102 protein-coding genes and 4 pseudogenes (1 of these 106 running past the window's edge) are annotated in these 115,343 nt (G+C 45.4%); 62 read left to right on the top strand and 44 right to left on the bottom strand.

What is annotated here, in order from left to right; all coding sequences use genetic code 11:
- A protein-coding gene (locus K6Y21_RS14640) for an aminoacyl-tRNA deacylase (protein ID WP_233072583.1) crosses the window boundary here: on the top strand, positions 1 to 263 show its 3' portion. It extends 253 nt beyond the left edge of the window; only the last 263 of its 516 coding nucleotides appear in the window; the start codon falls outside the window, past its left edge; the stop codon is at positions 261 to 263.
- Positions 264 to 466: 203 nt separating this feature from the next.
- Here the strand turns inward: K6Y21_RS14640 and trmH are convergent, their stop codons facing one another.
- From trmH to gmk, 4 genes are all read right to left on the bottom strand, one after another.
- Positions 467 to 1,183: a tRNA (guanosine(18)-2'-O)-methyltransferase TrmH gene (gene trmH, locus K6Y21_RS14635; protein ID WP_233072582.1), complete on the bottom strand. Its 717-nt coding sequence runs from the start codon at positions 1,181 to 1,183 to the stop codon at positions 467 to 469.
- Between the two features lie 12 nt (positions 1,184 to 1,195).
- A complete protein-coding gene (spoT, locus tag K6Y21_RS14630) occupies positions 1,196 to 3,328 on the bottom strand; it encodes a bifunctional GTP diphosphokinase/guanosine-3',5'-bis pyrophosphate 3'-pyrophosphohydrolase (protein ID WP_233072581.1) in 2,133 nt (710 codons plus the stop codon).
- Positions 3,329 to 3,441: 113 nt separating this feature from the next.
- Positions 3,442 to 3,717 (bottom strand): DNA-directed RNA polymerase subunit omega, encoded by a 276-nt coding sequence (gene rpoZ, locus K6Y21_RS14625; RefSeq protein WP_233072580.1) that lies wholly within the window; start codon positions 3,715 to 3,717, stop codon positions 3,442 to 3,444.
- A gap of 112 nt (positions 3,718 to 3,829) precedes the next feature.
- Positions 3,830 to 4,453 (bottom strand): guanylate kinase, encoded by a 624-nt coding sequence (gmk, locus tag K6Y21_RS14620; RefSeq protein ID WP_233072579.1) that lies wholly within the window; start codon positions 4,451 to 4,453, stop codon positions 3,830 to 3,832.
- Positions 4,454 to 4,684: 231 nt separating this feature from the next.
- Between gmk and K6Y21_RS14615 the strand changes: the two genes are divergently transcribed.
- On the top strand, positions 4,685 to 6,820 hold the full coding sequence (locus K6Y21_RS14615) for a PT domain-containing protein (RefSeq protein ID WP_233072578.1): 2,136 nt from the start codon (positions 4,685 to 4,687) through the stop codon (positions 6,818 to 6,820).
- Between the two features lie 140 nt (positions 6,821 to 6,960).
- Here the strand turns inward: K6Y21_RS14615 and K6Y21_RS14610 are convergent, their stop codons facing one another.
- The 4 genes from K6Y21_RS14610 to K6Y21_RS14595 form a co-directional block, all read right to left on the bottom strand.
- Entirely contained in the window at positions 6,961 to 8,334 is a 1,374-nt protein-coding gene (locus K6Y21_RS14610; RefSeq protein WP_233072577.1) for a cysteine hydrolase family protein, read from the bottom strand.
- Between the two features lie 109 nt (positions 8,335 to 8,443).
- Positions 8,444 to 9,646: a helix-turn-helix domain-containing protein gene (locus K6Y21_RS14605; protein ID WP_233072576.1), complete on the bottom strand. Its 1,203-nt coding sequence runs from the start codon at positions 9,644 to 9,646 to the stop codon at positions 8,444 to 8,446.
- A 132-nt stretch (positions 9,647 to 9,778) separates the two neighbouring features.
- Entirely contained in the window at positions 9,779 to 10,603 is an 825-nt protein-coding gene (gene rhlP / locus K6Y21_RS14600) for a rhombotarget lipoprotein (RefSeq protein WP_233072575.1), read from the bottom strand.
- A 140-nt stretch (positions 10,604 to 10,743) separates the two neighbouring features.
- Positions 10,744 to 11,271 carry an NADPH-dependent FMN reductase gene (locus K6Y21_RS14595; protein ID WP_233072574.1) on the bottom strand — a complete coding sequence of 176 codons (528 nt, stop codon included), beginning with the start codon at positions 11,269 to 11,271 and terminating at the stop codon, positions 10,744 to 10,746.
- A 143-nt stretch (positions 11,272 to 11,414) separates the two neighbouring features.
- On the opposite strand from K6Y21_RS14595, the gene K6Y21_RS14590 reads away from it, so the two are divergent.
- The gene (locus K6Y21_RS14590; protein ID WP_233072573.1) at positions 11,415 to 12,317 is read left to right on the top strand and encodes a LysR family transcriptional regulator; all 903 of its coding nucleotides are present in this window, start codon (positions 11,415 to 11,417) and stop codon (positions 12,315 to 12,317) included.
- A gap of 501 nt (positions 12,318 to 12,818) precedes the next feature.
- On the opposite strand, the gene mntA is transcribed toward K6Y21_RS14590, so the two are convergent.
- From mntA to K6Y21_RS14565, 4 genes are all read right to left on the bottom strand, one after another.
- Positions 12,819 to 13,217: a type VII toxin-antitoxin system MntA family adenylyltransferase antitoxin gene (gene mntA / locus K6Y21_RS14580; RefSeq protein ID WP_233072572.1), complete on the bottom strand. Its 399-nt coding sequence runs from the start codon at positions 13,215 to 13,217 to the stop codon at positions 12,819 to 12,821.
- 52 nt (positions 13,218 to 13,269) lie between these two features.
- Positions 13,270 to 15,678, bottom strand: a complete 2,409-nt coding sequence (locus K6Y21_RS14575) for a putative bifunctional diguanylate cyclase/phosphodiesterase (protein WP_233072571.1) — start codon at positions 15,676 to 15,678, stop codon at positions 13,270 to 13,272.
- A gap of 110 nt (positions 15,679 to 15,788) precedes the next feature.
- Entirely contained in the window at positions 15,789 to 16,529 is a 741-nt protein-coding gene (locus K6Y21_RS14570) for a metallophosphoesterase (protein WP_233072570.1), read from the bottom strand.
- A gap of 91 nt (positions 16,530 to 16,620) precedes the next feature.
- Positions 16,621 to 17,964 carry a DUF8612 domain-containing protein gene (locus tag K6Y21_RS14565; RefSeq protein ID WP_233072569.1) on the bottom strand — a complete coding sequence of 448 codons (1,344 nt, stop codon included), beginning with the start codon at positions 17,962 to 17,964 and terminating at the stop codon, positions 16,621 to 16,623.
- A 316-nt stretch (positions 17,965 to 18,280) separates the two neighbouring features.
- Here K6Y21_RS14565 and K6Y21_RS14560 point away from each other — a divergent pair, with 316 nt between their 5' ends.
- Positions 18,281 to 19,279 (top strand): SEC-C metal-binding domain-containing protein, encoded by a 999-nt coding sequence (locus K6Y21_RS14560; RefSeq protein ID WP_233072568.1) that lies wholly within the window; start codon positions 18,281 to 18,283, stop codon positions 19,277 to 19,279.
- A 63-nt stretch (positions 19,280 to 19,342) separates the two neighbouring features.
- Here the strand turns inward: K6Y21_RS14560 and K6Y21_RS14555 are convergent, their stop codons facing one another.
- Positions 19,343 to 20,515: a MerR family transcriptional regulator gene (locus K6Y21_RS14555; protein WP_233072567.1), complete on the bottom strand. Its 1,173-nt coding sequence runs from the start codon at positions 20,513 to 20,515 to the stop codon at positions 19,343 to 19,345.
- 359 nt (positions 20,516 to 20,874) lie between these two features.
- Between K6Y21_RS14555 and K6Y21_RS14550 the strand changes: the two genes are divergently transcribed.
- The 11 genes and pseudogenes from K6Y21_RS14550 (at position 20,875) to darG (ending at position 32,640) form a co-directional block, all read left to right on the top strand.
- Positions 20,875 to 21,165, top strand: a complete 291-nt coding sequence (locus tag K6Y21_RS14550) for a helix-turn-helix domain-containing protein (RefSeq protein ID WP_233072566.1) — start codon at positions 20,875 to 20,877, stop codon at positions 21,163 to 21,165.
- The gene (locus K6Y21_RS14545) at positions 21,155 to 22,504 is read left to right on the top strand and encodes a type II toxin-antitoxin system HipA family toxin (protein ID WP_233072565.1); all 1,350 of its coding nucleotides are present in this window, start codon (positions 21,155 to 21,157) and stop codon (positions 22,502 to 22,504) included. Before K6Y21_RS14550 ends, K6Y21_RS14545 begins: the two co-directional genes overlap by 11 nt.
- Positions 22,505 to 22,552: 48 nt before the next feature.
- Positions 22,553 to 23,674: a hypothetical protein gene (locus K6Y21_RS14540; protein ID WP_233072564.1), complete on the top strand. Its 1,122-nt coding sequence runs from the start codon at positions 22,553 to 22,555 to the stop codon at positions 23,672 to 23,674.
- Between the two features lie 415 nt (positions 23,675 to 24,089).
- Positions 24,090 to 24,395, top strand: coding sequence for a helix-turn-helix domain-containing protein (locus K6Y21_RS14535; RefSeq protein WP_004249763.1), 306 nt, complete (start codon positions 24,090 to 24,092; stop codon positions 24,393 to 24,395).
- Positions 24,392 to 25,641, top strand: a pseudogene (locus K6Y21_RS14530) (type II toxin-antitoxin system HipA family toxin). The gene K6Y21_RS14535 and the pseudogene K6Y21_RS14530 overlap by 4 nt, the downstream one beginning before the upstream one ends.
- Positions 25,642 to 25,980: 339 nt before the next feature.
- On the top strand, positions 25,981 to 26,238 hold the full coding sequence (locus tag K6Y21_RS14525) for an HVO_A0114 family putative DNA-binding protein (RefSeq protein WP_233072563.1): 258 nt from the start codon (positions 25,981 to 25,983) through the stop codon (positions 26,236 to 26,238).
- A 9-nt stretch (positions 26,239 to 26,247) separates the two neighbouring features.
- Positions 26,248 to 26,796, top strand: a pseudogene (locus K6Y21_RS14520) (DUF3578 domain-containing protein); the annotation flags it as partial.
- A 33-nt stretch (positions 26,797 to 26,829) separates the two neighbouring features.
- Positions 26,830 to 28,101 carry an McrB family protein gene (locus K6Y21_RS14515; RefSeq protein WP_233072603.1) on the top strand — a complete coding sequence of 424 codons (1,272 nt, stop codon included), beginning with the start codon at positions 26,830 to 26,832 and terminating at the stop codon, positions 28,099 to 28,101.
- Between the two features lie 26 nt (positions 28,102 to 28,127).
- Positions 28,128 to 30,470 (top strand): DUF2357 domain-containing protein, encoded by a 2,343-nt coding sequence (locus K6Y21_RS14510; protein ID WP_233072562.1) that lies wholly within the window; start codon positions 28,128 to 28,130, stop codon positions 30,468 to 30,470.
- Between the two features lie 482 nt (positions 30,471 to 30,952).
- Positions 30,953 to 31,561, top strand: a complete 609-nt coding sequence (gene darT / locus K6Y21_RS14505) for a type II toxin-antitoxin system toxin DNA ADP-ribosyl transferase DarT (protein ID WP_233072561.1) — start codon at positions 30,953 to 30,955, stop codon at positions 31,559 to 31,561.
- Between the two features lie 8 nt (positions 31,562 to 31,569).
- Entirely contained in the window at positions 31,570 to 32,640 is a 1,071-nt protein-coding gene (gene darG, locus K6Y21_RS14500; protein ID WP_233072560.1) for a type II toxin-antitoxin system antitoxin DNA ADP-ribosyl glycohydrolase DarG, read from the top strand.
- A gap of 251 nt (positions 32,641 to 32,891) precedes the next feature.
- Here darG and K6Y21_RS14495 read toward each other — a convergent pair whose 3' ends face one another.
- A complete protein-coding gene (locus K6Y21_RS14495; protein ID WP_233072559.1) occupies positions 32,892 to 33,755 on the bottom strand; it encodes a YicC/YloC family endoribonuclease in 864 nt (287 codons plus the stop codon).
- 184 nt (positions 33,756 to 33,939) lie between these two features.
- On the opposite strand from K6Y21_RS14495, the gene K6Y21_RS14490 reads away from it, so the two are divergent.
- From K6Y21_RS14490 to K6Y21_RS14465, 6 genes are all read left to right on the top strand, one after another.
- A complete protein-coding gene (locus tag K6Y21_RS14490) occupies positions 33,940 to 34,176 on the top strand; it encodes a hypothetical protein (protein ID WP_233072558.1) in 237 nt (78 codons plus the stop codon).
- A 73-nt stretch (positions 34,177 to 34,249) separates the two neighbouring features.
- On the top strand, positions 34,250 to 34,963 hold the full coding sequence (gene rph, locus K6Y21_RS14485) for a ribonuclease PH (RefSeq protein WP_233072557.1): 714 nt from the start codon (positions 34,250 to 34,252) through the stop codon (positions 34,961 to 34,963).
- 18 nt (positions 34,964 to 34,981) lie between these two features.
- The gene (pyrE, locus tag K6Y21_RS14480) at positions 34,982 to 35,623 is read left to right on the top strand and encodes an orotate phosphoribosyltransferase (protein WP_233072556.1); all 642 of its coding nucleotides are present in this window, start codon (positions 34,982 to 34,984) and stop codon (positions 35,621 to 35,623) included.
- Between the two features lie 80 nt (positions 35,624 to 35,703).
- Positions 35,704 to 37,695 (top strand): glycosyl hydrolase family 18 protein, encoded by a 1,992-nt coding sequence (locus tag K6Y21_RS14475; RefSeq protein ID WP_233072555.1) that lies wholly within the window; start codon positions 35,704 to 35,706, stop codon positions 37,693 to 37,695.
- A gap of 156 nt (positions 37,696 to 37,851) precedes the next feature.
- The gene (locus tag K6Y21_RS14470; protein ID WP_233072554.1) at positions 37,852 to 40,419 is read left to right on the top strand and encodes a glycosyl hydrolase family 18 protein; all 2,568 of its coding nucleotides are present in this window, start codon (positions 37,852 to 37,854) and stop codon (positions 40,417 to 40,419) included.
- 175 nt (positions 40,420 to 40,594) lie between these two features.
- On the top strand, positions 40,595 to 40,930 hold the full coding sequence (locus K6Y21_RS14465) for a hypothetical protein (RefSeq protein WP_233072553.1): 336 nt from the start codon (positions 40,595 to 40,597) through the stop codon (positions 40,928 to 40,930).
- Here K6Y21_RS14465 and K6Y21_RS14460 read toward each other — a convergent pair.
- Both K6Y21_RS14460 and K6Y21_RS14455 read right to left on the bottom strand, forming a co-directional pair.
- On the bottom strand, positions 40,890 to 41,807 hold the full coding sequence (locus tag K6Y21_RS14460) for an SDR family oxidoreductase (protein WP_233072552.1): 918 nt from the start codon (positions 41,805 to 41,807) through the stop codon (positions 40,890 to 40,892). The genes K6Y21_RS14465 and K6Y21_RS14460 overlap by 41 nt on opposite strands.
- Positions 41,800 to 42,393, bottom strand: coding sequence for a hypothetical protein (locus tag K6Y21_RS14455; RefSeq protein WP_233072551.1), 594 nt, complete (start codon positions 42,391 to 42,393; stop codon positions 41,800 to 41,802). Before K6Y21_RS14455 ends, K6Y21_RS14460 begins: the two co-directional genes overlap by 8 nt.
- Positions 42,394 to 42,533: 140 nt before the next feature.
- On the opposite strand from K6Y21_RS14455, the gene K6Y21_RS14450 reads away from it, so the two are divergent.
- Both K6Y21_RS14450 and K6Y21_RS14445 read left to right on the top strand, forming a co-directional pair.
- Positions 42,534 to 43,079: a TetR/AcrR family transcriptional regulator gene (locus K6Y21_RS14450; RefSeq protein WP_233072550.1), complete on the top strand. Its 546-nt coding sequence runs from the start codon at positions 42,534 to 42,536 to the stop codon at positions 43,077 to 43,079.
- Between the two features lie 89 nt (positions 43,080 to 43,168).
- Positions 43,169 to 43,423, top strand: coding sequence for a hypothetical protein (locus tag K6Y21_RS14445; RefSeq protein WP_233072549.1), 255 nt, complete (start codon positions 43,169 to 43,171; stop codon positions 43,421 to 43,423).
- 359 nt (positions 43,424 to 43,782) lie between these two features.
- Here K6Y21_RS14445 and K6Y21_RS14440 read toward each other — a convergent pair whose 3' ends face one another.
- The 9 genes from K6Y21_RS14440 to coaBC all read right to left on the bottom strand — a co-directional run bounded on the left by K6Y21_RS14440 (position 43,783) and on the right by coaBC (position 52,522).
- The gene (locus tag K6Y21_RS14440; protein WP_233072548.1) at positions 43,783 to 45,495 is read right to left on the bottom strand and encodes an alkaline phosphatase family protein; all 1,713 of its coding nucleotides are present in this window, start codon (positions 45,493 to 45,495) and stop codon (positions 43,783 to 43,785) included.
- A gap of 68 nt (positions 45,496 to 45,563) precedes the next feature.
- Complete coding sequence (locus K6Y21_RS14435) at positions 45,564 to 46,163, bottom strand: ABC-type transport auxiliary lipoprotein family protein (RefSeq protein ID WP_233072547.1); 600 nt, start codon at positions 46,161 to 46,163, stop codon at positions 45,564 to 45,566.
- Position 46,164: 1 nt separating this feature from the next.
- Positions 46,165 to 47,151, bottom strand: a complete 987-nt coding sequence (locus tag K6Y21_RS14430) for an MlaD family protein (protein ID WP_233072546.1) — start codon at positions 47,149 to 47,151, stop codon at positions 46,165 to 46,167.
- Entirely contained in the window at positions 47,144 to 47,959 is an 816-nt protein-coding gene (locus K6Y21_RS14425; RefSeq protein WP_233072545.1) for an ABC transporter ATP-binding protein, read from the bottom strand. The genes K6Y21_RS14430 and K6Y21_RS14425 overlap by 8 nt, the downstream gene beginning before the upstream one ends.
- A gap of 9 nt (positions 47,960 to 47,968) precedes the next feature.
- Positions 47,969 to 49,045: an ABC transporter permease gene (locus tag K6Y21_RS14420; RefSeq protein ID WP_233072544.1), complete on the bottom strand. Its 1,077-nt coding sequence runs from the start codon at positions 49,043 to 49,045 to the stop codon at positions 47,969 to 47,971.
- A 155-nt stretch (positions 49,046 to 49,200) separates the two neighbouring features.
- Complete coding sequence (mscS, locus tag K6Y21_RS14415) at positions 49,201 to 50,031, bottom strand: small-conductance mechanosensitive channel MscS (RefSeq protein WP_233072543.1); 831 nt, start codon at positions 50,029 to 50,031, stop codon at positions 49,201 to 49,203.
- A 181-nt stretch (positions 50,032 to 50,212) separates the two neighbouring features.
- Positions 50,213 to 50,806 carry a nucleoid occlusion factor SlmA gene (slmA, locus tag K6Y21_RS14410; RefSeq protein ID WP_233072542.1) on the bottom strand — a complete coding sequence of 198 codons (594 nt, stop codon included), beginning with the start codon at positions 50,804 to 50,806 and terminating at the stop codon, positions 50,213 to 50,215.
- Positions 50,807 to 50,843: 37 nt separating this feature from the next.
- Complete coding sequence (gene dut, locus K6Y21_RS14405) at positions 50,844 to 51,299, bottom strand: dUTP diphosphatase (protein ID WP_233072541.1); 456 nt, start codon at positions 51,297 to 51,299, stop codon at positions 50,844 to 50,846.
- 23 nt (positions 51,300 to 51,322) lie between these two features.
- Positions 51,323 to 52,522: a bifunctional phosphopantothenoylcysteine decarboxylase/phosphopantothenate--cysteine ligase CoaBC gene (gene coaBC, locus K6Y21_RS14400; protein ID WP_233072540.1), complete on the bottom strand. Its 1,200-nt coding sequence runs from the start codon at positions 52,520 to 52,522 to the stop codon at positions 51,323 to 51,325.
- A 119-nt stretch (positions 52,523 to 52,641) separates the two neighbouring features.
- On the opposite strand from coaBC, the gene radC reads away from it, so the two are divergent.
- The 5 genes from radC to mutM all read left to right on the top strand — a co-directional run bounded on the left by radC (position 52,642) and on the right by mutM (position 55,311).
- Positions 52,642 to 53,316: a RadC family protein gene (gene radC, locus K6Y21_RS14395; protein ID WP_233072539.1), complete on the top strand. Its 675-nt coding sequence runs from the start codon at positions 52,642 to 52,644 to the stop codon at positions 53,314 to 53,316.
- A 143-nt stretch (positions 53,317 to 53,459) separates the two neighbouring features.
- Positions 53,460 to 53,696 carry a 50S ribosomal protein L28 gene (gene rpmB, locus K6Y21_RS14390; RefSeq protein ID WP_233072538.1) on the top strand — a complete coding sequence of 79 codons (237 nt, stop codon included), beginning with the start codon at positions 53,460 to 53,462 and terminating at the stop codon, positions 53,694 to 53,696.
- 10 nt (positions 53,697 to 53,706) lie between these two features.
- The gene (rpmG, locus tag K6Y21_RS14385; RefSeq protein WP_232801664.1) at positions 53,707 to 53,877 is read left to right on the top strand and encodes a 50S ribosomal protein L33; all 171 of its coding nucleotides are present in this window, start codon (positions 53,707 to 53,709) and stop codon (positions 53,875 to 53,877) included.
- Positions 53,878 to 53,991: 114 nt separating this feature from the next.
- Positions 53,992 to 54,462, top strand: coding sequence for a hypothetical protein (locus K6Y21_RS14380; protein ID WP_233072537.1), 471 nt, complete (start codon positions 53,992 to 53,994; stop codon positions 54,460 to 54,462).
- A gap of 36 nt (positions 54,463 to 54,498) precedes the next feature.
- On the top strand, positions 54,499 to 55,311 hold the full coding sequence (mutM, locus tag K6Y21_RS14375; RefSeq protein WP_233072536.1) for a bifunctional DNA-formamidopyrimidine glycosylase/DNA-(apurinic or apyrimidinic site) lyase: 813 nt from the start codon (positions 54,499 to 54,501) through the stop codon (positions 55,309 to 55,311).
- On the opposite strand, the gene coaD is transcribed toward mutM, so the two are convergent.
- On the bottom strand, positions 55,308 to 55,787 hold the full coding sequence (gene coaD / locus K6Y21_RS14370; protein WP_233072535.1) for a pantetheine-phosphate adenylyltransferase: 480 nt from the start codon (positions 55,785 to 55,787) through the stop codon (positions 55,308 to 55,310). The two genes, mutM and coaD, sit on opposite strands and share 4 nt — an antisense overlap.
- 84 nt (positions 55,788 to 55,871) lie before the next feature.
- Between coaD and K6Y21_RS14365 the strand changes: the two genes are divergently transcribed.
- Entirely contained in the window at positions 55,872 to 56,849 is a 978-nt protein-coding gene (locus tag K6Y21_RS14365; protein WP_233072534.1) for a hypothetical protein, read from the top strand.
- An 80-nt stretch (positions 56,850 to 56,929) separates the two neighbouring features.
- A complete protein-coding gene (locus K6Y21_RS14360; protein ID WP_233072533.1) occupies positions 56,930 to 58,207 on the top strand; it encodes a nucleotide sugar dehydrogenase in 1,278 nt (425 codons plus the stop codon).
- Between the two features lie 144 nt (positions 58,208 to 58,351).
- On the opposite strand, the gene K6Y21_RS14355 is transcribed toward K6Y21_RS14360, so the two are convergent.
- Positions 58,352 to 59,401: a glycosyltransferase family 9 protein gene (locus K6Y21_RS14355; RefSeq protein WP_233072532.1), complete on the bottom strand. Its 1,050-nt coding sequence runs from the start codon at positions 59,399 to 59,401 to the stop codon at positions 58,352 to 58,354.
- Positions 59,402 to 59,504: 103 nt separating this feature from the next.
- On the opposite strand from K6Y21_RS14355, the gene K6Y21_RS14350 reads away from it, so the two are divergent.
- A complete protein-coding gene (locus tag K6Y21_RS14350; RefSeq protein WP_233072531.1) occupies positions 59,505 to 60,209 on the top strand; it encodes a 3-deoxy-D-manno-octulosonic acid kinase in 705 nt (234 codons plus the stop codon).
- Positions 60,210 to 60,450: 241 nt separating this feature from the next.
- Here K6Y21_RS14350 and waaA read toward each other — a convergent pair whose 3' ends face one another.
- Positions 60,451 to 61,809, bottom strand: a complete 1,359-nt coding sequence (gene waaA, locus K6Y21_RS14345) for a lipid IV(A) 3-deoxy-D-manno-octulosonic acid transferase (protein ID WP_233072530.1) — start codon at positions 61,807 to 61,809, stop codon at positions 60,451 to 60,453.
- A gap of 132 nt (positions 61,810 to 61,941) precedes the next feature.
- Here waaA and K6Y21_RS14340 point away from each other — a divergent pair, with 132 nt between their 5' ends.
- The 4 genes from K6Y21_RS14340 (at position 61,942) to K6Y21_RS14325 (ending at position 65,796) form a co-directional block, all read left to right on the top strand.
- The gene (locus K6Y21_RS14340) at positions 61,942 to 62,952 is read left to right on the top strand and encodes a CDP-glycerol--glycerophosphate glycerophosphotransferase (protein ID WP_432757998.1); all 1,011 of its coding nucleotides are present in this window, start codon (positions 61,942 to 61,944) and stop codon (positions 62,950 to 62,952) included.
- 2 nt (positions 62,953 to 62,954) lie between these two features.
- Positions 62,955 to 63,728 carry a glycosyltransferase family 2 protein gene (locus tag K6Y21_RS14335; protein ID WP_233072528.1) on the top strand — a complete coding sequence of 258 codons (774 nt, stop codon included), beginning with the start codon at positions 62,955 to 62,957 and terminating at the stop codon, positions 63,726 to 63,728.
- A gap of 125 nt (positions 63,729 to 63,853) precedes the next feature.
- Entirely contained in the window at positions 63,854 to 65,275 is a 1,422-nt protein-coding gene (locus tag K6Y21_RS14330) for a capsule assembly Wzi family protein (RefSeq protein WP_233072527.1), read from the top strand.
- Positions 65,263 to 65,796 carry an outer membrane beta-barrel protein gene (locus K6Y21_RS14325; RefSeq protein ID WP_233072526.1) on the top strand — a complete coding sequence of 178 codons (534 nt, stop codon included), beginning with the start codon at positions 65,263 to 65,265 and terminating at the stop codon, positions 65,794 to 65,796. Before K6Y21_RS14330 ends, K6Y21_RS14325 begins: the two co-directional genes overlap by 13 nt.
- Before the next feature lie 13 nt (positions 65,797 to 65,809).
- On the opposite strand, the gene K6Y21_RS14320 is transcribed toward K6Y21_RS14325, so the two are convergent.
- From K6Y21_RS14320 to K6Y21_RS14270, 11 genes are all read right to left on the bottom strand, one after another.
- Entirely contained in the window at positions 65,810 to 66,865 is a 1,056-nt protein-coding gene (locus tag K6Y21_RS14320; protein WP_233072525.1) for a WavE lipopolysaccharide synthesis family protein, read from the bottom strand.
- Positions 66,859 to 67,806, bottom strand: coding sequence for a glycosyltransferase (locus K6Y21_RS14315; RefSeq protein WP_233072524.1), 948 nt, complete (start codon positions 67,804 to 67,806; stop codon positions 66,859 to 66,861). Before K6Y21_RS14315 ends, K6Y21_RS14320 begins: the two co-directional genes overlap by 7 nt.
- A gap of 14 nt (positions 67,807 to 67,820) precedes the next feature.
- The gene (locus tag K6Y21_RS14310; RefSeq protein WP_233072523.1) at positions 67,821 to 68,900 is read right to left on the bottom strand and encodes a glycosyltransferase family 4 protein; all 1,080 of its coding nucleotides are present in this window, start codon (positions 68,898 to 68,900) and stop codon (positions 67,821 to 67,823) included.
- Positions 68,901 to 68,955: 55 nt separating this feature from the next.
- Entirely contained in the window at positions 68,956 to 69,885 is a 930-nt protein-coding gene (locus K6Y21_RS14305; protein WP_233072522.1) for a WavE lipopolysaccharide synthesis family protein, read from the bottom strand.
- Between the two features lie 30 nt (positions 69,886 to 69,915).
- Positions 69,916 to 70,641, bottom strand: coding sequence for a glycosyltransferase family 2 protein (locus K6Y21_RS14300; protein WP_233072521.1), 726 nt, complete (start codon positions 70,639 to 70,641; stop codon positions 69,916 to 69,918).
- A complete protein-coding gene (locus K6Y21_RS14295; RefSeq protein WP_233072520.1) occupies positions 70,638 to 72,230 on the bottom strand; it encodes a capsular biosynthesis protein in 1,593 nt (530 codons plus the stop codon). The genes K6Y21_RS14300 and K6Y21_RS14295 overlap by 4 nt, the downstream gene beginning before the upstream one ends.
- The gene (locus K6Y21_RS14290) at positions 72,221 to 72,601 is read right to left on the bottom strand and encodes an HAD family hydrolase (protein ID WP_233072519.1); all 381 of its coding nucleotides are present in this window, start codon (positions 72,599 to 72,601) and stop codon (positions 72,221 to 72,223) included. The genes K6Y21_RS14295 and K6Y21_RS14290 overlap by 10 nt, the downstream gene beginning before the upstream one ends.
- Before the next feature lie 91 nt (positions 72,602 to 72,692).
- Positions 72,693 to 73,451 (bottom strand): glycosyltransferase family 25 protein, encoded by a 759-nt coding sequence (locus tag K6Y21_RS14285; RefSeq protein ID WP_233072518.1) that lies wholly within the window; start codon positions 73,449 to 73,451, stop codon positions 72,693 to 72,695.
- Positions 73,444 to 74,574 carry an O-antigen ligase family protein gene (locus K6Y21_RS14280; protein ID WP_233072517.1) on the bottom strand — a complete coding sequence of 377 codons (1,131 nt, stop codon included), beginning with the start codon at positions 74,572 to 74,574 and terminating at the stop codon, positions 73,444 to 73,446. Before K6Y21_RS14280 ends, K6Y21_RS14285 begins: the two co-directional genes overlap by 8 nt.
- Before the next feature lie 97 nt (positions 74,575 to 74,671).
- Positions 74,672 to 75,622 carry a lauroyl-Kdo(2)-lipid IV(A) myristoyltransferase gene (gene lpxM / locus K6Y21_RS14275; protein ID WP_233072516.1) on the bottom strand — a complete coding sequence of 317 codons (951 nt, stop codon included), beginning with the start codon at positions 75,620 to 75,622 and terminating at the stop codon, positions 74,672 to 74,674.
- Between the two features lie 132 nt (positions 75,623 to 75,754).
- On the bottom strand, positions 75,755 to 76,663 hold the full coding sequence (locus K6Y21_RS14270; RefSeq protein ID WP_233072515.1) for a substrate-binding domain-containing protein: 909 nt from the start codon (positions 76,661 to 76,663) through the stop codon (positions 75,755 to 75,757).
- Between the two features lie 399 nt (positions 76,664 to 77,062).
- Between K6Y21_RS14270 and K6Y21_RS14265 the strand changes: the two genes are divergently transcribed.
- From K6Y21_RS14265 to K6Y21_RS14245, 5 genes are all read left to right on the top strand, one after another.
- Positions 77,063 to 78,181, top strand: coding sequence for a branched-chain amino acid ABC transporter substrate-binding protein (locus K6Y21_RS14265; RefSeq protein ID WP_285229748.1), 1,119 nt, complete (start codon positions 77,063 to 77,065; stop codon positions 78,179 to 78,181).
- Between the two features lie 80 nt (positions 78,182 to 78,261).
- The gene (gene livH, locus K6Y21_RS14260; RefSeq protein WP_233072514.1) at positions 78,262 to 79,188 is read left to right on the top strand and encodes a high-affinity branched-chain amino acid ABC transporter permease LivH; all 927 of its coding nucleotides are present in this window, start codon (positions 78,262 to 78,264) and stop codon (positions 79,186 to 79,188) included.
- Positions 79,185 to 80,453, top strand: a complete 1,269-nt coding sequence (locus tag K6Y21_RS14255) for a high-affinity branched-chain amino acid ABC transporter permease LivM (protein WP_233072513.1) — start codon at positions 79,185 to 79,187, stop codon at positions 80,451 to 80,453. The genes livH and K6Y21_RS14255 overlap by 4 nt, the downstream gene beginning before the upstream one ends.
- Complete coding sequence (gene livG, locus K6Y21_RS14250) at positions 80,446 to 81,213, top strand: high-affinity branched-chain amino acid ABC transporter ATP-binding protein LivG (RefSeq protein WP_233072512.1); 768 nt, start codon at positions 80,446 to 80,448, stop codon at positions 81,211 to 81,213. The genes K6Y21_RS14255 and livG overlap by 8 nt, the downstream gene beginning before the upstream one ends.
- Entirely contained in the window at positions 81,213 to 81,917 is a 705-nt protein-coding gene (locus K6Y21_RS14245) for an ABC transporter ATP-binding protein (RefSeq protein ID WP_233072511.1), read from the top strand. The genes livG and K6Y21_RS14245 overlap by 1 nt, the downstream gene beginning before the upstream one ends.
- 150 nt (positions 81,918 to 82,067) lie before the next feature.
- Here the strand turns inward: K6Y21_RS14245 and K6Y21_RS14240 are convergent, their stop codons facing one another.
- Entirely contained in the window at positions 82,068 to 82,604 is a 537-nt protein-coding gene (locus K6Y21_RS14240; RefSeq protein ID WP_233072510.1) for a hypothetical protein, read from the bottom strand.
- 78 nt (positions 82,605 to 82,682) lie between these two features.
- Entirely contained in the window at positions 82,683 to 84,431 is a 1,749-nt protein-coding gene (locus K6Y21_RS14235) for a family 20 glycosylhydrolase (RefSeq protein ID WP_233072509.1), read from the bottom strand.
- 517 nt (positions 84,432 to 84,948) lie between these two features.
- Between K6Y21_RS14235 and K6Y21_RS14230 the strand changes: the two genes are divergently transcribed.
- A complete protein-coding gene (locus K6Y21_RS14230; protein ID WP_233072508.1) occupies positions 84,949 to 85,233 on the top strand; it encodes a hypothetical protein in 285 nt (94 codons plus the stop codon).
- A gap of 8 nt (positions 85,234 to 85,241) precedes the next feature.
- On the opposite strand, the gene K6Y21_RS14225 is transcribed toward K6Y21_RS14230, so the two are convergent.
- Both K6Y21_RS14225 and K6Y21_RS14220 read right to left on the bottom strand, forming a co-directional pair.
- On the bottom strand, positions 85,242 to 85,910 hold the full coding sequence (locus tag K6Y21_RS14225; protein ID WP_233072507.1) for a LysE family translocator: 669 nt from the start codon (positions 85,908 to 85,910) through the stop codon (positions 85,242 to 85,244).
- 189 nt (positions 85,911 to 86,099) lie between these two features.
- The gene (locus K6Y21_RS14220; RefSeq protein WP_233072506.1) at positions 86,100 to 87,251 is read right to left on the bottom strand and encodes a hypothetical protein; all 1,152 of its coding nucleotides are present in this window, start codon (positions 87,249 to 87,251) and stop codon (positions 86,100 to 86,102) included.
- A 161-nt stretch (positions 87,252 to 87,412) separates the two neighbouring features.
- Here K6Y21_RS14220 and miaE point away from each other — a divergent pair, with 161 nt between their 5' ends.
- Entirely contained in the window at positions 87,413 to 88,219 is an 807-nt protein-coding gene (miaE, locus tag K6Y21_RS14215; RefSeq protein ID WP_233072505.1) for a tRNA isopentenyl-2-thiomethyl-A-37 hydroxylase MiaE, read from the top strand.
- Positions 88,220 to 88,377: 158 nt separating this feature from the next.
- Positions 88,378 to 90,396: a DNA helicase Rep gene (rep, locus tag K6Y21_RS14210; protein ID WP_233072504.1), complete on the top strand. Its 2,019-nt coding sequence runs from the start codon at positions 88,378 to 88,380 to the stop codon at positions 90,394 to 90,396.
- A 152-nt stretch (positions 90,397 to 90,548) separates the two neighbouring features.
- On the opposite strand, the gene K6Y21_RS14205 is transcribed toward rep, so the two are convergent.
- On the bottom strand, positions 90,549 to 90,989 hold the full coding sequence (locus tag K6Y21_RS14205) for a c-type cytochrome (protein ID WP_233072503.1): 441 nt from the start codon (positions 90,987 to 90,989) through the stop codon (positions 90,549 to 90,551).
- A gap of 313 nt (positions 90,990 to 91,302) precedes the next feature.
- Here K6Y21_RS14205 and rfaH point away from each other — a divergent pair, with 313 nt between their 5' ends.
- The 19 genes and pseudogenes from rfaH to K6Y21_RS14110 all read left to right on the top strand — a co-directional run bounded on the left by rfaH (position 91,303) and on the right by K6Y21_RS14110 (position 115,157).
- The gene (gene rfaH / locus K6Y21_RS14200; RefSeq protein ID WP_233072502.1) at positions 91,303 to 91,818 is read left to right on the top strand and encodes a transcription/translation regulatory transformer protein RfaH; all 516 of its coding nucleotides are present in this window, start codon (positions 91,303 to 91,305) and stop codon (positions 91,816 to 91,818) included.
- A gap of 424 nt (positions 91,819 to 92,242) precedes the next feature.
- A complete protein-coding gene (locus K6Y21_RS14195; protein ID WP_233072501.1) occupies positions 92,243 to 93,574 on the top strand; it encodes a capsule assembly Wzi family protein in 1,332 nt (443 codons plus the stop codon).
- A 26-nt stretch (positions 93,575 to 93,600) separates the two neighbouring features.
- Complete coding sequence (locus tag K6Y21_RS14190) at positions 93,601 to 96,372, top strand: SLBB domain-containing protein (RefSeq protein ID WP_233072500.1); 2,772 nt, start codon at positions 93,601 to 93,603, stop codon at positions 96,370 to 96,372.
- Between the two features lie 537 nt (positions 96,373 to 96,909).
- Positions 96,910 to 97,881 carry a Wzz/FepE/Etk N-terminal domain-containing protein gene (locus K6Y21_RS14185; protein WP_349629499.1) on the top strand — a complete coding sequence of 324 codons (972 nt, stop codon included), beginning with the start codon at positions 96,910 to 96,912 and terminating at the stop codon, positions 97,879 to 97,881.
- 187 nt (positions 97,882 to 98,068) lie between these two features.
- Positions 98,069 to 99,193 (top strand): non-hydrolyzing UDP-N-acetylglucosamine 2-epimerase, encoded by a 1,125-nt coding sequence (wecB, locus tag K6Y21_RS14180; protein ID WP_233072499.1) that lies wholly within the window; start codon positions 98,069 to 98,071, stop codon positions 99,191 to 99,193.
- A gap of 17 nt (positions 99,194 to 99,210) precedes the next feature.
- Positions 99,211 to 100,476: a UDP-N-acetyl-D-mannosamine dehydrogenase gene (wecC, locus tag K6Y21_RS14175; RefSeq protein ID WP_233072498.1), complete on the top strand. Its 1,266-nt coding sequence runs from the start codon at positions 99,211 to 99,213 to the stop codon at positions 100,474 to 100,476.
- Positions 100,476 to 101,666 (top strand): UDP-N-acetylglucosamine 4,6-dehydratase, encoded by a 1,191-nt coding sequence (locus K6Y21_RS14170; protein ID WP_233072497.1) that lies wholly within the window; start codon positions 100,476 to 100,478, stop codon positions 101,664 to 101,666. Before wecC ends, K6Y21_RS14170 begins: the two co-directional genes overlap by 1 nt.
- Positions 101,667 to 101,678: 12 nt before the next feature.
- Positions 101,679 to 102,818: a LegC family aminotransferase gene (locus K6Y21_RS14165; protein WP_233072496.1), complete on the top strand. Its 1,140-nt coding sequence runs from the start codon at positions 101,679 to 101,681 to the stop codon at positions 102,816 to 102,818.
- A complete protein-coding gene (locus K6Y21_RS14160) occupies positions 102,818 to 103,405 on the top strand; it encodes a NeuD/PglB/VioB family sugar acetyltransferase (RefSeq protein WP_233072495.1) in 588 nt (195 codons plus the stop codon). The genes K6Y21_RS14165 and K6Y21_RS14160 overlap by 1 nt, the downstream gene beginning before the upstream one ends.
- A gap of 2 nt (positions 103,406 to 103,407) precedes the next feature.
- On the top strand, positions 103,408 to 104,493 hold the full coding sequence (locus tag K6Y21_RS14155; RefSeq protein ID WP_233072494.1) for a nucleotidyltransferase family protein: 1,086 nt from the start codon (positions 103,408 to 103,410) through the stop codon (positions 104,491 to 104,493).
- Positions 104,494 to 104,496: 3 nt separating this feature from the next.
- Positions 104,497 to 105,591, top strand: coding sequence for a hypothetical protein (locus K6Y21_RS14150; protein ID WP_233072493.1), 1,095 nt, complete (start codon positions 104,497 to 104,499; stop codon positions 105,589 to 105,591).
- A 208-nt stretch (positions 105,592 to 105,799) separates the two neighbouring features.
- Positions 105,800 to 105,940, top strand: a pseudogene (locus K6Y21_RS21475) (DapH/DapD/GlmU-related protein); the annotation flags it as partial.
- Between the two features lie 157 nt (positions 105,941 to 106,097).
- Positions 106,098 to 107,351, top strand: a complete 1,254-nt coding sequence (locus K6Y21_RS14140; RefSeq protein WP_233072491.1) for an oligosaccharide flippase family protein — start codon at positions 106,098 to 106,100, stop codon at positions 107,349 to 107,351.
- Between the two features lie 2 nt (positions 107,352 to 107,353).
- Complete coding sequence (locus tag K6Y21_RS14135; protein ID WP_233072490.1) at positions 107,354 to 109,060, top strand: asparagine synthase-related protein; 1,707 nt, start codon at positions 107,354 to 107,356, stop codon at positions 109,058 to 109,060.
- A 7-nt stretch (positions 109,061 to 109,067) separates the two neighbouring features.
- The gene (locus tag K6Y21_RS14130) at positions 109,068 to 110,408 is read left to right on the top strand and encodes an O-antigen polymerase (RefSeq protein WP_233072489.1); all 1,341 of its coding nucleotides are present in this window, start codon (positions 109,068 to 109,070) and stop codon (positions 110,406 to 110,408) included.
- 18 nt (positions 110,409 to 110,426) lie between these two features.
- Positions 110,427 to 111,554: a glycosyltransferase gene (locus tag K6Y21_RS14125; protein WP_233072488.1), complete on the top strand. Its 1,128-nt coding sequence runs from the start codon at positions 110,427 to 110,429 to the stop codon at positions 111,552 to 111,554.
- Entirely contained in the window at positions 111,551 to 112,726 is a 1,176-nt protein-coding gene (locus K6Y21_RS14120) for a glycosyltransferase family protein (RefSeq protein ID WP_233072487.1), read from the top strand. Before K6Y21_RS14125 ends, K6Y21_RS14120 begins: the two co-directional genes overlap by 4 nt.
- Positions 112,727 to 112,732: 6 nt before the next feature.
- Positions 112,733 to 113,956 (top strand): glycosyltransferase family 4 protein, encoded by a 1,224-nt coding sequence (locus tag K6Y21_RS14115; RefSeq protein WP_233072486.1) that lies wholly within the window; start codon positions 112,733 to 112,735, stop codon positions 113,954 to 113,956.
- Between the two features lie 58 nt (positions 113,957 to 114,014).
- A pseudogene (locus K6Y21_RS14110) lies at positions 114,015 to 115,157 on the top strand (IS3 family transposase).
- Positions 115,158 to 115,343: the final 186 nt, after the last annotated feature.

Here is a 115,343-nt window from a genome sequence, read left to right as displayed (position 1 = left end):
CTGAACTAGAAAACCTGTTCCCAAATTGCGAGTTAGGCGCAATGCCACCCTTTGGCAACTTATATGGATTAGCTGTGTATTTAGCCCGCGAGCTTAGCTTACGTGAGCAAATTTTGTTTAATGCGGGTAATCATCATGAAGTATGGCAAATGGATTACGTGGATTATCACGATTTGGTCTCGCCGAGGATCATCACCGAGGGTTATGTCAGAAAAAACCCGCCGCGTCCGGTTCATGTTCATCACGGCGGCTTTAGTCACTAACAGAGGTTGCGCATAGCCGGCAGCTGCTTACTGCCTCTGTCGGCTTAACTCCCCTCCCACAAAGGAATAATATGCAGCTAGGCAAAATGCTTAGGAAGCTGCTGTTTTGTGGAAGCTGCAGCCTTGTGGGAGTTGCAGTCTTGTGGGAGTTGCAGTCATGCAACGATAAATTTCGATACTGCTTATGCCAAGCTTAGCTTGAGTTAATCGTTATCGATCTCGCTCCAAGCTGTTTTACTCATTTGCACCTTCTGCCACCATTCCTCTGATGCGACGATTTGTCCTTCATCATCGATTTCAGGATAGGGCAGTCCCTTCTGGCGACAAAGCTTGGCAAAGATAGGGTGGCCGCCTTCAAACATAATGCGGTCACGCTCTTGCTTTTCAATGTGATCCGTTTTGGGTTGATACATGCCTGCCGCTTCACGTTGACGCTGTGCTTCATAAAGCATCAGTGCGGTGGCTACGGATACGTTAAGGGATTGGCACATACCGACCATGGGGATGATCACGTCTTGATCTGCTAGCGCAAGGGCCTCAGCGGTAATCCCGTCTTTTTCTTGGCCCATTAATATAGCGGTCGGCTTAGTGTAATCAATGGCGCGAAAATCGACGGCCGTGTCAGATAAATTGGTGGCAATAATTTGCATGCCTTGGGCTTTGAGTGCGCTGACCGCTTCTGTAATCGAGTCGTGAGCGCTCACTTTGACCCAGTTTTGACTGCCTGTTGCTGTGTTGCCAGAGAGACGCATTTTCGGCTCATCCCAAACTGCATGCACGTCACTGATCCCGACCGCGTCGCAAGTGCGAACAATGGCGGCCAGGTTGTGCATTTTATGGACTTTTTCCATGCACACGGTGAGATCGGTTTGGCGGTGTTGTAGCATCTTATCAATGCGTTGAAAACGCTCAGGAGTCATACTGCTTCTCTATTAGTTTTTCTTTATGGGTCGATTACGATTACGCGAAACCTTAGTCACATCCGGTAACACGCGGATTTTTCGCATAATATTAGCCAAGTGAATACGATTCTTGGTGGTGATTAACAAGTCAACGACGTACACACGACCATCTTTTTCATCGGTGGCTATGTTGTGAATATTCGAGCCTGTGGCCGCCACGGCATTGGTTAAGTCAGCCAGCACTCCTTGGTGATTGACTAATTCAACCCGAATTTCGGTACGGTATTCATGCTCGCTGTCTAGGCTCATGTCCCATTCCACAGCCATGTACTTATCCACCTCATCCAAATGGTTTTGAATGTTGCGACAGGTGTCTAAGTGGATCACTAAGCCTTTACCTGGGCTGATATGCGCGATAATAGGATCACCTGGGATAGGGCGACAACAGTTAGCGTAAGTCACTAACATGCCGTCGGCGCCTTTGACTGGCATTTTTCCTTGCTCGGTTTCGGCTAGGTTTAGCTCGTCTGCATTGCCCAATAGGCGTCGAGCAATGACGATGCTCATGGCATTACCTAGGCCAATATCGGCTAATAGATCGTCCACATTGTCGTGTTTGGTGTCTTTTAAGACTTTAGCCATATTCGCTGGATCAATATCCGCTAAGCTTCGATCGCCCAGCGCGTGATTCAGTAAGCGACGTCCTAAACCTACCGACTCATCAAAGCGTAAGCTTTTTAGCATTTGGCGTATGGTATTACGGGCCTTGCCTGTCACTACATAGTTAAGCCAAGCGGCATTCGGGCGCGCGCCCGGGGCGGTAATCACTTCAACGGCTTGACCGTTTTTGAGTTTACGACTCAGCGGATAAGGCTGGCGGTCTACACGGGCGCCGACACAGGCGTTACCCACGTCGGTGTGTACCGCATAGGCAAAGTCAACGGGTGTGGCACCAAGGGGCAATTCAATAATGCGCCCCTCTGGGGTAAATACGTAAATTTCGTCAGGAAACAGCTCGGTTTTTACGCTCTCGACAAACTCAAACGAGCTGCCTGCGCTTTGTTGTAGCTCGATTAAGCTTTGCATCCAGCGACGGGCGCGAACTTGCGCCGTGGTGCCTGAGGTTTCACCATTTTGTTTATAAGACCAATGGGCTGCGACCCCTTTGTCGGCCATTTGATCCATGTCCTCGGTGCGGATCTGGATCTCAACGGGCACCCCATGGGGGCCAACTAGCGAAGTATGTAAGGATTGGTAGCCGTTGGCTTTGGGAATGGCAATATAATCTTTAAAGCGGCCCGGACGGGGCTTAAACAAGCTGTGCATTTGGCCAAGCACGCGATAACACGTGTCCAGCGAGTCCACTATAATGCGAAAGGCATAGATATCCATGACCTCGTGAAACTGTAGCTCTTTATTTTTCATCTTGTTGTAGATGCTAAATAAATTTTTCTCTCGTCCAAGTACTTGAGCTTCAATGCCCACGTCTTCTAGGCGGCCGGCAACTTCACTATGAATATTATCCATGACTTCACGGCGATTACCGCGCGCGCGTCGCACAGACTCTTTTAATACGCGATAGCGCATGGGGTAAAGCGCCTGAAAGCCCAGCTCTTCAAGCTCATTTTTAATGTTATGGATACCCAAACGGTTGGCGATTGGCGCAAACACTTCGAGGGTTTCATTGGCAATGCGGCGACGTTTATCAGGGCGCAGGGCACCTAAGGTGCGCATATTATGGGTGCGGTCGGCAAGCTTAATCAGTACCACGCGGATGTCTTGCACCATGGCCATGACCATTTTGCGAAAGTTCTCGGCTTGGGCTTCTTTGCGGTCGCGAAACTTAAGTTTATCGAGCTTACTCACCCCTTCCACTAGCTCAGCAATGGTTTCGCCAAACATTTCCGCCAAATCATCTTGGGTGGTGTCGGTATCTTCAATCACATCGTGTAGCAACGCAGCAGCGAGGGTCTCATAATCCAAGCGCATTTCCGCCAGAATATAAGACACCGCCACAGGGTGAGTAATATAGGGCTCACCACTGGAGCGAAACTGCCCCTCGTGGGCGTCTCTGGCCACAATATAAACTTGTTTTAGCTTTTCTTGTTGATCCGGCGGCAGGTAGGTTGCAGCCAGTGTTTGTAAGCTTTCAAAGATATACAAACTCGTCCCCGATAGTGCAAAGATAATACAGTGAAGATACTAAAATCTGAGTGGAATAGTGAGCTTTTTAAACAAAAAAAGCACCCTGGCGGGTGCTTTATATGGAAGGGGGTTTAGCCACGACCTTCAGCAATCGCTGCAACCGCTGCCATTTCGGCTGCGTCTTGCTCTTGTTGCTCTTGGCGATCTTGTAGATCCATGGTCGCAGAAGTCACTAGGCCTTCTTCGATTTCGCGTAAAGCGATTACTGTTGCCTTATCATTTTCAATATCAACTAAAGGCTCTTTGCCTTGTACCGCGATTTGACGAGCGCGACGTGCCGCAACCAGAATCAAATCAAAACGGTTTCCAATTTTCTCTACAGCATCTTCTACAGTTACGCGTGCCATCTAAGGACTCCGTGGATTAAAAAAACGACGCAAAATTATACAAGCTAAGACGGGTGAGATCCAGATCCTTTTCGTCAAAACCTGCTGCTTATTGAGTTATCAGTTTAGCACACTAAGCTAACAACTCGGAAATAGTGCTTTTATACAGTGCGCTTTGGCGAGGTTGAGCCAAGCGTTGGCCTTTAATGATGGTGTCAAACTCTGCCAAAGCTTGGTCAAAATCGTCATTGATGATTAAAAAATCGTACTCATTGTAATGAGACATCTCAGACTTGGCTTGTGCCATGCGCTTGTTAATGACTTCTTCGCTATCTTGGCCCCGCTTATAAAGGCGTTGCTCTAATGCATCTCGACTGGGGGGTAAGATAAAAATGCCTTTAGCTGCTGGCATCAAGGCTTTTACTTGGCGCGCACCTTGCCAGTCGATATCTAAAAACACATCTATGCCTTGGTTTAGGCTGTCTTCAATAGCCAGACGTGAGGTGCCATAAAAGTTACCAAATACTTCGGCCCACTCAAAGAACGCATTATCGTTAATCATGGCCTTAAATTCAGTTTGATCAACAAAATGGTAATGTTCGCCATTCACTTCACCAGGGCGTGGGTCACGGGTTGTGTGAGAAACTGAAACTTGCAGCTGTTTGCGATCTGAAATATTCAACAAGGCATTGATTAAACTAGATTTACCTGCGCCACTGGGGGCTGAGACTATGTACAAAGTACCTTTTATCGACATGGTGTGTTACTCGCAAGGGCCATAAAGGCGGCTAAATGTAGCAAAAAAAGCGGCTGAAAACAGCAAAAATAAGCGCCAAAGATCAACAGGCCCTAAGCAATGAAGCGGTTTAATTGGCTGGGCACACATCCCGCTCGTTCGATGTTTTGTTGACAATATGTTGACGTGATTTTACCATCCCTGTGCCAGCCGCTCTCACCTGATAATCTTTTATCAATTTAGGATGGACTCATGTTTAACAGTAAAAAACTACCTTTATATCTCGCATTAGCGGCAGCGTTACCTCTCGCTGGTTGTGGTGGCGGTGGTGGCGATAGCGCCTCAACGTCTGATTTAACGCCGACCCCGACAGCCGAGCCAACGGTTGCCCCTTCTATTGCTCCCAGTGTTGAGCCTAGTCTTGAGCCCAGTGTTGAACCTAGTGTTGCCCCTTCGGTGACTCCGACGTTAGCCCCAACCGAGGAGCCTGTTGTTGCGTTGACGAGTCGCATGATTAAGGGTGAGATTGACTTATCTGAGTCCAGCACGGCGCCGACGGCGGTTGAGTTGATAGCCCTTGACGCAACAGGTAATCAGGTGGACAAACAATCCTTTGAAGTCACCGAAAATAACAATGTGCTTGGTTTCACCCGCAAGGTAAGCTTGCCAGCTCAAGCGGGCCAGCTTGTGGTTAATGTGAGCCAAACAGGTTTCACCAGTTACAGTAAAACATTTGATTTTGAAACGGGGACTGAGTTTGACGCGGATATTCGTGCCAGTCTTGAGGCGGTAGCGCAAGTCAGGGTGCCAAAAGGCAATGCGATTGCCCGCTCTGGCAAACAACTTGAAACCTTCAGCTTCTCTGTGCGTAAAGGACCTCAAGGTCGCCGCCTTGTTTTAGATGGTAATGGCCCAATCCCTAAAAATGTTGGTGAAGAAGAAATACGTATCGACATTCCAGCAGCCAGTTTACCTGCTAATACCACAGAGTTAGCAGGGCGGATCGCCAACTATGATCCCTCAAGTGCCACCGAAGCCGAAGCATTTCCAGGGGCTTATCGTGATAGTGAAGGCAATACTTTAGTTTCTGTTGCTTTCTCTTTTGCTGAAATTCGCGATCAAGACGGCAATGATTTACCCACCGCGTTAGCCAATGCGCGTAAGGCGGGTGAGGTCTTTCCACGTGCTGTGACGCCTCCAACGATCATTAAACGTGCCATCCCTGCGGGTAGCTGTAGCGCATTAGAGCAGTTAAAAGATGCCAACTTAGAGAAGGCGGGCTTCCAGATCCCTGTTTATACCTATAACCCGAATGCGGGTGACTGGGACTTACTTGGCTATGGTGATGTCTTTAATGCAGCAACCGATGCCGCCGTGCCTGAGACGCAGCAAGTATTTGATTGTCCAACTGATAGCTACTACCTTGAGGTAGAGGTGACCAATGACGACTTTAACCGTGATTGGTGGAATCTAGATTACCCACTGTTATTTGATGAGCCCGTTAAATTATGTGCCAATGTCAAAGTACAAAATGAAAACGGCGATTTAGTGCGAGGCAGTCATGTGTTCTTCAGTGACAATGACGGCCGTAGTTTTGCCGAACACTACACTACAACCGACGCCAATGGTGTCGCGAAAATCAGTACAACCTTATTGGATCCAAATGAAAATGACCGTGAAGGTGTACTGAGATATTGGGGCTATTTGGATAAAACTTACCTAAGAACGCCTGTGACCTTAAGCAGCGATGAAAGTTGTGGTGAGGTACAAGTGTTAACGGTTAAACGCCCTGATATTTGTACCGTCACTGGTAAAATCTCGCGTGAGAATGGTGGGCAGTTAAATGATTTCTTACGTTACGTTTACGCATTTCCAACCGATCCCCAGGCTTTTTATGAGCAATACAGTTTCGCTCAGGCTGAAACCTCGGGTGAGTTCTATATGGAAGTGAGCTGTGAGTTAGAATACGAGTTCTATTCTATTTCAGATAGCTTATCAAATACGTCGGAGCGCCTATTTAATGTTAATGGTGTGGTGGCCGATACGGAATTAAGTGATGCCAATAAAGCGGTGAAACTTAAGGACATCACCCTTGGCAACAGTGCGCCATCGGGTATGATCACCGCAAGTGAAGGTGCCGTGGAGAATGTGTTTTTTGATTTTGATGGTGACTTTCCATTAACGTATCAATTTGATGTGCTAGACCTAGAAAGCAATGTGGTGACCAGCAGAAGTGGCACCGTAGAGGCTTCAGGTGAAAACCAAGGTATATCTGGATCAGCGAATATCAGCCTAGACCTATCGCCGGGTTTTTACACCATTAAAGGTACGGTAACGGATAGCCTAGGTAAAGAAGGCCGAGTGTCGGGTATCGTTCACAAAGAGTAAGCCAAAATAACAGGCGAAAAGAGCAAGCCAATGGCTTGCTCTTTTTTTATCGTTAAAACAAATAAGCTAGCTTCAACAGCGGCTTACGCCTTGTTAAATAGAGAAACAAAAGCATCCCTGTGAGCCTAGCTGTGTTTAGCTTAGTATTGTCTTATTCTTGGTAGCAGCTCCATAATGATTTGGTCAGTGCTGTCATACATTTGCTGGTGAGCTTCAATTTCGGCCGGCGTCAGATCCAGATAATAGATGGCTTCGGTGATCTCATAACCGAGCATTTTATAGGTTACGGGAACGGCCCCTAAGCTATAGGCTTTGTCTAAATAATTGACAGGGTCAACTTTTTTACCCATTAAATTATCTTCCATGATAACGGGCACTATGCCCGCATCGATTAATTTCACCGTCGCATTGAGCAGCTCTTGCTCTGACGTGACCCCAGAAATAATGGCTTGGGTTTTGCCAGCGGCTTGCATGCCATCAATGGCTTGATTGATATTGCGTACCGTTTGTAACTGGGTGGGTTGAAGAAGATCAACGCTATAGGCTTTTTGGTCCTTAGAGATATGAAAAGTCGCTACGCCTATTGCAGGCTCCATCACGTAGCTCGCGTATTCACTCCACTGGCGAGTACGATAGTCAACGGCTGTTTTGTTATCGTGCTCGGCTTGCTTGATGCTTTGCGCATCTTGGTTGAACATTAAGGTGGCCATTTCATGGCGATCAGCCTGGAATAGATTGTATCTTGGCGTGATGTTGTAGCGTGGGCTTAAGGTGAGCCTATCGGCACCGTTGATCGCATTGATAAGATCATTCGTCTTAGCCAATTTCACCCCAGCTTGCTGTAAGCGTTTGAAGGTGGGGCGGGTGTAAAGCTCGGTTGAGAACACGGCATCACTGGCCAAGTAGACATCAAAGCCCATTTTTCTCAGTCCTAACACCGTTTGCATCACGCACACGTCGGTTTCAGCGCCGGCTACAATGATTTGATGTATGCCTTGCTCCCTTAGTTTTTGCATGCCGGCCTTAACATCGGCTTCCATGGTAGAGTTGAAGTAGGCTTTGTAATAGCGTGTGGTGTCTGCGGGCAAGGCTTGCTCGACTACATCGATAAAGGGAGAGTGATCATCTGGGAACCCTTCATACGTGATCTGAGTAGTGAGTTGTTTGGCCGCAACCGCTTGTACCAATTGCGTTATATTCTCAATTTGATACTTGGTCTGATAGTAGTTGTTGGCTTCCGGTCTGGGCATATCTGGAAACCAAATATTAGCCCAAAAATCGGGGGCATCAGGGATATAGCCTTGTTGTGAATCTATCACTAGCAAGGCTGTATTGTGTTTTTTAAAGTCAGCAAAGACCTCGGTTTTCACATGATGCATTTTATCTGCCGACCATGATTTTGGTTGCCATTGGTTAGCATCTTGCGGGCTATTGGCTGCAAAGGTGTGAGTTGAAGCAGCAACACAGCCAGTTAACAACAAGCTGTAAACGAGTTTGTTCGTTTGTGGTTTCATTATTTTTTCTCCATTGAGGTGAGGTGAACTCCATTTCGTTCAAGAGAAATAATTAATGAAAACAGTGTTTAACACGTTCAGTCTTATAAAAACGTACCTTTCTAAACCCTTAAGCTAAATCTGCCTCACAGTTTTCTCGCTGTTTTTGCTTGCGATATTGTGAAGGGGTGACGCCGGTGTCTTTTTTAAACGCGGTATTAAAGGCGGTTTTACTGTTAAAGCCGTTGCTCAATGCGATGTCTAAAATGGTATTTTGCTGTAAATTTGGGTTACTTAGCTGTTGTTTGATTGCCGTTAGGCGATAGCGGTTAATATAGTCAGCAAAATTACATTGATAATAATCGTTAATCACCTGGCTAACATAGTGCGGCGCGATCCCGATTAATTGAGCCACATCGGCCAGTGATAACCGCGATTGGGTGTAGATATGTTGCGCCATCAGGTCTTCTAACTGGCTAGCTATCTGTTTTTGTTGTTCTTTGTCCAAGCGCGTATGTTGGTATTTTGCTTTTCCTTCTGTCACTAAAGCGCGTTCTACCTTTTCTGGCTCACCTTGGGGCACAGTGGGCTTTGCTAGCACTTCGTTATCTTGATTAGCCATATCTGCTCGTCTTAATTGCAGAAAAGATAGGCTCACCCACGCCAATAAGTTAATCCAAATAACGGCAGGTAAGTAACTGGTGAGGAACACCAGAGGTAAAGACCAAGGCACCCATAGCATGCCAAAAATAACCACACACCACATCACCACATGCAGCACCAGCATGGACAGCAACCAACGAAAAATAAGCTTAGGTGTGGCTTTTCGCCGCCATATTAGGCAGCCAAGAGCAATAAAAACATAGGCATAAGGGTGCCAGAGTAAGCCCGACAACAAATCCATTGTGGTTTGGCTGTAACTCACCCAATCACCGAAATCCAAATAATTATTGATACGCTCCATGCGTGTTGATTCGGAGAGCGCAAAGGCCTCGGGAACAGTCAGGTAGAGGTAAAAAAGCGCAGGAATAAAATGCAGTAAGTGCCATTTTGATAAAGGCGCAGGATTAATTAGGAATAATACCCACAGCAGCAAAAGCGGGCCATAGATAATATCAAATGAAAACCAATAGCCTAGCCACTGGCTCCAGTTGGGCGCAATGCGCAAAAAAAGTAAGCCTTTACTTGCGACTTCAAGGGCGAAGCAAGCCAACCAAGCAGCTAAAAAGTACTGTTGTTGACGGCACATCGAGACAGCAGATAGGGCGGCTTGCGTTGCACCCACCATAATGAGGGTGCAAACCACCGCCTCTGCACTGATTAATTCATCCATAAATACACCAGTTCAGATTTAAGGGCTCAGATTATTTGCATTCTAAAGCTAGGCTGCAACCGACTTAGGGTTAATGCGTGATCCCTCTTTCCCTGAAAAAGCCTTTATGGCTTACCTCTCACAGAGTGAACGTCATCGACAGGCCCTTCTGAACACCCCTACCATTAGCATAGCCAGCAACAAAATACCCATACTGCCGCCGCCACTGTAACCATCGCGATGGGTGATGTTGGCGACTTTTTCTTCTTTAATGCGGGTTTTAAAGCGCGCGAGCTCAGCGTCTAGGTTTTTGGTCATGTCGTCGACGGCGAGGGCAAAGCCTTCGCGCGATTTATCACTTAAGGTGTCATCAACGCCAATGGCGGTGCTCAACCGTTCTAACTCGCTGATGCCCGGTGCGCGAAATAGCATTTTTTCGCTTTTGATGTCGAACACGGCGGTATCCACAAAGGTTTGTACCGAGTTTTGATTGCCCGGGATCATGTACAAGCCCACTATGGTCCAATAGAGCAGTGCGGCATTATTTTCCTTGGATTGGCTCACTTGGTCGTAAGACACCAGGGCAATCACGTCGATATCATAAAGTCGACCGAGCTGTGATAAGAAGGTAAAGCCCTTACCACCTTGTAGATAGGTGCTTGGGATCACTTCAATATGGTCAATATAATCATATTGAGTAAAAGCCGATTTCACTTTGTTAAGGAGTTCAATCTGATCTTTTTCGTGAATGTGATGACGGTTATCTTGGTTGGGTGGCACAAACGCAATGCCCACCTTGACGGGTAAATTCAGGGTGGGAATTTCAGGTTGATGTTGTGAGCGGCTATGGTAATTAGGGTAGAGAAAGTCAACCAAGCTACTTGAAACGGTATTTTGGCCAGTTTTGTCGCTGACTAAACCACTACAAGCGGTGAGGCCAAACAGGCAAAACAGGGTGGCGATTAACTGAGTTTTCATTGCTTATTCCTTGCAATCACGGGCATGTCACCTTGTTGCTAGAACCACAAAATGACGAGGGACTATCAATAACTAACTGATTTTAATGATAGCCCGTGACCGAAGGCAAGCTTTGTTTGCTTTTCCAGTAATGGATGCAATTAGTAGGTTAGGCTGGCCATGGTAGTGGCCAATTTATCCAACCACTCTGGTGAGCGAATTTGCTGAGTTTCAACATCAAAATGCTCATAAAAACTCGGTAGCGACAAGCTGCCCTTAACATCTGCTGCGAAGAAGGGCGCCGATGTGATGGCGGCATTGAGCACAGATTGGGCACCGCCTGGGCCAGGTGAAGTCGCTAACAGCACCATAGGCTTGTTTTGATATACCTTCATGTTTATGCGTGATGTCCAATCAAATAGGTTTTTGTAAGCCGCAGTGTAAGAGCCGTTGTGCTCGGCGAAAGAAATCACAATGGCATCGGCTTCACTGATTTTTTGGTAAAACTGCTGCGCAGCTAAAGGAATGCCCGATTCATTTTCACGATCGCTGCTATAAATCGCCATTTCGTAATCATTAATGTCGATCAATTCAACTTCGGCACCGTCCACTAAAGAAGCGGCATAGTTGGCTAATGCTTTGTTGATCGATTGTTTTGAGCTGCTTGCTGCAAAGGCTAATATTTTCATGATCTTGCTCCTAAATAGGCTGACATTGTTAGGTGTTCGCGGCGCTTGAAGCATTTAACGTTTGTGCCTTGAACTGATAAAACCTATTCTATATTTGTTACTCTCATTTATTAATATGCCAAAAGTGGATTTACTATTTCCATATGACTAATAATAAGCCTTTTGACGGGATTGAAATCTTTGTGCAGGTGGTAAAAAGCCAAGGGTTTAGCGCTGCGGCCGAGCAATTAGGCCATTCTAGCTCCCATGTAAGTAAAGAAATCAATAAGTTGGAGAAGCGTTTAGGTGTGCGCTTGCTTAATCGCACCACCCGTTCTGTGGCATTGACGCCCGAAGGGGAGGCCTATTATCAGCATTGTACTCAGCTGTTATTGGATGCAGAAGCCGCCATTACCGCGATCACCCACAACAGCGTTGACCCCAAAGGGACGCTGAAGGTGAGTTGCCCGATTGGCTTTAGTGCTCAGTATTTACAGCCAATTATGGCCAAGTTTCTCGATTTATACCCCAATGTACGCTTGGATTTAGACTTAAGTAACAAGCATATAGATGTGATTGGTGATGGCTACGATTTGGCGATCCGCGCCACGCCTCAACTAGAAGAGTCGAGTCTGATCTGCAAGCGCGTGTTCAGCTGTCAGACCTATGTAATTGCCTCTCATGGTTATATTGCCAAGCGCGGCCGCCCTTATCACCCACGGGAATTGGCTAAGCATCATTGTATTTGCTACAGCAATGCGAAACACCCTAGTCGCTGGGATTTTACCTCCCACGATGGTGAAAAGTTCAGTGTTGATGTTAATGAAAAAATGCGTTGTAACGATGGTCAAACTCAGCTGCAAATGGCGCTAGCCGATCAAGGTATCTGCCGTTTACCTGGCTTTTATCTGGATGCTGCTTTTGCCAGCGAGCAGGTTGATGTCTTGTTCAATGATTTTGTTGAAGCGGACGTGAATGTGTACGCGGTTTACCCCAGTCGCAAGCATTTGTCGCCTAAGGTGCGCTGCTTTATCGATTTATTGAGTGATGAGTTGGCAAAGCCATAGGCTTTACCTTAGGTAGTAGGCGAACAGGCTTGGTGATATTTATCGCTGCATGACTGCAGCTCCCACAGAACTGCAGCTCCCACAGAACAGCAGCTCCCACAGCACTATGAGCTGACAAGGCTATAACTGGTTGCCTTTAGGACTGACTGGTTAAGATTTGTTGGCTAAAGTCTTTACAAGCATCAAGGTGGTGCTTAACCACCGCAATCACTGTGTCTTGCTTAGGGCCTGTTGACCTTTTGAGCTTGTTTTTGCAGCGATTTGTTGGGTATTTATACAAAACAATCGTTGTAGGCAGCGACTTTGCAGCATAGTCAACTATGCAAAAAGGCGCTAACGCAGCAGAAATGACCAACAAACGCTGTCCTACGGATTCGGCTAAAAGCGTTTTGTTCGTCGTTGAGCAGTATTTACTTAGAATGCTAAGCTACATACCGCTCGCCTTGCTCAAAACGCTTTTATCTCGAACAAAAATTAACCGCGAAAGGTCAGCAGGCCCTATTATTCGCCCTGTATAAAGCTTTGAATGATGTCTTTTCTGTCTTCCTGTAAGCGGCCGTACATACTATATATTTGGGCGCTAAACACGACATCGACATCAGGATCGCCAAAGAGGAGTTTGCCGGTTGTCACGACTTGCATCTGCATCACGGTGGAGGCGTTTAACAGGTCGACTAGATCCACGTCTCTGTCTAGTTGGATAGCCAATTCTTGGGCTAGGTTAAATCTTTGCACGTTATCAAGTGGTGCCGAGGGCAAGATGGCCATATCAAAGTCGCTGTTGGCAGTGGCTGAACCATTGGCATGAGATCCAAATAGGTAGATCAGCTTAACATCAGGTAAAGCCTGACGTAAAAAGTCTATGATAACCCTCTCTTGAGAAGGCGCAGCTCGGGTCATTAGGTTGCCATTCACTATCAAAAATGAACCGACACTATAGCAAGAAAGCGGTTTAGGCCTCAAACAAATGCTCTACATCGCCGGGTTTCATCGGCTTGGCGATATAGTAGCCTTGACCGTATTCACAGCCGATTTCCACTAACTTTTTATGTTGCTGTAAGGTTTCTATACCTTCAATAATAACTTGAAACCCTAAATCGTTACTCATATCGCGCACTGCACGCATCATGGATAAATCTTTTTTCGAGCTAAGCATGCGTTGGGTAAATGAACGATCCACCTTGATAAAGTCGATAGGGTAGTCAAACAAGGCGTTGAGTGAGCTAAAGCCGGTGCCGAAGTCATCCATGCCGATTAATATTCCTTCTTTACGCAACATATCTAATGCCTCGAATGAAGGTTGATTTTGTCGTACAAACTCTTTTTCACTAAACTCAAACACCAAATTTTTGGGAGAGACCTTGGCTTCGCGGATGATGGCCAGTAATTGCTCCACCGACTCGGTCTTGATTAAGTGCTTGGCAGAAAGGTTTACCGCGACGCGAATATGTTTGGGATGCAGGGCCAGCTTTTGCCATTGATGCAGTTGTTGACAAGCTTGGCGCAAAATATCCAAATCCAAATCGATAATCAGACCGCTTTTCTCGGCAAAAGGAATAAAATCCAATGCTTTACGTAAAGTGTGCTTACGATCGCTCCAACGGGCGACCACTTCAAAACCCATCAAGCTGTTATCTTGTAACCTGATCATGGGTTGGTAATGGGGCACAATATCACCATGAGAGATCGCCTCAAGTAAGTCTTGGCTTAGTTGGTCATTATTTTTACTAATCCCATTGTCTTGATAAAAGCTGAAATGACTGTCGCTGTGTTTGGCTTCATACATGGCTTGGTCGGCATCTTCTAGAATCTGCTCGACATTCTCATAGTGGTTACTGACTTGGGTAATGCCCAAACTGCATTTGCAAGTGAGCAGTTCGTTGTTGATGGACATAGGGGAATCAAAGGCGGCAACGATGCGTTGTGCAATTTCGATGATGTCGCTCTTGTGGCTGATTTTATCCAACATAATCACAAACTCATCGCCGCCAAAGCGGGATAACACATCATTTTGCCGAATACAGGTTTCGAGTAGGCGTGCACTATGAATCAAGACTTGGTCGCCCATCTGATGGCCAAAGTAGTCGTTAATATTCTTAAATTTATTCAGATCAATAAAAATAACCGCAAAGGTTTGCTCGGGGTGGCGTTGTACCCGTTTAAATGCATCACGGAGTTTTTCGATGAAGAGGGCGCGATTACCGAGTTGTGTGAGGGGATCGTGAAATGCTCCGTAGGTGAGTTTCTCTCGCACACTTTGATATTGCTTTAACTCTTGCTCCAGTTTGCGATTGGATTGGCTAAGTTGCTTGATGCGGTTTTTAACTTGCCTGTCAAATTGCAAGCTCTCTTGAATTGAATACTGAGTCAGTTGACGTTGCAGGGTTAGCGCGGCTAAGTAGGCGCAGTAACTGGTGAGAGCGCGTAACTCCGCTTGCATGGTTTGTTGCTTACTGGCACTGCAAATGGCCAACACACCGAGCAGTTTTTCACCATAAAATATCGGGGTGCCATACCAAGCATGCTGCAATGGCATTGAATGAGGCGTACTCCCTTGTTGGCACTGCCAATGAGCAAAGCTTAGAGGGGTAAATAACTGTGCTTTTCGCTCATTAATTACCTTTTTAGCAAGGGATAAGTAGAGAGGTGCCGTGAGCTTTTTACTGCTGGTGTAGTATAAGCTGGGTTCATTGTCTTTGATCATGATGACGTAGTTTTCTACGTCGGCTAAATAGGGTTTTAAGGCCAGCCTCAGTTGTTCACATAGGCGATCTATAGATGGGTTTTCAGAGGCTTGCATCGTCAGCGCTTGATAAACATCTGGGCTAATTTGTTCGTATTGTCCATTGTTGAGTAAAGCTTTCAAACGCGAGTGTAAGATGAGCAGTTCCGTTTGCGCTAATTCTGGGCTGATAAAGGCGGCCTTAATGATCAGAAACAAAGCGGGTTGTTGTAGCACATTATTACGGTCAATGCTGATGCTACACCAGGGCGGTTGCTCATGGCCTTGGTTGAGCTCTGAGAGTGCCTGTTGGCAAGTCGCACGGCTCAAAATGATACGGCTGATGGATGCTTTCTCGGCTTGTTGTAAGGTCCCTGTTTGGCTAAGGATTTGCCCCCCAGATGCAGGAGTATTGGGTGAGTTAAACTGGACTAATAAAATGTGTTCGACCTTGGCTCCTAAGCTTAGTAGGTTGAAGGTAAAATGACACACCGTGTGATGATCCCACTGGGCCGATTGGGGCTGAAATTGCAACATGGCTTGTAAACGGTGCAATTGTACCGCACAGGTATCGGGCTCTTGTGGAGAAACGGGGACAAAGCTTGCCGTCGAGTTTACTTTTGAGGTTTGGTCATCCATGCCACGACACGCCTATACAGCTTTCTTAGGAACTTCTTTAGAGTTTAGCAGGGATTGATGGTTGAGCAAAAAATAGACAGCTTGTCATTTCTTTTGTCAAATGCGCAAGTTTAAAAATGATAAGCCCGAAGGGTATTTAGCTCAAAAAGTGTGAACGGACCTTGGTATTGCTGGCTGGAAGCGGTGTCGATAAATAGGCTATTGGCGATGCGCACCGGTTGTTCACTCATGGTGTGGCCATGGATGGTCAGATCGACATTTTTTACCGGCTCTGGGTTGGTTTCTTTGATCCGAGTTCGGCCCCAGATCCAACGTGGGTTTTCCCGCATATCACCTTGCCATGTTTGCATCTCATGCCAGTCTAATCCGTGGGGCTGAGCGTGGCTAATACCTATGGTGTTACCATTAGCAAGCTGACAAGTCAGCGCACTCGGCATGGCTTCAATAATGGCTTGCAGTTGTTTTAGTGCTGGCTCGGTTTGGGTGAGTGCCCACTCACCGCCGTTTTTAACCGTCCACAGGTTGATATACCTTTGCTCAAGGTCACTTCGCTCGGCTTGCCACCATACGCCTAAGGCATTAGACATCATTAATTCATGATTACCTGCCACCGCATAAAACCAAGGCTGCTGCTGATAAAAGTGTAAGGTGGCCGCAGACTCAGGGCCGCGATCAATTAAATCGCCAACACTGATTAAACAATCCTGCATAGGATCAAATTGCACCTTGGCCAAAGCGGCTTTTAATTGCGTTAGCTTGCCATGAATGTCGCCGATGGCATAAGCATGACGAAAACAGGTTAAATCTAGGTGTTGATGGTGAAACTGCATGTTATATCGAAGTGACTTCAAGATGCCGGCCATTAAATCATAGCCTGCCTGTTGCCGCCTAAACCGCTTTTAGAGTCTCACGACATGGTCTTAAAGGGGGGCTTTGAGAGGTTTAATGGGCCAATAAGTCTAAGGTGAACTCGGTAAAATAGATTGGCCAATGCTGAAAATGAGAAGGGGCGCGGTTAACCTTGTTAGGGCACTCTGGCTGCAATTTGACCATCTGGATGGGGCGGCATTTTTGTTGGTAGGATGGCATCGATTTAGCTCGGGTGCGCATGGCCGACTTCACCTCAAGGGGTAAGATGGTTTGGTTGTCACCATCAAGGATAAACTCTATTTCGGCTCTGGCATCTTGCCAAGAATAGGTAGGGTGCAGGCCGCTGGCGACGAGCTCTTGTTGCACAAAACTTTGCAGCAAATACCCACTTAGCGGGGCGCTACTGAGCTTGAGACTTTTGTAATCGACCCCGAGGTAATGATGCAATAAGCCCAGATCAAACCAAAATAGCTTGAGCATGCTGGTTTTGCGGTGCCGCTCAAGAGGTGGTTGGACGTGGCCGTGCACGGGGTAGTTGAGCAATAGGTAATGATGCTGCTGCAGCCATTGCAGGATGGCAGCAAAATCTTGATAACGATGCTTATTAGGTAAAACGCCTTTAAATTTAAAGCGCTGCACGCTGGTAACGGTGGCGGTGGCAAGCTGGTTGGCAACTTGTTCAAAGACCGCTTGAAGTGGTAGAGGTGAAGGACTCATGTCTTGTCGCAATTGCGCTAGATAGCGCTGGTGCACAGCGCTAACTTCTGCTACCCGTTGATGAATACTGGTTATATCAGGTGAGAACCAAGCCGCCACTGCAGCTGGTAAGCCACCGGTAAAACAATAATCTTTAAATTGCTCCATTAGGCGGCTATCTGCTGCCGGAGACTGAATTTGCTTAGTATAAGTTTTGAGTAAAGCGCGATGGGGTGATGCCTGTAAAAACTCGCGAAAACTCAAGGGTCGCAGGATCACCTGGGTCAATTGAGCCTGTAAATTGGGTGTGACGAGGCTGCTATCAACACAGCAACAGGCAATAAACAGCGCAGGCGTTTTGCTGACAAGGTGTTGCAACGCTTCAAGCCAAGCTGCAAGCTGATCCTTGCTGATATTGGCTTTGCTGATGAGCTGGTCCAAACCGCTAAAAACAATCAGATCTTGCTCGTGATTTATCTGCGTTGCGCACAGCAGCTCTAGGATAGGAATTAATTGATTGGCTTGAGTGTGTGACTTGATATGGTTTAGTAACTCAATATTTTCAGCTAAATCAAGGTGATGTACTTGATTGAACTGCTTGCCAAATTGCGTGATTAATAGCTGCTTTTTACCCACTCCCCGAGCACCACTGACCACCAGCAAGCGCCTAGCAGAGCTTGTCTTCCAAGTGACTAAGGTATCTACAATTAACCTTTCCAAATCAATCCCTTGCTGGTTAAATTACTTTTTAACGCGGATAAAAATGTAAAACTATTTACTTTAATGCGCTTAAAAGTGTAGAAGTTACATTTATAACGCGCGTATAAATGTCATGAGTGAATGATCAAGTTGTCGCTAAGGTCACACTTTGCAGCTGTGTTCAGTCGCGAGGCCAAGGGCTGGGAGTCGGTTGTTGCAGGAAAAAAGAGAGTCCTTGCTACTTGATGGGTTTTAGATCAAATTACGCTGTTAGAATTCATTGATAATTAGGTTTATAAAACCAATAACGAATTGCAGGAAGCAAAGAGTAACGCAGATGAAGCTTGGAAGAAACGATCCATGCCCGTGTGGCAGTGGTAAAAAATACAAACGCTGTTGCATGAGCAATGCCGGCAAAATCAATGCGCAAGTCATGGATGACTTTGAGCAGATTGTCGCCATGAACCCCAATATTACCTTAGATGAGCTTAATTTGGTGGCGCAGAGCCGCATGGCGCAACGCAACAGCCAGCCACTGGATGATTTTTGTGGTTTGTCGCCTACTCAAATGAGTAATTGGATGTACGCGGGTTTGGCTGATTTAAAAGAGGTGGACGTTAAGGTGCCTGACGATCTGGCTGCGAGTCCAGTGATGAGCTACCTCAAGCTCATTCTTGATGAAGCGATGGCCAATGGCGGTTCATTTAAGGCGACCGCGAAAGGTAATTTGCCAGCTAACTTGGTGAAACAGGCGAGTGAACAATTGCCGACCTTTGCCGTGGCGGTATATGAAACCGAGCCTAGCATAAGTGACTTTACCGGCAGCAACGAAGATAAATTTCGAGCACTTCATTATACCCGAGTGTTAGCCGAGGTAGCAGGCATCATTTACCGACGAAGTGGCCGTTATCACGTTAAAAAAGATGCGCAAAAACGCTATCTAAACCAAGGCATAAGCGCCTTTTTTATGCCCATGCTCGAAGCCGCTATTTATCAATATAACTGGGCCTATTTTGGTGTTTATGATGTTAGCGAAGATTTGTCGCAGTTTTGGGTATTTATGCTGTGGCGACTACAAACCCATCGTTCTGTCGATCAGCTCAATCAAGAATTAGCCATCGCCTTCCCAGCACTATTGGATGGGATGCCAGAGTCCTTTCACGCTAGCAAACAAGAGACACTGAGTAACTTGGTAGAATCGCGTTTTGTAACACGCTTTTTACAGTTCTGGGGTTTTATCACTCTCGATCCAAGGCGTTATCAAGATGGCCAACGCATTGAGCGAATCGTTAATCTTCAGCCTTTGTTGCGGCAAACCTTTACGTTTTTGCTGTAAGCAAATAGGCTTGCTTGAGTTTATGCCCTTTTAGCTCAAGGGCATAAACCCAGGGGCACCAGTTTAAGCGCGCTTTTGCAAAATAAACATCTGGTAGCCAAACTCATTCAGGTAACCCTCATAAATGGCTATTTCGCGCTCAATATCGGCAATGGCACTTGAGTTCGCCATACTTGGTTTGAGCGCTGCCACCCGCGCTTTTAGGGGCTGGTAATAATCATGCCATGCCTGCTCCCTTAACGTGAAGTGCTCAATCACCTGATAACCTGCTTGGCGCATTTGGGTTAAGCGTTGTTCGATATTGTTCATGTCTGGGTACTCGCCCTGCCAAAAGGTGACGGCATTGTCACTTGGGGTATCCGTTAGCCAAACCAGATCGCTCAACACTAGGCAGCCATTTTCTGTGAGGAGTGGGCGCCATTGGGTTAACGCTTGCTCTACCCCCATAATATAAGCCGCGCCTTCTGACCAGATACAATCAACACTTGCAGCCGCAAAAGGTAACGCTGTCATGCTGGCGCAAGTTAAGGTCACGCGAGATTCAAGCCCTTGCTCACTAAGGCGCAGGCTCAGAGCATCAAGGGCACTTGGCTCATTATCCACCGCAATAATCTGTGCTTGGGTATGCTCGACTAACAAGCGAGTCGCAAAGCCCTTGCCGCAGCCTATGTCGATAAGCTTGGTTGGCGTGATAGGCAAAAAGGACATAGCCTTAAGCGTATCGGCATCGCAGCCTGGCCCCCAGCGTTCTAATACTGCAAACACCGTCATAAAGTCGGCCATGTATTGTTCGTGCTCATTCATGTCTTTTGATAACCATCTTAAATGGAGGGCTTGTTTTTCATCAAAACCCTGCCTTTGTAACCAATCCAGATGCGCATCTGGTGCTATTTTGTCGGCCTGCTGGTGCCAAGATCTTAGGGAGCCTTCACCCAACAAAGCCGCAAGTAAATGACGTGCTTGTTGTTTTTGGGCAATGTCAGCATCAAGTTGTTGTAAGCGCTTGCTCAGTACGGCGCGCTCAACCTTGTTGTCTAAACATGACTTGCATTCCTTAAGTGTCAGGCCACCCGCTTGCAATTGTTGCAGTAACAACACCCGTTGGGCGTCTTTGTCACTATACAGCCGGTAGCCGTTGGCTTGGCGTGCCCCAGTTAACAGCCCTTGCTTCTCGTAATAGAGCAAGGTAGAGCGCGATAGGCCCACTTTTTTAGCCAGTTGTGAAATGCGGTACAAAGTAAGTCTCCCGTTTGCAATAGCTATAGACCGACCCGATCAGCAGTGACGATAAACTATGAAGTTATAGACAGGTCAAGTGGCAGGTATCAAGGTCTATACATTGTTACTGATAAAGTAACTTTGTGTAGACCTAAGATGGTTGGCTTTTTCAGTTTAGCAATACTACTAAATCTTAGTGGCTAGCAATGGAAAACAGTACCGTTTTTATGCTGCTTTTGGAGTGCAAACATAGCAGTTTTGCAGGGCTTTATCGGGTAAACTTCTAATCCCCTTTTATATGCAATGGATATAATGGTATCCATTCTGTTTATTTTTTATCTATAATGGATACAACTGTATCCATTTGGTTGTTGCGGATGAATTTTACCTTACTTGATGATACCGATGTAAGCCAAGCCTATGCGGCTTATTTACGTGAGTTACGAAAGCAGGCAAAGCTGTCACGAGCGGCGCTTGCTGAGCGAAGCTGTGTACCTGCGGCCACCATTAAGAAATTTGAGCTAACTGGGCAAATTTCATTTCGCCAATTGTTGTTACTTTGGCAGACTCTTGATTCGCTAGATAGGCTCTATCAACTCACACAACCGGACAAAGAGCGCGCCACTATGCCTGCTAGCATTGATGAGGTGTTAAAAGATGAGTTTTAAACCCATTCAAAAACTCGCCGTCACTCGCACGTTAAGCTCAGGTGATCAGATAGCTGTTGGGGTCTTGGCGCAGAATCGGCAAGGCGTTTTTTTTCAGTATGCAGACGGCTATTTGCAGCAGTTTGGCAATTTATCACCTTTTACCTTGCAAGCGAACACGCAGGTTCAAGTCGCACCTAGAGCGCCTCATCAAGGAGTACATGGCGTATTTGGAGATTGTTTGCCCGATGGCTGGGGCATGTTGTTACAAGATCGTATTTTCCGGCAAAAGGGCATCCTGTCTAATCAATTAACGGCGATGGATAGGTTAGCCTTTGTCGGTGATAAAGGCATGGGAGCATTGTCTTTTTCTCCAGTATCTGAGTTTTCAGCCACCACGCACGCGGATATTGATTTAGCGACGTTAGGCTTAGAAGCACAAACGCTGTTCGATTCTTCGATGTCAGATTATATGGATGACAATCACGATGAGTTAGATGGGCATACGCAACAGGTGTTGGCCGCATTAGTCGCCGGAGGTAGTTCGGGCGGGGCAAGACCAAAGGCACAGATTTATATGCCTGCGGGAGAAGCTCGGCATTGTCGAACCTTTGCAAAGCCTGCTGATGAGGCTTGGCTGATTAAGTTTACCTCTAAAAATCTCGCACTCGGCCATGAAGAAGGTTTGTGTGAGGCGGTTTATTTACAAATGGCAGAACTTGCTAAGAGTCAACCGCCGCAATGGCAACTCATTGAAGCACCAACTACAAGCGGTGCGTCTGCCTGGTTGGCGCTTAAGCGTTTTGATTATGTCACGGAGCAGGCCAGTTTAAGCGGTAACCGCAGTTCAGGTCGCCTACATATGCACAGTGCTTGCGGGCTGCTGGACGCAGACTTTAGAACGCCAAGTTTAGATTACATTGACTTGATAAAAGCCAGCCGTCAGTTGTGTAAATCACCAGCCGCCGGGCAGCTGCAATTTCGCCGCGCCATGTTTAACCTGCTGTCGTCTAACCAAGACGACCACAGTAAAAACTGGGCGTTTTTGCAAGCGGATGACGGTCAATGGGATCCTGCACCTTTTTACGATGTTACCTACAGCCCACATCCATTCAACGAACACGCCACTGCGTTCGGCGGTTATGGCAAAGCGCCACCACTTAAGGTGATGCAAAAACTAGCGACCAGTGCTGGCTATGGGAGTTGGCATGAGGCAAGGCAAGTTATTGAAGAAGTCGCAGAAGCCATAAGCCAATTTACGTATCTGGCACAGCAGCAAGGGATCAGTAAAACAACCGTGTCTGCGATTGCTAAGACATTGGATCAGCGCAAACAGGAAAATGCAGCGCTTTTTCAATGAAAGTAAAACAAACTTTTCAATTCACAATAAATAGATAGCAAGGCCATCGTGAGCGAATATCAATACTATAAATTCGAGCGTCTGGATGGGTATTTAGATACTAAAGCGCGTCAAACACTCAGAACGATTTCAAGCCGAGCCGAGATCAGCGCTACGTCCTTTCAGGTGTATTACACCTACAGTGACCTAAAGGCTGATCCTTTTGAACTGATGTTAAAGTACTTCGACATCGGTTTTTACTATGCCGATTGGGGCTCAATTGATGTCTACATCAAGCTACCAGCAGGAACGCTCCCTGATGCGTTACTGGGCTTTTCAAGTGATGGGCTTCATGTTCACGAAAGCGATGAGTGGCAGTTGCTGATTTTTTCCCTTGAGGAGTATGACGAATATTTTGATGATGAGCATGCTGACGAATTTTTCCAGCATTTGGCTGGGTTACGCAGCGGGTTAATGCAAGGTGATTGGCGCCTTGTGTACTTCATGTGGCTCAAAGCGTTTGATGTTAATGATGACGTTGAGCGAGTGCCGTTGATTCAATTCGATTTTGAGCACCTTAATGAAGAAGTGCAGGCGTTTGCGGCACTCTATGATATTCCCTTAGCATTGGTTAAGGCACTCGCCATGGTGCTGAACGCACAACCCAGCCATCAAGCCAAACAAGCCCAGTTTCAATTTGATACGTGGCTAAACAATCTCACGGAAGTTGAGAAAGACACGCTATTACGCACGCTGTTTGAGCAAGGCCAGTTAACCCGTCACCAAGCCTTAGCGCTGACGCGAAAAGAGCCTGCCAACACAGACGAAACTTATCAATATTGGTTAACCCCCGACGTCATTTCTCCTTTCATTGAGCAAGCCCAAAGCCAACTACAACAAGAGCAGGCCGCAGCACTCGCAAAAAAAATAGCCATCGAAAAAGCGGAAAAGGAAACAGTATTGACGGATGTTTACAACCAGCGTGAGCACTACTGGCTGCAATCACAAGAGCAAGCGGATCGCACTTGCGCTAGTGGTTACGATGCGGCATCACGCAATCTGCATCAGCTGTTTGAAGCCTATCAGTTCAAAGCGGATAAAGCCGCGTTTGAGCAACGCTTCATCCACTTTGTTATGGCGAATAAAAGCCGTAAAGCGCTGTTAAATCGGTTGAGTGATTTGCTTAAATGAGGAAGCTATAGGTCGGCCAAATGACGTGAGAAAAAAATATCATTCAGTTTTGATTGGTTGAAAGCTGGAAGCCTCATTCAGGTTCACAAATTGTTACCTGTGAAGTCACTTTGTGTAAACCTCTAACTGCTGAATTTCCACGTTCGGTAAAACGCATAGACGAGTACTCAACTTGCATTGCACACTTTTATGCGCATAAAAGTGTAGTTTGGTGGCCTTTGGCATTCAGGGATTTACATCATCGCCTTGGCCAACGCGCAAACTAAGCCTAAAAGTAGGATATAAATCCAATTATATTGAATAAAATGGGAATATAGTCCCGCATTTGGCTTGTTGACGTTGCTTGAATTTGAAAGTTGGACTATGTTCCCAGTAATGGTTAAATAATGGGAATATAGTCCCTTTGGTTGGTGATATGGCTAAACGTGATTTGCACAATGTACTGTTTCCAAAGCAGCGCAAAATTCTGACTCATTTTGGTGAAGACTTGCTGTTGGCTATGAAACGACGTGGTTTTACAAAAAAGCTACTGTGTGAACGTACTGGTTTTGATCATAAAACCGTGAATAAAGTCTTCGCAGGTGATCCGGGCGTTGCCATAGGCACTTACTTAAAAGTGATGGCCGTTCTTGGCATGGAAAGCAACTTTGCAGAAATGGCCGCTCATGATGAAGTGGGTATCAAGCTGCAAAACATAAAATTGCTGGAAGGTTCAAGATGAGCCGTGAAATCGTCGAAGTCTATGCCGACTGGCAGTCAATTGAAGCGCCTTTGCTAATTGGGCAGCTTGCTTACAGTGATTCAAGCCGAGGTGGCGTGTTTAGTTTTGCCTACGATAAAGCATTTTTAACCTCAGCCTATCGCTTGCAAATTGATCCAATGCTGACGCTTCACTCCGGTGAACTCTACAACGATGAAGCCGATAAAAACTTTCGTGCATTTCTCGATTCGTCGCCTGATAGATGGGGGCGTATTTTAAAGCAGCGGCGAGCGGCGATTGAAGCGCGCAAAGGCATTCGAGCAACAAGTCGGTTAAACGAGTTGGATTACCTGCTAGGCGTGCACGACTCTTACCGGATGGGAGGGATACGATTTAAGCGAGCCGGCTCGGATGCGTTCTTAGATGACAATTCTGAGTTTGCTGCGCCGCCAATGGCTTCTTTGCGAGAGCTAGAGCACGCAGCAATGCAGATTGAAAAAGACGATTCATCGACAGTGACGAGTATTACCGCTGGTTGAAAATGCTGATTTCTCCAGGCTCATCATTAGGTGGTGCAAGGCCCAAGGCTTGTGTGACAGATGAACAAGGCCACTTGTGGATTGCCAAGTTTCCCAATTTAAATGATACCCATGATGTGGGCGCATGGGAGATGGTCTGTTATGAATTGGCGTTGGCAGCAGGTGTTGACATGTTTCCAAGTGAGATCAGGCAATTTTCGTCACAGCACCATACCTTTATAACCAAACGGTTTGACCGCGACGGTGAAAAGCGGCTGCATTTTTCATCGGCCATGACACAGCTGCAATACTATGACGGTGAACAATCTCAAGGGGCCAGCTACTTAGAGATTGCTGAATTTATTTCCAATTCTGGTGCACAAACCACAGCCGATTTAGCTCAGTTATGGCGTCGAATCGTGTTTAATATTGCGGTGTCTAACACGGATGATCACCTGCGTAACCATGGGTTTTTATTAACAAAGAATGGCTGGAAGCTATCACCCGCTTATGATTTAAACCCGATAATGAGTAAACACGGCTTGCATCTGAATATTACCGATGCAGACAACACTTTAGACTACCAATTAGCCTTTGACGTAAAAGACTTCTTCCGACTTTCGCAAACCCAAGCCACGCAAATTTACGATGAAGTATTAATGGCGGTTAAGCAATGGCAAACCGTTGCTAAGCGGCTAGGGATCAGCCGAGCGGAGCAAGCCATGAAACAATCAGCGTTTAATGTTTAATGAGACAGTGAAACTCTCTTTTCATTTTTAGCTGGGCAGTGAAAAAATAGATTCACTATCCTCTTCCTGTAGTAAGCCCAAGTCCAATATGCCAATGCCATGACCGTCTTCGCTGAAACCGGAAAATAATCTTGCGCCGTCATCGGTTGTTGATAAGATGTGCGGCTTATGTATAAGCGTACAGTCTCTTTTGAGTGTTCAAGCGCTCATTTACGCATTAGTGGGTTGTATATAAAGTAGAAAACATGGGTAGGCAATTCGAGTAAAGCAATTGAAAACGAACAACAATCGCACTGCGTAATAGGCAATAAAGGGCAAACGCATGATCCCGATTTCCCCGTGTATATCTGGTTCGACGCGCTGGAATCGGTGGCCAATGTGCTGTCGAAAGAGAACCAGCAGTTGTTAAAAGTAATCGCCGAACAACAGCCGCAATCGGTAACTGAGCTGGCCACGCTGGCTGGCCAAGCGGTCAGCAATGTGTCGAGAACTCTGAAAACATTGGATGGTATAGGTATTGTAAGGTTGGTCTCTTCAGAAAATGCAAATACAACGAAAATAGAACTGGAATACCATAAAATCTTGGTCTTGGTATAAAGGATACTTATGAGTTTAAGACAACTTTTAACAGAAATAGCTGGTGGATGGGTACAGGCTAAAAGTGAGAACTTTACAGGTCACCCAATAGCAAATTTATTAAGACGAGATTTGATTCAGGCAATAAAAACCACGCTACCTTCTCCAACAGATTATTTATTAAAAGCGAGCGCAGGGGCAGGAAATTGGGCAGACGTCCCTTGGTTGTCGATCCTCAATCCGGCAATAACAGAGTCAACACAGTCTGGTATTTATCCAGTTTATTTGTTCCGTTCAGATGGCAGTGGTGTTTATCTCTCGTTGGGCTTTGGAACTACGGAGCTTAAAAGGCAATATGGAATTGCCCTAGCGAGGCAGAAGGCGGAGGAATTGCGCAATACCATAAGGGGTTTAGATAATCGACTTGATGATTGGGATCAGAAAGTAGATTTGCGATCTAATACGACATTAGGCCAGTCTTATGAGTGGGCTTCAGCTGGAGCAAAATTTTATCCTTTAGACAATATGCCCGATGATAATGCTCTTACATCGGACCTAATAGAATTATTAGAAATATATGCGGATGTAAAATTAGAGGCCAATCAGAATTCAATGCCAGTAATAAGTAACGTGCAGCTTTTGTCCAAACCCTTCCTCCTTCTTGCAGGCATCTCAGGCACAGGTAAAACCCGTTTTATACGCAAGCAATCAGAAGCTACCAAACAGTTTGCAGAGACTTTTGGCTTAACTGTGAGCCGAAACGATATATATTGTTTAACCTCAGTACGCCCCGACTGGCATGAGCCGAGCGATTTACTTGGTTATATCTCGCGTTTAAATGGTCCTGCTGAATATATCACCACGGATGTGTTGCAGTTTATCGCCAAAGCTTGGCGTGCCATTGCTGATAGTGGCTTAACCGTTGAAGTCCAAGAGACTGAAGGCCAAGGTGAGTGCCTAGTGGTATCAGGTGAGCGTGCTGTACTTGAACAGGTATTACCTTACTGGTTGTGTTTGGATGAAATGAACCTTGCCCCTGTGGAGCAGTATTTTGCTGATTATTTATCCGTGCTAGAAACCCGCGAATGGTGTTGGACAGGTAATAGCTTTACCTACAGCTGTGATGCCCTATTAAAACCCGCCACCATTAAAGAAGTCGCTGATAAAGAAAAGCTGCGCGAAGCGCTAGGCTTTGAGGGTTCGCAATACGATGAGCTGTGGGCAGACATTTGCCAATATGGTTTAAGTGTTCCGTTTAACCTGCTGGTCGCTGGCACGGTAAACATGGATGAAACCACCCACGGCTTTTCACGCAAGGTGATTGACCGAGCGCTGAGCTTTGATTTTGGCGAGTTTTTTCCCAATATCACGGAGGAGTTTTTTAGCCCTAAGTACCAGCCTAAGCGGTTAAGTTATCCCGTATACAGCCAAGCTAAACTGGAAATGTTTGCGCAGGTTGCGGCTGATAGTGATGCCGTCAAAACCAAGGCCTTTTTTGATGCGATTAATCAGGTGCTAAAGCACACGGCGTTTGAATTGGCGTTTCGTGCCTTTAATGAGCTGTGCCTTGCGGTGATCAGTGTGGCACCGAAAACCCAGCTTGAATTAGAAGCGGTGTTTGATGACTTTTTAATGTGTAAGGTATTGCCGCGCATTGAAGGTGACGATGATAAGCTGGGCACAGGTGATGCCAATGTTTTGCAACAACTCGAAATCGTGTTAGCAGTGCAACTGGCGAGTATTTGGCATGGCGAGCGTCCTGATTTATTGCGTGAGGAAATCGACCAGCCTGATGAACCGATTACGGTTGCTTGCCGCTCAGCAGTTAAATTAAAACGTATGCAAACCCTGTTAGAAAGTGGCTTTACGTCTTTTTGGCCTTAACCTTAACGGTCGGTAAGGATTGATTGATGGCGAAACAATCGCGTGAAACCTTGCATCTAGTCCATTATGACTTTGATTTATATGTGACTGCACAAGGGTTAGATAAGCCAAGGCAACAGTTAGCTAACACCTATGCTAAGCGTGAGTTATGTCGTCCTAGTGAAGATATTGAGGTTAAAATAGATGGTTTGCCTGCAAGTCTTGCTGACCAAGAGGTTTTGACTGAGCCGTTCTTTTTTGAAAATCGTCAGTATTGGTTTGAAATTGAGTTTAAAGCCGGTGTTGAACAAGAAAGCGCTGCTGTAAGCCATAAGTACAACCTGATTGAGCAAAGTTTTATCCTCAGCCCAAGGCGTAACGCGCTGCAAGCCATGATTAATTTTGGCAATGATATTGGCCGCTGCGAATTTCACATTACTTATGTCATTAACGGTGAGCGTAAATCGGTGCCGGTAGGCTTCAATGTGCTCGCAACTAAGATGGTGCAAAGTATAGATCTTAAGTGGATGACCCAACAAATTGATCAGGTCTATCCATTATGGCGCTATGCCATTAGCAGTAAAACCACACAGTCCCAAGGAAAATCAAACCGTCAGGCTGAGCCGTTTGAATTGTTTTGGCTGGCGCAGTTTGAGCGTTTGGTGGCTGAGTTTAATCAGGGCGTGAAACGAATTTTGCATGCGCCGCACAATCGTTTGCAGTCTTTTACCCAGCAGCAACCGTTAGATCGGATCCATAAAAAGCTCAGTGTGAAGCAGCAACAGCAAGCCAAAGAACTCATTACTAGCAAGCGCGCATCAAGCCGGATGGGGATCTCCCTGCAACGATTGAATGTTAACACGCCTGAAAACCGCTTTATTAAAATGGTGCTAAAGCGTACCAAGGCTAATTTGGCCAAGTTGATTACGGTTATTCGCAGCGGTGAAGAGTCAAAAGAGTCAAAAGCGTCAGATTCATTTTTGCAACAATTAGATACATGGCATGAGCAAATAGCAAAGCATGCTAAGCATCAGCTATGGCGAGAGGTGGGGCCGTTTGAGGGGCAAGCTAGTGAGTCGAAGGTGTTGCAGCAAGGCGCGGGCTATTCAAAAGTTTATAAAGTATGGCAACAGTTAAAGCATTATTTGAACCATGCCAGCGGTGAGGCGCAGCTGTCGATCCGTTCGGTAGCGGATATTTACGAGGTTTGGTGCTTTTTAGAAGTCAAATCCGTGATTGAGAGCCTTAGATTTGAGCTGCAAGAAAAGAAGCTAAGCAGTTTGAAAAAAGTACAGTTTGAGCGGCAATTTTCTGAAAACAGCATGGCTGCGGCCTTTGTTTATTACCGCCACAGTGACGGCATGACCATTGAGCTTGCCCATGAGCCTTCTTTTTCTCCACAGGGTAAAGATAATCGGACTTGGCTTGCCAATCAGCGCCCAGATATAGTGTTACGGGTGACGCTGGCAAATAAAGAATCGTTTTTGATTTTGTTTGATGCTAAATATCGCATTGATTCTAAAGCATTAAAAAACGGGCAAGACGGTGTGCCAGAAGATGCGATTAACCAAATGCATCGTTATCGTGATGCCATTATCCATCAGCAGCATTTGCCCCATGAGGCAACATTAAAAAGCCGGCCTGTTATGGGGGCGTTTGCTTTGTATCCTGGCTTTTTTGATCAACCTCAGCAGCCAAACCCTTATGACGAAGCGATTAATGAAATTGGTATAGGTGCTTTTGCGTTATTACCTACCTCGGATCAATCTGGTGCTCACAATTATTGGTTGCGATGCTATTTGAGAAGTAAGTTAGGGGTCGGTAGCAATACCATCAGTTACTTAAAGCCACCATCTCATGATTATTACTTTGTTGAAGATGCAGCGCGAATAGCGCCCTACGGTGTAACTAATGTTCGGCATCGTGGCCTGACTATGGTTGCGCCTATTAACGAAATTGGGCGTGATAGCGAATATTTGAGTAAGGCTCAACAGGGTCAGTTGACTGGTTACCACACTCAATTAATTGCCACCAATCGTCAAAATGTCCATCGAAATATCGTGCGGGAAATCCGCTATTTGCTTGTTACTGTGCGCCAACAGCTATCAGACAAACATCAAGTAGGGCAATTTTTATATCGAGTGGGTAATGTCAAACTACTGCCGCGTCGAGATATAGATGTTGAGCTAACCGGCAAAGTCAGCGCTGATAGTCATTATTACTGGGTGTTTGAGTTTGTTGGACAGCCATTTGCGTTAAATAAGCCGATCATGAAAGATTATGATAGCCAGCATTTCCAGTTTAAGCTCACCAAAGCTGAATACTTACAACAAGTTACACATTGGGATGAGATTGCAGACAAGTATGAAGTTTATTCTGATATAGGGTGAGTTGGTTCAATCTTGTCACCCACTTTTGATTAGGATAAACCTTTATTGTGGCGTATATCCTATACGCTACAGCGTGTAAGTTCAGTTATATACGCTATAGCGTATGTAAATAACAAAGCCCTTCTAAATAAGGGCTTTGTGGAAGTGAGTGGAGTAGAGGTGAATCTATTCTATATTCTGGATCTTAATGTAGGTTATCTATTTTTATTGTTTAAAATTAGTATGTTGATGTGTTTTTTTGGTTTTTGTAAAATATACCACCCAGTATACCCACCGCTTGGTGGGTTAGCACAGAGTCTAGCTCTGGACGACTGTATTAGTATTGTGAGATCACTTTCGGCGCTACCCTGAATGAGCTTGCTTTGGTATTGTACCCAATGCCAACGGAATCTGAGATTTAAAGTCTAGGAGTTAGCCTTTTTTATGATAGCTTTACGCAAAGAGACCGTGCAACGTAACTGATTATAGGCAAATAGCGATTCATGACAGTCAAAGTTTCCCACATAACGCATATTGATAATCTGGCTAGCGTTCTCAGTCATGGATGCTTATGGTCAGATGCTAAGCGAATTGAGTTAGGGTTAATAAACCGTAACATTGGTTACAGTCATATCAAGAACCGTCGTTTGGTTCGCCCTGTAACCGTGGCTGCTGGTGGCACACTAGGCCAGTATGTCCCTTTCAATTTTTGTCCTCGCTCAGTCATGTTGTTTGTGATCCATAAAGGCCATGAGGATTATCAGGATGGACAAGAGAGGGTACTACACTTAATCAGTGATACGGATTCGATTCGTCTTACGAACGAGCATTGTTTCTTCACCGATATTCATGCGGATTTGGACTATGCCGAGCAAATTGATGACTTTGAGCGACTAGGCGAGCTAGATATTGCTCGCATTATCCGAGAAAAGTACTGGCAAGATTTTAAAGAAGAAAAACAAGCTGAATTTTTAGCTTTTGAGTTTGTGCCATGGCATGCGATTGCCCAAATAGGTGTCAAAACCCAAGAGATAGCAGATGAAGTTGATTTGTTGCTAAATGGGGCACAACATAGGCCAGAGGTTGTTGTACGACCTGAATGGTATTACTAGAGGTTGTTATGATCACTTATCAAACAGGTAACATTCTTCACGATCAAGCAGATGCCATTATTAACACAGTTAATACTGTTGGCGTGATGGGGAAAGGCTTAGCGCTGCAATTCAAAAAAGCTTTTCCCGCTTGCTATTTCAAGGCCTATAAAAAAGCCTGTGATGAGCAATCATTAGTTGTTGGGCAAGTCCTCTCTTTTGAACTCAACTCAACCAACGCTCCTTTCTACGTAATTAATTTTCCGACTAAGGCTCATTGGAAAGGAAAGTCTAAGCTTGAATATATTGAACAAGGTTTAATTAGCCTAAAAACTGAAGTGATGCGCTTGGGTGTAAAATCGGTTGCCATCCCTGCTTTGGGAAGTGGCTTAGGTGGCTTACCTTGGCAAGATGTTGAACGACTAATACAGCAATCATTGGCTGATGTTCCTGACGTTGAGTGGCGAATTTACCCTCCACAAGCGGCACCAAGCGCACAAGCTATGCCTAATCTGACTAAACGGCCTAGCATGACGATAGGGCGAGCTGCTGTTTTGGGGCTAATTGAACGCTATGTTTCAACGGGCTTTGGTTATCGTCTATCGCTACTCGAAGTTCAGAAACTGGTTTATTTTTTGACTGCAGCGGGTGAGCCTTTAAATAAGGTAGTGTTTAAAAAGCATCACTATGGCCCTTATGCGGATGTGTTACGTCATGTGCTTGATAAGATGGAAGGCCACTTTATTACGGGTTATGCTGACGGGCTCAATAAGCCTGAGACGCCAATTGCCCTAAAGGAAGAGGCGGCGCAAGAAGCGTTTAGATATCTTGAACAGCACCAAGAAACCAAACAACGTTTTGATAAAGTAGCGCAATTAATCCAAGGCTTTGAATCCCAAAATGGGATGGAGTTATTATCAACCGTTCATTGGGTGGTGACGCAAGAGCTACCAAACTTAGAGCCAACAGATGAAGAGCTTGTTCGCTGTGTGCATCGTTGGAACCCGAGAAAAGCCAAGATGAAGCCGGCACATATCCTTGCCGCTTGGAATCGACTCAAGCAAGAGCAGTGGCTTGTTTGCAAAGCGCCAACGGCTTAGCTCCTAAGATTAGTTAGCCTCTGTTGTGGAGACTTGTCGGGGGTAGCGAGCTTAGGAGTGGCATATTTACGTGTATTCGCCGAGCAAGCTCGCCTCCCACAGGGGCTGGAATGTGGTTGTAGGCCGGTGCGACTTAAGCTTGCTTAGGAAGGAATGCTTTTGCGCGATAGGGATATTTAAAACCCTGCATTTACGATGTTCTTCATAAAGTAATACAGGGCTTTTTAGGCATTCTTGGGCAGCTGGAAAAACTACTCGATGTTTTGAATTTGCTCTCTCATCTGCTCAATTAACACCTTACAATCCACCGATGCATTGGTGATTTCAGCATTAATCGATTTTGAGGCTAAAGTGTTCGCTTCGCGGTTAAACTCTTGCATCATAAAGTCTAAGCGTCGGCCGATGGCGCCGCCTTTTTTCAAGATGTTGCGGGTTTCGCTGATGTGCGAATCAAGGCGATCGAGCTCTTCGGCTACGTCGACTTTTTGTGCCAGCATTACCATTTCTTGCTCTAGGCGGGTTGGCTCTAGTTCAACTTGGGCTTCGGCTAAGCGGTTGCTTAAGCGTTCGCGTTGCCATGCCATTACCTCAGGCATTTTGGTGCGAACAAAAGCGGCTTGGGCGCCAATTTCATCAAGGCGTTGTTCGATAAAGCCTTTTAGGTTGGCGCCTTCACTGGCGCGCGCGTCTAGGAATTCGTCGATGGTGGTATCGAGGGCGTTAAGTAGTACTTTGGACAGCTCGTCGATATCTTGCTCTGGGGCTTCCATGACACCAGGCCAGCGCAATACGTCAATCGGGTTCAGTTGGCCACGGCCTGCTTCTTCCATTACCCATTGGGCATGTTCGATAATTTGACCGGCAAGGGCTTGGTTGATTTGCAGTTCGGCGGCATTGTTTTGCGCCGCATCAAAACGTAAATTAACTTCGAGTTTACCGCGTTGCATGCGCTTGCGGAGTTTTTCTCGGATCACAGGCTCTAAGCCACGAAATTGCTCGGGAGTACGAATGTAGGTCTCAAGGTATCGCTGGTTTACGGAACGGATTTCCCAAACGGCACTGCCCCAATCGCCCTTAAATTGTTTACGAGCATAGGCTGTCATACTGTGGATCATAAGCATCTCTTGTTAATTGCAGTGGCCGAATTATAAAAGCAAATCTCAGTGGCGCAAACCCTTCTGTACTTTTGTCTGCCTCCCTTTGATCTGGCGCGGTGTTGCGCTGCGCATTTTTAGTCAGAGTTGGGTTGGGATTATTTGTTAGCGTTATGTTTTTGATTGATAAAGGTAAGAAAACGTTATGCTGCAATGGTGCAAGGCCTTGGTTGGATTATGGCTTAAATCGTTTGTGTGTTTTTGTGTGTTGGTGGCCGTGTCGGGCGGTTTGTTTAACTTGTGTCTCTATGTTTGGGCCGAGGGTAACATTCGTTTATATGGCGATGGTTTGTGGCAGTTGATCCCGCTAAAAGCGGCTTTTTTATCTTGTGTGTTTGTGGTGACGCGCTCGGGCGAGCAAGCTTGCCGGTATCGTGATTAACTGCGCTTCTCGCAAGCATTTTAAACTCACTTAGGTATAATAAGCGCCAGTTTTTCAACCTAGGTAATTATCTATGCGCCCAAATGGCAGAACCCCCGCTCAAGTTCGTCCTGTAACTATCACTCGCAATTATACTTGTCACGCCGAAGGCTCGGTTTTAATCGAGTTTGGCAACACTAAGGTGTTATGTACCGCCAGTGTGGAAGAGTCGGTGCCGCGCTTTTTAAAGGGCCAAGGTAAAGGTTGGATCACAGCTGAATACGGCATGTTGCCACGCGCGACGCATACCCGTAATCAACGTGAAGCGGCTAAAGGCAAACAAGGCGGTCGCACCTTAGAAATCTCTCGCTTAATTGCGCGTGCACTGCGCGCGGCGGTGGACCTTAAAGCCTTAGGTGAAAACACCATCACCATAGATTGTGATGTTATCCAAGCCGATGGCGGCACGCGCACAGCGTCTATCACAGGTGGCTTTGTGGCCTTAATGGATGCAATTAACTACCTGATCAACAAAGGCGCTTTAAAAACCAATCCGGTTAAACACATGATTGCGGCTGTGTCTGTGGGCATCGTGGATGGTCAGCCTTTGTGTGATTTGGAATATGTTGAAGATTCTGCGGCCGACACCGACATGAATGTGGTGATGACAGATTGCGGCAAGATGATTGAAGTGCAAGGCACGGCCGAGGAAGCGCCGTTTAGCCATGAGGAATTATTGGCCATGCTGGCATTGGCCAAGGCGGGCATTGATGATTTAGTGGCTGCGCAAAAAGCGGCATTAGCTTAATAATAGGAGGAGGTATCGATGAAACAATATCAACGCGATTTTATTGAGTTTGCACTGAGCAAACAGGTGCTTAAGTTTGGTGAATTTACCTTAAAATCAGGCCGCACCAGTCCTTACTTCTTCAATGCGGGTTTGTTTAACAGCGGCGGCGATCTGGCTAAATTAGGCCGTTTTTATGCTGCTGCACTGCAAGATTCAGGCATCGAATACGATGTGTTATTTGGCCCAGCTTACAAAGGTATTCCCATTGCGACGACTACTGCGGTTGCCCTGTTTGATGGTTATCAAGTAGACACGCCGTATTGTTTTAACCGCAAAGAGAAAAAAGATCACGGTGAAGGTGGCTCGCTAGTGGGCGCGGATCTGAAAGGTCGCATTATGTTGGTGGACGATGTGATCACCGCGGGCACCGCTATTCGTGAGTCGATGGACATTATCCAAGCGTGCGGCGCCTCACTGGCGGGTGTATTGATTGCGTTAGATCGCCAAGAAAAAGGCAAGGGTGAGCTTTCGGCCATTCAAGAGGTTGAGCGTGACTACAACGCCAAGGTGATTTCAATTATTGAGCTAAACGACCTGATTGAATACCTGAGTGAAAAGCCAGACATGGCGGCGTCACTGGAATCAGTTAAAGCTTATCGCGAACAATACGGCATTTAACTTTAACGCTGTACTACAATTAAATCCCTGATCAGTTGATCGGGGATTTTTTTTACCAAAATGTGTCAAGGATTGACCGAGTGAGTAAATTGTTGTTTCCGGCTGTTATGCTGCTAGGACTGCTGCTGTGCCAAAGCCCACTATATGCTGCGCCGTTAACCGGCCCATTAAGTGTGGGCGTGTATCAAAGCGCGTGGTCAAAAGATGCGGCATTTAGCATAGATCAAGTTCCTGCCCATTATTTTACCCACCTGATTTACGAACAATTGGATGTGAATGCCCAAGGTGAAGTGCAGCATTGGGATGAATATTTAGATCTGCAAGCCCCCTTTGCCGGTGATACCTTAGATCAAACCAATAAAGGCAGTTTAAATCAGCTGTTGAGGTTAAAGCAGCAAAATCCTAACTTAAAAACCTGGATTGCCATTGGTGGCTGGCGTTTAAGTGAGCATTTTGCGCCGGTGGCGGCCGATGCCGACAAACGCCGTAATTTGATCCAGTCTACACTGGCGTTTGTTCGCCAGCACCAGTTTGATGGCGTCGTGCTGGATTGGCGTTACCCCATGTTTCACCCCGACAGACCATTGGATTTACAGCGCCATGAAGCCAAGGACTGGCTGGCTTTAGTGCGCGAATTTAAACAGGCATTGACTTCATCTCGTTCGTTATTAGAAACCTCACCTCCATTACAATTGGTGGTGGCCATGCCATCTTGGCCTGTGTTGCTTCAACCTTTACCCTTAGCGGAAGCGGCAAGTTATGTTGATTACTTTTACTTGCTTAATGTCGATTTAGCCGGTGCTTGGTCGCGCTATAACGGCCACGCCTCGCCCTTGTTCTGGTCGGAACAAAACCCAGAGCCGTTTCCGGCATCCATGGATTTAGCGGTGCAAACCATGCTCAATGCTAATGTTGCGAGTCGTCAGATCATCGTGAGCACCCCCGCTATTGGCCGCAGCTGGCGCCATGCTGAGCAGTTATACAGCGCGAGCGCGAGTGCCACTAAGGGCTCGTTGGATAACCCCACCCAAAAGTCAGGACTACTGATTCAATCGGAGGTGAATTATTTAATTAGCCAAGGTTATCAGCAGCATTGGGATGAAGTGGCCCAAGCCAGCTATTTACAACAAGGCGATCATTTTGTGTCCTACGAAAGTGCGCGCGCGTTGGCCGCTAAGTTGGCGTATAGCCAACGCCATCAATTAGGTGGCATGGCGCTGCAATATTTATTCAGTGATCAGCAATTAAGCCAGCAAATCTTTGCCTTTTATTACCCTTGGCCTTACCGTTGGCACTTAATTCATAGGCACCTGCTGCGGTTTGGTTGGCTATATTGCTTATTGTTATTGGCGCCCTTTGGTTGGCTATTTAAACGCAAGCAAGGTGCCTTGCAGGCTCAATTAATATTGCGTCAGCAACAGCTCGCTCAGTTGCATCAACAAGTGACGCAATTGCAAACCGAGTCAAGCCCGTTGGCTTTACCGCAAGCCGAGCAGGGCATGCTAGCGGCGATGCAACAACAAGTGGCCTACCTTGATGAGCAAAGCGATCTTAATGCGGCGTTACAACGTCTGTTAGCCGATCCCTTAATTGCCAGCTTGGCGAAGCAGCATCATATGGAGCTAGGTGAGCCATCGCAATCAGGTTGCTTAGGCGATTATTTGGCGTTAGTGGAGCTGTGCCGTGGACATATTAAAAGCTTGAGTCAAGACTCGAAGCTGTTGGCCGAGTTACATCAAATCGCGAGCAAAAAAAATCAGTTGTTATATTTGAAAGCCGAGCAGGGTTACACCGGCATTTATTGCCAAGGGCAGTCCGATCCTATTTATATTTACAGCCGGCTGACGCCCTTGTTACGTTATTACGGCGACGATTTTTTACTGCAATGCCATCGCTCTTATCTCGTAAATAGAGAGCGGATCATGCGTGTTGAATGTGATCATCAAGGTAAATATTGGCTGTATTTACAAGGTGATATCGATAAGCATGGGATCCCGGTAACGGCTAAATATCTCGCGAGTGTGCAGCCATATTTGGTATCCCAAGAGGATAAATTAACGGTTTTAACGTGATCCTGTGATAGGCTTTTTCTGGGTGTATTGCTGTAGTTTATTGATTTTAAATAGATTGTTTTTATTTTTGGTGAAATGATAGCGCCATGGTGATTCTTTTTCAGCGGCGAGTTAGTCAAGCTTAGATTGGCTAACGCAGCAATCGAAAAGGAATTGATGATGCAATATTTACCTTGCTTTAAGCGCACTAAACTTAACTTGGCGACCGGATTGGCCATGGCCACCGCTTTATCTCAACTGCTCTTTGCGGCTACCGTGATGGCGGAGCCTGACGTCATTCATGAGTTTGAGATTGACCAAGCCACCTCTTCGGCTATCGAGATAGGGGCTTTCCCTATTGGCACTGAATATCGACCCTCTCACTATTTTAGTGACCGTGTGCACACCGGATTGGTGCTCAAAGAGGCGACCAGTCCTGGCGTTGCGCCCGATGAGTATCACACCATGCGTGTGCAGCCCACGCATACCCCTTCGAGTTACGATTTTATCCCTATCGCGCCGATAAGTGAGGGAGATCGAAATTGGGATGCCACGCAAGATAAAAACCAACCCTTTGATGTTGCTAAAAGTGGCAAGGTGGTTGCCTTGTATGTTGGCTCTTGGCAAGGCTTTAATGGTTACAGCTTAGAGCAGATCCCTGCGCACAATGTGACCCATTTGATTTTTGGTTTTGCCGGTATTTGTGATTATGAACGAGAGGGGGCAACGCAAAATCAGGGCCTAGCCATGAACCCCGGCGCTTTTAATGCGCTACGTGCGGATTGTGGGCAAGGCCATATTGTGGGTCGCGATGGACAAGATTATGATCTGGTTGAACTGGGCGTGACGCAAAAACAAGCCGATTTTTCATTAGGGTTTCCTGATTATAAGGCGGCTCCCCATGCCTTTGCCGCGATTAAGAAAATGAAACAGCAATACCCCCATTTAAAAGCCATGTTATCCATTGGCGCTTGGTTTATGAGTGATCCGTTTTTTGAGATGGCTGCCGAGCCTCAGTTTCGTCAGCAGTTTACCGAGCAATTGATTTCGTTTATCAAACAGCATCCGGGGGTGTTTGACGGCATTGATTTAGATTGGGAGCATCCCGGCGGTGAAAACTCCAACCCCGGGTTAACTCAAGGTCATGTGGCCGATAGGGCAAACTTTACGGCCCTTGTTAAGGCGCTAAGGCAAGGGTTTGATCGTGAGTTTGGGCCTGACTTTGTGCTGTCTGCTGCTATTAGTCGCTTTCCTCGTCATATTGGGGCAGTGGATTTAAATGCGTTGAAAGACGATTTAGACTTTGTCAATTTGATGACCTATGACGTGTTTTCTACCGACTATCCGTTCCCTGGATATCATACCGGCAATGCCATTAAACCCATTTTTTCAGCGGCCCCCGTTTATCAATATTTACCCATTGCCGATGAGCTGGGGAACCCTGTGTTGATCGATGGGCAAGCCAAAACCATGGGGGATATGTTTAGTGCCTACAGTACCGAAGGTGCCATTCAAACGGTGCAACGCTTATATCCCGATTTCCCTATGTCGCGCTTAATTATCGGCGTGGCCAGTTATAGCCGAGGTTGGCATGCCGTGAAAATGAAGCGTGAGCATGCGCCAGCCTTTTGGCACGGCACGGCACAAATGTTGGTGGATGAGCAAATGCAGCAGCGCGGTTTTGCGGTGAGCGGTAGCTTTGATAGCGGCACCAGTCACTTTATCGACCTATACGATAACTACATGCAAGGGGATAACAATGCCTTGTATTATGATGAGCAAGCCAAATCTGTGTATGTGTTTGTACCTCAGGCGTTTGCTGATCAAGAGCATGTGTATGCGAGAGTAGAAAACATCGACTCGCCTCGCACGGTGATCAACAAAGGTGATCTGGTTAAACAATATGGCCTAGGGGGATTATTCGCATGGGAAGCGACCTTTGATAATGGTTTGATTTTAAATGCGATGAACGCAGCCGTGTGTAATCCTAAAGCCGATGGGCAGGCTTATCGTTTTAATGAAGCCTATGCGGGCAGTGTCGATACCCAGGTACTAGCCACTGACAGCAGCGGGCGGCCAACCAAGGTGAAAGAAGTGATCAAGGGGCCCAGTGAATACCAATTTGATGGTGAAGTTTGGTGTCAGGGGGTGAATTACCCGCCTCAGCTCAGTTTACAAAAGACGTATCAAGTGAATGGGCCAAGCTTATTGAGTCTTGCTGTCACTGCCGATGATGCCGAAGGGGATCCATTAAGTTATCACTGGCAACAGTTGAGCGGCCCTCAAGCGACCTTGTTGAATGCTCATCAAGCTCAGGCGCAAATAATTTCGCCAGCGGTGAGCACGGAGCAAGTAGCGGATTTTGTGATCACAGTGAGTGATGGCCATAGTCAGCAAAGCCAATATGTGCGTGTCACCCTATCCCCAACGGATTGTGCGGCCGCAATGGTTAACGCTGCGCCATGGCAAGCTCATTTAGCCTATCGCCAAGGCCAGCAAGTGAGCTTTAACCAACAGATTTGGCAAGCCCGCTGGTGGAGTCAGGCCAGTCAGCCGGGCCAAGGTGAAGCATGGCAATTGCTCGCCCCAGCGGTCGCCCCTTGGTCAGCCCATCAAGCTTATGCCCAAGGTGAAGTCGTTAATCACAACGGCTTAAGTTATGTAGCAAAATGGTGGAATCAAGGCGTGCAACCCAGTATTGATTCAGCTTGGCAAGTCACGGGGGATGCGGTGTGTGTTGATTAACCTTGAGCTTAAATAACGTATTAGGGGGGCATGCCTCCCCCTTTTGGTTTATCCAGTGAAGCGGCTCGAGCAAGCCTAATTAGGTAGGTTAGGGATGTTGTTGATTGTTATGCTAGGCTAGGTTGATGCTTTTGATTTACAGCGTGAGATTAAACTCATGATCCTTAAGATGCTTATGTTTGCAGTATTAACACGTTTTGCTGTCTGTTTACTTTTATTGCTCGCGCTAACGGGCTTGCATTGGATCTGGGGCCACAATGGCCAAAGCCTGACTCAATTTTTTGAGCTACTCATTTACTACTCGGCGGCGGGATTTGTGTTGGGTGGTTACCTGTTTACTTCCTATTATGCCGGGCAAGATGTCGATCGCTTTGTGAAGTGGGATTTCCCCCATTGGTTACAGCCCAAGGAAGCCGTGGTGGCGGGCCGCTCTATGATGTTTGTTGGCGGCGCATTAATGCTTGCGGCACTTAGCTTGATGTGGGCTGCTTACTCGATTGTGACCCTTTAGCCAACTGCTGATAATAATCGTCAAGATGATGCTCACCATAGCGTGGCGCGATATTATCTTGCGCCATGGCGGTTAAGAAAAACTCCGCTGGGCCTGTCCAAGATTCGGGTAAACGCCTAGCGATGGCCAGTGCAAACTGACGCAGGGCATCGGGCAAATAGGTGAGGTTAGGGGTTTTATTGAGGGCGCTAAAGGCTAACTCTGTGATGTCTTTAACACTGAGTACATCGGGGCCGCCAACATTTAATTCCGTCTCTGGGCGTGAAATGGCCTCAAGTACAAACTGAGCCAGATCGGCGCCGTGGATTGGGTTGATTCGAACGTGACCCTTACCGAATAGGTAGGCGCTGCCTCTCTGCGCCATATGGTAAATTTCTTCTAAGTCACTGAAAAATCCGTTAGGGCGGATCACGCAGGGTGACAACACCTGAGAGCTAAGTAAACGTTGCGCAAAGCGCTCCTTGGCTTTTAACAGCCGTACGTGTTGCAAAGCCGGTGCGTTAAAGGCTGAGATATAAATAAACTTTTTTACCCCGGCTCGCTCTGCTTCTAGCAGCAGATTAAGGTTGGCTTGGTAGTCCACGTCCATATAGTTCAACCCATCGCGTTGTCGAGTTATACCTAGGCAAGAAATAACCACATCACAATCATCACAGCTGCCGATAAGGGTGTCGGCTTGGGTGACTTGCGCAATGCGTATTTGTTCGGGCTTGGCTCCTAGTGCGCTTAACTTGTTGGCGCTTCTTGCGAGGGCGAAAAAGTTTTGCTCCTCATACTGCTCATTCTTTTGCAGCAATAAGCTGACCAGGTGGCGACCAAGGTAACCGGTTGCGCCAGCAATTAAAATGCGCTTGGGCTTAGTTATCGACTTAGTCATGGGTTGGCTCCTTACTGATGTCTACATCGTTGAGTAAATAGGCGATCAGTAGCTTGAGATAAAACAGGGGTAAAAACCAAGCCAAGGCGGACGGTACTGTCAGCCAATAAAACGAAATCATTAAGCTCACCATATAAAGGGCCATGGCTAGCGGGCGTTGCAGATACCTTGGCGTGATGAGGATCAAGGTGCCCGCCAACATCAACCAGAGCCAAGCTGCCATCAGCCAACTAAGATCAAAGTCGAGAAAAGCCCAGCTAAACAAACCGAGTTGAACCCCGTGAAAGGCGATAAATATTAAATGTTGGCGCTTATTAATGCCTTGACGATGAAACCAGCGTTTTGCCCCAGCGCAGGCATTGCTGACGATGCCGCCGCCGATGTCCATGGCCAGCAAAATGGCAAGGATGGCTGGCCAAAAGTGCCAATCGAGTTGCCCAAGCCAAATGGCGAGCGCCATTACAGCCCCAGCCATTAGCGAAAAGCCAAAAGATAGCCACTGCTCAGCCGGGCTGGCATAAGGGCCTATCAAGCGCTCCATTAAGCTTAACTTAGCGGGTTGCGATGCTGAAACAGAAGATGTCATGGCTAGTGCTTTCTTTTTAGTCCAGTTGGTCTATAAAGTTATATCAGTTCGCTCGCAAGGTAAAGTTTTTTAGTCCAATCGGTCAATAAAAAGCAAACGTGCTATGATGTGCCAGTGAAATCTGGTTTTGAGGTGAAAGGGTGCCTAAGTTAGTCGATCATGAACAAAAACGCCTAGAAATAGCGCTCAATGCGGCAGGTGTGTTTTTGCAATACGGTTATAAAAATACTGGGATGCGCCAACTTTGTCAGCATCTGAACATGAGTAAAAGCGCGGTTTATCATTACTTTGATAGTAAGGATGCCATCTTTCGTGCCGCTACCGAAGCCATGCTGGCATTGGACTCTGACGTCCTTAAATCACGACCGTTAGCGACCAATGCCAGTTTTGCGCAACGAACCGAGAATTTTTTATTACTGTTTCACCACATTGCGCCGCGGTTTTTTCAAGAGCAAAAGCTGGTGGTGGAGTACATAGAGGTCATCGGGGTGGACAATATTGCCGACGATCCCTGCATGAAGCAGGTTAACCAGAAGTACCTTGATTTATTGACGACTTATGTCGATGAAGACCAAGGCCAAGCCTTGTTTACCTTATTTTTAGGCTTGTTAAATCACCAATTGCTCATGAGTGGTGAGCTAGACGTTAGCTATATTGAGCAACAATTGCAGCGAGTGTTAGCTTAAGTTTAATTTGTTTGTGACAGGCCTGAGTCTGTTATCTTTATCTAGTTTGAGTATAGTGTTGACCATCACAGCATAAAAAGAGAAATCCCATGATTAATGATCCCAAGGTTATCGAAACCTTAGCCGAGTTAGAGGCATTTTTACTATCCGTTGAAAGTGGCAGCTTAGGTCTAAATGACGCCGCTGGCGTGGCGCTAGCAACCAGCAACGCCGATGGTCGCCCATTCGTTGCGGTGTTAGATAGCCAGCATCAATTGTTACTTGGCCGCTGGGTGTCGCAAACGGTTTATGACAACGGCAAAGAGATGGTGAGAAACGGCGTCAAAGCGGTGACTAAGCATTAAGCCAAGCACCCGAGCTCTTGCGGAAGGCGAGTTTGCTCGGCGAATCACACGAGCATATACCCAAGTTACCTCAAGATGCTTGTTCAGCGAGAATTTGTAGGCTGTTAGGCGCGACGCTGATTTGATACATAGTTATTCTACGTTGAAAATCAGCAACAAAGCATAACAGCCTACAAAACTCGCCCTTTGGGAGTCGTTCATTACGTACATTTTTTGTTAAAAAGCTTCGAAAGGCACTCAGTGCGTAGGTATGCCATTCCTTCGCCTTTTTGCCTCAAACTGAACATAATGAGCGGCTCTGAATCCCGCATCTTGAGATGTCTTGGGTATAACTCACACTAACCTTAACTGAGGCCAATCTAAGGTTGGTTTGTTCCAGCTCCCTGTTTCAACTCGGTTAATACCTTGCCAGTTGTACCGCTGGGCAAGGTAATGCCAAGGTAGTTAGACAGGGTTGGTGCGATATCGTATGGAGTGATATCACGGTTGATGGTTTGGCGCGGTATGTGATGGCCGGCAAAGATGACTGGAACATGGGTATCGTAGCGCCAAGGTGATCCATGGGTTGAGGCGATGGTTAAACCGTCCATGTCGTTAATGTAAGTTCGCGGCTCAAAGATGAGGTAAATATCACCTGAGCGCCTTGGGTGGTAGTTGTTTTTCACTAGTTCCACGACGCGCGTGTTGGCCAAGCGGTTGTGAGCGATGTCACTGGATGTGATGGCATGGGCTATGCCGGCTAGGTTAGCGACTTCTTCGGCAATGGCTTGTTGCACATCCGCGATGGCGACTTTTTGCTTGGCGATGACGTCATGATCTAAGTAGATATAAGGCTGAGTATAAAGGCGAATGGCTTTTTCATCTAATCCAAAGTCACGTTTGAGTCGGGCAATCGCCTGTTGATTAATGATCTGGTTGGCATCAAAGTATTGCGCTTGTTTTAATCCGAGTTGTTGGCTGTTGGGGGTGATCTCAGGAACGCCGTGATCAGCGCTTAGGACGATTAAGGTGTTGGCTAACCCGACGTGCTTATCAATGGTTTTAAACAGCTTTGCTAAGGTGCTATCTAGGCGGATCAGGTTATCTTCGGATTCTAGGCTGTTCGGGCCATATAGATGTATCACGTAATCATTAGACGAAAAGCTGATGGCGAGGTAGTCGGTGGTGCGGCCCTTGCCTAAGCCTTCGTTGATTAAAAGGGTTTGGGCAAAGTCACTGGTTAACTCATCACCAGCGGGGCTGAGCGTAAGCATAGTGGTAAAATATTTGAAGCTCGCGGGTCCATAAGGATGGGGAAAGGTGCGAGCAAAGCCGGCAAAGTCCAACTTATGCTGCTGGCTAATTTCATTTAGGGTGTACTTTTCTTTCGCCAAGCTAAGCTGCCAGCTTTGGTTACTGTATTGTTTTGGCTGCTGCTGTTGGTTCCAATCTGTTACCCAGTCTGGATAGGATTGATAGTAATAGTCACTGGTGACAAACTCACTTTTTGCCTTGGAAAACCAGAACGCTTTACCTGTGTGGCCGGCTAAGGAAATGGCGCCGCGATCCTTGATAGAGACGGCAAACACTTTGGCTGCGCCATTGCTTGCAAAGGTTAATTCATCACTAAAGGTGGTGGCTAAGATGGGAGTGGGCGAGCGGCCATCTTGTTGCGCGGCTTTTTGGGTGGGATCAATTTCGCTGCTTTGGTCGACGCCCGCGCCAGCAGAAAGCAGGGCGTAATCGGCATCTTCAACGTTATAAACCAAGCGTGCTTGCTGGCGGTCATACCAAACATTACCCACCATGCCATGTACCGAAGGCGGAGCGCCAGTGGCTAAGGATACATGGCCGACAATGGTTTCTGTGTTGGTGTGTTGGTAGTGGGCATTGGTGTAATGGGTGCCTTGCTCCATCAGATAGCGAAAGCCATCCGCTTTGAAGTTATGCTGGTAGCGTTGCAGTAAATCTCCACGCAGGCCATCGACTGTAATTTGCAGCACTAATTTAGGTTGGTTATTTGGGGTGGCTAGGCTGATGGATGAGAACAATAATGCAATGGTGGCAATAGCGAAGGTGTGATGCTTGCACATGAACTGGACTCTTGGGGTCGGTATCGTTAGGCAGCGGCGTTAAGCGCCACTGCCTAACGCCATTAGTATTATTGAGCGGCGAGTTCGCTGGCAAACTGCTGAAGAATATGGGTCATCGCTTGGCCTTGGCCCTTGGCGAGTGCAGCAGGCGTTTTAGCATCCAGTTCAACGCGACTAATATAGGTTTTTTCTAATACAGTGGTTGGCCTAACATCTTTATTTTCAATTAAGACAAACTGCATTTCCATCACGGCTGCCGGTGGAAGACCCTCACGGAAATCACCGAACAGTTTAGTGATGACAATTTGTAAAATTTGCTCGGCCGGGGTGCGAATACTGGGTTGGGTGACGGTGCCATAAAGGCCTGCGCGCTCTAACCACAGTCCGACCTGATTCCCGACAATATCTGCGGGCTCACTGATATATCGGTTGTAGAAGTCTGATTCGAACTTCACCTCATCCATGCGGTAAACCATTTGGGTTTGGTTGAAAGGCGCCGTGCTGCGTACATAGTCGAGCCGCAAAGTGGGTTTGATTTGCTTGAGTTGCATTGAAGGCGGCTCTGCGACCATCACATAGGTCGTTGGCTGCTCAACCGGTTTACTTAAACTGCAAGCGGTTAGCAGTAGTGTCATCGCAAGGACTGCGACAAGGTTAGGGTAAGTCATACTATTTGCTCTCCTCAAGCTTAATTTTTTCTGGTGGTGCGCCAAAGAGTATGCCTGATGGATTTTGTTTGGCGTTTTCAGAAAAGTCTTTCAAGTTGGCCGCGGTGATCCTGAGATCGCGAATAATGCTGTTAATATCGTGCTGATTATCGGCCATGATGGCATCTGCACGTCTGACACTCGTATCCAGCTCTTTGATGAGCTTGGTGATGTCTCCGTTGCTGGCTAGGCTGTTATCAAGCCGAGTGGTGATGCTATTGATGTTAGCTAGGGTTTGATCCAATTGACTGTTCGCAATCACTTCATTGATTTGCTGTGCGGTTTGATTAAGGTTGCTGACCAAAGAAGTGGCTTGCTCTGATAGATTTGCGGTATCTATCTGCGATACTTTCTCGTCTAATGTGGTGACCAAACTATTCAAGCTATGGGACAACTGGGCGATGTCGGCTTTATCTAGGTTTGACAACACCGCTTGGATCCCCGCAATGATCTTCCCTGTGGAACTAGGCGCCGAAGGGATATAAGTGTGCTTAGGTTGCCAGTCAAAACGAAGATCATCGGCCCCAGCATTATTAATAATGTCTAAGGATAAATATTGTTGCCCAGTGATGCCGGCTAGCTGGGTTTGTACTCGTAACCCTTTCTCAACCGCCATGGCAACGTTTTGCTCCCAGTCTTCGACCGCTTCCGTTGAGCCCGTAATTTCAACTTGAACTACCACGTAGGATTTTCTGTCGGCAATGACGGTGTTGTCCTCATAGATAGAATCAGATAGGTGAATGGCAGTGACGGTGCCCATGGGGACTCCGCGATAGCGCACCGCCGCGCCGACTTCTAACCCGGAAACCGGTTCATCAAAATAGGTTTCAAAGGTGGATTTTGGTTGCAGCAAAGATTGTCCACCAAGGATAAAGAGAATACCAAAGAGGAGTATCAGCGAGATAACGACGAAGAGGCCGAGTCGAAAGTGTTTGTTTGAATCATCCATGGCTTGTGCTCACTGCTTGTTGGTTATCAGAAAGTCGGTTAAAAAACTGTCTTACTTTTGGGTCATTGCTATGCTCTTTTAGTGCTTTGGGCTCGCCTTGTGCGATGATACTTTTGGTGTTGGGATCCAGCATAATGGCCCTATCCGCAATCGTAAAAATACTTTCAAGTTCGTGGGTCACGACCACAAAAGTAAAGCCTAAGCTATCGCGCAGCTTGATAATCGTTTGGTCTAAGTTGGCTGCGGTAATGGGGTCTAAACCGGCTGAAGGTTCATCTAACATAATGATGTTCGCGCCCAGAGCCATGGCTCTGGCGATCCCAGCTCGTTTTAGCATACCGCCTGACAGCTCTTCTGGCATCATAGATTCGGCATAAGCCATTTCAACCATATTTAATAGTAGCCGAGCCGTTAGGTTTTTTTTCTCCAGCGCGAGATCAGTAAACTCATCTAATGGAAAGCGCACGTTTTGCAGCACGTTGAGTGAGCCAAACAGCGCGCCACTTTGGTACATGATCCCAAGCTGTCTTTGCAATATGGCCTTTTCAGCAGGGCTAGAGTGAACCATGCTTTTGCCTTGGATCAAGATTTCGCCGCCCAGAGGCGCATAGAGGCCAATCAGGTGTTTCATTAAGCTGGACTTACCACAGCCGGAGCCGCCCAGTATGACTAATATTTCGCCGTGTTTAACGTCAAAGCTGGCATCTTCTAATAAAATGCGTGAGCCATAGCCCATCCTAAGATTGCGCACACTGATGGCATTATTGCTAACGTGTGAGGCGACAGAGGGTGAAGGTGAGGTTGTCATGCTTACTTCCTAACTCATCAAAAGGCTAAAGAAACCGTCAATCACAACGATCCAGACTATGCTGGTGACCACGGCGCTGGTGGCAGAAAGCCCGACAGAGGTCGCCCCAGCCCCTGTTGCAAGGCCGCGTTCGCAGCCAATGGCGGCGACGGCAAAACCAAATGCCAGCGATTTAATGAGACCGAGGGTGAAATCCCAAGCCGTTACAGCATCTAATAATGCATGGTAAAACTGTATGAAACTAATATTAAATTTGGTCAGAACCAACGCGCCGCCAAATATGCCTACGATATCAGCCATGATCGTGAGTAGTGGCATCACTAACACGGCGGCCATCAAACGGGGTAATACTAAAAAGTATACCGGGCTTAAACCAAACGTATGCAAGGCATTGATTTCTTCATTCACTTTTTGGGTACCGATTTCAGCCGCAAACGCAGCGCCCGTTCGTCCTGCAAACACAATGGCGGTCATTAATGGGCCTAACTCACGTAGCGTTGCAATCCCAATCCCATCGACAACAAATATCACGGCGCCAAATTGCTGTGCGACTAAGCCAAATTGAAAGGCAATAATGACGCCCATTAAAAAACCGATAAGTAATACGATGGGCACCGCATTCGCACCGGCTTGGGTGGCAATGCTAAAGACTTCCTGCCAGCGTAACTTGGCTTTGCCGCTGAGTACGCCCATGATGGCTTTAAAACATTGGGTTAAGAACAGCACCATAATACTGGTGTATTTAAGCTGCTCTTGGGCTGCTTTACCTATGTTACTGATCAAGGACGGCGATGCTTTAGCTTGGGTGGCTTGAGCCGAAGGTGGCGTGGGAATGAGTGCGGCGAGATGGGGGGCTAAATTAATTAAGCTAAAGTGCGCTTGCGTTGCGCTTTGTTGTGTTATGTCACACAAAAAAGCAATGCCTGTGGTGTCGATGTGTTGTAACTGTGCGGCATCAACGACCAATGGCTGATTGGGATGTTGCTTCCTCATTTGACTGACTTGAGACCAATATGTTGCCACATTCGCTGCGGTGAGCTGCTCGGCTAATTCAATTGTTAGCTGCTCTTCAGGTGAGTTTCCCATCGAAGTCAAACCTTATCAATGTCTTGAAATATAAGGCTACTATGAATTATGCCTTTGTGCATCCGTTGGTTAAAATTTTTCTAACAAATGTGCCAACAAAAAAGCCCGCATTAGCGGGCTTATCTTCAGCTTAAATAGGGTCGCTCAACCCTGATTTATGCCACTTTATTTAAATGTACATCCATTTGTGGGAATGGGATTTCGATACCCGCCTCGTCCAAGCCGATTTTGATTTGCTTGTGTAGGTCAAAGTATACACCCCAGTAATCTGCCGTGTTAACCCATGGGCGAACCACAAAGTTCACAGAAGAATCCGCTAATGCGACCACTTCGATAGTAGGAGCGGGATCTTTTAGTACCTTCTCATGAGCGGTGACGATACGTGTTAATACTTCTTGAGTTTGTTTAAGATCTGCCTTGTAGCTAACACCGATAACCATGTCAACACGGCGAGTAGGCAAGCGTGAATAGTTGACAATGTTACCGCCAAACACCGCTGCGTTTGGCACAACAACCACTTTGTTATCTGGCGTAGTTAACACGGTCGAAAAAATTTGGATTGAATCAACAGCGCCTGCTGTGCCAGCAATCTCAACGTAGTCACCTGCCTTGAAAGGGCGAAATAGAATAAGTAATACGCCTGAAGCGAAGTTAGACAGTGAGCCTTGTAGCGCTAAACCTATGGCTAAACCGGCGGCACCGATAATGGCGACGAAAGAAGCCGTTTGTACACCAACGCGGCCAAGGGCGGCGATAATAACAAAGGCGATAATGCCGTAGCGAATGAGGCCTGCTACAAAATCAACGATGGTTTTGTCTAAGCCTTTACTCGACATCACTTTACGGATGCCGCCCGCAACCATACCGGCGGCGATAAAGCCAAAAAACAAAATCAGTGCAGCAGCGGCTATGTTTACTGCATATTCAATGAGTAAGGCTTGGTTATTTTGCAACCAAGAGCCAGATTCGTTAATGATTTCTTCCATTTTTTATGGTCCTTAGATGTGTAGGGGTAGAATTTAACGTGGCTATATTAGCTCAAAATAATATATAAACAATAGGTATAATCACGCTCAAAGTTAATCATGGCGAAGGAAGGAGAAGGTGAAGTGAATGTGTCTTTTCATAGCGCCAGCGATCAGCCGCTCACGCCATGAAGTGAGGGCGCTAGCTGTTGAGTAGCTGGTTGCGAATAAATGCCCATTGCTCATCAAAATCGGCAGTGGGCTTGCGTTTAAATTGCGTGCGCACAAATTGATTGATTTTGCCTTCCGCGAACGCTAACAACAGGTTTGCCAGCATGGACTCGTCTAGGCTAAAACCTTTACCATCGCGAATGCGTTTTTCTCTGAGTACCTGTTTAATTTGGGTCTCGAGTTTTTCAAATAAGCCTTGGATCCGCTCGCGTAAGCGCTCATTTTCACCGAGCAGGGCATCACCGGTTAAAATGCGGGTAATACCCGGGTTGCGTTCGGTAAAGCTCAGTAGCAGATGCAAAATATGATGGATCCGGTTATAGGTGTCTTTTTCTTCTTCAAGGATCAAATTGATGCGTGATAGTAGGGACTCTTCGATAAACTCAATCAATCCCTCAAACATACGCGCTTTACTCGGAAAATGACGGTATAGCGCGGCTTCAGATACGCCCACTTCCTTGGCGAGCTTGGCCGTGGTAATACGTTGCCCTGGCGCCGTTTCTAACATGTGTGCCAGAGCTTGTAAGATTTGCTCTTTACGATTAGTTTTACTGTTTCCTGACATGGAAGTTCCTTAACAAACCGACTAACAAATGAATGAGTTATTGGCGGCCAGAGTGGCCAAAGCCACCTTCGCCGCGCTCGCTGCTGGCAAATTCATTAACGATTTCGAACTGAGCTTGCACCACAGGCACAAACACCAACTGGGCAATGCGCTCACCTGGCTCGATAGTAAACTCGCTTTGGCCGCGGTTCCAACACGACACCATCAATTGGCCTTGATAGTCAGAATCAATCAAGCCAACGAGATTGCCCAATACGATGCCGTGCTTATGGCCTAAACCTGAGCGAGGTAAAATGGTCGCCGCTAGGCTGGCATCGTTAATATGAATGGCCATCCCCGTTGCTAGCAGTTGGGTTTCTCCTGGCGCTAACGTGATTGCATGGTCGATACAAGCGCGCAAGTCCATTCCTGCCGAGCCCGGTGTGGCATAGTCGGGTAATGGCCAAGTCGTGCCGATGCGCGGATCGAGTATTTTTAATTCTATTTGTTTCATTTGTGCTGTCTTAGGTACTTAAATTAGTTATTTTTATATTGCTGAGCGACAATTTTGAGTAGCTCGGCGGCCACTTTGCCTTTATCGGCAAGGGCAATTTGGCTCACCTCATGTTTAGAAAATACGCTCAAACTGTTTTGCTCGGCGTTAAAGCCTTGTCCGGCCTTAGCGACGTCGTTAGCGGCAATCAAATCAAGGTTTTTGCGCGCGAGTTTATCTTTGGCGTAATGTTCAACGTCTTGGGTTTCGGCGGCAAAACCGACACAAAATGGTCGTGGCGTACTATTGGCGATATCGGCAAGAATATCAGGATTTTTTACCATTTTTACGACTAACTCATCATTACTTTTTTTGATTTTGTTAGCTGCCACCGATTCTGGTCGATAATCCGCCACCGCGGCGCAGCCGATGAAAATATCGTGCTCGGCGCTGCGTGAAGTGGCCGCGTGATGCATCTCTAATGCGCTGTCTACTTTGACGAGTTCAACACCTGTTGGCGCACTAAGATAAACCGGACCTGAGATAAGGGTCACCTTGGCGCCCATATTCAGAGCCGCTTGCGCTAATGCATAGCCCATTTTGCCTGAGCTATGGTTAGACAAATAACGCACCGGATCGATGGCTTCACGGGTGGGGCCAGCGGTTAACAATATTTTCACACCTGCAAGGTCTTGGTTGGGATTAAGCTGGGTTAAACAAAGCTCAACCAGCTGTGCTGGCTCTAACATACGTCCCGGGCCTACATCGCCGCAAGCTTGCTCGCCTTGCGCTGGCCCCCAAATAATCACACCGCGCTGGGCTAAGGTTGTTAAGTTAGATTGGGTAGCGGGCGCTAAATACATTTGCTGATTCATCGCAGGGGCAATGGCGATGGGGGCAGGCGTGGCTAGGCACAAGGTGGATAATAAATCATCGGCAATGCCGGCGCTGATGCGCGCTAAGGTATTGGCGCTGGCGGGCGCAACTAAGACTAAATCTGCCCATTTGGCCAGCTCGATATGGCCCATGCCCGCTTCTGCTGCAGGATCTAACAGGCTATCGGAGACCGGATTGCCTGACACGGCTTGCAAGGTTAACGGGGTAATAAAGGCTTGCGCCGACTTGGTCATCACCACGCGCACTTGCGCGCCATGATCTTTTAGCCTGCGGATCAGCTCTGCGCATTTGTAGGCTGCGATGCCGCCACATACTCCGATTAGGATTTTTTTATTTGTTAGATCCATGGTCTTGCCCCAAAAAAATAAAGCGCAAAGATAGCACATCTTAAATGGCAATTTCCCCTACTTGGATCATTGCCTTCGACTAGAGTTAAGGAATTGCTGAGCTAAGCACAGGGGAAAAGATGAGCATTAAACAATGGCCAGCGGCGGAGCGCCCGCGTGAAAAACTGCTTGAGAGAGGCGCGCAGGCGCTATCGGATGCGGAACTGTTGGCGATTTTTTTACGCACGGGGTGCGCAGGTTTAGACGCGGTGCAACTGGCGCGTCATTTGTTAACGGATTTTGGCTCGTTGCGGGCGATTCTGGGGGCGCAGCAGGCGCAGTTTTGCCAAGGCAAGGGCTTGGGCACGGCTAAATACGTGCAGTTGCAGGCCGTGCTCGAGATCTGCCGGCGTTATTTAGCAGAACAACTATATCGAGAAGACGCCCTGACCAGCCCACAGGCCACACGGCAATATTTAACCGCCAAAATGCGTGATTATACCCATGAAGTGTTTGCCGCATTACTGCTTGATAATCAGCATAGAGTGCTCAATTTTGTTGAACTTTTTCATGGCTCTATCGACAGCGCCAATGTTTATCCACGCATTGTGGTGGAACAAGTACTCACAGCGAATGCAGCGGCGGTTATTTTAGTGCATAATCACCCGTCGGGAATTTGCGAGCCCAGCCAGGCCGATCGACGGATCACCGAACGGCTGATCGCGGCCCTCGCCTTGATCGATGTGAGAGTATTAGATCATTTAGTGGTGGGTGACGGAGAAACCGCCTCTTTTGCTGAAAGAGGGTGGATTTAGCCGAAAATTCGACCATATTTGAACATTGTGTTGATCTTGTATGGGCTTTACTGTATAAAATGCGCCCTCGTAGTGCCTCGGGCGACGGCCACACGAGGTACTAATATTGCTCGAGCAAGAAGATTTATTTGGAGAAGAGTGACATGTCAAGAGTATGTCAAGTTACCGGTAAGCGTCCAGCTGTAGGTAACAACGTATCACATGCGAAAAACAGAACAAGACGCCGTTTTCTACCTAACCTACAAACACACCGTTTTTGGGTTGAAAGCGAAAACCGCTTTGTAAAACTACGTACTACTACTAAAGGTATGCGTATCATCGATAAAAAAGGTATTGATGCAGTGCTAGCTGACATCCGTGCCCGTGGTGAAAAGGTTTAGGAGATAGATTATGGCAGCTAAAGGCGGTCGCGAAAAAATTCGTTTGAACTCAAGTGCTGGTACTGGTCACTTCTACACGACTGACAAGAACAAGCGCAACATGCCTGAGAAATTCGAGATCAAAAAGTTTGATCCAGTAGTTCGCAAGCACGTTATGTACAAAGAAGGCAAAATCAAGTAATTGATTCTTCTCTTCTGAAAAGCCCAGCTTAGCTGGGCTTTTTTTATGCCTGAAATTCTTGCATCTTGCCTTCGCTCGATTATGATGCCAGCAAAGGGGTAAGGGAGAAAGGCGATGAAATTAAGTAAAAAAGCATGGAACAATGTACTTATTTTTGCCGTGCTGGGGATGATTTTTATTTTTAACTTCAGCCACAAAAAGATGCTGCATGATGAAAATAGTACCCCAAAACAAGCTACCTTACTGCCCAGTCAAGGCATGATTTTGACCATGCAAGGCCCCGACTACACCATAGAGCGCATAGGTCGCAGTTGGCGTAGCCGCCCTGATATCGGGCTGGCACCCGAGCAACTGGGACAAATGATGGATGCGTGGCTATCCCAGCCGTTAGCAACCCTAGAACTACCAGAAGGCCAATTACCGGTCAGTCAGTTTAGCCAAGAGTACCAATTTTGGATGGCAGGGATTGATGAGCCTGTTAGTTTGGTGCTGTATCAGTTAGATAATGGCTTAGTGATCAGTAACTGGCAGTCGCAGTTACTCAAGCTAGATGATCTCACCATACATAAACTATTGCCACGATGAGTGCGTATAAGTCATTTTTAATAGATGGATTAATGAATGCCTGAATTACCCGAAGTTGAAGTCAGTCGACAAGGCATCGCGCCGTTTGTCACGGGGGCGCAAATTAGCAACATTGTGGTGCGTCAGCCACAGCTGCGTTGGCCCGTGCCTGAAAGCATCCAAGAGGCCTGTGGCCAGGTGGTTGAGCGCGTCGAGCGTCGCGCCAAATATCTGCTATTGCGTACGCAAGTGGGCACCATCATGTTGCATTTAGGTATGTCGGGCAATTTACGCGTACTGCCGCTGGGCAGTCCGGTGCAGAAACACGATCATATTGATATTGAGTTTGCGTCGGGTCAGCTACTGCGCTTGCACGACCCGCGCCGTTTTGGTGCCTGTATGTGGCTTAAAGGTGAGCCGCAATTGCATCCCTTGCTAGCCAAGCTTGGTCCAGAGCCGTTAACCGATGACTTTGACGAACATCGCTTATTCGAGCGCTCACGCGGGCGTAAAACCGCAGTGAAGCAGTTTATTATGGATAACGCCAATGTGGTAGGGGTGGGTAATATCTATGCCAATGAGAGCTTGTTTCGCAGCGGTATTCACCCGAAGCGTGCCGCGGGCAATATCGCTAAAGCGCGTTATCAAGCGCTGACTCAGCACATTAAAACCGTGCTGGCCGAAGCCATCGCCCAAGGCGGTACCACGTTAAAAGACTTTACCAAGGCGGACGGCAAGCCCGGCTATTTTGTTCAGCAGCTCGCGGTTTATGGCCGCGGGGGGCAGCCTTGTTTAGTGTGCCAGACGCCATTACAAGAAGTTAAATTGGGTCAACGCAGCACGGTATTTTGCCCGCAGTGCCAGCGTTAACCGAGTTTTTCAACCAGTGCTTGCTTAACATGAGCGGGCACAAGATCTTTAACGTCACCACCGTGTTTGGCAATTTCTTTCACTAAGGTCGATGAGATCGCACAGTTTTCTGGGCTAGGGGTTAATATCACGGTTTCTAGCTCAGGGTTTAGCTTGCGGTTCATGTTAGCCAACTGTAGCTCGTAATCAAAGTCGTTGCCGCCACGCACCCCACGCAACAAGACTTGCGCTTGCTGTTGTTTGGCAAACTCGGCCAATAATCCAGTAAAGCCAATAATTTGCACGTTATCGAGATGCTGTGTAGCTTGTTGTAACATGCTAACCCGATGGTTTAAGTCAAATAGCGGTTGCTTGCTTGGACTGGCAGCTATGCTGATGATCACAGATCCAAACATTTTACAGGCACGTTCGATGAGTTCTATGTGACCATTAGTCACAGGATCAAATGTGCCAGGGTAAATTACGCGTACAGTCATGATGTTTTGTTCCAGTTGTCAGCAAAATTGTAAAGCAGCACCATTATACTTAATCGAGATAATAAGATAAGAAGGAAGCTAATCGTGTTATTGAAGCCAGCGGGCTTATTCGGCGTGTCATTACTCACCGTGACAAGCTTATTAACCGGATGCAGTACGTTCTCGCAGTCTCATGAAGCCACTACCACTGATCTTGAAAGCGACCAGGCTGAGGTCGCCGTTGCTGACCATGCACAGCTCAGGGTCGATACATTAACGGATACGCAAGTTAAGTTTAATCCGTTGGCATCCTTGCCCAGTGAGGTGAAAGAAACCTCAGGGTTAGCCATGCGTTATGGCAAACTGTGGACCATTAATGACAGTGGCGACGGCGCGTTTTTGTATAAGCTTAATGTGAGCAACCAGTTTGTTGAAACTAAGCTGAAAGTGACCGATGCAGTTAATTATGACTGGGAGTCTTTGGCTCAAGATGATGCCAACTTATATATTGCTGATTGCGGTAATAACGCAGGAAAACGCGACAAATTCCAAATTTATCAGGTACCTTGGCATGAAATAGACGTCGCTGCCAATGGCTCAAGGCTGAGCAGTGAGCGCATCAATATTCGCTTTGCTGGCCAGCAAGGTACGTTTGACGCTTATGAACACAACTATGATTGTGAAGCCATCACGGTGGTTGACGATAAACTCTGGTTATTCTCAAAAAACTGGGCTGACCTGCAAACCCAAGTGTATCAAGCTGAGATTGGCGTCACACCACAAACCTTAAGTCCAATGCAAACCTTGCCGGTTAATGGCCTTATTACAGCGGCTGATTATTACGCGCCGACTGGACGCCTAGCCTTGTTAGGTTACAGTAAGCGGCGTATTTTCGGTAATGCGTTTATTTGGTTATTTGATGTGGTGGGTGGCAAAATTGACTTAACTCGATCGCAATACTATCCACTGCCTGAATATGCACAATGGGAAGGGATCATTTGGAAAAATGACCGAACGTTATTGATCAGTGCTGAAAGCAGCCCGCTGAGTTCAGCCAGCTTAGCGGAAATCATTTTGCCCTAACTTTGTCTTAACTGGGCCACCTAAGTTGGTGGCCATGTACTAAGCTTTCTGAAGGGAAATATCGTCTTCAGGGAGTTAATATGTCTACTTTACAAATGCCCACTAAGGTGGCCGTGCTTGGCTTAGGTTATGTCGGCTTACCTCTGGTGCTAGAGTTTGCTAAACATTTTGATACCGTGGGCTTTGATGTGAACACTCAGCGGGTTGAGGAGTTACAGCAGGGTCATGATCGCACGCTTGAAGCGACCCGCGAGCAGCTACTCTCGACCACGGCGAAGTTTAGTCATGACTCGACCTCGATGCGTGATTGCCAGTTTTTTATTGTTTCAGTTCCCACCCCGATAGATAAACACCATCAACCCGACTTGTCTCCCTTGACTGGCGCATCTCACACGGTTGCCAGTGTTTTAAAGCGCGGCGATATTGTGGTTTATGAAAGTACTGTTTTTCCTGGCGCCACTGAAGAGGTCTGTGTGCCCTTGTTAGAAGAGGGCTCTGAGTTGGTGTTTAACGAAGATTTTTTCTGTGGCTACAGCCCCGAACGCATTAATCCGGGTGATAAGTCTCATACGCTAACCAATATAACTAAGGTGACATCAGGCTCTACGCCAGATGTTGCTGAGATTGTCGATGCCATGTATGCCAAGGTGGTCACTGCTGGCACTTATAAAGCCAGTTCAATCAAGGTGGCAGAGGCGGCTAAGGTGATCGAGAATACGCAGCGCGATGTCAATATTGCCCTAATTAACGAATTGGCACTAATCTTTGAAAAGATTGGCATCAGTACCGAAGAGGTGTTGGATGCCGCGGCGACGAAGTGGAATTTTTTGCATTTTCATCCGGGCTTGGTGGGCGGTCATTGTATTGGTGTAGACCCTTATTACTTAACCTATAAGGCGCAAGAGCTGGGTTATCATCCCGAAATGATCTTAGCGGGACGACGCTTAAACGACGAAATGGGCATTTATATTGCCGATCGCGTGGTGCGTTTAATGCTTAAACAAAAGATCCAAGTGAGCCAATCTAAGGTGCTTATTATGGGCCTCACCTTTAAAGAAAACTGCCCTGACCTGCGTAATACCAAGGTAATCGATGTGATCCGTGAGTTGCAAACCATGGACGTGGAAGTGAGCGTGTATGATCCATGGGCCGATGCAGATGAGGCCAAGCGCTATTATGACATTGAACTGATGAATCAACTGCCAACCGAACAATATGATGCCCTGGTATTGACTGTGCCGCACCGTGAAATCGTTGCCCTGACCGAGGGCGATTACCATGCCATGAGTAAAGATAATTGCGTGATCTTTGATGTGAAGCGGATTTCCGATAGTGCTATCGTTACCGCACGGTTGTAGCTAGTAGGAGCACCAGTCATGGTGCGATGAATTCTGTTGTGGGAGCCCCAGTGGTGGGGCGATTTAGTCGACCCATTTATCGCTGCATGACTGCAGCTCCCACAAATGACTGCAGCTCCCACAAATTAGTGCAGCTCCTACAAATTAGTGCAGCTCCCACAGAGAGAGCTTATCGAGCTGCGCTTTAACAGCATCAACACTGATATCTTGCATCACATGCTCTCCCTTGACCCGCGTCGCCCATGCTAGCTGTTCAATCGGTTTGTTGTGCTGGGCAACCACGTGCTGTTCATACACACTGACCACCTTATCGAGATCGTTATATGGGCCGGTGCGTTTAGGATTGCTGTGACCATAAAGCCCGATCACCGGCGTGCCTTGGGTGGTGGCTAAATGGGCTGGGCCTGAGTCGGGTGCGATAACAACATCGGCTGCAGCTAGCACGGCGGCCAATTGTTTTAGCGAGGTTTTTCCGGTGAGATTGATAACAGGGCGCTGGCAAAGTTTGATAATGGCGTCGGCGAGCTCGAGCTCCCTCGGTGCGGGTGAGCCACACAAGATCACTTGTAATCCGCGTTCGTTTGCATAGTCAGCGATGGCGGCGTAGCGCTCGGTCAGCCAATTGCGCTCGTCTTTGCTGGCGGCTGGGGAAATCACTAAGGTTTTGTTGCCCTTGATAATGCCTGTGGCAAAATCGACATCGGCCTGACTCAGTGGAATATGCCATTGAGGTTGACTAAAAGGCACGCCAATATAACGAGCAAAGTCGGCAAAATTATCCATTACGTGCACGCTGTTGGAGCTAGGTAAGTGGCGATTAGTCACCAGCCATTGACCTTCCTTACTGCGATCTTTACTAAAGCCAACCCGATATTTGGCTTTAATGCCTAACGACAAGGCGCTGGCGCGCAGGGCTAATTGCATGTGCAACAAAGCATCGAATTTTTGCCCCTTTAAGGTTTGCCAAACTTGCCGCATGCCAGCAAAGCCTTGCTTCTTATCGAACACAACCAGCTTAATTCCGGGCAAATCTGCCAGTAATTGCGCTTCAATTTTACCGCAAACCCAAGTGATTTGCGTGCTGGGCCAATGGGCCTGAATGGCTTGTACTACGCTGATGGCATGGCAAACATCGCCAATGGCCGATAAACGTAAAATACATAAAGAAGCAGGTGCGCTGGTAAATAAAGCCATTAGCCGATCCCAAATCATAATCGCGTGATAGAATCGAGAATTATGCAGGTCACTCAGGTATTTGTAAAATACGGCTGCTTCAACAAGTGTAAAAGGAAACCCGATGCAACAGCGAGATCTGGCCAATGGCAAAATTTGGTTTAACGAAGCGTTATTGAGCGAAGATCCCCTTGCTTGTTTTGATATTGCTTATTGGCAGCAGCAAAATCGGGTGATTGGCTCGGCTCAGGGTCGGGGGACTACTTGGTTTGTTAAAGGCGAAAATACTGAAATGGCGCTGCGTCATTATCGCCGCGGCGGTCTATTTGGCAAATTGATTGCCGATAGCTATTGGTTTACTGGCTGGGAAAAGACCCGCAGTTTTCAAGAGTTTAACTTATTACAAAAGCTACATGAGCAGGGCGTTAATGTACCAGCTCCTATTGCGGCAAGGGCGATCAAATCAGGTTTAACCTATCGCGCCGATATCTTGCAGCAAAAGATCCCACACAGCCAAGATCTGGTTGGTTTATTGAGTCAGCAAGTCTTGGCCGATGATATTTGGTATCGCATAGGGCAAACCGTCGCCCAAATGCATCGCGCGCAAGTGAATCATACTGACCTAAACTCACACAACATCCTGCTTGATGAGCAGCAACAAGTGTGGCTGATCGATTTTGATAAATGCTATCAGCAAACAGGTGAGGGCTGGCAGCAAGGCAACTTAGCTAGGCTGCTGCGCTCATTTAATAAAGAAGTGACCAAACGTAATATTCACTTTAATCAAGCTAATTGGCAGATCCTGCTAGAGGGGTATCATACCCCGTAGAAACAATGTCTAGTAGGAGCTGCAGTCATTTGTGGGAGCTGCAGTAATGCAGCGATAAACTATATGATCAAATCGCACCATGACTAATGCTCCCACAGAAGGTGGCTAAATCGCCCCATCACTGGGGCTCCCACAGAAGGTGGCTAAATCGCACCATGACTGGTGCTCCCACAGAAGGGGGTTAAATCGCCCCATCACTGGGGGGCACAAAAGAGACTAAATCGCACCATGACTGGTGCTCCTACGGGGGAGCGGTTAACAAAGGTGCTAATTCTTGCACGGTTTTAGCGACAGCGCCTTGGTTTTGTTGTACTACCTTAAGCGCCGCTTGGCCGACTTGTTGCCTTAAACCCTGATCTTGCAAAAGTTGTGTCATTTGCTCGGCCAGTTGCTGGCTGTCGTGACACACCCATAACCCTTGCGCCTGAATGAGTTGCTCGGCAATATCGGTGAAATTGTAATAGCTGGGGCCGGTAATCGTGGCCTTGGCAAGAGCGGCGGGCTCAAGCATATTGTGGCCGCCCACGGCTTCGCCAATTAAACTGCCGCCCATAAATACGGCGTCGCTGGCGCCCAGCATGACGAGCATTTCTCCCATGGTATCGGCCAAATACACCTGACAAGTCTGATTAGTATCAAAACCAGCACTGCGACGCTGCACGCTAAAACCGGAATCGACACATAACTGCGCCATGGCATCAAAGCGCTCGGGATGACGCGGCACCAAAATCAGTAAGGCCTGTGGCAGTTGCTTGAGTAAGGTGTTAAAGGCAGCCAATACTTGCTCATCTTCGCCCTTGTGGGTGCTGGCCGCGACCCACACTGGACGTTGCTCGCCTAACTGATGGCGTAGGTGGTTAGCTTGTTCAATCACAGTGTTGCTTATTTGGATGTCGTTTTTAATCGAGCCGGTGACGGTCAGTGATCGTTCGCTAATGCCTAATTGAGCAAAGCGCTGCGCGTCATCTTGGGCCACACAAAATAGCTTATCTAATCGGCAGGCAATTTGATTAAACGCCCATGGCACTTGGCCATAACGCTTTGCCGAGCGCGCCGACAAGCGCGCGTTAATTACCGCGATGGGCAAGCCAGCTTGCTTGGCGCAGGCCAAGGTATTGGGCCACAGCTCGGTTTCCATGATCAGTAAGCATTCCGGCTTAATAGTGCGAAGAAATCGATTAAGGCAAATGGGTAAGTCGATGGGCATGTATCGATGGCTAAGCCAATCGCTGTGTTTGGCTATTTGCGCTGCGCCTGTGCTGGTGGTGGTGGTGACCAGCAGTTGATACTGCGGGTAGGTTTGGGCTAAGGCTTTTAATACGGGTAAAGCAGCAATGGATTCGCCCACGGATACCGCATGCAGCCAAATCACCGGACGGGAATCGGTCAGTGGCGGAGTTATACCAAAGTGTTCGCGCCAACGTTTGCCAAAGGCAGGTTTGCCGGGCTTACTTTTGTATAAACCAAAGAGCAAAAAGGGACTGGCGATTAACATCAGCAAGGTATAAAGCAGGCGGATAAGCATGGCGGTGTCACTAAGTATTGGCAATAAAGAGGATTTTAGCGCGCAAATAGGATCAATTGCTACGCCATCGGGCATAAATCCAGTGCGTCTTAGTTTGGGTATAGGCGGCTTTTTGTTATTATGCGCTGAGTTTTTAATGTTAGGGTGGAACTGGGATTGTCGACTAAGCGTTATCTATTTTACATTGCGCAAAATTATGCCTATGCCATGTTACGCCCTTTGCAAACGGCGATTTTGGCGCGTGGCGATCAAGTTTATTGGTTTTTGGAAGGCAATGAAGTTGACCCTAAACACCTTAAGCCAAACGAGCAACGCTGGCATTCGGTAGCGGAGGTGATAGCTTGGCAGCCGGATGCGGTGTTTGTCCCCGGTAACGTGGTGCCCAGTTTTATTCCCGGACTAAAAGTCGCTTTATTTCATGGCTTTGATACCGGCAAGCGCAAGAGTGAAGGTAACAAGGGCCATTTTGCCATCCGTAATTGCTTTGATTTATATTGCACTCAAGGCCCGAGCACCACGGGGCGGTTTCAAGAGTTAGCCAAACAACATGGCCATTTTGACGTGGTTGAAACCGGTTGGGCGGCGCTGGATCCTTTGTTTACGCCTATGGCTGACAATCCCTATTTAAGTCAAGATGGCCGTAAAACCGTGTTGATGTGCTCCACCTTTTCTAAGCAGATCTCTTGTGCTCGCACCTTGTTTGATACCGTAAAAGGCCTGATGGCTACAGGGGAGTGGCATTGGCTTATTCAGTTCCACCCAAAAATGGAGCCAGAAGTGGTGCAGATGTATCAAGCATTATGTGCCAGTATGCCCAATGCCCAATTTGTTGAAACCGACAATGTATTGCCCTTGCTAACGGCGGCTGATGTGATGCTGTGTGATACCTCATCGATTGTGTTGATGTATTTAATGCTACAAAAGCCGGTGGTCACGTTTAACAATAAGATGCCGGGGCCGCATCTTTATAATATTACCCAAACAGATCAAGTACATCCTGCCTTAACCGAGGCGCTGACTCATCCTGCAGACTTGATGCAAGGGATCCGCGATTATACTGAGTCACTGCACCCGTATCGTGATGGCCATTCCAGCGAGCGCGTATTGGCCGCGGTGGATGGATTATTAGCTAAAGGCACATCTCATTTAAAAGCCAAACCAAGCAACCTTATCCGCCATTTAAAAATGCGCAAGAAATTGGGCTATTGGAAGATTTAAACATGAGCAAAAAACACAGCTTATCCGTTATCTTAATTACGAAAAATGAAGCCGACCGCGTTGAGCGTTGTTTGCAATCCGTCGCCCCCATTGCCGATGAAATTATTGTGTTAGACAGTGGCTCAACCGATGATACGGTGGCGATTTGTCAGCGCTACACCGACAAGGTCAGCATCACTGATTGGCCCGGATTTGGTAAACAAAAGCAGCGCGCATTAGATTTAGCGACGGGTGACTGGGTGCTATCAATTGATGCCGACGAAGCATTGGATGAAACCATGCAAAAAAGTTTGCTGTCATTATTATCCCAAGAGACCATCCCTTGTACTTCTTATCGTTTGCCTTGGGGGGTGACGATATATGGCAAGACCCTAAAATATGGCCGCAGTGCTCGTGCGGTACTGCGTTTATTCCAGCGCGAAGGGGCGCGTTACACCTTAGATGAAGTGCATGAAACCGTGGTGCCTGCTGAAGGCAAAAAAGGCAAACTCAACGGTTTGTTGTTGCACTATACCCAAAGGGATTATGGCCACGGTCTTGAAAAGACAGCGAAATACGCTTGGCTTGGCGCCCAAAAGTACAATCGTAAAGGCAAAAAAGCCCGCCCATTTCCAATGATATTTTTCGGTGGCGTGTGGACCTTTATTTTAATTTATTTTATTCGACGTGGTTTTTTAGACGGCAGCATCGGCTTTATTGTCGCCATGAGTTATGCCCAAGCTAACTACAACAAACACATGGGCTTGTGGCTGTTACAGCATAAAAAGCCAAGTTAAATAGAGAGATTGTAAAGGGAAGCGAGATATACCTGATTACCGACAATAATCCGCCGTTTCCTTGTTGTGACGCGTGATTTAGATTATATTTTGCTACTGATTTTTTTCTCATGGATTGGTGATGTATGAAACGGGATTGGCAGTACCTTGTCCCCCTATTCGGATTACTGGCTTCGGCTGGTGTTTCTGCGGCAAGCCCCTTTATTTCTCTGCAAGATGATTACCTTAACGGCCGTATTGAACAGCTCAGTGTTGTCACCAATATGCCTACCTTAGCTAAACCTTATAGTGTCAAATTAGTGAGGCAGCACTTAGAACAAGTTAAGCAAAGCCATCCGGCTTTGTTTCGTGTTATTGACACCCGTTTACAGCGTTATGAACAGGATTACAGTTTCACTTATGCTGAAGTGGCGGCAGGCGGTGCTAATAAACCCGATGGCGGTAAAGTGATTCCCAATGCACGTGGCGAAAAAATAGATTCAAATTTTCGCGTTGCGGCAACGGGTGTTTGGAACCCAAGTGAATACGCCGCGGTGTCGGTAGGTGGTTTAGCCTACGATGGCGAAACGGCGATTCCGGTCGACAGTTATGTCGTGATCGGGTGGGACAGCTTTCAAGTTGATATCGGCTATCGTGAGCATTGGTTTTCGCCCTTTCAAGAGTCAGCCATGTTGTTGTCAACCAATGCCAGACCCTCTGTCTCCATTGGTTTTTCTAATCCCGTGGCGTTTGAGTCACTGTGGAACTTGAAATACGACGTGTTTTTTAGCCGTTTAGAGCATACCGATGGCATGCGTTGGAATGGTGAAGATATTAGTGGTCGACCTGGTTTACTTGGTTTTCATATGAGTGTTGAGCCCATTTCGGGTTGGACCATAGGTGTGAATCGTACTCAACAGTTAGTTGATAATGGTGATCTCACCGTTAAAGAGATCCTCAAGTCGTTTTGGGATCCGACTAAGGATCAAAATGGTAACTCCATCGATAACCAAATCGCTTCTGTCACCAGTCGGATTAACTTTCAAGGTGAAACCCCCTTTTCGATTTATGCCGAATACGGCGGTGAAGACACGGTTAATTTCTCTAAGACGCGCCTAGGCAATTTGGCTGTTTCAGCGGGTTTGTTTATTCCCTTTATGCCACAGGCCTTTTTAGGTCCGAACTTCTCTTTTACTTATGAATACACCGAATTTATGCATGCTTGGTATGTACACCACGTGTTTAAAAATGGGTATACCAATGACGGCGTCGCTATGGGCAGCTGGGCTGGGGATAATCGTTATTTTGGCGATCCTGTCGGGGCGCGGGTTCATGTGGCTAAGCTAGGTTGGCAAGCTGGCGCTGAGCAACGCTACGAGCTGACCTATCGCAATCAGGATAACCAATATGATGGCGGCGGTTATAAGCATGATTACAAAATGGCCCATGAATTAGATTTAAAATATTACGGTAAGCTAGCGGGGCAAAGCTGGGGCTATCGCATTTATGGCGGTACTACGGTTCTGGATGATGATTTTATTAGAGGGGAACTAAATTGGCATTGGTAACTAAATACGGACTTTTAGCACTAGGGCTAATGACGTTCAGCTCGTCGGCGTTAGCAAGTTGGTGGCCTTATGTCGGGGCGGGAGCCTCTTACATGCATCATCGCCAACGCGGTATCGATATTGAAGAAAATAAAGTACGCCCAACCTTGCAGTTTGGTGTGATGCGAGAAATTAATCAAGATTGGAGCATGGGTACTGGGGTTGATGTTTTAGTTAAAGACATTGCCAGTTGGGGTGATTCAGGGAACTTGCTGATGTGGCGAGTGGCTAACTTTGAATATCAATTCAGCCCTAACTGGGCAATTAATGGCTACGGCGGGGCGGCAAGGTATTACCGTGAAACCTCGGCGTGGGGCTATGGCGTTGGTGGTGGTTTACAATACTACCTCAATGACAACCTGTCGATTGCGGCGGACATTAACTGGACCGATACCGACACCAGTGATAACTGGAACCCCGAGTTAACCCATAACAAAGACTTATTTGTCTGGGGAACGGTGGCGCTGCGTTATCGGTTCTGATATGCCTGTAAAGCTAAATTGAACTGTCGTCCGTTTGGTTTAGCCTCTTGTTGAAGCGCCGATGGCGCTTTTTTAGTTTAAATCGGGTTTCAAGCATCACCGGGTAGACATACACTAAGCGTTGTAGCCACAGAAGTAGCCTTGCTGATACTTTCATTGGTTGTTGGGCATCGCAATATTGGCGATATAAGTTAAGCCAATCGCTCAATTGATAAAAACTGCTCTTTCCTCTCACACGGTTCACACGCGCTTGACCTAAAAATTTATCACATAAACCCAAGCCTATTTCCTCTGGGGCTGCAATGATCAAATTGTTTGCGATAAATTGTTCACTTAGATGTAACTTATCATGAGATAAATCATGTAGGTGGCCCAGCTGGGTATTGAATGTAAAGTTCTTCAAGCCTTCTTGCCAGAACATTTGGGTGCAGTCGATGGGATAGTTAGGGTAACCGGGGCTAGGTATACCTTGGGCCTCAAGATCATAATTTTTTAGCAGTGGAATATCCCACAGCTTGAGTAGATCTTCGGTTAATCCAAAGTAGAAAAAGTCACTAAGATGAAACGCGACAGGTAAGCCTTTGGCATACTTACGGCTGAAGGTGTTTGGGATCACAATGCGTTGTTTAAAGACAGATGGGCCATCGCAACGCGTTTGGTAACGGTTAAATAAGTTTACAAATTCAGCAGATGTCAGGTAGTTATCACTTCTAAGCTTGATCGCATATTTGGTTTTAACGGCCTTTAACCCATTTAAGGTAGAGACGATCTGGCGGTTATTATTCAGCCCTTTTGGCTTGTGCTTATCGGTGTAATAACGAATATTACTGCCAGGATCTGGATTGATGATGAGCTCATCATAATCCAAGCCACTGAGATCTTGTTCAGGCCAGGTAGACAAAATAATGTGAGCCTTAGGTAAAAATTGGCGCACAGATGCGAGGCATTGTTTGGTGATATTATCATCCATTGCTCGCTGTTGATAACTGTGTACCGGTCCTTGTACCACCACAGTGATGTCACGCATGTCCATTACTTTACCTATCGATGTGTGGGTTGTGCTTACCATGGCTCTGAGCCCGCGAGTGTGAGCATGTCTAGATGCGCAGTGGCCATTTTTAAGGCAGAAAAGTTATCGAGCGCATGTTGGCGAATGATCTTTGGATCTAGTTTATCAACCAGATTGAGAGCATCTATAAATTCTGCTTTGGTGTCGCACACAAATCCAGAAACGCCATGATGGATGAGCTCTTTCATCGCGCCTCTATTGTATGCGATGACAGGCGTTCCCGCGAGCATGGCTTCAACCACGGTTAAACCAAATGGCTCTTCCCAGCGTATCGGCACCCACAGGGCTTTAGCGTGTTTAATAATGGTTTGTTTTTGAGCCCCATTGATGTAACCAAGGGGCTTAATACTAGGGTGCCAAGGGAACCAAGTTTCTGGGCTACCAAATCGTCTGCCACCGGCGATTAATAATGGGTGTTTGGTTTGCTTGGCAATATCAATAGCATCTTGGACCCCTTTTTTACTGCGTTTTACCTTCGCTAAAAAGAGCGCATAATCCTTTTTATCTTCGGAAAACTCAATTTCATCCACTGGCACACCATTGTAAATAAAGCGTTGATCGTCATGGTGGCGTGCATGTGATGCTGAAACATAAACGCGATTAGGGGATGTTTTACCGCAGGTGGAATGGATCACTGAAATAAAACGAGGGTAGCGCTGACAAAGTTGATGCGCTATCTCTGCAGTTAGCCCTCCGTGGTATTCAATATCGGTGACAGAATCAGGAATCAGCTGGCAAAGTTGCTGAAAATCCAGCTGTTTAATATCAGCGAGGATATGTTGATAGTAAGGTGTAGTATGGCCCTGTGGCGATAATGCGCTCACCATATGCCCGAGTAAACTTTGTTCTTTGGCTAACCAATCAACTAACCGATTAGAGCCACCACTGGTTGGTGTCGGGGGCAGCGCTTGATCATGTATATGTAAAATATGCCGTTCCATGGTCACTACCTATTTTATTGCGCCAGTAAACGATTGAAATACTCGATATGCTTTCGCACCGTTTCCTTGGCGTTAATTTCGGTATCTAATTTATGCTTGGCCGCTTGGCTAAATTGTTTAATTTTGGCCGGATCGTCGATGAGCTTACTCATTGCCGCAGCAAAGGCTTTAGCATCATTGGTCGGGACGATATAGCCGGTTTTACCATCATCTACCAACTCAGGTGAGCCTCCCGTAGTGGTGACGATAGACGGTGTGCCATTAGCCATGGCTTCAATGATGGTGCGCGGCAGGCCTTCACCGCTTTTTGAGGGTTGCACCTGAAAATCGGCCATGGCCATTAATGAAGGTACATCACTACGATGACCTATGTAATGGATCCGATCTGCCATGGGGCTGGCTTTCATGGCGTCAAAATACGGCTCAAAGCCGCTGCCCGCTAAAATTAAGTGAAAGTTGGGGTTATCGATGTAGTGAGTTGCTTCGATTAATACATCGATGCCTTTACTTGGACGCACATGGGCGGCGCACATGGCAATGATGTCGTTATCTGTCAGATTAAATTCACTGCGATCGCCCGGTGGCACTAAGTACCAATCCAGTTGGTGGCCTTTGTAAATGGTCACTACATTGTCTTTATTTTTCCAAACCCGTTGTTTTACATCTTCTGTGACGGCGTTGGAAACACAAACGATGCCATCAACCCGAGGGCTTAAATGGGTTAAATAAGCCGTTGGATCATGTCGATACAAGCCACCTGTGGTGCCGCGATACAGCACCACTTTAGCGCGATGGCCGATACTGGCCAAAATGGCATTGGGGATGGTTTTGGAATTAAACGCGTAGACGATGTCGTAATCGCCTTGATGCAGCTCGGCGCGCATGGCCTTAATGGTTTTGAGACAAATTTTCTTAGTCGGATAACACGCAATGGTTTTAATACCGTGTTCATTAAAGCGCGGTAAATATTCGCAATCAGGCTGTGTCATGAGTGTGACGGTGTGGCCTTGACGCACCATTTCAATGAACATTTCCGCTTCGGGACGCACGCTGTTCCAAGCATGGCGATATGAACTAGCAACCAGTATTTTCATGTTTTCCTACAATCTTCTTTCAGTCTTTTTATTTTGCTAAGTCGGCGTGATGTGTTTAAGGCTTTGGCCGGCATTGTTTAATGGCGCGTATCGCCATTAACCTTAATTGTTCCCATTGGTATGGGACATGAGTATTGGGATCGCAATACTCTTGATACAACTTTAACCAATCAATATGACTGTATTCATTGGCCCGCTTAAATTTGCGAATAGACGCTTTGCGCAGCCCTAGCCCCATTTGCTCTGGTTCGGCGATGATGATGTTGCAGGCTAAAAAGCGCTGCCAAAAGGCTAAGTCGGCTTGGTTAAAGTCAAATCGATGGGCCATTAACGGGGCTTGCTCAGTGAGCCTTCTCAGCCAAATCTGGCAATAAACCTGCTCTGCTTCTAGGGCATACTTTTGCTGGCTATGATTTTTCAGGTCAATTAATTGCTGGGCAAAAGCTTGGGTTAAAAACTCAGGCTGTTGCCAAATGCGCTGTAAATCCGCTGTCTTGCCGTAGTAAAAAAAGTCACTCGGGCTCATGATCACCTTATGGCCACGAGAGTACTTGCGAAATAAGTTAGCGTTAATCACTACTTTTTCATCAAATACTTGGTCGGCTGGATTGGTTTTATTAAACCTTTGTTGCAGTTCAACAAATTGATTGCCAATCAGAAAGTTATCGCTACGCAGCTTAACGGCATAAGGCGTTGTCACCTTGGCTAGACCGGCTTTGGTCGAGGTGATTTGGCGATAGTAATTATCGGGGCAGTAACCATCTTGGTTTTTACCCGGATCTGGGCTAATCACCAGTTGATCATACTCTAACCCGTTGAGGTCTTGTTCTGGCCAAGTGGATAGGATTAAGGTGGCGCCAGGAAGGTGTTCACGCACGCTAGCTAAGCAACGCTGGGTGATCCCTTCTTCATGGTGGCTACGACCTTGGTAGTTATTTTGTACCGGCCCTTGGACCACCACACTGATGTGTTCAAACTGGCTCATGGCGCTCCTTTTGTGATACTGACTGGCAGCTTAATCTCGGCTTAAAAAGGCATCGTACTCGGCGGGCACACCGCAGAAAATGACGTCATCACGCTGGATCAAATGATAATGAATGTCACGGCCTTGCTCAATCAGATAGTTATATAAGGGGGCGATATACAGCTCGCCTTGATCCCACTGTTCTTTTGGCAAATTAGCGTAATGATAATAGGCGTCGAGATAGTCTTGGCAGTTAGCGAAATAATACAGCCCCGTGCTGCAAAGATCTGAAATCGGGCGCTTTTCTGCCGTTTCCACGACCTTGGTTGAGTTGGCTTGCTCAGGCTTTGCAAATGACCAGTTATCACCGCTACCTTGAAACACTTCTAAGTAACCATCGCATTGGCTTTGAATAGTAGGAAAGGTAAAGCCAGGTCGAAAGGTATCTATGTTAAAGATGGTAATTGGCGTATTTTGATGCTTAACCTGCTCTAAACCTAAGGTCACGGTTTCCGCTTGGCCGCGGGTGGCTTGGGTTAATTCAACGATTTCAAATTGGTTAATACCTAACTGTTGCGCTTGCTCGGTAACAAAGGCTTTAGTTTCATATAAATCGCGGACGATAAATAAAAATGTTTCGCTGTCGAAGTAGGCCTTAAAGCTGTTAACGGCATGAGCAAAAAGGGTTTCACCGTGGGCCATTAACATGTATTTCGGCTGCTGGTAACCAGCTTTGAAAAAACGAGAGCTTAGCCCTGCCATGGGGATCACTATCATGAGGTTTCCTCGGTTAATAATTGGTATAGGCGAAACGCATTGGCCATTAAGGCTTGCTGACGTCTTGGCTCATCACTGTGAAGTGGCAGCATAGACAAGAATAATTGAATTTGCATGGCATAGAGCTCGGCGCGACTTAGGCCAAACTGGGCTTCTACTTGGCTCATAAAATAGTGTTGAGTGGCTTTGAGCTCCTTGGGCTGCAGCGGCTCAAAACGGATCTCATAGTCGGCCAGCTCTAGCTCAAAATAGCCGCCGATGATCCAGTCATAGAGGCCGATAATCGAGTGGCTTAGTTTGGCGAGATCGTAACGAACATCACCATAGATGGTTAAGGTCTCATCTGGGCTAAGGCCGCGTGGATCGATGGTTTTTATGCTGTTGGTACGAAAATCGTACAAAATATTGCTAAAGCAAAAATCGCCGTGCATCACCGAGCTAGGGCGCGCCGTTTTAGGTAAATGCGCTTCACTGAATTGCTGTAATTGGTTTAAAGATAAAGACAAGGCTTGGTTATAGCGCCAAGGTTTGCCCAGTTCCAGCTGCTGCTCGTTGCAATATTGCTGCAAACGCTGAGCGGTTTTATTGCTAAATAATTGGCTCAGCTGGGCGCTGTGGGCCTGTGCGGGAGCAGGATGCTGCTCACATTCGCTGACAAAATGTAAGCAGCCATTAATGATGCGTCGCCATACCATATCGGGCAGGGCTGAAAACACATATAACTCATTTAATGCGGTATGATGCAAATACTCTAAACGATAGGCGCAGCTAGGTGGATCTTGTGTTTGTCTTGCGCCAAGAAACTGCGGAGTAAATGTGCGTAGCATAGCTGGCAGGTTTTCGAACCAATGGGCCTCGGCGCTAATTTTTACGCTCTTCTGGCTGGATTTTTCAATCCATCTTGGAGTAATGGTCAGTTCGTTAAAGGCACGCTGGGTGGTGTACTTGGCCTTGGAACGGTAATAGGTATTAACATGGCCAAAATCAAGCCAGTTTTCAATTCTCACGGTATTGAGGCCGACTTTTTGGTGGTATAAATTCATCCCGCCATTAAAGTCCCAGTGGGCTTTGATAAGGCATTGCAGTAATTGTTTGGGCTGGCTGCATTTGAAATAGCCACTAACCACGTTAGTACTGTCGAGCTCGCTACGCACTTGATTGGTTTTTAGTAGCTCAGTTTCATCATGGGTGATCACTGCCCAGTTATAGCTATTTTCTACTTCGCTGATCGCTACAATATCATCGCCGTTAGGTAAGGCTGGGATCAAGGTATCGCCAAATAAAATACTCAATGGTTGGTCAAGATCATGACCCATTAGGTTTAATGCCGATATTAAGGAAGCGCCCAGTGAAATGCCATCGGGTATGGGCAATACCGTTACCTGATGTTGTTGTAACCAAGCTAGATCAAAAGGATTGAGTTGGTAGCTTTCGGGCACACTTAAATAAATGCGCTTACCCATAGGCGCCGATAACACCTGATGTTGAAACAAGCGTTTATTGCCAAGGGGTAAAAAAGCCGGAGGAATAGTACCGAATTCCGATTCTAACTCTTGGCTTATATACGCCGCTGACATAATTAAGAACATGCTTTTTCCTTGGCGAGTAAGGCTTCAATTTCCTCGAAGCTCATGCTGGCAAACTCACTGGGGCGCACGGAGCGGTCATCAATGTAAAAGCCTTCGTGGCCACACCAAGGTTTGCCCACGGTCACTTCATCGTAAGGTACATCATGTTTATCCAGCCAAGCGGTAATAATCGGCAAAGTGTGAATATTGATTAAGCCGACATTGCCTTGATGGGTGCGCATATTACGGGCCGTATGAATGCAAATGCTAAAGCCTTGGGCTTTATAATTTCTTAGTTGCTCGATCACGGCCATATTGGGAGCGACATTGGGGTAATCATTGGTATCGGCTAAGGTGATGGTGCCATCTAAGTCAACGACGAGTTTTTTCATATTGTGTTCCACGTTCCGCTTGTGTAATTCGTGAGTTGGATGGCGATGTACGCCTATTTTTATAAGCTCAGTATTGTGGCACAAAAAGGGCTTATTTCCTTAGTGTTCGGTGCCAAAAGTAAAATTTAAGGTTGTGAATATGTCGAGCGAGCAGATTGTAGCCGTTAAACATTTCACGCCTGACTTTTTGCGCGAGAGTGTAATGTTTGTGTTTTTTGCTATAGCCGATCTCTGATTCAATCTCATCGTCATGACATAAGCAAGGCGGCTCAAGGCCGTAGCTATCCACTTTATGGATCCAAAAGTGATCCATATAAATATCAACGGGCAGGTACCAAGTGTTGGCGTGTTTGAGCAAACTGGCTGCGGCGGTCGGCGTTAAATAATACCCTATGGTGCCCATGTGGCCTTTGTTAAAGCGTGCCACGCAAACCTGTTGCTGTTCAAATATCCGTTGTGAGCGATAAGATTTTCGACGGTGTTGATGTAAGCGAATAAAGCCCATATGTGTTGGGAATTGATCGCAAACCTGATAGAACGCCTTAAATCTCTCATCATCGACGATGGCATCATCTTCTAAAACGATGATGCTTTGCTGTTTGGTGACGCATTCTTGCCACAAAAGGTAGTGGCTGGCAAAGCAGCCCAGTTGGCCTGCGCTCAGCTTTCGACCTCGAACTTGAATACTGAGCTTGGCATTGTAGTGTTGCATTAATGGGTGATTACCTTGCGTTCGACCATCAATGGCGGAAAAAAAGTGAAATGGCAAACCGAGCCGATTGAGTTGGGCTGAAATTTGCGCGCGGCGCTCGCTCGACTGGGGCAGATTAACGATGACTATTTCAGGCATGGCTCGCCTCTTGGCGCTTAGGGCCGGAGCCAACGGGCGATTTTTCATTAGCCCCAATGAGCAATATTGCCATGACGATAAAGTATAAATACGCGATTTGTGGATGGTTGAACGGAACATCAGTCAAGCTGGCGAGGGCGAATAAGGCTGATAAACAGAGTGCCAATTTATGTTGAGGTTGCCCTCGGCTTAGCCACACCGGCAGCAGCAATAAAGTAATCAATAGCCCAAGTCCAACTCCCCCGCCTTTAACGAGCTTATCCAAAAATTGATTGTGGTAATGAGCAGGGTTAAAGCGAATTAAATGGCTCGATACTTGATCGGCTTGATGCATGGCCCTGAGTTGGTTGGCGTGATCATCACCGTGTCCCAATATAGGGGAAATAGGTGCCAGCTTAACAGCGGCTTGCCACATCTGAAAGCGCAGGCCAATTGATGTATTGTAATTGCCGCCTTGAATCGCTTGATATTCTTTCACCGTTTGTTGGTAGCGCTGGGATACCTTTGGTCCTATCAAGGTTAAGGCGAGTACGCCAGTAATGGCGACGACAATGAAGGTTTGGCGAGACACCCTAAGATGGCGAAATTGATTAGCAAACAAGATAACGAGGGCTACGCCCAGCGCAAGCCAAATACCTCGAGTTTGGCTATAAAATACGGCAATCACACTTAAGCAAAAGCTGATCGCAAAGAATATTTTTTGTTGTCTATTCTGAGCGGTAAGTAAGCCACCGCCAGCCAGTAAGGCAAGCGCTGCGCAATAGGTGGCGAACGGGATGGCATTAATGCTCCAACTCGCACGTCCTAGATGCAAGATATGTACGTTAATCAGCAAATAGACTAATGCGCCAACACTGCTCACTATCAGTAGTGGCGCTAACCAAGCCTTGCAGCGAGTCCAATCTAGAGGCACAAACACCAAAAGTACACAAGTGGCAATCAGGGCGCGCATTTCTCGCGAGCTGTAACCGTAAGACGTGTAGGAGGCAATAGCAAAAACAGTGTATATCAGTATTAGTAAAACAAACGGATGACACAGCCGCCCCTTGATTGCATCTAGGCTGACATGTGGGCTGCGATAAATACACGCAATAAGACAAGCAATGGCAACCAACACAGCCATGATTTTATGGCCATTCTTAAGCCAGAAAAGGCCTGTAAAAAGCCATACATAAGGCAAATAAATGAAACCGTTAGCAAGGTTTTTTAGCATGAGAAACTCACAAGTTATAGGGATTGGGCTCGCCATTAGGGCGGGTTTTTAACAGCCGCAAAATCCACATATATTGCTCGGGATGTTGATTGACGTAATTTTCAATGCACACATTCATCATGCGAGCGTCCTGCTCTTCGCTGTCGGTTGGAAAAGGCGATAATGCCGGTTGGATTTCTAATTCAAATTTGCCTGTGGTTAAGTTCATCATGGCAAACACAGGGACAATTTTGGCTTTGGTCAGTTTAGAGAGTTTACCTAAGCCTTTGATGGTGGCCTTTTCGGTGGCAAAGAAATCGACAAATACACTGTTTTCTGCGCCCAAGTCTTCATCGGGCAAATAGTAACCGAGATAGCCATTTTTAACCGAGCGTAAAAACGGTTTAATGCCCTGAGCTCGTTCATAAACATAACCGCCGTAGCGAATGCGTTGACGATTGATTAACCAGTCCATCACTTCATTTTTTTGTTTTTTTGCCATGGCCGAGGTGGGAATTTGCCGTGATGCGAAGATAGCCCCTGGCACATCTAAAGCCCAAGTATGAGGCACCAATAAAATCACGCTTTGTTTGTTATCTGTATATTGGGTTAGGTTTTCTAACCCCGATAACTGGGTATTGCGCTCTAGCCAGCGGTTACTGCGGATGCTTAAGCCGGGGTAAGCAAAGAGGTAGTTGCCACCCACCATCAGGCTATTAAATAAAATTTGCTCGCGCTCTTGCTCGGATTTATCCGCAAAGCACATAGCAAGATTCACTCTGGCTCGCTTGTTGGCTTTGCTGTTTAAACGTATCGCAATCTTAACCAGCACAAAGACTAAGCCGCGACGAATAACAAAAGGTAATAAGCTAATTGCCGTTAAGGTCAACACGGTTAACCAAGTGCCCCAATATTTAGGCTTGAGCATACCCCAATGAAATTGGGGGTTGTGAGCTTTAGGATCAAATTCAGTTTGCATACTGTCTCAGATTTCAAATTAAGGCGTTAGTAGAGCATCTACGGCTCATGAATAAACACAGCACCAAAATAGTGGCATAAAAGCGGTAAGTTTATCACTAATTGCGATAAATCCGAACTCGAAATAAGCCGCCTAATGGTGTTGAGCAAGGCGCAGGGGCACTTTTAAATAGGGCGCTGGTGTCGCGCCATTAATAATGTTTACCGCGCTATTGATGGCTGTGGTGATCATGGCTTCGGGTTGTTGTACCAAGGTGGCATGGATATGCCCTTGTTGCATGGCAGCCAAGGCACTTGCCGTGCCGTCAAAGCCCACAATGGCAATTGACTGATGTTGTGAAGGCCGCGCGGCGATGGCGGCGGCTGCGCCCAATGCCATTTCATCATTATGGGCAAAAATACCGCGAATGTGGGGGTGTTGTTCAAGCATAGCGGCAGTGATTTGCTGGGCTTTTAGTTGATTAAAGTTAGCAACCGATTTAATGCTACTGGGTTGTTGGTAGGCCGTCAGTACATCGGCAAATCCTTGGCTGCGATCTTGGCTTACGGAAATATCCATCGGCCCGGTGAGCTCAAGCAGGTTGCCTTGTCTTTGGGTTAAGGCCAGTAGATATTCACCCGCCATTTTACCGCCTGTGTAATTATCACTGCTGATATGTTGTGCCACTTTTCCACCATTAACGTTACGATCTATGCTGATCACAGGCCAGTGGTGCTGATTTGCATAGACTAAGGTTTTAACCGAATTGTCGGCTTTGCTTGGCACCAATAAGAGCACTTGGGCACCGGCTTGATGGGCGGCCACAATTTGCTTGTATTCATTGTCGCTGCTGCCCTTACTGTTAATCAATATCAGTTGATAGCCTCGGGCATTAGCGTGCTGGGTTGCCGAGTTTGCCATGGTTTGAAAAAACGGGTTGGTTAAATCCGGTACCACTAAAGCGATTTTCACTGGCGTGGGAGAACAAGCTTGCAGCCCTAACGATAAAGCCGTTGGGATGACTATCAAGCAAGCAAAAATTGAAATGAACCGCTGCCACACCTTATCCACCTTAATAGCGTTAATGGTTGTAAATTGACTATTCTATGAATATATCATCTGCTTGAGTCTATGCATTTAACAATCTGCACTGGAAGTCGATAAAATTTCAGTTGTGACTAAAGTTTTATTTTTGGTTTTTTATCTTGTGATGAAATGGTGTTAACAAGATGTTGCTAGTATATTTCATCTTTATATAGTTATTTATTCTGTTACCTGTAACTGCTGTGACGCAATATCTTGATGGTAAAGATCTGATCCGACACAAATTTTACGTTGTTGAGTTTGTTCAACTATTATTCATGGTGTTAAAACGGATGAGTAATAAAAAGCTAACTAAGTTAATGATGAACTTATTTTAGCGCATTTAAACAAATGACAGCATTGACGGAGAAGGGTTGCATGAACAAGTGGACAAAAACAGCGGCAGGTGTGGCCGCTTCATTAGCATTATTAGGCAGCGCAACATTAGCACATGCCGCTGACACCATTAAAATTGCCATGGCAGGCCCAGTAACAGGCCCCGTTGCGCAGTATGGTGATATGCAGTTTACCGGTGGTAATGCCGCCATTGAGATGATCAATAAAGCGGGCGGCATTAACGGCAAGCAACTTGAAGCCGTGATTTATGATGATGCTTGTGATCCAAAACAAGCGGTGGCCGTGGCCAACAAGATCGTAAATGATGGCGCGCAATATGTACTGGGTCATCTATGTTCAAGTGCTACGCAGCCGGCATCCGACATTTATGAAGACGAAGGTATTCTATTAATTACCGCGGCTTCTACCAGTCCAGAAATCACTAGCCGCGGTTATGAACTTGTGTTTCGCACCATAGGTTTAGATAGCGACCAAGGTCCAACAGCGGCTAACTACATTATTAATACCGTTAAACCGAAAAAAGTCGCGGTGATCCACGATAAACAACAATACGGTGAAGGCATTGCGTCGTCGGTTAAGGCGGGCTTAGAAGCGGCTAACATTCCAGTGGTGGCGTTTGAAGGTATCACGGCGGGCGATAAAGACTTCTCGGCGATTATCGCTAAGTTGAAAAAACTCGACGTGGATTTTGTTTACTACGGTGGCTACCACCCTGAGCTAGGCTTATTACTGCGCCAATCAAAAGAAAAAGGCCTAAATGCCACTTACATGGGCCCAGAAGGCGTGGGTAACAAAGACATTTCTGCTATTGCGGGTGAAGCCTCGGAAGGCTTATTGGTTACCTTACCGAAGAAATACGATCTAGACCCTGCTAACAAAGCCGTTGTAGACCACATCGTTGCTAAAGGTGAAGACGCAACCGGCCCATTTGTGTGGACAGGTTATGCGGCGATCCAAGCCATGGCCCAAGGCATGAAAGCCGGTAAAACAGACCCATTTGAGCTAGCCGAGTACCTTCGTGCTAACACGGCTCAAACCGTAATGGGCGACCTACAATGGGACAGCAAGGGTGACTTAAAAGGCTTTGAGTTTGGTGTCTTCACTTGGCACAAAGACGGCACCTCTACGCAAAACCAATAATCACCGTGATGGCGGGTGTTATGCCTGCCTAATAACTCAGCCTGAATGTCAGGCTGAGTCTGCTATAAGTTGAGGACATTATGTCTGAGCAGTTTTACTATTTTCTTCAACAGATCCTCAATGGCGTCACCATAGGCAGTACCTATGCTCTGATTGCCATTGGCTATACCATGGTTTACGGCATTATCGGCATGATTAACTTCGCTCACGGCGAGGTGTATATGATAGGCAGCTACGCTGCTTTTTTTGTGCTTGCTGGTTTGGCCATGTTAGGTTTTGACAGTTTAGCCCTAATGCTAATCGCCGCCTTTACCTTAAGTATTGTGATCACCAGTGCCTATGGCTGGAGTATCGAGCGGGTAGCCTATCGACCACTGCGCGGCGGTAACCGATTGATCCCGCTGATCTCTGCCATCGGCATGTCGATCTTTTTGCAAAACTTTGTCCGTTTAGCTCAAGGCTCTCGTGATATTGCCATGCCTAGCTTGATTTCAGGTGGGTGGGTGATAGGGCCGGTTGATGGTTTTAACGTGACCTTGTCTTATATGCAGGTGATCATCTTTGTGGTGACCTTTATTTCCATGTCGGTGCTTACCGCGTTTATTTCTAAATCGAAAATGGGCCGCGCTTGTCGTGCTTGCGCCGAAGATTTAGGCATGGCGAACTTACTGGGCATCAACACTAACAAGGTGATTTCCATTACCTTTGTTATCGGTGCTGCGCTGGCGGCAGTAGCGGGTGTGTTACTGAGCATGTATTACGGCGTGATCAACCCTTACCTTGGCTTTATGGCGGGGCTCAAAGCCTTTACCGCTGCGGTATTAGGTGGCATTGGCAGTATACCCGGCGCGGTGTTGGGTGGCTTATTGTTAGGTATCACCGAAGCCATTACCGCGGGCTATTTTAGCTCTGAATACAAAGACGTGGTAGCGTTTGGCTTGCTGTGTTTTGTGTTGCTGTTTATGCCAACGGGGATTTTAGGTAAACCGGAGGTAGAAAAAGTATGAGCAAATCGAGCTTTATTGATGCGCTGATCGCCTCTGCGGTGATGCTGATCTTAACCAGCTGGTTGCTGGGCTTGCAGCTAGACAATCAACCCGATGGCCTGCGCATTATTCTTAATGATACCGCTCACACCAATTGGGTGATTATCGGTGTCTTGCTGGTGTTTTTTACTCAGTTGTTTAAAGCGCCCATTAGCCGCGTGTTTGGTCAGCTTAAATCCAAAGGCCAAGATGCGGGCTTTAAGTTACCGGCACCGGAAGAAAAGCCAACCTTGTATCGCTTTATCACCATCGCCGCGTTAGCTGGGCTGTTAATTTGGCCGTTTGTCGCCTCGCGCGGCGCGGTGGATTTAGCGACCCTAACCCTGATTTATGTCATGTTAGGCCTAGGCCTCAACGTGGTAGTGGGGTTAGCGGGCTTACTCGATTTAGGTTACGTTGGTTTTTACGCCGTGGGCGCTTACACCTACGCCATTTTAAACACCTATTTTGGCGTTGGTTTTTGGACGGCCTTACCTATTGCTGGCGGTTTCGCGGCACTGTTTGGCTTCTTACTCGGCTTTCCGGTATTGCGGCTTCGCGGTGATTATCTGGCCATCGTCACCTTAGGGTTTGGTGAGATTATTCGGATTATGCTCAACAACATGACCGAGCTAACGGGCGGCCCCAATGGCATTAGCCAAATTGATAAACCTACCTTGTTTGGTCTTGAGTTTAATCGCCGTGCAAAGGAAGAAGGCGTGACCCTGTTTCATGATTTTTTTGGAATAGATTACGACTCGACCTATAAGGTGATTTTTGTCTATCTGGCGGCGGTGCTATTGGTGGTGTTGACCATTTTTGTGATTAACCGACTGTTGCGTATGCCGTTAGGGCGCGCATGGGAAGCGCTGCGTGAAGATGAAATTGCTTGTCGCTCTTTGGGGTTAAACCCAACCTTGATTAAGCTATCTGCCTTTACCATTGGCGCGGCCTTTGCTGGTTTTGCGGGCAGTTTTTTTGCGGCCAGACAAGGCTTTATCAGTCCAGAATCATTCACCTTTATCGAATCGGCGATTATATTGGCCATTGTCGTATTGGGTGGCATGGGCTCACAAATTGGGGTGATCTTGGCGGCCATTATCATGACGATTTTGCCCGAGATGGCGCGTGAATTTAATGAATATCGCATGTTGATGTTTGGTTTAATGATGGTGTTTATGATGGTATGGCGCCCACAAGGTTTACTGCCCATGACAAGGCCGAAGATGGAGATGCGCAATGGATAATCAGTTGTTACACGTATCTGGCCTGACCATGCGCTTTGGCGGTTTATTAGCGGTGAATAACGTGGCCCTCGATGTTAACGAAGGTGAAATTATATCTGTGATAGGCCCCAACGGCGCCGGTAAAACCACGGTATTTAACTGTTTAACGGGCTTTTACAAGCCCACCGCGGGTGAGGTCATTTATCGCGGTGAAGCAGTGCAGCAATTACCCGGTCATGTGATTTCACGCAAGGGCATGGTGCGCACCTTTCAACATGTGCGGTTATTTAAAGAAATGACGGTAGTGGAAAACTTACTCGTGGCTCAGCATCGTCACCTGAATACCGGCTTTTTGTCTGGTTTATTTAAAACCAAAAGTTTTCGTCAATCGGAGCGTGAGGGATTGGAAAAAGCCGCGGTGTGGCTTGAGCGCCTTGGCATGGCGGAGTTTGCTAATCGTCAAGCGGGTAATCTGGCTTATGGTCAGCAGCGCCGCTTGGAAATCGCTCGCTGTATGATGACTCAGCCTAGCTTATTGATGTTGGATGAGCCGGCCGCTGGCTTAAACCCTGCGGAAACCGACGAGCTGGATGAATTGATTGTAGAGCTGCGTGACCAGCATAAGATTTCGGTGCTGTTGATTGAGCATGATATGAAGCTAGTGATGGGCATATCGGATCGGATATATGTGGTCAACCAAGGCTGCCCCTTGGCCAATGGCACGCCAGCAGAAATCCAATCTAACCCAGATGTGATCAAAGCTTACCTTGGAGAGTTTTAATGTTAGAGCTGAGAAATGTATCGGCCCATTATGGCCAAATTCAAGCCCTACACGACGTTAATATCCAAGTAGGCAAGGGTGAAATCGTCAGTTTAATTGGGGCCAATGGCGCGGGTAAAACCACCTTGTTGATGACGATATGCGGCGACCCTAAGGCAAGCCAGGGGGAGATCTTATTTGAGGGCGAGCCTATCCATTTGCAATCGACCTCGCAAATCATGCGTAAAGACATTGCCATCGTGCCAGAAGGTCGGCGGATATTCGCTCGCCTGACGGTGGAAGAAAACCTGCACATGGGCGGTTTCTTTTTGGATGACAAGGCCGAGTTTGCGCATTTGGAGCAAGAGGTCTATAGCTTGTTCCCGCGCCTCTTAGAGCGTAAGCATCAACGCGCCGGCACCATGTCGGGCGGTGAGCAGCAAATGCTGGCAATGGGGCGCGCCTTAATGAGCAAACCTAGGCTGTTGTTCCTTGATGAGCCATCGCTAGGGTTAGCGCCCATCATCATTCAGCAAATTTTCGATATTATCGAAAAGCTGCGCGAGCGTGGCATTACCGTGTTCTTGGTCGAGCAAAACGCCAATCAGGCGCTACGTCTGTCTGATCGCGGTTATGTTATCGAAAACGGCCGAATAGTGCTTGAAGATACGGGAGCGAACCTGCTGACTAACGAAGAAGTGCGTAAAGCTTACCTTGGTGGGTAAGCTTCCCATGTTGTAGGTGTTTCCCATGCTGTGGGAGCCCCAGTAATGGGGCGATTTGATTTCAGCATTTTGTGGGAGCACCAGTTATGGTGCGATTAAGGTTTAACAATTTCGCTGCATGACTGCAGCTCCCACTCCCGCAAACTTGAATTAAAAAGCAAGCCGACCAATGACCATCATTTGATCGCCATAAAAGCCATTAAACTCGGCTTGACCGCCAATCGACAAGCTAGGGGTCAGCTGGTACATGCCACCCAGTTGTGTTTTGGTTTGGCTGCTCCACCCGTAATCGGCTATACCAATTTGCGCATTGAGTTCAATATTGTTGGCAGGGGCAAATCTAACGCCTCCCAGTACTTCTAGCCCCCAGTTAGTACTGGCATGCTTGCCCTTATCACTGAGGTTGGCCTTGCCGTCGAGAATAAAATCCATACTGGCGTTGATGGGCGTGTGAAAGCGCACCCCGCCATCGAGAAGGTAGTCGTTATCGAGTTCGGAGCCAAAGCCACCAATAAAAGCCAGTTGAGGCGTTAAAGGTTTACTGATATTGAGCTCTAATGCGCTGGGGCTTAAACCCGCTTTTAGATCGATATGACTGTAACTAAACCCCGCACTATTTTGAGCAAAAGAGAGCCCAGAAACAGGTAGAGTGAGCAAAGCAAGGCTCAGTTTTTTGGCTTTGTGCATCGTGCCTCCCAGTGAGAAAATCAATAAAGGGGCGATGTTAGCCTTTAATTGCTGAACCTAAGCTTACTCTGATGTTGTTTATGCTCGATAAAGCTGGTGTAAGTATTCAAGCCTAGCAGTGCTGTCTTGTAATCCACCGCTGCGGTTACACTGCAGCCATAATTGGCGATATTGCTCCAATAATGGCTCAAGTTGAGCGGCCAATTCGGCCTTGCTTGCGGGGGTAAACTGCTCTATTTCACGGGTTTGTTGATGCAGCATTTGCTGGCCAAGTTTGATCCCGTGTTGTAGCAATTTAGCGGTGAAGATCAATTGTTGGCGCCATGCTGAATCATGCTCTGCTGTTAGCTCATCAAGGCACGTTTGCACCACTTGCAGAGCGTTGGCGAAACCTGATTCGGTCAAATTGTTTGAGCGGCGCAAATGGCGGCGAAATTTTTGGTCGAACAATAATGGGCCAAGAAAACAGGCATTAGGCGTTTCGATAGCTAGATCAAGATAGATATTTTGCAAGCGAATCGCCCAATAGGCCGCGCGCTCGTCATGGCAAATTAAATGGTTAAGCCAATACTCTACATCCATCTCGGCATGTTTTTCTACGCCCCATGCTAAGGCGGCGCCATAAATATATCCGGCATACGGAAAGATATCTTGCTGAGCATGGCCCATGTCGCCCCATTCAGAAATATGATAACCGCTGGCGCCAAAGGCGAGGCCTGACTTGGCTGCGCGCAGCATATGGGTTTTGGCGTTATCCCAACGCCCTGAAATAGAAGCAAAACAGCAGGTGGATACCACGACATGAAACGGCAAGCCGGTGGCAGCCAGTTGCTGATGCTCTTCGTCATAAGGATGATTTGCTTCATAGCCCCAGTTAAGCAGGGTGAGGTTAGCGGGCAGTTGGCTTAAAATCTCAGGGTATTGAAACAACATGTCGCTAAATATTTGCGTGTGCAGTCCCTTGGCTTGGGTGAGAGTGAGGATCTTATTCAGGTAATCGACATACACTTGCCCCTTGCTGCTGGCTTCACAGGCGGCTTTACTGGCATCGACCCCTAAGTCCATGGTTTCATCAAAGTTTATATTGATGGTTTTACTGCTAAAGTTGGGCACCAGCTCATCAATCAGGCCGCTAACAAAATCAACTGACTGCTGGCTTAACGGATTCAAGCCAAATGAAAAGGGGCGAAAATCGCCGCGCTGGTCATAAAAGCCGGTGGTTTGCTCGGCAAGATGTTTGTATTCGGGGTGAGCTAGCCAGCGCTCCATATGGCCAAAGGTGGCGACATTGATGAGCAATTCGATACCGCGCTGTTGGCAATATTCATCTATCTGTTGTATTTCCTCTGCCGTCACCGGCGATTTATTGGCCCATACTCGCTGATGCTCACGCCAAGCAAAGGTGTGCTCGGTATAAAGTTGTAACTGGTTGATACGACAAAGTGACCAAAAATCGATAAGCTGTTTAAGATGTGCCAACGTTGGGATTTTATCGCGACTGATATCGAGCAGGATACCACGAGCCGAGTAATCGGGGGCGTCAGTGATGGTGCCGCATGGAAGTGCTTGATACTGCTGACATAACTGTTGCAAGGTTTGCAATGCATATAACTTCGCCAGTGGGCAAGCATAGTGAATGTCGACCCCTGTAGGGTGGATTGTCAGTTCATAACCCTGTGCAGGTAGTGTGGAATTTTCCTTGAGTTTCAGCCATGTCGGCGTTGGCGTCGACAGTATTATCTGATCAGGCTGCCATTGATGAGCCGGCGAAAATGCTCCCGCACTAGGTTGCCAAGATTTAGGTTGAGGAAAAAGACGTAATGACATAAGGACGATCTCAAACAGGTTAGATAAGTTAGCATACTCAAGTATGTTTTAAACTATCAAGATAATAATTTAAAATGTGTTACTTGCTAACATTACACGCCGATAAATGCCAGTTAAATAAAAGTTGCCTTGTTAACAATAAATCGACCTCAGGATCGCTTTTTAACCTGTAATTGACTTGTTTATGCTTAATGAATTTTGATTAGTGTTTAAATTTTCAAGGTTTTCTTGGTTTCCATTAGGTCGTAGATAAGTTTGTTTTTAAATTGTTAAGTTACTGTAAATTTTGGTGTTTTTTTACTTTTGTGCAAGATGGTGCTAGGCTGGATATGTTCTTTTTTGAACAAATTTTGAGCACAACATTATCATGCACAACATTAGGATGCAGACGTCAGATCGGCACCTAGACAACCAAGATTGCGGTTTACCTCTTCGGTGCGCGTCTTATTACGTCATTTAAGGCGTGACGACGAGGTGGGTTGACAGCAACGGGTGCAAACAATATAGGGAGATAATAATGGCTAAAAGTTATTTTAGAAGCTCGGGTGCTGCGGCATCAGTGGGAGGCTACAAAGCGCCAAGTTTATCAAGAAGCGGCAAGCCACAAGATATTGCTGCATTAAATGCCCCACCCACAGGCTCTTTTATGAAAACCAAGGTGGCGTTAACTCACTCTATTGTTGGGATAAACAATGGCAGTGTGATTAAGCCAGTGAAGCCGAAGTTTTTATTCCAGCCCGCCCCTGAGGGCAGTTTTTTAAAGCCTTATAAAAAGCGCCAAAGTGAATCGGAAACGGTTTAGCGTTTGACCTATGCTATCAAGCTATAGCTTGAATCCAGCAACATAAATAAAGCAAAAACGGTCAGTATCAGTGCGGTACTGACCGAAATTAAGGTTTGTTTTTGCTGCAAAAGGTTGAGCACCTGCGCCTGTCCCAAGGCGCAAGCGACCAGTAAATACCAAATAAAATCGACCCCAGATACGGTGAGGAAGATGATCACCTGGCTCACCAGCGCGTTGTCTGCATTAATAAATTGGCTGAACAAGGCGATAAAAAACAAGGCTATCTTAGGGCTCAGCAGAGCCATCAGAAAACCATCGGACCAAGGCTTGATTACTTTTTCCGCCACTTGATTTGGCTGAGTTTGAATCGTTTCGGCTGGGGTGTGATGGGATGGTGGATTGGTTGGTTTTTTTGCGCAGCGCCAGGTTTGCCAACCCAAATAGAGTAAAAACAGCGCACCGCTAAATTTGACTAGGTTAAACAATAACGGCGAATTGACCATGAGCAAGGCCACGCCTGAAACACTTAATAATGCCCATACCCCCACACCCAAGGCATGGCTGAATGCGGTGATAATACCGCCTTGGCGGCCGCTATTGAGGGTGTTGCGCATGACCAAGGCTAAGCTAGGGCCGGGGCTCATTGCCCCCAAGCAACAAATCAGAAACAGGGTAAACCAAAGCTCGAGGGACATAAGCAAGCCTCATAACCAAAAATGCCAGTATCGTTAACTTTGATACTGGCGGCAAGCTTATCATCCCAGATCCCTGTGGGAGCCCCAGTGATGGGGCGATGTGGTTTTAGTAATTATCGCAGCATGACTGCTGCCCCACAGGGTTACTTCTCCCACAGGATTGCAGCAGCCATAAGGCTTCAGTTCCCACTAGGTGGTTTGATACAGCAGTTTTAACCGCGACATCTTGGTTTTGGTTTGTTCAACCAAGCGATTATAGTCACTGACAATCTGGCTAAAATCCCCTTTAAACCGTTGCGGTTCAATACTGAATACGCCACCGTTTTCTGCTTGTTTACGAATAGCTTGATGAAACTGTTGCAAAGGCTGAAGGAACAAGCGGTGCTGGCTAATAAAGTGTGCAAGGGCCAAGATAACCGAGATGGCAATCAGTGCATACAAGGTATATTGCGTATTAACAAAGGCATTGGATTTCACTCCGAACAGGCTATGTTCAATGGCTTTAACATTGAGGGCAACCTGATTGGTGCGAGTCAGTAGCTCATCTTTTAGCACGTGGGTTTGTGCCAGCTGCTGCTGTGTGTAGTCAATTTCTTTGGGATAGCGTTGAATTAAGCTATTTAAGTTGTCGGTGATGGTGATGATCTTGTCGTTAGCGATTGCGTCTTCATCGGTACCAAAGAAATCATCGACGTCGAGACTTTCTTCCATTAAACCAAGGGGAGCAAGGGATTGGGTTTGCTTCACTTGGTTCTTAAGTTGGGTTAGCTGAAACGCGATACTGCTTTGCGTTGTTTCGCTGCGGCTGTCCAAATATTGGCTACGTAATAAACTGAGCACATGAGCTGTTTGCGCCATTTCGGCCGCCAGCATTTGGTATTGCATGGCCACACCTGGGTTGATATCCATTCCGGTTTCGCCGTATTCAGCCAATGATTTGATGTTATCGGCTAATTCACGCTCGGCGTTGACCAATACCGCTTGCGCATTGTTACCTAGCTTACCCGCGGCGCGGTATTTTTGGCTAAGGTCAAGGCGTAGCAAGGCGACTTGGTAAATGATGCTGGCGGTTTTATCGTTGTTGATTTGGCGCAGTGAGTTTTCTAACACTTCAAGCTGGGCTTCGGCCTTGGCTAAGATGGTCGCATCACCTGTGTTGAGGTAGTCGATCACCGTTTGTTTTATATCGATAGCAATTTTTGCTTTGATCTCTTGGTAACGCTGTACATCATCCTGCTGCGCTTCCAAGTTATTGGCCCCTTTAATAAAAGTTAACACCAACAACCCAGCAATCAAGCATTGGCCGATTAACGAGCCTAATAATAATTTTGGTAGCTTCATCTGCTTACATCCTTGTGGTTAAGTAACAGCGCGCATGGTAAGCACCAAGTGTGACAATTTTGTGATCTATAACAGTAATTTATCAGCCATTAGCATGATCCTAAGATAGAGGTGCGAGACGTTTTGATCTGGGCTGACCATTTCACTACAGGGGTGAGATTATGATAATCTTGCGCCAATTTTTTACCCCGTCGGAGTGTACCGTGAGCGAAAATGAAGAGTTATTAGCGCCCATCCATCAATTCTTACAATGCACCACCCCAGATGCGTGGGTAGAAGAAGCGATTAAGCCTGAGAATTTAAAGATCTTGCTGCTGGATCACTTGATGTGTGAGCTTAAAGCGGGCCAATCAGCGATGTTTTTGATCCGTAAATATGCGGTCACCCCAGAAAGTGCGCAAACCTTGTTGGATTGGTTTGGTCCCTATGAAGATTTTGCTTATCGCAAAAAAGGCGATCTCGCTAGCTTAAAAGGCAAGAGCAATATCTCGAAAAGTATTATGGCGAAAAGCGATTCGCCCTATAGCCAAGACTTGATCGATAAAATGGTGCTGTTAATCAAAGAAGAATTACACCACTTTTATCAAGTGCTAGAGATCATGGATGCGCGTGGCATTCCTTACGAGAACATTCGCGCAGGTCGCTACGCCAAGGGATTGCTAAAACAAGTGCGCAGTTATGAGCCACAAGCGCTGGTGGATAAACTAATTATTGGCGCTTATATCGAGGCGCGCTCTTGTGAGCGTTTTGCTAAGCTAGCGCCGCACCTCGATGACGACATGAACAAGTTTTATGTATCCCTTTTACGCTCCGAAGCCCGCCATTATCAGGATTACTTAACCTTAGCACAGCAAATCTCCCCTGATGACATTACTGAGCGTGTTGCCTTGATAGGTAAAGCAGAGGCTGAATTAATTCGCAGCCCAGATACGGACTTTAAATTCCATAGTGGTGTGCCGGTTTTGTAGAAGCCGCAGTAATTTGTGGGAGCACCAGTAATGGTGCGATTTGGTCTTAATAATTATCGCCGCATTACTGCGGCTCCCACAGTTCTACAGCTCCCACAGTACTGCTGCTCCCACAGGGCAGGTGTTTCTACCAAGTGTAAATCTAAGGTTAAGCAGATATGCAAATGAATCCACGCCAAGATGAGGCGGTAAAATACATCTCTGGCCCTTGCCTCGTATTGGCGGGTGCGGGCAGTGGTAAAACCCGGGTGATCACCAATAAAATTGCTTATCTGGTGCAGCAGTGTCAGTACGATCCGAAAACCATCGCGGCGGTCACCTTTACTAACAAAGCCGCCCGTGAGATGAAAGAGCGGGTCGCGCAAACCTTAGGTAAAAAGTCGGCCAAGGGCGTCATGGTTTCGACCTTTCATACACTAGGCTTAGACATCATCCGCAAAGAGCATAAGGTGATTGGCATTAAGCCGGGCTTTTCATTGTTTGATGATCAAGACTCATTAGCGCTGCTCAAAGAGCTGACGGAAAAAGAACTCAAAGAAGATAAAGATCTGTTGTCGCAATTGGTCACGCAAATTTCCAACTGGAAAAACGATCTGATCTTACCAACGCAAGCGATCAAGATTGCCCGCGGCGCGCAGGAGGTTTTGTTTGCGCAAGCTTATTATAAGTATCAACGTCACATGACGGCCTATAACGCCCTTGATTTCGATGATCTTATCTTAATGCCGACCATGTTGCTGAAATACAAAGAAGAAGTACGCAGCCGTTGGCAGCAAAAAATTAAATACCTGCTGGTAGACGAATACCAAGACACCAACACCAGCCAATATGAGTTAGTGAAGTTATTGGTGGGCGAGCGTGCGCGTTTTACCGTGGTGGGCGATGACGACCAATCCATTTATTCATGGCGCGGCGCACGGCCGCAAAACTTGGTGCTATTGAAAACCGACTACCCGAATTTACGCTTGATAAAGCTAGAGCAGAACTATCGCTCCACCCAGCGCATTCTTAAATCGGCCAATATTTTAATTGCCAACAACCCCCATGAATACGAAAAAGCCCTGTTTAGTGAGCTGCATTACGGTGAGCCGCTGCGGGTGCTTTATGCCAAGGATGAAGAGCACGAAGCCGAGCGGGTAGTGGCAGAATTGATGGGCCACAAGTTTATGAACAACACCAACTTTAAGGATTATGCCGTGTTATATCGCGGTAACCATCAAAGTCGGGTGTTAGAAAAAGCCATGATGACCAACCGCATTCCTTACAAAATTAGCGGTGGCACCTCATTTTTCTCCCGTGTTGAAATTAAAGACATGCTGGCGTATTTGCGCTTATTAGCCAATCACGATGACGACAATGCCTTTTTACGGGTGGTGAATGTGCCTCGCCGTGAAATTGGCCCTGCAACGCTGGAAAAATTAGGTAATTACGCTAATTTACGCAACATCAGCTTGTTTGCGGCCAGTTTTGAACTTGGTCTTGAGCAAACCCTAACGGGGCGTGGCTTACAAGCGGTGCGCAGTTTTACCCGTTGGCTAGTTGAGCTAAACGATCAAGCCCAGCGTGGTGACGCTGCCGAGGCGGTACGTGATATGGTGCGCCATATTCATTATGAAGATTGGCTGTACGAAACCAGCCCCAGCCCAAAAGCCGCAGAAATGCGGATGAAAAACGTTTCCGAGCTATTTCGCTGGGTAACGGGTTGGTTGGCAGGTGATGATCTAGAAGAGCCAATGACCTTGCCTCAAGTGGTGAATCGCTTAATGCTGCGCGACATGATGGAGCGTAACGAAGGTGAAGACGAAGCCGACCAAGTACAGCTAATGACCTTACATGCCTCCAAAGGCTTGGAGTTCCCCTTCGTGTTTATGGTGGGTATGGAAGAAGGTTTTTTACCTCATCAAACCAGCATAGACGAAGACAATATCGAAGAGGAGCGGCGCTTGGCTTATGTGGGCATCACCCGAGCCCAGCAAGAACTGACCTTTACCTTATGCCGAGAACGACGCCAATACGGTGAGTCAATTCGTCCCGAGCCAAGTCGTTTCTTACATGAATTACCACAAGATGATGTCGTGTGGGAGCGTAGTGGTCAGCAAACGCAAACCAAAGAACAAAAGCAAGAGAAGGGACAAAAGGGGATAGCTAACTTAAGGGTGTTGTTAAAGAAATCTTAAACACTATCAATTCTGTGGGAGCTGCAGCCTTGTGGGAGATGTTCTTTTGTGGGAGCTGCAGTCATGCAGCGATACAGTTTGAGACTAAATCGCACCATTACTGGTGCTCCCACAGATTACTGGTGCTGCTACAGCCCCTAAAGATTTTAGTCTTACAGACCGCTAATCATGAAATCAACAGCGGCTTTGATCTCATCATCGGAACAATCCATACACGTCCCTTTGGCTGGCATGGCATTAAAACCTTCGATTGCGTGCTTGTATAATGTGTCGTTGCCTTGAGCGATACGTGCAGACCAGGCTGCTGCGTCACCCTTAATCGGTGCTCCCGCTGCTCCGCTGGTGTGACAAGCCATACATTTGGTGTTGTAAACGGTTTCACCATCACGAGGGCCGGCATCCGCCACTTCAGTGGTTGCAGGTGCAACATCGGGTAGCTCACCGTCTAAGTACACATCACCCACAGGCTTAATGCGCTCAGCAATCGCTTCATCAGACATGTCGGCTGTGCTGGCAAAGCTGAGTGTTGAAAACAAGGCAAAAGCTGCCACGGTTAGCTTAGGTAATGTTAATAAGTCTTTAAGTGTACTCACGATTTGCTCCAATCTGTCACGCCTGAACAGGCTTCCTTTTTCGGTTTTTGTATAAGGGCATGGCGCCCAATTATTGCTCGAATTTTCATAGATTATAACTGCTATGTTACAAGGGATAAACATTCCAATGTGATTAATGCGCCAGTTAAACTAGAAAAACAGGGCAAACCCCAAGTATTTACGGACTAGATTTGGTATATTTGCAGCCCTTATTATTGAGTTAACACGTAAGCGTAAAGCGATTTTCGAGTGTACTTGTAATAACCATTTAGATATTAATGTGTTAGATTAACACTGCTGTCAGGTAGTCATCATGTCCAGCCAACAACCCCAACTTCAATCTAACAAGCAGTGGTTTTTGCTTTATTGCAAAGCGCGCGATGAGCGTCGAGCTCAAGAGAATTTAGCCAATCAAGGTATTGAAAGCTATTTTCCACAAATTGAGGTAGAAAAAATCCGTCGCGGGAAAAAAGTCCGCCTCGAAGAAGCCCTCTTCCCTTCCTATTTATTTGTTTTGTTGGATACCAGCAGCAGCAACTTTAATGCAGTGAGATCCACTCGTGGCGTGGTCGACTTTGTTAAGTGCGGTGCCGCCTATATGAAGGTAGCGGAAACTTTAGTCGCCGAGCTAAAAAGCGGTCAACACCACCTAGGCGTTCGTTGCCAGTTACCTGATGCGGGCACAGAAGTCGAAATTAGCTATGGCCCTTTCAAGGGCTTAACAGGGATCTTTCAAAAGTCTGATGGGGTAGAGCGGTCCATGCTACTGATTAAGATGCTCAACCAAGAAAATGAAGTGAGTATTGCTAATCGCGATTTAGCTTTGTGAGCCAGAATCCCCCCCATAATGGAGGTGACCAAGGGCGCAAATATTAAGTTTTTGTGAATGAAATAGCATAGACTAGGTTGCTCGGTTGTAAAGTATTTTGACTGATTCTTATTGAGTGTGATTGTGTTATCAGTTAGATATAAGGTTATTTCCCTTTTAAATGCTTTTGTGCGTTTTTAGACGCGCTGCTTATAGTAAGATCCTCTTCGCTGTTAAAATCACCACTTGGCCTCAGATATACCTCAAAAGGCGCAAACTTGCTGATAATAGTTTGAGTTTTTGAGCGCTTTCTGGCATCTTAGCAGCGCTTTTTACAACCCGATTATCATGATGCACAGCACTCTAAGAGCTACAACTTAGGGGCGGTAGCGTGCCAAAAATACCGGGTATACTTTAATGTCCATTGTTAGGTGATGTTATTTCCATGGATTGGTGGAAAAACGGCTTATTCTCTGCGGTTATTTTATGCTTGTTTACGACGTCTGCGGCAGCCTCACCTTGGCTTGAACCCGATGACGTATACCTACGTAGCAATCTTCAGCGATTAGCAGAAGCCGGGATCATCACTTCGTCGGTGAACACCTTTCCCTTGCCTTGGCGCGAGATAGGCCAAGAGCTAAAGCAAACTCAGCCTCATACTTTATCCAAAGAGCTGCGTGTAGCTTATATGCATTTGCGCCACGCCTTAGAAAGTGCGCAGTTAATGCGCGGCCAATCGGGCGTGAAATTAAAAGGGGCAACGGCGGCCACGCCCAGTGCTTTTGGTCAATATAACGTTAGCCGTTGGCAAACCGAAGGCTCATACAGCATGACAGAGCGCAGCTTTGCCTTTCGTGCTAATGCTAACTATGGCTACTATCATGGCGAAAGCCCTGAAATGAACTGGGATGGTGGCTTTTTAGCGGTTAACTTAGGTGATTTTTCTTTTGTGGGCGGCGCTCTGCACAAATGGTGGGGGCCAGGTTGGCAATCGTCGTTGGCACTTATGCCACAAGGCAAGCCGGCTCCAGCGGGTTACATCACTTATAGCCGCAACCAAATACCCGTGATTGATAATATCTACATTGAAACAGGCGGGGCATGGTTAGAAGACGCATCCCCTTGGGAAAAAGGTTGGCTAACACGCTTGGCGACTCGCCCCTTGCCCCAAGTAGAGTTGGGGGTGACGCATGCATATTACGATGGCCACAGTGATAACCGCGGACAAAGTTGGCTTTGGCGAGAAATCTTAGGTAAACAACAAGAAACAGGCCACCAAACGACCCTTGATTTACGTTTAACCCCTTGGGTTAATCATGCCCGCCAGCTCGCTATCACCCCAAGTGTTTACGGCCAATACCGTATTAATGATAATTTAGACCAGCAGAATGCCTACTTGGTCGGCATTGATGGGCAAACCATGGTAGGGGATGTACTGGCCCGCTTTGTGGTGGAATATCGACATAACCCACTGGCCGATAATCGTGAGCTCAACGCCATGCTGACCGGGCTAGATGAGCTGGGGCGCGGTAAAATTGTTCAATTGAACTCACTTTCCGATCAGACTTCGGTGGGCGGCTACCTGCAATTAGCCAACAACCATGAAATAAGCCTGTTCTATCACCATGAAAAATTCAGCCAATCGTATCAGCGCCTTGCCACTGAATACCGCCTGCCATTATTTAATGGCCTGTTCAGTGTGGCATTGCATGCCAGTGATGCCGATTGGCAACAAGATAAAGTTCAACTGTCGAGCAGTTGGGACTACCGATTTTAATTTTGACTCAAGCGGAACTCTAGTTAATGCAAGTTAATGGAACTCAACGAACCAAAATAAGCAAGAAGTTAGGCTATCAACTCAGCCAAGCGGGCAAATTCCTTTCGCTGATGGCATTAAGTGCGGGATTTTCTGGTTGGCTGCATGCGGCTAATCCAACGCCTGCACAAATTGCGCAATTTCAATCATTACCAAAAGCGCAGCAAGAGGCACTAGCTAAGCAATATGGGTTTGATTTATCGAGCTTGCAACAAGGTCAGACGACGCAGACACAGAGTCAAACCGGGCCGACCATTAATGAACGTGAAGTCAACGCCAAGCCCGAACGGGACATGGACTTAAAAGGTTTTGACACTACCCAAGAGTTAGAACTTTTTGGTTATAGTTTGTTTGCCGGTGAGCCAACCAGTATGGCGCCTTCACAAAGTGATATGCCGGCGCCATCAAATTACATCATGGGGCCAGGTGATGAGCTCCTAGTACAAGTTTACGGCAAGGATAACGAAGCTCATAGTTTTAAAGTCGGCCGAGATGGCACTATCGATTTTCCTAAGCTTGGCCCAGTCAATGTGGCGGGGCAAAGCTTTGACCAAGTGAAGAAAACCATCACCGAGTTTGTGCAGCGTAAAGTCATCGGTGTGGATGTGACCGTGAGTCTTGGCAACATTCGCACCATGCAAGTGTTTGTATTGGGTGATGCTTATAAGCCGGGAACATATGTTTTAAGCTCGCTATCAACGGTAACGCAAGCCATTCGTGCGGCAGGGGGGATTGATACTCTGGGCTCGCTGCGTAACATTCAAGTTAAGCGCGACGGTAAAATCATTCGCCATGTTGATTTATACGATTTGCTGTTAAATGGTGATACTTCTGCCGATATCCGTCTGCGAGACGGTGACTCTATCTATATCGCCCCGCGTGGTGCAACCGTGGTTGTGGATGGTGAGGTGCGTCGCCGCGCGATATACGAACTTAAAAAGACTGCCCCGCTTGGCAATGTGATCCGTGCAGCGGGTGGCCTTTCAGAGCGTGCATATAGCCAAAAAATCATTGTGGCTCGTGCGACCAAGTCCGGTACCGATATTTTTCACTTAGATTACACCAAATCAAAAGATCGCAACTTCACCATTCGCGCAGGCGACCGAATTAAAGTAGCGGAAGTGACCAAACAATTTAACAATGCCATTGCGCTACTTGGCTCGGTAGTTCGCCCCGGCGCTTACCCTTGGCGTCAAGGTATCCGTTTAAGTCACTTGGTTGGCGATGTGTCTCGTGATCTCACCAAAGAAGCCGATCTAAACTACGGCTTGATTGTGCGTGAAAAAAGCCTCAATGGTGATGTAGAGATCCTGCAGTTTAACTTGAGTAAAGCGCTAAAGGCCAAAGGCTCAGTGGATGATCCGGTTTTGCAAAAGCGTGACCAGGTGGTGATTTTTAATAAAGACTTGGGCTTTAGCTTAGAAGAGTTGTCGCAACAAAGTAAAACCACCACGGCGCAGTTAGAGAATATCCGCAGCAAAAGCGCCCAGCAAAAAGTCAACTTTCAACAAACCAAACAAGAAGAACAACGTGAACGCCAACAGCGCTTAGAGCAAGCTAAAAATGCCGAGATTGGTCAAATTTCCGATGAAGAATTAAATATCCAAGATCAAGCAAGCTTAAAGCTAAGCGAAGTGGACAGCTCTAATGAACTGACTCGCTCAGCGCAACAAGTGCGTGAACGTTTATTGCAACCTATCGTGGCGCAGCTATTGGCGCAATCCAGCCCAGCATCCCCGGTGAAAATTGTTGAAATTCGCGGTGCAGTGAAATTCCCTGGCGTTTACCCATTAGCAAAAGGGCAAACCTTTGCGGATTTGATTGCCGCTGCCGGTGGGTTAAAAGAATCAGCTGACTTAATGCGCGGAGAAATGACGCGTATGGTAGAGCAGGGCGGTAAGGCAAACTTAGTTCATCGTGATTTGAACCTCAAACATTTACTCAATGGCGATGTGAGCAGCGCGCTATACCTCGCAAGTAAAGACCGCATTAACATCTTTACCCGAGCGGAATGGCGTGAAGACTTATCCATCGAAGTGGGCGGTGAAGTCATGTTTCCAGGCCGCTATACCTTCTCTCGCGGCGATACCATTAACGATATCATTCAACGCGCAGGTGGGTTAACTGAGTTTGCTTATCCACAAGGCGCGGTATTCTCGCGTGAAACCTTACGCCAACAAGAAGCGCAAAAGCTGACCTATTTACATGAGCAGCTTCGCCAAGAAGTGTCTACTTTGGCCTTTAGACGCAAATCATCTAGTAACCCACTATCTTCATCGTCATCTGCGGGTGACGCCATGATGATAGTTGACCAGCTCGGTGTGGCAGAGCCGGTTGGGCGCATGGTGATAAACCTAGACCAAATAATCGAAGGCAATCAGCAACAAAATGTAATGCTGGAAAATGGCGATAAGATCTACGTGCCACCTAAACGTAACGTGATCACCGTCATGGGCCATGTACAAATGCCATCGTCGCAAATTTACGACAGCAGCATGTCGGTAAAAGATTACCTCGATGCCACGGGTGGGCCGAAAAAACAAGCCGACACCGACCGTATCTACGTGATCCGCGCCAATGGCTCTGTCATGATGCCGAACAATTCATACTGGTTTAAGCGTGGGGAAGAGCCGCTGCAACCGGGCGATACCATAGTGGTGCCAATGGATACCAACTACCTAGATGCGCTAGATGCGTGGACATCGGGTACTCAAATCCTTTACCAGCTAGGTGTCGCGTGGAGCGCAATCAAAGACTAACCTAGCCCAAACCGTGCGGGGCCGGAACCTTGTGGGAGGGGAGCTCGCTCCCCGAATAAGCAACAAGAACAAAGCGCGCATTGGACTATTTGGAGCTTTAGCCTTGTGGGAGCCGCAGTAATGCGGCGATAAAAGATGAATGGCTCGCACCATTACTGGTGCTCCTACAGAAAAATGCAAACTAAATATAGTCTTGTGTGAGAGAAACTCGCTCAGTGAACTAATAAACACAATCTTGAGCGAATTGCACTACTGTAGGAGCGGCTTTTAAGCCGCGAATATTGAGGTTTACTCACTGTTCCGATGTAAAAATCGCCTAAAAAAGGCAAACCGAATACAGCGATGATGTGCAGGTGCCAAATAATTATCACTCCATCTCTGATACTCTCACAAACACACAAACTAGATGCCCTCTTAATAAAAGATGAGCTTTGTAGGAGCTGCAGTAATGCAGTGATATAGACATAGAATTAATCACACCATTACTGGTACTCCTACAAAAACACAACTACTTTCAAATGGCTTTGAACAACAAACATGACCATAGATAACAAACCAACACAAGCGCCGCTTTACTTAACCCCAGAGATGCTACAACAACTGCAGCAACCTCAACCTACCGATGACGAAATCGACCTACGCGAACTATTTGCCGCTCTTTGGAAAGGCAAATGGCTAATCATCCTATGTACCATTATCTTTGCAGCTGGTGCCGTGGCCTTTGCTATTAACCAGCCCAACTACTACAAGGCTCAAGTGTTACTTGCACCTTCATCGGGGGACAGTGGCGGCAGCGCTCTAGGCGGTCTAGGCGGACTTGCAGCTTTAGCGGGGGTTAATATTGGTGGCGCAAAAGACGATAAAACCCAACTAGCCTTAGCCGTATTAAAATCACGTGAATTCCAAACCCGCTTTATCAACAAAAATGAGCTTAAAGTGCCTCTATTCGCTGGGCAAAAGTGGGATTCGATTAGTGGTGAGTTATTATTAAATTCAGAGATTTATGATGAATTAAGAATGGAGTGGGTACGTGAAGTTACACCTAACAAAAATCCTGAGCCATCTGACTGGGAAGCTTATAAAGCTTTTTCAACAATTATTACTGCTGTACAGAATAAAGAGAGTGGCTTAGTCACTGTCTCGGCGGAATATCTCTCACCTACTTTGGCGAAACAATGGGTAGAACTTCTTGTAGAAGATCTAAATAAGGTAATGAAAGAACGTGAGTTGATCGATACGCAGCGTAATATCGACTACCTAGAGCGACAACTACAAAATACCACCATTGCTGATATGAAAAGTGTTTTCTATCAGTTGATTGAAGAGCAACTAAAGAACCGAATGTTAGCTGAAGTGCAAGATGAATATGTATTTAAAATAGTTGATCCAGCAGTCGTACCAGAAGAAAAGAGTAAACCAAGGCGAGCACTGATATGTGTTATAGGAACATTACTAGGTGGAATGCTTGGCTGTGTTATTGTCCTAGCATGCTATTTATTTAGAAAATAGCAAAGTTCATATGATGTTCCCAAAAGATTTATGTCATGGGCTATGTGTAAAGTGATACTTAACGATCAAGGCTTTAGAAAGAATTCCGTTTCTATAGTAGGCAATAGCACATTGGAGATGGCTAAAGCGCTGAGCTAGATAGTTTAATACGAATAAAGACAAAATATGTAAGGAGTAGGCTAAGGCTATGACAAAAAAGAAAGTACTTATCGTGTTTGGTACTCGCCCTGAAGCCATAAAAATGGCTCCCTTAGTCCATGCGTTAGATTTAGATCAACGCTTTGATGCTAAGTGCTGTGTGACCGCTCAGCACCGTGAAATGCTGGACCAAGTGCTAGAGCTATTTGAGATTGTACCAGATTATGATCTTAACCTGATGAGGGCTGGGCAAACTCTTAATGATGTAACGGCAAGTATCATTAAGGAGCTTAAGTCTGTGTTACAAGAATTTAAACCTGATGTGGTCCTAGTGCACGGTGATACGGCGACCACATTCGCGGCGAGCTTAGCTGCTTATTATGAGCAAATAGAAGTTGGTCATGTAGAGGCGGGCTTACGTACGGGCAACATTTATTCACCGTGGCCAGAGGAAGCAAATCGTCGCTTAACAGGGGTGTTAACAAAATATCATTTTGCGCCTACAGAAACGTCAAAACAAAACCTCACCAAAGAAAACTTCAATCCAGCAGATATCATAATCACAGGTAATACTGTTATTGATGCCTTGTTGATGATCAAACAGAAGATTGAGACTGACGAAGATTTAAAGACTACACTTGCTGCACAATTTCCCTTCTTAGATGAAACTAAAAAATTAATATTAGTCACAGGGCATCGCCGCGAAAGTTTTGGTGGTGGTTTTGAACGGATCTGTGAAGCATTAGCTCAAATAGCCACAGCACATCCTGAAACTCAAATTCTTTATCCGATGCACTTGAATCCAAATGTAAGAGAGCCAGTTAACCGCATTTTAGGTGGAGTGGATAACATCCATTTGATAGAGCCTCAGCAATATTTACCGTTTATTTATCTGATGAGTCGAGCGCATATCATCTTAACCGACTCCGGCGGCATACAAGAAGAAGCCCCCTCGTTAGGTAAGCCAGTGCTTGTTATGCGAGATACTACGGAAAGACCAGAAGCTGTGGAAGCAGGCACCGTTAAATTGGTTGGGACAGATATAGAAAAAATCGTATCTAACCTAAATACATTACTAACCGATGATTCTGCTTATCAAGAAATGAGTTTTGCCCATAATCCATACGGAGATGGCGCGGCTTGCCAACGAATTTTGAACGAATTAGTTAAATAAGTTTTGTAGGAAAAAGTATGTCATTTGAAACAATTTCAGTCATCGGCTTAGGATATATTGGCTTACCGACTGCCGCTATGTTTGCTTCGCGCAAAAAAAAAGTCATTGGTGTTGATGTCAACCAGCATGCAGTTGATACCATCAATCAAGGTAAAATACATATCGTAGAGCCTGATCTAGATATGATAGTTCATGCTGCGGTGACCGAAGGGTATCTAAAAGCGGTAACAACGCCAGAGCCAGCTGATGCATTTCTAATTGCTGTTCCTACGCCATTTAAGCCATGTAACGAAGGTGAAATCCCAGAGCCTGATTTAGGTTATATTGAGTCAGCTTGTAATGCTATCGCACCAGTATTGAAAAAAGGTGACTTAGTTATTCTCGAATCAACGTCACCAGTTGGGGCAACTGAGCAAGTTGCGCAATGGCTCGCCACTGCTCGTGCGGATTTGTCTTTCCCACAAGACGCTGGTGATGAGGCGGATGTTAATGTAGCTCACTGTCCAGAGCGTGTTTTACCTGGGCATGTGGTGCGAGAGTTGGTTGAAAATGACCGTGTCATCGGTGGTATGTCACCTAGATGTTCAACGCGTTCAGTAGAACTTTACAAGACATTTGTACAAGGTGATTGTGTTATTACCAATGCACGTACTGCAGAAATGGCAAAACTCACAGAAAATAGTTGTCGTGATGTTCAAATCGCATTCGCCAATGAGCTTTCATTGATTTGTGACAAACTAGATATTAACGTTTGGGAACTGATTTCGCTGGCTAACCGTCATCCACGCATTAACATTTTACAGCCTGGACCGGGTGTGGGTGGCCATTGTATAGCTGTGGATCCTTGGTTTATTGTTTCAAAAACGCCTATTGAAGCTCAGATTATACATACTGCTCGTAAGGTTAATGATAGTAAGCCTGGCTGGGTAGTAGATAAAACCAAAATGGCCATTGTGGATTTCTTACAGGAAAATAGCGATAAGACCGCAAAAGAAATCACAATTGCATGTTATGGCTTAGCTTTTAAACCTGATATTGATGATTTGCGTGAAAGTCCTGCAATGCAAATAGTACATGAAATTGCTTCTTTCCACACAGGGAAAGTAATTGCAGTTGAACCTAATATTCACCAATTGCCAAGTTCATTGGAGCAAGTTGAGCTTCAGAGCTTTGACGTTGCAAAGTCGACTGCGGACATCCACGTAATGCTCGTTGATCATAAAGAATTTAAAGCGGAGTCACTCAATTCAGCATATTTAGTTGATACCAAGGGGATTTGGTAATGAATGCTATTTTGCCATTAATTGGCCGTACTGAAGCCTTATTCACCAAAGACATTGAAAGTCATGAAGCAGTTCTATCCCGCATTGTTTCTGAATCAAGTTTCCTTGTTTTAGGTGGAGCTGGTTCAATTGGCCAAGCTGTCACTAAAGAAATCTTCAAACGTAATCCGAAGAAATTGCATATTGTTGATATCAGTGAAAACAACATGGTCGAACTAGTTCGAGATATCCGTAGTTCATTTGGTTACATTGATGGTGATTTCCAAACATTTGCTTTGGATATCGGTTCTCTAGAATATGACGCATTCATTAAAGCTGACGGTAAGTTCGACTATGTATTGAACTTATCTGCGCTTAAGCATGTTAGAAGTGAAAAAGACCCATATACCTTGATGCGCATGATTGATGTGAATGTGTTTAATACAGATAAAACCATTCAGCAGTCAATTGATGCTGGTGCGAAAAAATACTTCTGTGTGTCGACAGACAAAGCAGCAAACCCAGTCAACATGATGGGGGCATCAAAGCGTATTATGGAGATGTTCTTAATGCGTAAAAGTGAGCAAATGCCAATCTCGACTGCCCGCTTTGCAAACGTTGCGTTCTCTGATGGCTCGCTGCTTCACGGGTTTAACCAGCGCATTCAAAAGCGTCAGCCTATCGTGGCGCCAAATGACATTAAACGCTACTTTGTAACTCCTCAAGAATCGGGTGAGCTTTGTTTAATGTCTTGCATCTTTGGTGAAAACCGTGACATTTTCTTCCCTAAACTGAGTGAAGCGCTACACCTTATTTCGTTTGCCGACATTGCGGTGAAATACTTAGAGCAACTTGGTTTTGAACCTCACCTTTGTGAAACAGAAGAAGAAGCCCGCCAACTTGCACACACACTTCCAGAGCAGGGTAAATGGCCATGTTTGTTTACAGCGAGTGACACAACGGGTGAGAAAGACTTTGAAGAGTTCTTTACTGATAAAGAAGAGCTGGATATGTCTCGATTTGAGAATTTGGGCATCATCAAAAATGAACCTCTTTATGAGCAAGAGCTACTTACTTTGTTTGAAAAGCGTATTGCTGAGATGAAGTGTGAGCAAGCTTGGACTAAAGAAGGTATTGTGAAATTGTTCTTCACTATGATCCCTGATTTTGGACACAAAGAAACAGGCAAATACCTCGATAGTAAGATGTAAGTGGAGTAAGTAATGAACGCGACATCTATAGTTGAATTTGTTAGAGATATTTACAAAACCAACGAGTTTATACCATTACATGCTCCAAAATTTGATGGTAATGAAAAATCTTACGTAATGGAAACGATTGAAAGTACTTTTGTTTCTAGCGTAGGTAAGTTTGTTGATGACTTTGAAAAAAAAATTGAAGCTTACACTGCTACCGCTAAAGCGGTAGCGACAGTAAATGGAACGGCGGCATTGCATGCTGCATTGTACATGGCTGATGTTCAAAGAGGTGATCTTGTCATTACGCAAGCACTGACTTTCGTCGCAACCTGTAATGCTCTTTACCATATGGGCGCAGAGCCGATTTTCGTGGATGTTTCTCCTGTCAGTTTAGGTCTTTGTCCTAAAGCCGTAGAGGCTTTTTTAAATGAGTTCGCTGAGGTAACAGAAACGGGTTGTATTCATAAACCAACCGGTAAGCGAATTAAGGCTGTTGTGCCTATGCACACATTCGGCCACCCAGTAGAGCTTGATGAATTAGTTGCTGTTTGCCAAAAATGGAATCTTACTTTAGTTGAAGATGCTGCAGAAAGCCTAGGGTCTTTCTATAAGGGCAAGCATACGGGAACTATAGGTAACTTTGGTGCTGTCAGTTTCAATGGTAATAAGATCATTACCACGGGTGGTGGTGGTATGGTTTTATGTAAGACTCAAGAATTAGGTGCGCGTACTAAGCATGTTACAACGACAGCGAAAGTGCCTCACCCTTATGAGTTCTTTCATGATGAACCCGGTTTCAACTACCGTATGCCAAACCTGAATGCCGCTCTAGGTTGTGCTCAGATGGAGGTCATCGAACAGTATTTGAAGAAGAAGAGGCTACTTGCAAAAAGCTACGACGGTTTCTTCAAAGGTACAGATATTAAACTTGTCACTGAACCAGAGTATGCAAAGTCAAACTACTGGTTAAACGCGATCATTTGTCCAGATAAGGTAAGTCGTGAAGAAGTACTTACAAGCACAAATGGTTCAGGTGTGATGACTCGGCCGATTTGGCAGCTAATGCACAGATTACCTATGTATGAGAATGCATTACGCGGTGACCTTAAGTATTCAGAATTTATTGAAGCGCATCTAATAAATTTACCTAGTAGTCCATTCTGATGAAAAAAAAGCTCATCTTGCTTGGTGGCGGTGGCCATTGTGTTTCGTGTATTGATGTTATTGAGAGTGAATCAAAATACAAAATACATGGGATTCTAGATACCGCTCAAAATGTTGGCAAGACTGTTTTGGGGTATCCAATTTTAGGAACTGATAACGATATTTTAAAGTATGTGAGAAAAGATTACTTTTTTTTAATCACTATCGGTCATATAAAGAGTAATAAGGCTCGAAGAAAACTATTTATAGAAATTACTAAGTGTGGAGGTAAATTTGCCACTGTCGTTTCTAGTCGAGCATACATAGCTAATTCTGCCTCAATTGGCCAAGGAACAATAGTGATGCATGACGCTTTAATTAATGCAAATGCTCGAATAAAAGAAAATTGTATTATTAATAGTAAGGCGTTGATCGAGCACGATTCTTTTGTTGATTCTGATTGCCATATATCTACTGGAGCGATAGTAAATGGAGGTGCTTGTATTGGTCATTCATCTTTTATTGGTAGTGGGGCGGTGGTTGTAAACTCTGTATCTGTGCCTGCTTCGCATTTTGTTAAAGCAAACTCAATATTTGTAAGAAAATAACCATGAATATAGACGATCTATGCATCTCCACAAATTGTAGTTTACTGATGGCATTGAATAAGATGGATGCTATCAAAAAAAAATTGTTAATAATAAAAGATGAATATGGAAAATTTCTAACCTTAATTAGTATAGGTGATATTCAGCGTTCTATTATCAAAGGCCATAATCTAAATGACACGTTAAGTGAAATTAAGATAGATGAAAAAATAACAGCAACTACTAAGGATTCGGATGAAAGAATAAAGTCCCTTATGACTTCTATGAGGGCCGATTTTATGCCTGTTTTGAATGGGGATAGAGACTTATACTCAGTGGTTTTTTGGGAGGATGTAGCTGAAAATGATGAGATTTATCCTAGGACTAAGAATAATATTCCTGTGGTTGTAATGGCTGGGGGAAAGGGAACTCGCTTAAAACCACTCTCGAATGTAATTCCTAAGCCTCTTGTTCCGATTGGAGAAAAAACGATACTAGAAGAAATTATTCATCGTTTCAAGAATGCCGGGACTGAAGACTTTTATCTATCGGTTAATTACAAAAAAGAAATGATAAAATATTATTTAGAGAGTGTCGGGGAGTCAGAATCCATAGAATATTTTTCTGAGACTGAGCCTTTGGGTACAGCGGGGTCACTCAGCCTATTAAAAGGAAAGTTAAATAGCACCTTCTATGTAACGAACTGTGATATTTTAATTGATCAAGATCTTAGTGAACTATATAGCTATCATGTCGAAAACAAAAATGAAATAACGCTTGTTGCAGCAATGAAACAAATTTCAATACCGTATGGTACCGTGCTCTCTGGTAAAGATGGCCTACTGGAAGGTATGCAAGAAAAACCGGATTTGTCATTCAAGATAAATGCTGGTGTATATATACTAGAGCCTCACTTACTTGATGAAATCCCTAAAGATCAGTTTTACCACATTACTGATTTAATAGAGAAGGTTCGACGACGCGCTGGGCGTGTAGGTGTTTTTCCAATAAGTGAAAAATCTTGGCTTGATATCGGTGAGTGGCCAGAATATATAAAGTCAGTTTCTCAGCTCGATGGAGAGCCTAATCTCAACTTTTTAGGTTTATAACTGATGAAAAAAAGGATTCTAATAATCGGTGATGGGAACCATCAGTTTAATAAGCACTTATCGAAATATTTGAGAAGAGACTTAGAGTATTCTGTAGATGTCATTTCTTTTTATAAAGTAGAAGATGGAAAAACTTTTTTCGATAAAATATATGATATAAAACCACCTCGTCTCACTTTTAATACGTTCAAAGTCCTCTATATATTAATAAGGGTTTACGCTTTTTTACTTACGAAAAGCCACCGTTATGAGTACATATCATTACAGTTTTTAAGGCCGTTATACTCTAAGTTGCTCAGCTTACCTTTTTTAAGGCATAAAAAAATCATCGCTTCAGTATGGGGGAGTGATTTGTTAGGTCAACACCTTACTGAAAAAGAAAAAATAAACATTTTTAGTAAGGTCGGTAAAATAACCTGCGCAACCTCATTCATAAAAAATAAAATTCAAGCTTTAACAGAGACTGAAGTAAATATAATAAAATATGGCTTGGAACCTTTAGAAGCAATAAGGAAAGATACTAGCACTAAATCCGAGGCTAAACGGTACTTTGATATATGTGATAAAAAGATTACTATTGCAGTAGGTTATAACGGGGCTAGAAGACAAAGACATTTAGAGTTTATTCATGCTTTACTAGATACGCTACCGGAATATGATTTTAAAAAGTTATTTTTTCTTTTCCCTGTTACTTATGGAAGAGATGAGTTATACCTAGAAAAATTAAAGTCTGTATGCGAAGGAAATGGGATAAATAGCTTGTTTTTTGATGAATTCATGACTGAAAAAGAAGTTGCTAAACTCAGAATCTGTTCAGATTTCTTCATCAATATTCAACCCACTGATGCGATATCTGGAGCTTTACAAGAACATATAATGGCAGGAAGCAAGGTAATTTGTGGTTCATGGTTAAACTACACAACGCTAACTGATCAGGGAATTAACATTACATTTGTTGACAGCATTGACTCAATAGCTGGCTATCTTTTTGACGTTGAAAGTTTAAAGGAAAGAGATGATAAAAACGCTAAAGTAATTTATAGAATTAGCAGCTGGGAAAATTGTATTAAAGGGTGGGGAGATGTGTTTGGTGAATAAGTTAATTAAAGCTTTTTTTAATAGAAAAAAGGAAGGGGTTAAATATAAAATTGGAAATAAAAAGTTTCACAATAGCTTAATAGATAGTTTGGTTCCATCTCAGGTCGAAATTGGAGATAATTTTATTTCTGCTCCTAATTCGATCATATTAGCTCATGATGCAAGTTTATATATACATTGTGGTTTGTATCGAGTTGAAAAAACTAAAATTGGAGACAATGTGTTTTTAGGTGCTGGAGCTATAGTTCTCCCAGGAGTCTACATCGGGAATGATGCAATAATAGGTGCCGGATCAGTAGTTACGAAAAATGTGGAACCAAAAACTGTTGTAGCGGGCAACCCTGCGAAGTTTGTTTGTACTGTAGAAGAATATATCTCTAGATGTCGAAAAAAAAATACCTTATATGAACCACCAGTCGGATTTAAAAAACAATTTTCTAATGAGAAAATTGATGTGTTAGATATTGAAAATTTTGACAAAACAATTGAAATGAAAGTTAGAGCTAATGAGTCTTAACTTTATAAAAGGCTTCATTGAAAGAGGTGGTGCTTGGGTTTTTGGATCAAGCCTTCTGGTAAAAATTTTAGCCTTTATTTTATCAATAGTAGTTGTTAGATTGGTATCAATCGAAGAGTTTGCAATAATCTCAATATATAAGAATTTCTTTTTGATTGCATTGCCTCTTCTTGGCTTAGGCTTAAATCATTCTTTGCTCTATTATGGTAGCAAGCATAGAACCAAAGCAAAAAAGAGCTTATTGCTACTGAAGTGTTTAATAACAGCAATATTCGTTTTACCGATTGTGTTTCTTTTGTTGTATTTAGTAGCTAGATTCATTCCAAACTTTTATTTTAGTACAACTATCTTCACATATGCTTTTTTTTCTTACTTTTCTTTGTTTTGCTTTGGTTGTTTTCTTAACTACTATAGAATAAGTGAGGATAATAAACTATTTTCGAAAATCAACTCTTTTTATTCGTTATTTTCATTGTTTGTAATTTTATCTTTTGTTAGTTTTAAGGCCGATGCTGAAGGCTATTTTATAGCACAGTTTTTATCGTCTTCTATTTTTTCTGTTTCTCTTCTCTGCTTTTTCTGGTCTGACTGTAAAGGGTTAATTAAGATTTCTTACTTTAAACGATTCGGCTTTGCGGACTCTAATCATATAAAGTATGGTTTCGTGGTAGCATTAGGTTCACTCGCATCGCAACTTATGCTCGTTGCTGACACTTTTATGTTATCTATTCTTGGTGAAGAATTAAGTGATATTGGGATTTTTAGTGCTGCTAGTTTTGTTTTTATTAGTTTGCTCTTTATTCCTTCCGTATACATGACGACGGATTTTGTCCATATAGCTAAGTGTAACGAGAAAGAAGTTAGGATATATTATAAATCATATTTTTTCGTTATGTTTCCGGTTGTCACTATTATGGTTCTTCCATTGCTTCTTATTCCGGAATTTATTTTGTATACAATTTTTGGTGAGAACTACATTAATGGAAGTGATTGCCTAAAATATTTCTCTATCGCATTACTTTTCTCCTTTTTAATCCGTACTCCTATTGGTAATATTTTAAGTGCTAGGGGCTATGCAAATATTAATGTTGGTATTGCGATATTTTTCTCTATAGTTAATATGGGTTTGAATTTTATTCTTATTCCAAAATATGGTATTGAGGGAGCTAGTATCGCAACTACAATAACTATCTCCATATCCAGTATCGTATCCTTATTTTTTTTAAAAAAGAAGCTTGGTTAAACATGATAACATACTCTTTATATTCTAATCACCTAACACGTGGGGCAACTGAAATCTCTAATTTTAGTGAATTTAAGCTTTTCTCATTTGGTGATTACTTGTTATGTATACATGGTGAGAGTAAGTTTGTTGATGATTGCATAACTATTGATTGCGAAGATTACTTTTTCTTTTTGGAGGGTATTGTTCTCAATAAGAAAAGCTTATCCAAAAATTATGATTCTTGGGAAAGTTTTGTTAATAGTCAGATCTCTATGACTTCAGAGCAGTTATTATGGGATAAGTTTAATGGCTCTTTTAGTGGTCTATATTTTTGCAAAAAAAGTCAAGTTTTGATGTCATTTAATGATCATATAGGAAGTAAAGCTGTTTATTTTTACCTAAAAGATAATGATTTTATTTTGTCAAACAAAATATCTTTACTTCGTACAATTCTTAACTCACAGTTCAACAGAAAATTAAAGATTGAGGATGAGTCTGCATATAGTTTGCTATCATATGGTTTCACCTTAGAGGGGAAAACCCTCTTTCAAAACGTAGCCAAGTTATCACCAGGAAGCTATTTAAAGCGAGACTTTAACTCGCTTACTGAAAGCTCTTATTTTAGGTTTTGCAATAATCCTGACCCATCCATATCATTTCGTGATGCAATTGATATAGTTGACGAGTATTTTACTACTGCTGTTAGGCTACAGTTTGAGAAAGATAAGGAATATGGTTACGCACATCTGGTGGGTCTTAGTGGTGGTCTCGATTCTAGAATGGTCACAATGGTAGCTAATGAGCTAGGTTATATCGACCAAACTAACTTTACATTCTCCCAGAGTGATTATTTAGATGAGTCCATCGCCAAAAAAATTGCATCTGATTTACAGCATGAATGGATATTCAAATTCCTCGATAATGGAAGCTTCTTAAAAAACTTGGATGAAGTAACTAATATTTCTGGTGGAGAAGTGCTTTATTATGGTTTATCACATGGCCTGAGTATATATAGCTTATTGAATTTCGAAAAATTTGGCTTATTACATACTGGACAACTAGGAGATGTAGCTCTCGGGACATATTATAGTTCAGATGATTTTGACAAACGAATCGCTTCTGGCGATGGCGCTTTTAGCAAAACTTTTTCTGATAAGGTAAATATCGACATTAATAAATACCCCAATCAAGAGCTTTTTAATTTCTATAATCGAGGATTTTCTGGTATCAATTGTGGTCTTAAGCCAATTCAGGAAAAGACTGAAACCTTCTCTCCTTTTTATGAAAAAAACTTTCTTGAAGCTTGTTTGAAAATTCCACCTGAAATTCGATTTGGACATAATTTATATAAGGAATGGATAAAAGCAAGGCACCCTAACGCTGCTAATTATATTTGGGAGAAAACGGGAGAAAAAATTGCAGCTAAAACCATTTGTTTCAAAGGGAAGAGGTTTACTATATCACAGTTTTTTAATATTTTATTTTATAAAACTACAGGTTACCAATACAGAGGTGTTGACTCTAAAAGGCATATGAATCCATATGAATATTGGTTGAGAAAAAATCGCTCATTAAGTAAATATATTGATGATTACTATAATGAGAATATTTCTTTGTTTCAGGATGGTGAATTAAAATCGGATATTGCTGCACTTTTCGATAACGGAAGTGCTCTTAATAAGCTCCAAGTTGCCTCTCTTCTTTCAGCTAAGAAGGTTTTTGAATAGTAATTTTATGTCTTTAAATCAAGAGCTAGCAGTTGGTGTACATCTTGTTATCATTTTTATTTCTGTTTGTTTGGAAATATACCGTTCATCTTTAACTAAAAAAGCGAATGCATTTTTTATTATCAACTCTGTTTTGGGTTTATATTTGGGCCTAATACCTATAGCGTACATTACACTCTATCCATATTTTTCTACAACTTTTTACTATACTCCTGCACACATCGCTGTGACGGACTTTTCAGTTGATAATCCACTCTTTACATCAATTGTTATACTGTTGGGCTACACGGCAGTAGTGGTATCATACTTTTTATTCTTTAAATCAAAATCAACAGTGAAAGAAAGAAACTATTTCAATAGCTTTAATGTTGTCTATATTAGGTTGTTTTGTTATGTATTCGGATGTTTTTCACTATTAGCTCTTTTTGTTTATGTTAATAGTTTTGGTGGAGTTACTGAGGCAATTGTTAGTGCTAGTTTGATTCGACGACACGATGGTGAGACTTCTTCATTTACTATTTTGCGCTACATATACCCTTTGGTACAGTCTGTTGCTATATTTTTCTTTTGTCTATTTCTTCATGCTCGCAAAAAAACTGATTTATTTCTTTTTTTTGTTTTTTTTATTGCTTCAATAGTTTTTTTACTTGTGAATGCCGGGAGATCCAATGTTGTTGTTTTCTTCGGAGTGTTATTTATTGGGTGGCTTTCATATAGAAATACATTCTCTATTGTTAAACTATTCCCATTCGTTTTACTTGGTCTAAGTTTAGCTCTCTTCGGGAATGAGATATTCACCCTTTTATCTGGAGAAGAAGCAGCATTTAAAACTGATTTTTTTCGAATTTCTTTAAGCTTGACTAGAGAGCTATCTCATGTTTATGTTAATTTGTTAAAGGTCGATAGCTTTACCCTTTCAGGTGATACTGGAATTCTCTATTTTCAAGACCTATTAGTTTCTATGTTAGAGATTTTACCTGGTGGGATTGAGAAAGAAATTTGGCAAGATACAGTTAATCCAACGAAACTTAATACCTTTAATTTTTCCCCACCACCTGGTACTGGAATTATTGTTGACCTTTTTACCTATGGTTACTATCAGTTTGCTATATTCGGTGTAGTATTTGTTTCTTTTATATTTGGTTGGTTTTTAGCTGTCTTGGATAATTTCTTTATTAAGGGGGATACAGCTTTTCATGGAGTTCTACTCGTTTGGGCGGGTTTTTTCATGATGGGGGTTTTTACCTCTTTAGAGATTAAATCTATCATTCTAGGTCGAGCTGCTTATTGGCTGCCTTTACTGTTTTTTATTATAATCTCCAAAATATCTTGGAGTAAGAAGTGCTAATATTTCTAGAGGTTTTTTATGTCATGTCGTATCTGTATAATCAGCCCGGTACATACTCAGGAGGATATTAGAGTATTTAAGAAAGAGCTTTCATCACTCATAAATACCTTCTCGGATGGAAAGTTTTTATTAATTTGTAGGTCAGGCCAGTCAGAGCAAGTTTTTGACAATGATGTCAATCTTTTTTTATTAAATTATTCTAACCGACTTTCTAGGTTCCTTTTCCAGCCCAAAATATTTATTAAAGCTTTAAAGTTCAATGCGGACATTTACCACATCCATAACCCTGATTGTTTGATTATCGGCCTAGCTTTAAAATTATCTGGTAAAAAAGTTATATACGATACTCATGAGAATTTTAAGAAGAAAATTCTACTAAGAGACTGGATTCCAAAAGCTCTTCGTATGGTTACTGCGAGCAGTGTATTCTATTTAGAAAAGCTATTGACTATGGTTTTTGATGCTACGATAGTCACGCAAAAAGAGCAATTGAGTCAATATCAGCGCTCCTTTCTAGTCGGTAATTCGCCTCTTTATAGCAATGAATATCTAGCTGTTTCGAAACAATATCGTCATAGCAATGTTATGAAGTTAGTTTATATTGGGGGGGTGAGTGAAGACAGGGGGTTAACTAATATGCTTGAACTCACTAAAAAACTTAATAAAAAAATTCCAACTCAACTTACCCTTATTGGCCCAACGATTAACTCTATGACGCAAGATGAAATTATTGAAAGAGTTAGTAAGTATGATAACGTTTCCTATAATGGCTCTCTCCCACAATCTCAAGCCTTTAATTTTGCAGCTACTTGTCACTTTGGTCTTATTATGCTAGATGATGTAGCTGATTACAAGGATACAAATCCAAACAAGTTATTTGAATATATGATGCTTGGTATACCTTTTATTGCTAGTGATTTTAAAAACTGGGTAGACTTAATTGCTTCTGAAGAAGCTGGTATATTCTTAGACAGCAGGAATGTCACTGATAAAGTAGTTGATAATATAATTTCCATATTTTCTAATACCACTGTCTACTACAATATGGCTCACAATGGAATAAGGTTTATTTCTGAATGCTATAATTGGAAAATCATTGATGAACCTACTTTGATAAGTATCTATAATAAGGTCGTTAGAAAGTGAAGATTTTATACATTGCTGGCCTATATCGAAAGAGGTCATGTTCAGCATCAATTAGAAATGTTGCTTTAACTAATGGTCTATCGTCACATGGGTGTGACGTTAGTGTTCTTACTGTCAAATTCCCTCCTGAGGTACTTGACCCTTTCTTGATGTCCTCCGTAAATGAAGATATCAATGTTATTGAGGTTGATTCCGGTTTTATATCATCTTATATTCCTACAACATATCGAAACGAAGGCAACTCAGTCCATAAAACAAACATCCTCAAAAAAGTTATTAAAGAATTTCTTTACTTCCCAGGGGTTGATAAGAAGTGGATAAGTGCTATAAATAGTGAATATTTTACTGGTTATGATCTTATTATTAGTTCTTCAGATACAAAAACTTCTCATTTTGTAGCTAGAAAAATTATTAAAAATACTCCTACTCGTTGGCTACAAATCTGGGGTGACCCCTGGGCTGACGATATAGGTTTAAAAAACTTTTTTGTAAAGTTAAGGGCTCATTTGGCTGAGGAAAAACTACTTAACGGGGCTGATTATATAGGATATGTTTCTTTGCCAACAACCAATAGAATGAAAGATAAATTCCCCTATCTCTTGGATAAAATTAATTATATCCCTCGAAATTTTTTCAGTGTAGTTGAAAAAAATATTACCCAAAAACACATTTTTAAGATCTCATACACAGGAGTTCTCAATGGTCGTGATGTTGAGCCAATTCTCGAAGCTATCGAGTGTTTTAATAGTAATTCATCAGTAATTGTGAGTTTAGATGTTTTTGGAAGAGCTACAGTTGAGCAAAAACATTTAATCGAGGCTTGCCCATTTTCAGAGTATCATGGCGAGGTTAGCCTTCAGGATGTTCTCAATGTCTTTAAATCATCAGATGCATTACTTTATTTAGGTAATGCAGCGGGAACATCACAAATTCCAGGTAAACTTTACGACTATTTTGGAACTAACTTACCTATTTTAGCTCTAGTTCAAGATTTACATGATGATGTATCCACCTTTATCCTAGACTCTCAACGTTGCATCGTTTTTCAAAATATAAAATCAAAAATAAATTTCAGTGAACTTATATCTAATAGGGATTCCTTTTCTGTTTTAGAACAGTATTCACCAAATTCCGTAGCGTCTTCTATTCTAAAAATTCTAGAGTCTAAGTAGTTCTGTATGCATATTTTATTTCTTACCGATAATTTCCCTCCTGAAGGTAATGCTCCAGCAACTAGAACGTATGAACATGCTTACCGTTGGGTGAAGAAAGGATGTCAGGTAACGGTTATTACTTGCGCCCCCAACTTTCCAGAGGGAAAGGTATTTCCTGGATTCAGTAATAAGCTTTATCAGGTATCAGATATGGATGGGATTCGAGTCGTCAGGGTTAAAACTTATATCACAGCGAATGAAGGCTTTGTAAAGCGAATATTGGACTATATGTCTTTTATGCTTTCAGGCTTTATAGCAGGCTTATTCCAAAAGAAACCTGATGTCATCGTTGCAACGTCTCCTCAGTTCTTTTGCGCTTGTGCCGGGTGGGCGCTTTCTGCGATAAGGCGTAAGCCTTTTGTCTTTGAACTACGAGATATCTGGCCTGCGTCGATTACTGCGGTGGGCGCAATGAAAGACAGTATGGCTATCAAGGTACTGGAAAAGATAGAACTTTTCTTATACCGAAGGGCTACATCTATCGTTTCGGTAACTAATTCCTTTAAACGTGATCTCATCGAGCGGGGGATCGTCGGCGATAAGATCGAAGTTGTATTAAACGGTGTCGACCTAGATAAGTATCAACCAGTAACGTCTAAGGACGAGGAACTTGTCGCTCGTTACGGTTTAGAAGGTAAGTTTGTGGCTGGCTATATCGGCACTCATGGTATGGCTCATGGACTTGAACACATTGTATCAGTTGCTGAAAAGCTTAAGCACCATGATAACATTCGATTCATTTTTGCTGGCGGTGGCGCCTCGAGAAGGATGGTTGAGGAGCTAGTGAGCGAGAAGCAGCTAAATAATGTTGTTTTGATTGATCGACAGCCTAAGGAAATGATGCCAAGACTATGGTCACTATGTGATATATCGTTGGTTCCTTTAGTTAATAGCGATTTGTTTAGAACTGTTATTCCATCCAAGATATTTGAGTGTATGGGGATGGGGATTCCTACCGTGATGAGCGTTCCCGATGGCGAGGCGACTAAAATCATTAATGACTCAAAGTGTGGCATTACCGTCGAAAGCGAAAATGTTAAGCAGATATCTGATGCCATATGCAAGCTTTACAAAAATAGAACCTTGTATAATGATTTAGTTCAAAATAGTGTCGAAGCATCAGCCTCTTACAGTAGAGAAAAAATGGCAAGTAGTATGTTGAACATTTTTTCTTGCCTAAGAAAGTGATCCCTACCACTACTTTTAGACACTCCACTAAGTAAGTACAATCACCATTGAGGTACTTATGAAAACAAATAAACCACGTAAAACCCATACCACTGAATTTAAACAAGAAGCCGTTCAACTAGCTGCCAAAATCGGTGTTGCAGCAGCCGCTAGAGACCTAGGCATCTATGAATCGCAAATCTATGATTGGCGTAACAAACTACAGCAAAAGAAAAGCTCGAGCCAAAGGGAAGCTGAACTCGCTGCCGATGTAGCCAAACTAAAACGTCAACTAGCCGAGCAAGCGGAGGACTTAGCCATATTAAAAAAGGCGGCTACCTACTTCGCGAAGAATCAAAAATAAAACGATTCAAATTCATGCAAATGCACCAAGCAGATTTTAAGGTGTCACGCATGGCTTCGGTGCTTAATGTGTCGCGAAGTGGGTTTTATCATTGGCTGAAATACGGTGAGCTTCCGAGTCAGCGAGCATTGCAACAACTGCGCAGGGATGAGCAAATACAACAGATTTTTGCTGATTCGAAGCAGCGTTATGGCGCCACTCGTATCCAAGCTGAATTAGAAGACAAACAGCAAACCGCGAGTATTAAGACGATCAGCGATAGCATGAGACGCCAAGGCTACTCGTAAGTTTAAGGTGACGACGGACAGCAATCATCAATTGCCCATTGCGCCCAATCTACTTGAGCGCGATTTTACGGCCACGGCCACGGCACCGAATCAGAAGTGGGTAACGGACATTACCTATTTATGGACTAGCGAAGGCTGGATTTACTTAGCAGTGATTATCGACCTGTTTTCGAGAGCAGTGATTGGCTGGTCAATGAGTCCTCACATGAAAGGCGATCTCGTGTGTGATGCATTAAAGATGGCCATATTCCGTAGAGGGCGGCCACAAGGCGTTATTGTTCATAGCGATCGCGGCAGTCAATATTGCTCCGGGGACTTTCGTTATTTGCTGAAAAAGCATGAATTACAACAAAGCATGAGCCGAAAAGGGAATTGTTGGGATAACGTATGTGCCGAAAGTTTCTTCCACTCATTGAAAGTAGAAGCGATTCATGGCGAGCCAATTATGGATCGAAAAACAATGCGCCAAGCGGTATTTGAATATATTGAAGTTGATTACAATAAAACGAGGAGGCATAGTGCGAATGGCTATGTCAGCCCTGAAACATTTGAGCTAAAGAACATTGCTTAGTGAGGTGCTGACGGATCCCCTCATAATTTAAGCATCGCTGTTTGATGGATCACGCGTATGTATTCGCAGATTGCCCACTGTATATCCGCGAAATTTCTTTGGTGGTCTCGCCGTCTTAGCACCTCTTTTGCGAGCCGTGTTATTGATAAAACATGGCGGGTTTTGATGGTGTTGGCTTGAAACTGA

Origin of the sequence: Motilimonas eburnea, assembly GCF_021295345.1 — a bacterium.
Classification (GTDB): Bacteria; Pseudomonadota; Gammaproteobacteria; order Enterobacterales; family CBDFNC01; genus Motilimonas; species Motilimonas eburnea.
Note: the sequence above shows the minus strand (reverse complement) of the source record. Positions and strands in the feature narration are given on the sequence as shown.

Bases quoted from the DNA above. Each gene is read 5' to 3' on its own strand.
- trmH (WP_233072582.1), bottom strand. From the start codon at position 1,183: ATGACTCCTGAGCGTTTTCAACGCATTGATAAGATGCTACAACACCGC.
- rpoZ (WP_233072580.1), bottom strand. From the start codon at position 3,717: ATGGCACGCGTAACTGTAGAAGATGCTGTAGAGAAAATTGGAAACCGT.
- gmk (WP_233072579.1), bottom strand. From the start codon at position 4,453: ATGTCGATAAAAGGTACTTTGTACATAGTCTCAGCCCCCAGTGGCGCA.
- K6Y21_RS14615 (WP_233072578.1), top strand. From the start codon at position 4,685: ATGTTTAACAGTAAAAAACTACCTTTATATCTCGCATTAGCGGCAGCG.
- K6Y21_RS14610 (WP_233072577.1), bottom strand. From the start codon at position 8,334: ATGAAACCACAAACGAACAAACTCGTTTACAGCTTGTTGTTAACTGGC.
- K6Y21_RS14605 (WP_233072576.1), bottom strand. From the start codon at position 9,646: ATGGATGAATTAATCAGTGCAGAGGCGGTGGTTTGCACCCTCATTATG.
- rhlP (WP_233072575.1), bottom strand. From the start codon at position 10,603: ATGAAAACTCAGTTAATCGCCACCCTGTTTTGCCTGTTTGGCCTCACC.
- K6Y21_RS14595 (WP_233072574.1), bottom strand. From the start codon at position 11,271: ATGAAAATATTAGCCTTTGCAGCAAGCAGCTCAAAACAATCGATCAAC.
- K6Y21_RS14590 (WP_233072573.1), top strand. From the start codon at position 11,415: ATGACTAATAATAAGCCTTTTGACGGGATTGAAATCTTTGTGCAGGTG.
- mntA (WP_233072572.1), bottom strand. From the start codon at position 13,217: ATGACCCGAGCTGCGCCTTCTCAAGAGAGGGTTATCATAGACTTTTTA.
- K6Y21_RS14575 (WP_233072571.1), bottom strand. From the start codon at position 15,678: ATGGATGACCAAACCTCAAAAGTAAACTCGACGGCAAGCTTTGTCCCC.
- K6Y21_RS14560 (WP_233072568.1), top strand. From the start codon at position 18,281: ATGAAGCTTGGAAGAAACGATCCATGCCCGTGTGGCAGTGGTAAAAAA.
- K6Y21_RS14550 (WP_233072566.1), top strand. From the start codon at position 20,875: ATGAATTTTACCTTACTTGATGATACCGATGTAAGCCAAGCCTATGCG.
- K6Y21_RS14545 (WP_233072565.1), top strand. From the start codon at position 21,155: ATGAGTTTTAAACCCATTCAAAAACTCGCCGTCACTCGCACGTTAAGC.
- K6Y21_RS14535 (WP_004249763.1), top strand. From the start codon at position 24,090: ATGGCTAAACGTGATTTGCACAATGTACTGTTTCCAAAGCAGCGCAAA.
- K6Y21_RS14515 (WP_233072603.1), top strand. From the start codon at position 26,830: ATGCCAGTAATAAGTAACGTGCAGCTTTTGTCCAAACCCTTCCTCCTT.
- K6Y21_RS14510 (WP_233072562.1), top strand. From the start codon at position 28,128: ATGGCGAAACAATCGCGTGAAACCTTGCATCTAGTCCATTATGACTTT.
- darT (WP_233072561.1), top strand. From the start codon at position 30,953: ATGACAGTCAAAGTTTCCCACATAACGCATATTGATAATCTGGCTAGC.
- darG (WP_233072560.1), top strand. From the start codon at position 31,570: ATGATCACTTATCAAACAGGTAACATTCTTCACGATCAAGCAGATGCC.
- K6Y21_RS14495 (WP_233072559.1), bottom strand. From the start codon at position 33,755: ATGATCCACAGTATGACAGCCTATGCTCGTAAACAATTTAAGGGCGAT.
- K6Y21_RS14490 (WP_233072558.1), top strand. From the start codon at position 33,940: ATGCTGCAATGGTGCAAGGCCTTGGTTGGATTATGGCTTAAATCGTTT.
- rph (WP_233072557.1), top strand. From the start codon at position 34,250: ATGCGCCCAAATGGCAGAACCCCCGCTCAAGTTCGTCCTGTAACTATC.
- pyrE (WP_233072556.1), top strand. From the start codon at position 34,982: ATGAAACAATATCAACGCGATTTTATTGAGTTTGCACTGAGCAAACAG.
- K6Y21_RS14470 (WP_233072554.1), top strand. From the start codon at position 37,852: ATGATGCAATATTTACCTTGCTTTAAGCGCACTAAACTTAACTTGGCG.
- K6Y21_RS14465 (WP_233072553.1), top strand. From the start codon at position 40,595: ATGTTTGCAGTATTAACACGTTTTGCTGTCTGTTTACTTTTATTGCTC.
- K6Y21_RS14460 (WP_233072552.1), bottom strand. From the start codon at position 41,807: ATGACTAAGTCGATAACTAAGCCCAAGCGCATTTTAATTGCTGGCGCA.
- K6Y21_RS14455 (WP_233072551.1), bottom strand. From the start codon at position 42,393: ATGACATCTTCTGTTTCAGCATCGCAACCCGCTAAGTTAAGCTTAATG.
- K6Y21_RS14445 (WP_233072549.1), top strand. From the start codon at position 43,169: ATGATTAATGATCCCAAGGTTATCGAAACCTTAGCCGAGTTAGAGGCA.
- K6Y21_RS14440 (WP_233072548.1), bottom strand. From the start codon at position 45,495: ATGTGCAAGCATCACACCTTCGCTATTGCCACCATTGCATTATTGTTC.
- K6Y21_RS14435 (WP_233072547.1), bottom strand. From the start codon at position 46,163: ATGACTTACCCTAACCTTGTCGCAGTCCTTGCGATGACACTACTGCTA.
- K6Y21_RS14430 (WP_233072546.1), bottom strand. From the start codon at position 47,151: ATGGATGATTCAAACAAACACTTTCGACTCGGCCTCTTCGTCGTTATC.
- K6Y21_RS14425 (WP_233072545.1), bottom strand. From the start codon at position 47,959: ATGACAACCTCACCTTCACCCTCTGTCGCCTCACACGTTAGCAATAAT.
- K6Y21_RS14420 (WP_233072544.1), bottom strand. From the start codon at position 49,045: ATGGGAAACTCACCTGAAGAGCAGCTAACAATTGAATTAGCCGAGCAG.
- mscS (WP_233072543.1), bottom strand. From the start codon at position 50,031: ATGGAAGAAATCATTAACGAATCTGGCTCTTGGTTGCAAAATAACCAA.
- slmA (WP_233072542.1), bottom strand. From the start codon at position 50,806: ATGTCAGGAAACAGTAAAACTAATCGTAAAGAGCAAATCTTACAAGCT.
- dut (WP_233072541.1), bottom strand. From the start codon at position 51,299: ATGAAACAAATAGAATTAAAAATACTCGATCCGCGCATCGGCACGACT.
- coaBC (WP_233072540.1), bottom strand. From the start codon at position 52,522: ATGGATCTAACAAATAAAAAAATCCTAATCGGAGTATGTGGCGGCATC.
- radC (WP_233072539.1), top strand. From the start codon at position 52,642: ATGAGCATTAAACAATGGCCAGCGGCGGAGCGCCCGCGTGAAAAACTG.
- rpmB (WP_233072538.1), top strand. From the start codon at position 53,460: ATGTCAAGAGTATGTCAAGTTACCGGTAAGCGTCCAGCTGTAGGTAAC.
- rpmG (WP_232801664.1), top strand. From the start codon at position 53,707: ATGGCAGCTAAAGGCGGTCGCGAAAAAATTCGTTTGAACTCAAGTGCT.
- K6Y21_RS14380 (WP_233072537.1), top strand. From the start codon at position 53,992: ATGAAATTAAGTAAAAAAGCATGGAACAATGTACTTATTTTTGCCGTG.
- mutM (WP_233072536.1), top strand. From the start codon at position 54,499: ATGCCTGAATTACCCGAAGTTGAAGTCAGTCGACAAGGCATCGCGCCG.
- coaD (WP_233072535.1), bottom strand. From the start codon at position 55,787: ATGACTGTACGCGTAATTTACCCTGGCACATTTGATCCTGTGACTAAT.
- K6Y21_RS14360 (WP_233072533.1), top strand. From the start codon at position 56,930: ATGTCTACTTTACAAATGCCCACTAAGGTGGCCGTGCTTGGCTTAGGT.
- K6Y21_RS14355 (WP_233072532.1), bottom strand. From the start codon at position 59,401: ATGGCTTTATTTACCAGCGCACCTGCTTCTTTATGTATTTTACGTTTA.
- K6Y21_RS14350 (WP_233072531.1), top strand. From the start codon at position 59,505: ATGCAACAGCGAGATCTGGCCAATGGCAAAATTTGGTTTAACGAAGCG.
- waaA (WP_233072530.1), bottom strand. From the start codon at position 61,809: ATGCCCGATGGCGTAGCAATTGATCCTATTTGCGCGCTAAAATCCTCT.
- K6Y21_RS14340 (WP_432757998.1), top strand. From the start codon at position 61,942: ATGTTACGCCCTTTGCAAACGGCGATTTTGGCGCGTGGCGATCAAGTT.
- K6Y21_RS14335 (WP_233072528.1), top strand. From the start codon at position 62,955: ATGAGCAAAAAACACAGCTTATCCGTTATCTTAATTACGAAAAATGAA.
- K6Y21_RS14330 (WP_233072527.1), top strand. From the start codon at position 63,854: ATGAAACGGGATTGGCAGTACCTTGTCCCCCTATTCGGATTACTGGCT.
- K6Y21_RS14320 (WP_233072525.1), bottom strand. From the start codon at position 66,865: ATGGTAAGCACAACCCACACATCGATAGGTAAAGTAATGGACATGCGT.
- K6Y21_RS14315 (WP_233072524.1), bottom strand. From the start codon at position 67,806: ATGGAACGGCATATTTTACATATACATGATCAAGCGCTGCCCCCGACA.
- K6Y21_RS14310 (WP_233072523.1), bottom strand. From the start codon at position 68,900: ATGAAAATACTGGTTGCTAGTTCATATCGCCATGCTTGGAACAGCGTG.
- K6Y21_RS14305 (WP_233072522.1), bottom strand. From the start codon at position 69,885: ATGAGCCAGTTTGAACACATCAGTGTGGTGGTCCAAGGGCCGGTACAA.
- K6Y21_RS14300 (WP_233072521.1), bottom strand. From the start codon at position 70,641: ATGATAGTGATCCCCATGGCAGGGCTAAGCTCTCGTTTTTTCAAAGCT.
- K6Y21_RS14295 (WP_233072520.1), bottom strand. From the start codon at position 72,230: ATGTTCTTAATTATGTCAGCGGCGTATATAAGCCAAGAGTTAGAATCG.
- K6Y21_RS14290 (WP_233072519.1), bottom strand. From the start codon at position 72,601: ATGAAAAAACTCGTCGTTGACTTAGATGGCACCATCACCTTAGCCGAT.
- K6Y21_RS14285 (WP_233072518.1), bottom strand. From the start codon at position 73,451: ATGCCTGAAATAGTCATCGTTAATCTGCCCCAGTCGAGCGAGCGCCGC.
- K6Y21_RS14280 (WP_233072517.1), bottom strand. From the start codon at position 74,574: ATGGCTGTGTTGGTTGCCATTGCTTGTCTTATTGCGTGTATTTATCGC.
- lpxM (WP_233072516.1), bottom strand. From the start codon at position 75,622: ATGCAAACTGAATTTGATCCTAAAGCTCACAACCCCCAATTTCATTGG.
- K6Y21_RS14265 (WP_285229748.1), top strand. From the start codon at position 77,063: ATGAACAAGTGGACAAAAACAGCGGCAGGTGTGGCCGCTTCATTAGCA.
- livH (WP_233072514.1), top strand. From the start codon at position 78,262: ATGTCTGAGCAGTTTTACTATTTTCTTCAACAGATCCTCAATGGCGTC.
- K6Y21_RS14255 (WP_233072513.1), top strand. From the start codon at position 79,185: ATGAGCAAATCGAGCTTTATTGATGCGCTGATCGCCTCTGCGGTGATG.
- livG (WP_233072512.1), top strand. From the start codon at position 80,446: ATGGATAATCAGTTGTTACACGTATCTGGCCTGACCATGCGCTTTGGC.
- K6Y21_RS14245 (WP_233072511.1), top strand. From the start codon at position 81,213: ATGTTAGAGCTGAGAAATGTATCGGCCCATTATGGCCAAATTCAAGCC.
- K6Y21_RS14240 (WP_233072510.1), bottom strand. From the start codon at position 82,604: ATGCACAAAGCCAAAAAACTGAGCCTTGCTTTGCTCACTCTACCTGTT.
- K6Y21_RS14235 (WP_233072509.1), bottom strand. From the start codon at position 84,431: ATGTCATTACGTCTTTTTCCTCAACCTAAATCTTGGCAACCTAGTGCG.
- K6Y21_RS14230 (WP_233072508.1), top strand. From the start codon at position 84,949: ATGGCTAAAAGTTATTTTAGAAGCTCGGGTGCTGCGGCATCAGTGGGA.
- K6Y21_RS14225 (WP_233072507.1), bottom strand. From the start codon at position 85,910: ATGTCCCTCGAGCTTTGGTTTACCCTGTTTCTGATTTGTTGCTTGGGG.
- K6Y21_RS14220 (WP_233072506.1), bottom strand. From the start codon at position 87,251: ATGAAGCTACCAAAATTATTATTAGGCTCGTTAATCGGCCAATGCTTG.
- miaE (WP_233072505.1), top strand. From the start codon at position 87,413: ATGATAATCTTGCGCCAATTTTTTACCCCGTCGGAGTGTACCGTGAGC.
- rep (WP_233072504.1), top strand. From the start codon at position 88,378: ATGCAAATGAATCCACGCCAAGATGAGGCGGTAAAATACATCTCTGGC.
- rfaH (WP_233072502.1), top strand. From the start codon at position 91,303: ATGTCCAGCCAACAACCCCAACTTCAATCTAACAAGCAGTGGTTTTTG.
- K6Y21_RS14195 (WP_233072501.1), top strand. From the start codon at position 92,243: ATGGATTGGTGGAAAAACGGCTTATTCTCTGCGGTTATTTTATGCTTG.
- K6Y21_RS14190 (WP_233072500.1), top strand. From the start codon at position 93,601: ATGCAAGTTAATGGAACTCAACGAACCAAAATAAGCAAGAAGTTAGGC.
- K6Y21_RS14185 (WP_349629499.1), top strand. From the start codon at position 96,910: ATGACCATAGATAACAAACCAACACAAGCGCCGCTTTACTTAACCCCA.
- wecB (WP_233072499.1), top strand. From the start codon at position 98,069: ATGACAAAAAAGAAAGTACTTATCGTGTTTGGTACTCGCCCTGAAGCC.
- wecC (WP_233072498.1), top strand. From the start codon at position 99,211: ATGTCATTTGAAACAATTTCAGTCATCGGCTTAGGATATATTGGCTTA.
- K6Y21_RS14170 (WP_233072497.1), top strand. From the start codon at position 100,476: ATGAATGCTATTTTGCCATTAATTGGCCGTACTGAAGCCTTATTCACC.
- K6Y21_RS14165 (WP_233072496.1), top strand. From the start codon at position 101,679: ATGAACGCGACATCTATAGTTGAATTTGTTAGAGATATTTACAAAACC.
- K6Y21_RS14160 (WP_233072495.1), top strand. From the start codon at position 102,818: ATGAAAAAAAAGCTCATCTTGCTTGGTGGCGGTGGCCATTGTGTTTCG.
- K6Y21_RS14155 (WP_233072494.1), top strand. From the start codon at position 103,408: ATGAATATAGACGATCTATGCATCTCCACAAATTGTAGTTTACTGATG.
- K6Y21_RS14150 (WP_233072493.1), top strand. From the start codon at position 104,497: ATGAAAAAAAGGATTCTAATAATCGGTGATGGGAACCATCAGTTTAAT.
- K6Y21_RS14140 (WP_233072491.1), top strand. From the start codon at position 106,098: ATGAGTCTTAACTTTATAAAAGGCTTCATTGAAAGAGGTGGTGCTTGG.
- K6Y21_RS14135 (WP_233072490.1), top strand. From the start codon at position 107,354: ATGATAACATACTCTTTATATTCTAATCACCTAACACGTGGGGCAACT.
- K6Y21_RS14130 (WP_233072489.1), top strand. From the start codon at position 109,068: ATGTCTTTAAATCAAGAGCTAGCAGTTGGTGTACATCTTGTTATCATT.
- K6Y21_RS14125 (WP_233072488.1), top strand. From the start codon at position 110,427: ATGTCATGTCGTATCTGTATAATCAGCCCGGTACATACTCAGGAGGAT.
- K6Y21_RS14115 (WP_233072486.1), top strand. From the start codon at position 112,733: ATGCATATTTTATTTCTTACCGATAATTTCCCTCCTGAAGGTAATGCT.